The organism is Algoriphagus sp. oki45, from assembly GCF_036245605.1.
GTDB lineage: Bacteria > Bacteroidota > Bacteroidia > Cytophagales > Cyclobacteriaceae > Algoriphagus.
Window position 1 is genome coordinate 748,999 of the sequence record NZ_BTPC01000001.1, and the last position, 115,343, is coordinate 864,341.

95 protein-coding genes, 2 tRNA genes, 1 other RNA gene and 1 riboswitch (2 of these 99 only partly in view) are annotated in these 115,343 nt (G+C 43.0%); of the genes, 47 read left to right on the top strand and 51 right to left on the bottom strand.

The features are described from left to right. From AAA942_RS03320 to AAA942_RS03350, 7 genes are all read right to left on the bottom strand, one after another. On the bottom strand, window positions 1-97 hold the 5' end (the start) of the coding sequence (locus AAA942_RS03320; protein WP_338218812.1) for a tetratricopeptide repeat protein. Its footprint begins 1,112 nt before the window's first position; the window shows 97 of its 1,209 coding nt (coding positions 1-97); the start codon lies at window positions 95-97; its stop codon lies off the left edge, out of view. A gap of 23 nt (window positions 98-120) precedes the next feature. Beyond that, a complete protein-coding gene (gene gyrA / locus AAA942_RS03325; protein WP_338218813.1) occupies window positions 121-2,640 on the bottom strand; it encodes a DNA gyrase subunit A in 2,520 nt (839 codons plus the stop codon). 94 nt (window positions 2,641-2,734) lie between these two features. Continuing rightward, on the bottom strand, window positions 2,735-3,757 hold the full coding sequence (locus AAA942_RS03330) for a hypothetical protein (RefSeq protein WP_338218814.1): 1,023 nt from the start codon (window positions 3,755-3,757) through the stop codon (window positions 2,735-2,737). A 96-nt stretch (window positions 3,758-3,853) separates the two neighbouring features. Next, window positions 3,854-4,327, bottom strand: a complete 474-nt coding sequence (locus AAA942_RS03335) for a hypothetical protein (protein ID WP_338218815.1) — start codon at window positions 4,325-4,327, stop codon at window positions 3,854-3,856. Between the two features lie 103 nt (window positions 4,328-4,430). Then, window positions 4,431-5,087, bottom strand: a complete 657-nt coding sequence (gene rpe, locus AAA942_RS03340; RefSeq protein WP_338218816.1) for a ribulose-phosphate 3-epimerase — start codon at window positions 5,085-5,087, stop codon at window positions 4,431-4,433. 30 nt (window positions 5,088-5,117) lie between these two features. Continuing rightward, a complete protein-coding gene (locus tag AAA942_RS03345; RefSeq protein ID WP_338218817.1) occupies window positions 5,118-6,788 on the bottom strand; it encodes a S8 family serine peptidase in 1,671 nt (556 codons plus the stop codon). After that, window positions 6,775-7,437: a hypothetical protein gene (locus AAA942_RS03350; protein ID WP_338218818.1), complete on the bottom strand. Its 663-nt coding sequence runs from the start codon at window positions 7,435-7,437 to the stop codon at window positions 6,775-6,777. The genes AAA942_RS03345 and AAA942_RS03350 overlap by 14 nt, the downstream gene beginning before the upstream one ends. 129 nt (window positions 7,438-7,566) lie before the next feature. Here AAA942_RS03350 and AAA942_RS03355 point away from each other — a divergent pair, with 129 nt between their 5' ends. Then, window positions 7,567-8,181 carry a phosphoribosylanthranilate isomerase gene (locus tag AAA942_RS03355; protein WP_338218819.1) on the top strand — a complete coding sequence of 205 codons (615 nt, stop codon included), beginning with the start codon at window positions 7,567-7,569 and terminating at the stop codon, window positions 8,179-8,181. 46 nt (window positions 8,182-8,227) lie between these two features. Here the strand turns inward: AAA942_RS03355 and AAA942_RS03360 are convergent, their stop codons facing one another. From AAA942_RS03360 to AAA942_RS03380, 5 genes are all read right to left on the bottom strand, one after another. Beyond that, window positions 8,228-9,175, bottom strand: coding sequence for an aldo/keto reductase (locus tag AAA942_RS03360; RefSeq protein WP_338218820.1), 948 nt, complete (start codon window positions 9,173-9,175; stop codon window positions 8,228-8,230). Between the two features lie 100 nt (window positions 9,176-9,275). Beyond that, entirely contained in the window at window positions 9,276-10,679 is a 1,404-nt protein-coding gene (locus AAA942_RS03365; RefSeq protein ID WP_338218821.1) for an NAD-dependent epimerase/dehydratase family protein, read from the bottom strand. Between the two features lie 61 nt (window positions 10,680-10,740). Beyond that, the gene (locus tag AAA942_RS03370) at window positions 10,741-12,123 is read right to left on the bottom strand and encodes a putative oxidoreductase C-terminal domain-containing protein (RefSeq protein ID WP_338218822.1); all 1,383 of its coding nucleotides are present in this window, start codon (window positions 12,121-12,123) and stop codon (window positions 10,741-10,743) included. A gap of 108 nt (window positions 12,124-12,231) precedes the next feature. Then, a complete protein-coding gene (locus AAA942_RS03375) occupies window positions 12,232-13,602 on the bottom strand; it encodes a Gfo/Idh/MocA family protein (RefSeq protein ID WP_338218823.1) in 1,371 nt (456 codons plus the stop codon). A 26-nt stretch (window positions 13,603-13,628) separates the two neighbouring features. Beyond that, window positions 13,629-14,597, bottom strand: a complete 969-nt coding sequence (locus AAA942_RS03380; RefSeq protein WP_338218824.1) for a DUF6807 domain-containing protein — start codon at window positions 14,595-14,597, stop codon at window positions 13,629-13,631. An 82-nt stretch (window positions 14,598-14,679) separates the two neighbouring features. Between AAA942_RS03380 and AAA942_RS03385 the strand changes: the two genes are divergently transcribed. Next, window positions 14,680-15,615 (top strand): ThuA domain-containing protein, encoded by a 936-nt coding sequence (locus AAA942_RS03385; protein ID WP_338218825.1) that lies wholly within the window; start codon window positions 14,680-14,682, stop codon window positions 15,613-15,615. Here AAA942_RS03385 and AAA942_RS03390 read toward each other — a convergent pair. Beyond that, a complete protein-coding gene (locus AAA942_RS03390) occupies window positions 15,612-16,859 on the bottom strand; it encodes an NAD(P)/FAD-dependent oxidoreductase (protein ID WP_338218826.1) in 1,248 nt (415 codons plus the stop codon). The two genes, AAA942_RS03385 and AAA942_RS03390, sit on opposite strands and share 4 nt — an antisense overlap. A gap of 179 nt (window positions 16,860-17,038) precedes the next feature. Here AAA942_RS03390 and AAA942_RS03395 point away from each other — a divergent pair, with 179 nt between their 5' ends. The 5 genes from AAA942_RS03395 to dprA all read left to right on the top strand — a co-directional run bounded on the left by AAA942_RS03395 (window position 17,039) and on the right by dprA (window position 22,828). After that, a complete protein-coding gene (locus AAA942_RS03395; RefSeq protein WP_338218827.1) occupies window positions 17,039-18,253 on the top strand; it encodes a serine hydrolase domain-containing protein in 1,215 nt (404 codons plus the stop codon). A gap of 433 nt (window positions 18,254-18,686) precedes the next feature. Then, window positions 18,687-20,477, top strand: a complete 1,791-nt coding sequence (locus AAA942_RS03400) for a DEAD/DEAH box helicase (protein WP_338218828.1) — start codon at window positions 18,687-18,689, stop codon at window positions 20,475-20,477. Between the two features lie 78 nt (window positions 20,478-20,555). Continuing rightward, the gene (locus AAA942_RS03405; RefSeq protein WP_338218829.1) at window positions 20,556-21,260 is read left to right on the top strand and encodes a 16S rRNA (uracil(1498)-N(3))-methyltransferase; all 705 of its coding nucleotides are present in this window, start codon (window positions 20,556-20,558) and stop codon (window positions 21,258-21,260) included. Window positions 21,261-21,375: 115 nt separating this feature from the next. Next, window positions 21,376-21,729: a MerR family transcriptional regulator gene (locus AAA942_RS03410; RefSeq protein ID WP_338218830.1), complete on the top strand. Its 354-nt coding sequence runs from the start codon at window positions 21,376-21,378 to the stop codon at window positions 21,727-21,729. Continuing rightward, window positions 21,701-22,828, top strand: coding sequence for a DNA-processing protein DprA (dprA, locus tag AAA942_RS03415; protein ID WP_338218831.1), 1,128 nt, complete (start codon window positions 21,701-21,703; stop codon window positions 22,826-22,828). Before AAA942_RS03410 ends, dprA begins: the two co-directional genes overlap by 29 nt. A gap of 12 nt (window positions 22,829-22,840) precedes the next feature. Here the strand turns inward: dprA and AAA942_RS03420 are convergent, their stop codons facing one another. From AAA942_RS03420 to AAA942_RS03455, 8 genes are all read right to left on the bottom strand, one after another. Continuing rightward, window positions 22,841-23,443 carry a Uma2 family endonuclease gene (locus AAA942_RS03420; protein WP_338218832.1) on the bottom strand — a complete coding sequence of 201 codons (603 nt, stop codon included), beginning with the start codon at window positions 23,441-23,443 and terminating at the stop codon, window positions 22,841-22,843. Between the two features lie 41 nt (window positions 23,444-23,484). After that, the gene (locus tag AAA942_RS03425; RefSeq protein ID WP_338218833.1) at window positions 23,485-24,036 is read right to left on the bottom strand and encodes a PepSY domain-containing protein; all 552 of its coding nucleotides are present in this window, start codon (window positions 24,034-24,036) and stop codon (window positions 23,485-23,487) included. Window positions 24,037-24,039: 3 nt separating this feature from the next. Then, a complete protein-coding gene (locus tag AAA942_RS03430) occupies window positions 24,040-24,891 on the bottom strand; it encodes a hydroxymethylglutaryl-CoA lyase (protein ID WP_338218834.1) in 852 nt (283 codons plus the stop codon). 132 nt (window positions 24,892-25,023) lie between these two features. Next, window positions 25,024-25,974 (bottom strand): methylenetetrahydrofolate reductase [NAD(P)H], encoded by a 951-nt coding sequence (gene metF, locus AAA942_RS03435; RefSeq protein WP_338218835.1) that lies wholly within the window; start codon window positions 25,972-25,974, stop codon window positions 25,024-25,026. Beyond that, window positions 25,971-28,673, bottom strand: a complete 2,703-nt coding sequence (metH, locus tag AAA942_RS03440; RefSeq protein ID WP_338218836.1) for a methionine synthase — start codon at window positions 28,671-28,673, stop codon at window positions 25,971-25,973. Before metH ends, metF begins: the two co-directional genes overlap by 4 nt. Beyond that, window positions 28,666-29,721, bottom strand: a complete 1,056-nt coding sequence (locus tag AAA942_RS03445) for a homocysteine S-methyltransferase family protein (protein ID WP_338218837.1) — start codon at window positions 29,719-29,721, stop codon at window positions 28,666-28,668. Before AAA942_RS03445 ends, metH begins: the two co-directional genes overlap by 8 nt. Window positions 29,722-29,793: 72 nt before the next feature. Then, a riboswitch (SAM riboswitch) is annotated at window positions 29,794-29,893 on the bottom strand. A gap of 84 nt (window positions 29,894-29,977) precedes the next feature. Next, window positions 29,978-31,294, bottom strand: a complete 1,317-nt coding sequence (locus AAA942_RS03450) for a hypothetical protein (RefSeq protein WP_338218838.1) — start codon at window positions 31,292-31,294, stop codon at window positions 29,978-29,980. A gap of 60 nt (window positions 31,295-31,354) precedes the next feature. Continuing rightward, window positions 31,355-35,656, bottom strand: coding sequence for a PAS domain S-box protein (locus AAA942_RS03455; protein WP_338218839.1), 4,302 nt, complete (start codon window positions 35,654-35,656; stop codon window positions 31,355-31,357). A gap of 199 nt (window positions 35,657-35,855) precedes the next feature. Here AAA942_RS03455 and AAA942_RS03460 point away from each other — a divergent pair, with 199 nt between their 5' ends. Next, complete coding sequence (locus AAA942_RS03460) at window positions 35,856-36,176, top strand: YbjQ family protein (RefSeq protein WP_338218840.1); 321 nt, start codon at window positions 35,856-35,858, stop codon at window positions 36,174-36,176. Window positions 36,177-36,193: 17 nt separating this feature from the next. Here AAA942_RS03460 and AAA942_RS03465 read toward each other — a convergent pair whose 3' ends face one another. The 4 genes from AAA942_RS03465 to AAA942_RS03480 all read right to left on the bottom strand — a co-directional run bounded on the left by AAA942_RS03465 (window position 36,194) and on the right by AAA942_RS03480 (window position 39,062). Further along, window positions 36,194-36,427 (bottom strand): (2Fe-2S) ferredoxin domain-containing protein, encoded by a 234-nt coding sequence (locus AAA942_RS03465; protein ID WP_338218841.1) that lies wholly within the window; start codon window positions 36,425-36,427, stop codon window positions 36,194-36,196. Then, entirely contained in the window at window positions 36,427-37,680 is a 1,254-nt protein-coding gene (locus tag AAA942_RS03470) for a DUF819 family protein (RefSeq protein WP_338218842.1), read from the bottom strand. Before AAA942_RS03470 ends, AAA942_RS03465 begins: the two co-directional genes overlap by 1 nt. Before the next feature lie 61 nt (window positions 37,681-37,741). Beyond that, window positions 37,742-38,296, bottom strand: coding sequence for an NUDIX hydrolase (locus tag AAA942_RS03475; RefSeq protein ID WP_338218843.1), 555 nt, complete (start codon window positions 38,294-38,296; stop codon window positions 37,742-37,744). Window positions 38,297-38,363: 67 nt separating this feature from the next. Further along, complete coding sequence (locus tag AAA942_RS03480; protein WP_338218844.1) at window positions 38,364-39,062, bottom strand: hypothetical protein; 699 nt, start codon at window positions 39,060-39,062, stop codon at window positions 38,364-38,366. Window positions 39,063-39,505: 443 nt separating this feature from the next. Between AAA942_RS03480 and aceK the strand changes: the two genes are divergently transcribed. The 4 genes from aceK (at window position 39,506) to AAA942_RS03500 (ending at window position 45,128) form a co-directional block, all read left to right on the top strand. Continuing rightward, window positions 39,506-41,230, top strand: coding sequence for a bifunctional isocitrate dehydrogenase kinase/phosphatase (gene aceK / locus AAA942_RS03485; RefSeq protein WP_338218845.1), 1,725 nt, complete (start codon window positions 39,506-39,508; stop codon window positions 41,228-41,230). Window positions 41,231-41,346: 116 nt separating this feature from the next. Next, a complete protein-coding gene (locus AAA942_RS03490) occupies window positions 41,347-42,468 on the top strand; it encodes an alpha/beta hydrolase (RefSeq protein WP_338218846.1) in 1,122 nt (373 codons plus the stop codon). Between the two features lie 19 nt (window positions 42,469-42,487). Further along, window positions 42,488-43,909, top strand: a complete 1,422-nt coding sequence (locus AAA942_RS03495) for a leucyl aminopeptidase family protein (RefSeq protein ID WP_338218847.1) — start codon at window positions 42,488-42,490, stop codon at window positions 43,907-43,909. A 4-nt stretch (window positions 43,910-43,913) separates the two neighbouring features. Continuing rightward, complete coding sequence (locus tag AAA942_RS03500; RefSeq protein WP_338218848.1) at window positions 43,914-45,128, top strand: ATP-grasp domain-containing protein; 1,215 nt, start codon at window positions 43,914-43,916, stop codon at window positions 45,126-45,128. Window positions 45,129-45,282: 154 nt separating this feature from the next. Here the strand turns inward: AAA942_RS03500 and AAA942_RS03505 are convergent, their stop codons facing one another. The 7 genes from AAA942_RS03505 to AAA942_RS03535 all read right to left on the bottom strand — a co-directional run bounded on the left by AAA942_RS03505 (window position 45,283) and on the right by AAA942_RS03535 (window position 49,926). Then, window positions 45,283-45,843, bottom strand: coding sequence for a 1-acyl-sn-glycerol-3-phosphate acyltransferase (locus AAA942_RS03505; protein ID WP_338218849.1), 561 nt, complete (start codon window positions 45,841-45,843; stop codon window positions 45,283-45,285). Next, the gene (locus tag AAA942_RS03510; protein ID WP_338218850.1) at window positions 45,840-46,649 is read right to left on the bottom strand and encodes a patatin-like phospholipase family protein; all 810 of its coding nucleotides are present in this window, start codon (window positions 46,647-46,649) and stop codon (window positions 45,840-45,842) included. Before AAA942_RS03510 ends, AAA942_RS03505 begins: the two co-directional genes overlap by 4 nt. Next, window positions 46,639-47,478, bottom strand: coding sequence for an MBL fold metallo-hydrolase (locus AAA942_RS03515; protein ID WP_338218851.1), 840 nt, complete (start codon window positions 47,476-47,478; stop codon window positions 46,639-46,641). The genes AAA942_RS03510 and AAA942_RS03515 overlap by 11 nt, the downstream gene beginning before the upstream one ends. Before the next feature lie 134 nt (window positions 47,479-47,612). After that, window positions 47,613-48,560, bottom strand: a complete 948-nt coding sequence (locus tag AAA942_RS03520) for an acetyl-CoA carboxylase carboxyltransferase subunit alpha (RefSeq protein ID WP_338218852.1) — start codon at window positions 48,558-48,560, stop codon at window positions 47,613-47,615. A gap of 345 nt (window positions 48,561-48,905) precedes the next feature. Then, window positions 48,906-48,979, bottom strand: a tRNA-Asp gene (locus AAA942_RS03525). A 28-nt stretch (window positions 48,980-49,007) separates the two neighbouring features. Then, a tRNA-Asp gene (locus tag AAA942_RS03530) sits at window positions 49,008-49,081 on the bottom strand. A 134-nt stretch (window positions 49,082-49,215) separates the two neighbouring features. Continuing rightward, complete coding sequence (locus AAA942_RS03535) at window positions 49,216-49,926, bottom strand: 6-phosphogluconolactonase (protein WP_338218853.1); 711 nt, start codon at window positions 49,924-49,926, stop codon at window positions 49,216-49,218. Window positions 49,927-50,079: 153 nt separating this feature from the next. Between AAA942_RS03535 and AAA942_RS03540 the strand changes: the two genes are divergently transcribed. The 4 genes from AAA942_RS03540 to AAA942_RS03555 all read left to right on the top strand — a co-directional run bounded on the left by AAA942_RS03540 (window position 50,080) and on the right by AAA942_RS03555 (window position 54,054). Further along, window positions 50,080-51,531 carry an amidohydrolase gene (locus AAA942_RS03540; protein WP_338218854.1) on the top strand — a complete coding sequence of 484 codons (1,452 nt, stop codon included), beginning with the start codon at window positions 50,080-50,082 and terminating at the stop codon, window positions 51,529-51,531. Between the two features lie 98 nt (window positions 51,532-51,629). Continuing rightward, complete coding sequence (locus AAA942_RS03545) at window positions 51,630-52,151, top strand: hypothetical protein (protein ID WP_338218855.1); 522 nt, start codon at window positions 51,630-51,632, stop codon at window positions 52,149-52,151. A gap of 229 nt (window positions 52,152-52,380) precedes the next feature. After that, a complete protein-coding gene (locus tag AAA942_RS03550; protein ID WP_338218856.1) occupies window positions 52,381-52,839 on the top strand; it encodes a DUF4440 domain-containing protein in 459 nt (152 codons plus the stop codon). Window positions 52,840-53,115: 276 nt separating this feature from the next. Next, window positions 53,116-54,054 (top strand): IS256 family transposase, variant Zn-binding type, encoded by a 939-nt coding sequence (locus AAA942_RS03555; RefSeq protein ID WP_445083330.1) that lies wholly within the window; start codon window positions 53,116-53,118, stop codon window positions 54,052-54,054. Between the two features lie 322 nt (window positions 54,055-54,376). Here the strand turns inward: AAA942_RS03555 and AAA942_RS03560 are convergent, their stop codons facing one another. The 4 genes from AAA942_RS03560 to AAA942_RS03575 form a co-directional block, all read right to left on the bottom strand. Beyond that, a complete protein-coding gene (locus AAA942_RS03560; protein ID WP_338218857.1) occupies window positions 54,377-56,044 on the bottom strand; it encodes a DUF6909 family protein in 1,668 nt (555 codons plus the stop codon). A 173-nt stretch (window positions 56,045-56,217) separates the two neighbouring features. Next, entirely contained in the window at window positions 56,218-56,802 is a 585-nt protein-coding gene (msrA, locus tag AAA942_RS03565; protein ID WP_338218858.1) for a peptide-methionine (S)-S-oxide reductase MsrA, read from the bottom strand. Between the two features lie 189 nt (window positions 56,803-56,991). Beyond that, window positions 56,992-57,240, bottom strand: coding sequence for a DUF3253 domain-containing protein (locus AAA942_RS03570; protein ID WP_338218859.1), 249 nt, complete (start codon window positions 57,238-57,240; stop codon window positions 56,992-56,994). A gap of 8 nt (window positions 57,241-57,248) precedes the next feature. Then, window positions 57,249-57,791 carry a class I SAM-dependent methyltransferase gene (locus tag AAA942_RS03575; protein WP_338218860.1) on the bottom strand — a complete coding sequence of 181 codons (543 nt, stop codon included), beginning with the start codon at window positions 57,789-57,791 and terminating at the stop codon, window positions 57,249-57,251. Between the two features lie 130 nt (window positions 57,792-57,921). Here AAA942_RS03575 and AAA942_RS03580 point away from each other — a divergent pair, with 130 nt between their 5' ends. Further along, entirely contained in the window at window positions 57,922-59,874 is a 1,953-nt protein-coding gene (locus AAA942_RS03580; protein WP_338218861.1) for an LTA synthase family protein, read from the top strand. 5 nt (window positions 59,875-59,879) lie between these two features. Here AAA942_RS03580 and AAA942_RS03585 read toward each other — a convergent pair whose 3' ends face one another. From AAA942_RS03585 to AAA942_RS03605, 5 genes are all read right to left on the bottom strand, one after another. Then, window positions 59,880-61,043, bottom strand: coding sequence for a hypothetical protein (locus AAA942_RS03585; RefSeq protein WP_338218862.1), 1,164 nt, complete (start codon window positions 61,041-61,043; stop codon window positions 59,880-59,882). Window positions 61,044-61,058: 15 nt separating this feature from the next. Further along, window positions 61,059-62,288: a YaiO family outer membrane beta-barrel protein gene (locus AAA942_RS03590; protein ID WP_338218863.1), complete on the bottom strand. Its 1,230-nt coding sequence runs from the start codon at window positions 62,286-62,288 to the stop codon at window positions 61,059-61,061. 88 nt (window positions 62,289-62,376) lie between these two features. Further along, a complete protein-coding gene (locus tag AAA942_RS03595; protein ID WP_338218864.1) occupies window positions 62,377-63,837 on the bottom strand; it encodes a glycosyltransferase family 2 protein in 1,461 nt (486 codons plus the stop codon). Beyond that, window positions 63,830-65,392, bottom strand: a complete 1,563-nt coding sequence (locus AAA942_RS03600; protein ID WP_338218865.1) for a hypothetical protein — start codon at window positions 65,390-65,392, stop codon at window positions 63,830-63,832. The genes AAA942_RS03595 and AAA942_RS03600 overlap by 8 nt, the downstream gene beginning before the upstream one ends. A 9-nt stretch (window positions 65,393-65,401) precedes the next feature. Beyond that, window positions 65,402-65,764 (bottom strand): response regulator transcription factor, encoded by a 363-nt coding sequence (locus AAA942_RS03605; protein ID WP_338218866.1) that lies wholly within the window; start codon window positions 65,762-65,764, stop codon window positions 65,402-65,404. 227 nt (window positions 65,765-65,991) lie between these two features. Here AAA942_RS03605 and AAA942_RS03610 point away from each other — a divergent pair, with 227 nt between their 5' ends. From AAA942_RS03610 to AAA942_RS03635, 6 genes are all read left to right on the top strand, one after another. Further along, entirely contained in the window at window positions 65,992-67,683 is a 1,692-nt protein-coding gene (locus AAA942_RS03610) for an amidohydrolase family protein (protein WP_338218867.1), read from the top strand. Between the two features lie 10 nt (window positions 67,684-67,693). Next, window positions 67,694-69,091 carry an amidohydrolase family protein gene (locus AAA942_RS03615; RefSeq protein ID WP_338218868.1) on the top strand — a complete coding sequence of 466 codons (1,398 nt, stop codon included), beginning with the start codon at window positions 67,694-67,696 and terminating at the stop codon, window positions 69,089-69,091. A 20-nt stretch (window positions 69,092-69,111) separates the two neighbouring features. Further along, window positions 69,112-70,413 carry an amidohydrolase family protein gene (locus AAA942_RS03620; protein ID WP_338218869.1) on the top strand — a complete coding sequence of 434 codons (1,302 nt, stop codon included), beginning with the start codon at window positions 69,112-69,114 and terminating at the stop codon, window positions 70,411-70,413. A gap of 218 nt (window positions 70,414-70,631) precedes the next feature. Then, window positions 70,632-72,725 (top strand): M28 family peptidase, encoded by a 2,094-nt coding sequence (locus AAA942_RS03625; protein ID WP_338218870.1) that lies wholly within the window; start codon window positions 70,632-70,634, stop codon window positions 72,723-72,725. A 268-nt stretch (window positions 72,726-72,993) separates the two neighbouring features. Further along, window positions 72,994-74,808 (top strand): C1 family peptidase, encoded by a 1,815-nt coding sequence (locus tag AAA942_RS03630; RefSeq protein WP_338218871.1) that lies wholly within the window; start codon window positions 72,994-72,996, stop codon window positions 74,806-74,808. Between the two features lie 3 nt (window positions 74,809-74,811). Continuing rightward, window positions 74,812-75,114 carry a hypothetical protein gene (locus AAA942_RS03635; RefSeq protein ID WP_338218872.1) on the top strand — a complete coding sequence of 101 codons (303 nt, stop codon included), beginning with the start codon at window positions 74,812-74,814 and terminating at the stop codon, window positions 75,112-75,114. A gap of 88 nt (window positions 75,115-75,202) precedes the next feature. Here the strand turns inward: AAA942_RS03635 and AAA942_RS03640 are convergent, their stop codons facing one another. Continuing rightward, entirely contained in the window at window positions 75,203-76,819 is a 1,617-nt protein-coding gene (locus AAA942_RS03640; RefSeq protein WP_338218873.1) for a hypothetical protein, read from the bottom strand. Between the two features lie 15 nt (window positions 76,820-76,834). Continuing rightward, window positions 76,835-77,968: a carboxypeptidase-like regulatory domain-containing protein gene (locus AAA942_RS03645; RefSeq protein ID WP_338218874.1), complete on the bottom strand. Its 1,134-nt coding sequence runs from the start codon at window positions 77,966-77,968 to the stop codon at window positions 76,835-76,837. 213 nt (window positions 77,969-78,181) lie between these two features. On the opposite strand from AAA942_RS03645, the gene AAA942_RS03650 reads away from it, so the two are divergent. Together AAA942_RS03650 and AAA942_RS03655 are read left to right on the top strand one after the other, a co-directional pair. Next, entirely contained in the window at window positions 78,182-78,373 is a 192-nt protein-coding gene (locus tag AAA942_RS03650; protein ID WP_338218875.1) for a hypothetical protein, read from the top strand. After that, complete coding sequence (locus AAA942_RS03655; protein WP_338218876.1) at window positions 78,370-78,870, top strand: nuclear transport factor 2 family protein; 501 nt, start codon at window positions 78,370-78,372, stop codon at window positions 78,868-78,870. Before AAA942_RS03650 ends, AAA942_RS03655 begins: the two co-directional genes overlap by 4 nt. A 58-nt stretch (window positions 78,871-78,928) precedes the next feature. Here the strand turns inward: AAA942_RS03655 and AAA942_RS03660 are convergent, their stop codons facing one another. Next, the gene (locus AAA942_RS03660) at window positions 78,929-80,092 is read right to left on the bottom strand and encodes a THUMP domain-containing class I SAM-dependent RNA methyltransferase (RefSeq protein WP_338218877.1); all 1,164 of its coding nucleotides are present in this window, start codon (window positions 80,090-80,092) and stop codon (window positions 78,929-78,931) included. Window positions 80,093-80,263: 171 nt separating this feature from the next. Here AAA942_RS03660 and AAA942_RS03665 point away from each other — a divergent pair, with 171 nt between their 5' ends. From AAA942_RS03665 to AAA942_RS03680, 4 genes are all read left to right on the top strand, one after another. Next, the gene (locus tag AAA942_RS03665; RefSeq protein ID WP_338218878.1) at window positions 80,264-81,646 is read left to right on the top strand and encodes a 3-keto-disaccharide hydrolase; all 1,383 of its coding nucleotides are present in this window, start codon (window positions 80,264-80,266) and stop codon (window positions 81,644-81,646) included. A 21-nt stretch (window positions 81,647-81,667) separates the two neighbouring features. After that, on the top strand, window positions 81,668-83,017 hold the full coding sequence (locus AAA942_RS03670; protein WP_338218879.1) for a Gfo/Idh/MocA family protein: 1,350 nt from the start codon (window positions 81,668-81,670) through the stop codon (window positions 83,015-83,017). A 468-nt stretch (window positions 83,018-83,485) separates the two neighbouring features. Next, a complete protein-coding gene (locus AAA942_RS03675) occupies window positions 83,486-86,509 on the top strand; it encodes a SusC/RagA family TonB-linked outer membrane protein (protein WP_338218880.1) in 3,024 nt (1,007 codons plus the stop codon). A gap of 17 nt (window positions 86,510-86,526) precedes the next feature. Then, window positions 86,527-88,203, top strand: a complete 1,677-nt coding sequence (locus AAA942_RS03680; protein ID WP_338218881.1) for a RagB/SusD family nutrient uptake outer membrane protein — start codon at window positions 86,527-86,529, stop codon at window positions 88,201-88,203. A 73-nt stretch (window positions 88,204-88,276) separates the two neighbouring features. Here AAA942_RS03680 and AAA942_RS03685 read toward each other — a convergent pair whose 3' ends face one another. Further along, window positions 88,277-89,302 (bottom strand): LacI family DNA-binding transcriptional regulator, encoded by a 1,026-nt coding sequence (locus AAA942_RS03685; RefSeq protein WP_338218882.1) that lies wholly within the window; start codon window positions 89,300-89,302, stop codon window positions 88,277-88,279. 182 nt (window positions 89,303-89,484) lie between these two features. On the opposite strand from AAA942_RS03685, the gene uxaC reads away from it, so the two are divergent. The 5 genes from uxaC (at window position 89,485) to AAA942_RS03710 (ending at window position 95,942) form a co-directional block, all read left to right on the top strand. Next, window positions 89,485-90,924 (top strand): glucuronate isomerase, encoded by a 1,440-nt coding sequence (uxaC, locus tag AAA942_RS03690; protein ID WP_338218883.1) that lies wholly within the window; start codon window positions 89,485-89,487, stop codon window positions 90,922-90,924. Beyond that, window positions 90,924-91,745, top strand: a complete 822-nt coding sequence (locus tag AAA942_RS03695) for an SDR family oxidoreductase (RefSeq protein WP_338218884.1) — start codon at window positions 90,924-90,926, stop codon at window positions 91,743-91,745. Before uxaC ends, AAA942_RS03695 begins: the two co-directional genes overlap by 1 nt. 104 nt (window positions 91,746-91,849) lie before the next feature. Continuing rightward, window positions 91,850-93,031, top strand: coding sequence for a mannonate dehydratase (gene uxuA, locus AAA942_RS03700; protein ID WP_338218885.1), 1,182 nt, complete (start codon window positions 91,850-91,852; stop codon window positions 93,029-93,031). Between the two features lie 166 nt (window positions 93,032-93,197). Continuing rightward, window positions 93,198-94,979, top strand: a complete 1,782-nt coding sequence (locus tag AAA942_RS03705; RefSeq protein WP_338218886.1) for an acyl-CoA dehydrogenase — start codon at window positions 93,198-93,200, stop codon at window positions 94,977-94,979. 237 nt (window positions 94,980-95,216) lie between these two features. After that, the gene (locus AAA942_RS03710) at window positions 95,217-95,942 is read left to right on the top strand and encodes a DUF5715 family protein (protein WP_338218887.1); all 726 of its coding nucleotides are present in this window, start codon (window positions 95,217-95,219) and stop codon (window positions 95,940-95,942) included. A gap of 74 nt (window positions 95,943-96,016) precedes the next feature. On the opposite strand, the gene AAA942_RS03715 is transcribed toward AAA942_RS03710, so the two are convergent. Next, window positions 96,017-97,405, bottom strand: a complete 1,389-nt coding sequence (locus tag AAA942_RS03715; protein ID WP_338218888.1) for an arginine decarboxylase — start codon at window positions 97,403-97,405, stop codon at window positions 96,017-96,019. A gap of 275 nt (window positions 97,406-97,680) precedes the next feature. Between AAA942_RS03715 and rocF the strand changes: the two genes are divergently transcribed. The 8 genes from rocF (at window position 97,681) to AAA942_RS03755 (ending at window position 104,523) form a co-directional block, all read left to right on the top strand. Beyond that, window positions 97,681-98,631: an arginase gene (gene rocF / locus AAA942_RS03720; RefSeq protein WP_338218889.1), complete on the top strand. Its 951-nt coding sequence runs from the start codon at window positions 97,681-97,683 to the stop codon at window positions 98,629-98,631. A gap of 86 nt (window positions 98,632-98,717) precedes the next feature. Beyond that, window positions 98,718-99,095, top strand: coding sequence for a GxxExxY protein (locus AAA942_RS03725; RefSeq protein ID WP_338218890.1), 378 nt, complete (start codon window positions 98,718-98,720; stop codon window positions 99,093-99,095). A gap of 128 nt (window positions 99,096-99,223) precedes the next feature. Further along, window positions 99,224-101,014: an arginine--tRNA ligase gene (gene argS / locus AAA942_RS03730; RefSeq protein ID WP_338218891.1), complete on the top strand. Its 1,791-nt coding sequence runs from the start codon at window positions 99,224-99,226 to the stop codon at window positions 101,012-101,014. A gap of 2 nt (window positions 101,015-101,016) precedes the next feature. Next, the gene (locus AAA942_RS03735; RefSeq protein WP_338218892.1) at window positions 101,017-101,601 is read left to right on the top strand and encodes a glutathione peroxidase; all 585 of its coding nucleotides are present in this window, start codon (window positions 101,017-101,019) and stop codon (window positions 101,599-101,601) included. 16 nt (window positions 101,602-101,617) lie between these two features. Further along, window positions 101,618-102,526 (top strand): 1,4-dihydroxy-2-naphthoate polyprenyltransferase, encoded by a 909-nt coding sequence (locus AAA942_RS03740; protein WP_338218893.1) that lies wholly within the window; start codon window positions 101,618-101,620, stop codon window positions 102,524-102,526. Window positions 102,527-102,595: 69 nt separating this feature from the next. Beyond that, window positions 102,596-103,447, top strand: coding sequence for a universal stress protein (locus AAA942_RS03745; protein WP_338218894.1), 852 nt, complete (start codon window positions 102,596-102,598; stop codon window positions 103,445-103,447). A gap of 3 nt (window positions 103,448-103,450) precedes the next feature. Then, complete coding sequence (locus AAA942_RS03750; RefSeq protein WP_338218895.1) at window positions 103,451-103,804, top strand: translation initiation factor; 354 nt, start codon at window positions 103,451-103,453, stop codon at window positions 103,802-103,804. After that, window positions 103,801-104,523 carry an SGNH/GDSL hydrolase family protein gene (locus AAA942_RS03755; RefSeq protein ID WP_338218896.1) on the top strand — a complete coding sequence of 241 codons (723 nt, stop codon included), beginning with the start codon at window positions 103,801-103,803 and terminating at the stop codon, window positions 104,521-104,523. Before AAA942_RS03750 ends, AAA942_RS03755 begins: the two co-directional genes overlap by 4 nt. Before the next feature lies 1 nt (window position 104,524). On the opposite strand, the gene AAA942_RS03760 is transcribed toward AAA942_RS03755, so the two are convergent. Then, complete coding sequence (locus AAA942_RS03760; RefSeq protein ID WP_338218897.1) at window positions 104,525-105,091, bottom strand: DUF3109 family protein; 567 nt, start codon at window positions 105,089-105,091, stop codon at window positions 104,525-104,527. 47 nt (window positions 105,092-105,138) lie between these two features. Then, entirely contained in the window at window positions 105,139-105,603 is a 465-nt protein-coding gene (locus AAA942_RS03765; protein WP_338218898.1) for a PaaI family thioesterase, read from the bottom strand. Between the two features lie 192 nt (window positions 105,604-105,795). On the opposite strand from AAA942_RS03765, the gene rnpB reads away from it, so the two are divergent. Together rnpB and AAA942_RS03775 are read left to right on the top strand one after the other, a co-directional pair. Beyond that, window positions 105,796-106,232: RNase P RNA component class A (gene rnpB, locus AAA942_RS03770), an RNA gene on the top strand. Window positions 106,233-106,247: 15 nt separating this feature from the next. After that, window positions 106,248-107,405 carry a sigma-54-dependent transcriptional regulator gene (locus AAA942_RS03775; protein WP_338218899.1) on the top strand — a complete coding sequence of 386 codons (1,158 nt, stop codon included), beginning with the start codon at window positions 106,248-106,250 and terminating at the stop codon, window positions 107,403-107,405. 300 nt (window positions 107,406-107,705) lie between these two features. Here AAA942_RS03775 and AAA942_RS03780 read toward each other — a convergent pair whose 3' ends face one another. Next, entirely contained in the window at window positions 107,706-108,701 is a 996-nt protein-coding gene (locus AAA942_RS03780) for an acyl transferase (protein ID WP_338218900.1), read from the bottom strand. 71 nt (window positions 108,702-108,772) lie between these two features. Between AAA942_RS03780 and AAA942_RS03785 the strand changes: the two genes are divergently transcribed. Next, on the top strand, window positions 108,773-109,447 hold the full coding sequence (locus AAA942_RS03785; RefSeq protein ID WP_338218901.1) for a hypothetical protein: 675 nt from the start codon (window positions 108,773-108,775) through the stop codon (window positions 109,445-109,447). A gap of 38 nt (window positions 109,448-109,485) precedes the next feature. Here the strand turns inward: AAA942_RS03785 and AAA942_RS03790 are convergent, their stop codons facing one another. Further along, the gene (locus tag AAA942_RS03790) at window positions 109,486-111,897 is read right to left on the bottom strand and encodes an alpha-ketoacid dehydrogenase subunit alpha/beta (protein ID WP_338218902.1); all 2,412 of its coding nucleotides are present in this window, start codon (window positions 111,895-111,897) and stop codon (window positions 109,486-109,488) included. 424 nt (window positions 111,898-112,321) lie between these two features. On the opposite strand from AAA942_RS03790, the gene ald reads away from it, so the two are divergent. Together ald and AAA942_RS03800 are read left to right on the top strand one after the other, a co-directional pair. Continuing rightward, on the top strand, window positions 112,322-113,437 hold the full coding sequence (ald, locus tag AAA942_RS03795; protein ID WP_338218903.1) for an alanine dehydrogenase: 1,116 nt from the start codon (window positions 112,322-112,324) through the stop codon (window positions 113,435-113,437). 209 nt (window positions 113,438-113,646) lie between these two features. Beyond that, window positions 113,647-114,585, top strand: a complete 939-nt coding sequence (locus AAA942_RS03800; RefSeq protein ID WP_445083333.1) for an IS256 family transposase, variant Zn-binding type — start codon at window positions 113,647-113,649, stop codon at window positions 114,583-114,585. A gap of 187 nt (window positions 114,586-114,772) precedes the next feature. On the opposite strand, the gene AAA942_RS03805 is transcribed toward AAA942_RS03800, so the two are convergent. Next, window positions 114,773-115,343, bottom strand: partial view of a tryptophan 2,3-dioxygenase family protein gene (locus AAA942_RS03805; RefSeq protein ID WP_338218904.1) — the 3' portion only. The gene runs 401 nt beyond the window's last position; the window shows 571 of its 972 coding nt (coding positions 402-972); its start codon lies off the right edge, out of view; its stop codon occupies window positions 114,773-114,775.

Consider the following 115,343-nt stretch of genomic DNA (forward strand, 5'->3'; position numbering starts at 1 on the left):
ATTTGAAACCTTTTTCAGCTTCTCTTACCATTTTCTTTTGTCCAAAAACAAAAGTGGTGGAAGCTGCAAGTGCTAAAGAGAAAATTAGCTTTTTCATTCGTATTGTTTTCTTTTGTTTGATTATTCGGTTATTTCTTCGTTGGATTCGGAAGATTCGTTCGCAAGATCGGAAGATTCTTCATTTTCATCTTCCTCTTTAGAGATTTTTTCCACAGATGAAATTTCATCCCCTTCTCCTACCTTGATAAGCCTAACTCCCTGGGTTGCTCTTCCCATGATTCTCAATTGCTCCATCGAGATACGGATGATAATTCCCGACTTGTTGATGATCATGAGATCGTCTGAATCTACCACTTCTTTGATTGCAACAAGTGCGCCTGTTTTCTCAGTCACATTCATTGCTTTCACTCCTTTTCCACCACGATTGGTGATTCTGTATTCTTCAAGCATGGATCTTTTTCCATAGCCTTTCTCGGAGACAACGAGCAGAGTGGCATTTTCTTCGGAGGCACAAACCATGCCAATGACAAAATCATTCGCATCATTTAACGTGATCGCTTTTACACCAGTGGCGGTTCTTCCCATTGGCCTTACCGCTGATTCATGGAAGTGAATTGCTCTTCCGGACTTGGCAGCAATAACGATATGCTGATCTCCATTAGTCATATCCACATTGACCAATTGATCATCTTCCCGGATGTTTAGAGCGATAATTCCGTTGGATCTTGGTCGGGAATATTGCTCCAAGGTGGTTTTTTTGATGATTCCCTGCTTGGTTACCATCACTAGGAAGTGATTGTTGATGTAATCCTGATCATTCAAATCATCTACCTGAATAATGGCTCGGATTTTATCTCCTGATTCAATATTGATCAGGTTTTGAATAGGCCTTCCTTTGGAAGTTTTGGATCCTTCCGGAATAGCATAGGTTTTGAGCCAGAATAATTTACCCATGTCGGTAAATATCAACAGGTAATTATGGGTAGAGGCAGTGAAAAGATATTCAGTCCAATCATCGTCTTTGGTACTCACTCCCCTTGAACCTACTCCTCCACGGCCCTGAGTACGGTATTCGGTAAGAGCTGTTCGCTTCACATATCCCTGATGGGAAACTGTGATCACTACTTCTTCATTTGGAATCATGTCCTCATAGCTGAAATCCTCTGCATTGTGCTCGATTTCAGTTCGTCGATCATCGGCATAGCGACCCTTCATCTCTAAAAGTTCGGTTTTGATGATTTCCATCCGCTTGTCCTCATTGGCTAGGATTTCTTTCAATTCCTCGATCAAGGCCATGATTTCCTTGTACTCTTGGACAATCTTTTCACGCTCCATTCCTGTGAGACGCTGCAATCTCATATCCAAAATAGCACGGGCTTGAATTTCACTTAATTCAAAACGCTCCATCAATCCATTTCTAGCTGTCTCAGGATCGGCAGAGTTTCTGATCAAAGCAATCACTTCGTCCAAATGATCCAAAGCAATCAAATATCCTTGAAGAATATGAGCTCTCTTTTCTGCTTCTTTGAGTTCGTATTCCGTCCTTCTGACTACTACCTCGTGCCTATGGCTGACGTAGTGGGAAATCAGATCCTTAAGATTTAAAGTTTGAGGTCTGCCTTTGACCAAGGCGACATTATTAACTGAGAATGAGGTCTGAAGCTGGGTTTGTTTGTAAAGGTTGTTTAAGACGACGCTGGGTACAGCATCCCTTTTAAGTTCATAGACAATCCGCATTCCGGATCGGTCGGATTCATCCCGGATCGCAGAAATCCCGTCAATTTTCTTTTCGTTGATGAGTTGGGCGGTTTTCTCCACCATGTTGGCCTTATTGACCATGTAAGGAATCTCGGTGATGACGATCATCTCCCGATTACCTCCATCCTTGGTTTCGATGTTAGCTTTTCCTCTTACAACAATTCGACCCCTACCAGTTTCAAAAGCAGCTTTGACACCATTGTATCCATAGATAATCCCACCTGTAGGAAAGTCTGGAGCAGTAACATGCTGCATCAATTCTGATACTGTAATTTCTCGATTGTCAATATAAGCGACAATCCCGTCGATCACCTCACCCAGATTGTGAGGAGCCATATTGGTAGCCATACCGACTGCGATACCGGAAGCCCCATTAAGCAATAATGCCGGAACCTTAGCCGGCAAAACAGTAGGCTCTTTGAGGGAGTCGTCAAAATTGAATTGAAAATCAACGGTGTCTTTGTTGATATCGACTAGCATTTCCTCAGCAATTCTTCTCAGTCTTGCCTCGGTATATCGCATAGCAGCTGGATTATCTCCATCGATAGACCCAAAATTACCCTGTCCATCTACCATCGGATATCTCAGGGACCACTCTTGGGCCATGCGGACCATGGTATCATAGACAGCCGAGTCACCATGAGGATGGTACTTCCCTAGTACTTCCCCTACAATTCTCGCAGATTTTTTATAAGGCTTGTTGTGTAAAACTCCCAGTTCTTGCATTCCGAAAAGAATCCTTCTGTGAACTGGTTTGAGTCCGTCACGGACATCAGGAAGTGCTCTTGAAACAATAACCGACATCGAATAATCGATGTAGGCTCCACGCATTTCCTCTTCAATATTAATGGGTATGATGTTCTCGTTTTCTCCTTGGGCCATAAAATGCTTTTTCGCGGGTCAAATTAAGCCGCAAGATAGCAAAAAGAGAAGGCTTTTGAAACCTCAGATTCAAAGTAAAACGGATATTATTCCGTCAGTACCATTGACCAACTTTTCGGTTTTGAAGATTGAAAATAGAGCTTCCTCTATATTCGATTCCATCATGCATGTGCTTCATTACCACTCCGCATCCCTGCACTTTGCATCGCTTGGTTCCAGGGATCCGTATAGCCAAACCCAACTGCATCGAGTAAACAGACTGGTTGATTTCCTGAAATTCGGAAAAATCAGAAGAAGCATAGGTAAAGGATCGAAACTCTCCTCCCCCTTTTATAAATAGCTTGGTATATTCAGAAAAATCTCGCTCTACCCTCAATCCTACTCCGAAATAGGGATCTTCGGACACCGCCAATTTAGATTCGTAGGGTTGATTGGGCAGGTCTAGAGCAGGATCATAGGCATTTTTTAATTTAAGTTGGCCAAATTCCCCCTCCAAAATAAACCGCCAAGGATAAATCTGACGGGCTCTTTGCCTCAATTCAGACTGCATGTATAAATTGTTTGAGCTATATTTTCTATATCTCATTTTTAAAAACCCCTGCCTTCTTTTGGCATCAAAAAGAACTAACCCGACAGTACCGTAAGTTTTTGAAATTTGATAAGAAGTTCCTTCAAAAGGAAATTCAAAGTCACCTCCTTGCATCGGAGAAAGATTGCCCCATTCAATTCCGTATCCGCCTCCGATGGTAAGCAGATTAAAAAGATTTATCCTTAGTCCTCCGTTGAATAAAGGAAAAATCCAGTCTCCTGAACTCATTTCAAGAGGGTTTTCAGGAGAAATGTCTAAGGGATTTTCGAAGTTCTGGAATTGGCTTATTGGATAGAGACTGGGATTTTCGGAATAAAAACTCATCCCCATCTGGTGATAAGCCGCCCCGGTAGAAAATTCAAAAGCAAATTGCTCGATTACATTCCGAAAGGCATTTCCGACACCGGACTCACTTTTGGGATTTTTTGCCTTGGTACTGATTCCAAAAATATCCTCGTCCTGTGCTTGGGCAATATTCCCAATCATCAGGATCGAAAGCAAAACAAGAAATGATTTGAAAGTGTGCATGAGAATTTATAACGCTAATTAGCTTAAACCTATAAAAAAAGAAGTCTCTTTTTTAGAGACTTCTTCAAATTTATTGCCACACTTACTGATAACCAATCAGGAATCTCCCTTAGTTTTCATTTCCTCTACCATTTGGTCCAGTCTTTCTTTTAGAGCCGGATCTTCTTTAATCGCTCCATTTACTTTATTGTAGATAGATACTCCTAAAACTTCATCATCCTTGATCAATTCGGTTTTATAATCAACAACGGACTGCTGAAGAGAATCCTGAAAATCTTTGATTGCTTTATAGGCAGCTCTTTCTTCATCCGTCAGTTCAATTTCTGCTTCTTTGGCAGCATCACCCCAAGCGGCTTTAATTTCATTATATCTGGCACCTCCATCAATGACCTCATTATTGATAATCATGTTTTTCAGCTCCTCTGTTTTATCCTCTACGTACTGTGATGTCATTACCTCGACTTTAGCAAATTTTGCCAAATCCTCATCGGTCACTTCTTCTGCCTCCTGAGCAACACTAAACATACTATACCCCATAAAAAGAGCTAAAAACATCCAAATTTTTCTCATAACTATCTTGGTTTAAATGAATACAACTTACAATAAACCAACCTCGGAATGGAATCACAAGTTCATATTTCCGATTTTAAGATTTTTTATGATAAGCGGTTTTTCAAAAAACAGATTCTTTCAATTGCGAAATAATTTGAATGGGATCGGATGAATTAAAAACAAAACTACCGGCAACCAACACATCCGCACCGGCTTGAAAAAGTTGGGGGGCATTGGTCAAATTAACTCCACCGTCCACTTCTATGAGTGTTTTTGAGTTTTTAGAAACAATCAAGTCCTTTAATCTGGAAACCTTAGAGTAGGTGTTCTCAATAAACTTTTGTCCACCAAAGCCAGGATTAACAGACATCACACACACTAAATCTATTTCCTCGATCACCTCAGAAAGAAAACTGACCGGAGTATGCGGATTGATAGCCACTCCTGCTTTTGCACCCAATTGCTTTATCGCTTGCAAAGTGCGATGAAGATGAGTGCAGACCTCTAGGTGGACAGTAAGAATTTCTGCCCCAGCTTTTCTAAATGATTCCAAGTAATCATCCGGACGAACGATCATCAAATGAACATCCAAGGGCTTTTTAGCATGCTTGTGAATGGACTCAGTGACTGGAATTCCAAATGAAATATTTGGCACAAAAACCCCATCCATGATATCCACATGGATAAAATCCGCTTCCGACCGGTTCAGCATCTCTACCTCCTTTTGAAGATTAGCAAAGTCCGATGCAAGAATTGACGGGGCAATAAGGGGATTCATAGTCTGGAAGAATAAATTTCTTTGAAAATGTTATTGTTTGAGGAGTTTGATTTGATTGAATCGAACACCATCAGACATCTGAACCAGATATAGTCCCGGCTTCACTCCGGCAAGCTGCACAATAAATGGAGTCTTTACATCTGCTCGAATCACCTTTGTTTGGATCAAAACTTTCCCAGTAAGGTCAATTAATTCGAATTGGCTTTCTAGACCAGTACCAAAATAAATCATCAATTCCTCACCTGACAAAGGATTCGGAAAGACTTTCCATTCCACTTTTTCCTCTAATTCAGCTGAAAGAATCTCTCCAAAGTAGGCCTGATAAAAACTGGGAATTCCATAACCCAAATTATTGTCTGGGTTTTCGAAATTGCTGGAACTTTCCAAAAGCCGTTGAATCAATTCATCCTTTTTCCACTCGGGTCTTGCCTGCCAAAGTCCCGCAGCCAAAGCGGTCACTTGAGGCGCTGAAAAAGAGGTACCACTTGCAGCACCTGAAGTACCATTTGCTCTCAACAGAATAGGGCTCTCTCCAAAAGCCACCAAATCGGGCTTGAGCCTTCCATCACCTGTGGGACCTCGGGAACTAAAACCTGAAACAGCGAGATTGGAATTAACTGAACCAATAGCCAAAATCCCGGATGCATCTGCCGGTGCTACTAGGGACGAAGTTCCTCTTGAACCATAATTACCAACACTGTTTACAACCAAGATACCTTTATTCGAAGCTATAGAAGCGCCTTTTGTAATCGTTGCAGTTTTACCATCTAAATCTGCGATGGTGTAATTCATTGCAGGATCGTCAAAATCCCAATAGCCAACAGAACTACTGATAATGTCCACTCCCAGACTGTCTGCATATTCGGCACCTCTCACCCAATTCAACTCCTCAACTCGATATTCAGTAGCCACTTCTTCAGTGATCACTAAAATAAAATCCGATTCATATGCCCCTGCAACCAATACACCCGGATCATTGGCACCGATCAAAGAAAGAACATTGGTTCCATGAGGATGATCTGTAAAAACAGAAGGATTCCAAGGACGAATCATGTCTTTCTGTCCGACTATTTGACCATTTGCTATCAATCCTTCGAACCCTTTGGCCTGATTGACTCCGGGAAAGCCTGCATCAAATACAGCAATGGTGATTCCTTTTCCGGTAAAACCTTCCTCATGCATGACGTCAATTCCAATCACTTCATTTTGAAACTGGTAAGATTGATTTTGACCTACTTCGGTGATTCGGGCATTTAATTTGGGTTCTTCACAATTTACAGCACTGCTAGCACTGACCCGCAGATAGTTCTTTAGCCTTCCCGATGGCGGTGGGGTAAATCCGAAAGCCACTAATTCCACCTTTTCAACAAATGGCAATGCGGCAATGGATTTGACTTGTGATTCATTTGCAATAATCACAGAAGCGTTGAGCCATTTACTGCTGTAAAACAAGTAGTCAGCTTGAATTTCCACAGCCTCTTGGTATTTTTTTGATACAGGCAGATCCAAACTATCAGCAGAAATGCCCTCCCGTTGCCTTCTTTGGAGTGCTTTGGCACTCAGGTATTCCCCTGGATTGGATAAAGTAAACTCTGATTGTGGCTTGTATTTGTAATAAACGGCATAGCGATTCTGGGCTTCTGAAAAAGAGATAAAAGCCAAAAAAGTAAAGGCAAACAAAACCAGTTTAATTTTTTCCATAATCCACCAATCTCAAATGAATTTTTTCTCCTCCGTTGATCAATTGTTGACCCAGACAGTCGTTTCTTGAGCAGTAAGTTACTACTTCTGAATATTTTTCAATCAAACCTACCTCTTTTTGGAATACTTCATATCGAAGATCTCGTATAGTCACTTCATCATCCAATTCCTCTTGCTTGACTTTGACCTGTTCCGAATCCATGGTCTCTACTTCAAATTCATCACTCCCCTCTGCCCTATAGGCCAATCCATTCCAGACTTTGCCAACTTCAGGAGGAAAACTGAGTGCCACTAAAGTTTGATTGTTTACAGTTCTGAGAAGAGATAAATCTTTGATTTGAATTGTATAATCAAGCTCCTTAACCCATTCTGATTGGTCTTCGGATGTACTCCTTTGTACTACATAAACCAAATTCCCCTCTACATTAGCGTAGGAGGACCGGATTCTGTCCTGAACGAAAAAAGAAAATTCCTCCGAATCATTTTCCCCAAAATGGATGGTCTGTTCCACCTCATAAATCCAAAAACGACCAATTTCCAAAGGCTGGAATTCATATTGAGGATCAAAAGAAGCTGGCTCAATTTCCTCTTCGCAAGAGAAAATCAAGCAACTCAGAGAAATAAAAAAAAACAGATAAATCTTCCGCATAACTAATCAGAGAAGTAAAAATAGAAGATTTTGTTTCTTGATTTTTAGAATTTGCAGTTTTACTTCTGAGCTGATTTCTTTTCTGGACAAATTTTGTGAAGTACTTTCGCTCTACAATCTGATCAAGAAATGGCATTAAAGACTTTTGTAAAAATCAATCATATTACCAACCTGACTGATGCAAGATACTGTTCGGGAATGACCGTTAATCTTTTGGGCTTTTGCATCAATCCGGAAGACCCCAATTTTGTCAGTCCTGAGGAGTTTGAGGAAATAACAGGTTGGCTCTCTGGAGTAGAGTATGTGGGTGAATCGTCCGGATTACCAGATGAGGAATTGCGGGAAAAACTCGCCAAATATCCGGGTATTACCTGGGTCGAACACGATCGTTTGAACCAACTTCTATCCCTTTCAGATCTTGGGCTTTCATTTATTTATAAATGCAATCTCGATGAAATCAATCATTTGGACCAGGAATTGAAGGAAAAACTGGGGCCTAAGTCAATCTATCTCCACTTGACTAATATCGAATCTGCAATTGAAAAACAGGCAGAAATCCGGAGGCTTTCAGAGAAATTCCAAGTGATTTTGGCAGATGGCTTCAATCCAAATGATGTAGTAGAAATTACAGAAGAATTACCGATTTACGGAATTTCCCTAAACGGAGGCACAGAAATCAAGGCGGGGTTACGGGACTTTGACCAAATGGCTGAAATATTGGAAGCCTTAGAATTTGAGGATTAGGATAAAAAAACCCGGACATATTTGAATTCGTCCGGGTTTTCTTTGTTCAATCCCAAAGATCGCTTTGCTTATATGGACTATGTGGGCCTGTAAAAAAGCTTCCATCAATAAACCGATGTGAAATGCCCAAATCCCGAAGTTCCAGCATGTCTTCTTCTCTTAATTGAATTCGGGAAGCTTCGAAATTCGAGAATATCCTATCCCGATTTACAGATTTAGGAATGACAGCAATATCCCGGTGCAGGGACCAAGCTATCAGGATAACTCCAGGGTTGACTCCGTATTTTTCGGCAATCTCCTCAACCAAAGGATTAGATAAGAGAACGGGATCATTTTTGTGTCGCTCTGCCCTCGAATCCGGCGAGCCTAAGGGTGAATAGGCGGTCATCAGTATGCCATTTTCCTTACAGAAATTCACCAAAGAAAGCTGAGGCAAAAAAGGATGCATCTCCACCTGATTCATTTCAGGCGCTTCTCCTTTCATCGCCAGGATTTCCCGCAATTTGGTCTGATTGAAATTGGATACCCCAATATGCTTGGCCAATCCAGTCCCTTTTTGCTCTTGCATGGCTTCCCAGGTTTGAGTCAGAGGCACATCCTGGTAGGTGTAGAATTCCTCCCGGTGCGTGGCAAAAGTGACCCCATGCTTAAAGGAAACCGGCCAGTGAACTAAGTACAAATCCAGGTAATCTAAGCGGAGATTTTCCAAGGACTTTTCCAAGGCAGGCTTGACATCCTCATGCCTATGGCAATCATTCCAGAGCTTGGAAGTAACAAAAAGCTCGCTCCTTTTCACCAAACCATCAGACAAGGCATCCGAAATCCCCTGCCCTACCTCTTTTTCATTCTGATAAATTGCCGCACAATCTATATGTCTATACCCAGCCTCTATTGCCCAATAGACAGCTTTTCTCACTTCCCCGGGTTTGCTTTTCCAGGTGCCCAAGCCAAGTGCAGGTATTTTATCTCCGTTTTTGAAAGAAAGGGTTTTCATCTTTTTGTTGATTTTATTGATCTATCGAGACGACTTCGACAGCATTGATTTCTGATGTATTTACGATCTATCGAAAGCTAAAGATCGACTATTTGAGTTTTCATTCCGACTTTTTCTCCAAGTATCGCTTGAAACGATTCATTACCCAAAGATGCAACTTAGCCTGTGTATTGATGTAAATAATCCACGGAAGGCGGGGAACAAATTCATGAATGGCAGAAACGATATATCGGCTGTCCAGCACTTCTCTAAACTCCATCCATCCGTAATCAAAACGCTTGACCAGCCAGCCTCCCGTGATATAAAAGAGCTGCCTTTGCTCATCACTTCGGTCAGGAATCAAGGTCAGTTGAAGCATGGGCTTTTTCCCCCAGAGCAAATGAAAGCCGATTTCTCCCTGATTGGATACTTTTCCATTAATCAAAAAACGAAAGAATTTAGGCAACCATAAATAATAGCGATTCGCCACCCAAAGCGCTGAGTTCCTTCCTTTGTTGGGAATACGCTGAATCGACCGAACAGTATTTTTCACGCCTTTCTTTTTGAAAAAATCAGGCAAGCTGGGCGTTTCATTTGCAGTCAATGCAATCTTGACCGACTCCTCATAGCTGAGGTAATTGATTTTCTTTTCCTTGAATGCCAATCGGTCAGAAACAACCAAGGTGTGTCTCAGACTTTCTACCAACGGGGAAACCAATTGGGGCGGGCTTTCCCCAAATAGACCGACCCAAAATTTGCTTAAGCCCAAGGAAAATACAGGTATGGAAAAAACGAGTCTGTTTTTCCCCATGACTTCAGCAGTTTTTTCCAACATTCGCCGGTAAGACATCACCTCGTCACTTCCAATTTCTATTACCTGCCCAAAAACAGAAGGATTTCCTATGCAAGTGTCAATGATATCCAAAGTATCCTTCAATGAGATAGGTTGGGTCAAAGATTCGGTCCATTGAGGACACATCAATACCGGGAGCTTTCTCACCAAATTTCGGATCATGTCAAAACTCGACCCCCCAGGACCGACAATGATCGAAGCCCGCAAAGCAGTCAATTTGGACTTTCTCGAACCCAAGGTTTTTTCTACCTCAAGGCGGCTTTTCAAGTGTCTTGAAAGACTTTCTTCGGGTTCATCGGGAATCAATCCACCCAGATAAATAATCTGACTGACGCCGTTCAATTCGGCAGCTCGGCTGAAATTATCTGCCAAAAGCAAATCTGTATCTTCAAAACTTCCCTGATTCAATCGAGTGGAAGCATTCATGGAATGAACCAGATAAATCGCCACATCCACTCCCCTTAAAGCCTCAATAGTGGAAGAAATGGAATAAAGTTCTACTTGTCTCCATTCCACTTCAGGATAGGGGTTGGACTTAACTTTTCTGCGGCTGAGGCCGATGATCTTGTACTTGGATCTGAAGTTTTCGATAAACCAACTTCCGATATAACCCCCAGCCCCGGCAATGGCGACTGTCAGTGGAGTTTTGGAAGATGGGTCGGATATGGACATAAAAAAACTGGAATTAGGGTTAAAACTAATTCAATTCCAGTCTGTTCAGTTTACTCAAATATTATTTTTGAGCGAATTCCCTAGCCAAAGTGGTCGTATAGTACTTGGTAATCATATTTGGCACTTCCCAATCCGGCATGTTGCCGTCTTTGTAATATTCCAAAAATCGCTCCGTGACTTGTGCAAAATGTGCTTCATGTCCGTTGTGGTATTGATCAGGAATAATCACCCGATATTCTCCTGTGGGAGTCTTTTCCAAATCGATTCCAGGATAGGTAGATTGAAGAGTTATTTTCACTGCTTCTTCCAATGCTTCATCCTGGTCTCCCAAAAGCTCCACATAGAGCTCAGGACGGTAGTTTTGCTCTTTTCCCTGCCGAATAACCAAGTTGGCTTTTGTTCCTCGCATCATGCTGTAATGGGTATCTCCTGCCCCCTCTGGTGCCTGAAAATTCCAGATCACGCTTACTTTGGCATGAATGTCTTTTAAGGTGTAGTTCATTTCACCATTGGCAAAGACCTCCAAAGAACCATTTTTTATATCTTTTTGAAGAAAATCTGAGAAATCTGATTTCCCCGTTACCTTTTGGAATTCTTCTAGGCTCAAAGGGGTGGCCCACCTTCTGGCAGAAAGCATCGTAACATCGGTGGTATCCAAGATCTGATCCGGATAGGCTTCCCATTGAATCAAGTCCACCAAGTGGGTGGTCACATCCACTATTCCCTCTCCTTCGATATCTATATCAAAGAACCAATCTGGTCTAACCAAAGGAACTCCAGAAACATATTTGAAAAAGTGATGCACGGATTCTTTGGTGATCGCCGGATTATCCGGGCTTCCTTTTTCCAATTCACCAAAAACAGAAGAAATTCTGGAGAGCTCTTTTTGAAGTAAAGTGGTAATCTCGAACCGCTCCGTCATGATATCATAGACCAGCAAATTTTTCTCTTTAGCTATCTCAAAGGCCTTCTTCAGCTTTTGAAATCCTCCGCGATTGATAACCAAGGGCTTATCTGCGTATACATGAATCCCATTTTGGACAGCCTCAAGGATATAATCTATTTTTTTGTCATTCTTTCCGGCCACCATCATCACATTGCCGGGTTTTTGGGAAATCATCTTCTTCAGGTAATCATTTCCTGAGTAGATCTCCAAATTCCAAGCGGTTGGATTTTCTGATCGGGTATTGTAAGACTCCAATCGTTTCAGATGATCCTTCAATTCATCTCCTGGAGGTGCAAAAATGTAAACAGTTGAATCCACTTGCGGATACATGGTCTTATGGATCAAGCCGGCATGAAAATGACCGGGATCCAAAGTCATAATGGTTACATTTTGGATGGTGGATTCACTCATATTGCTTTCAGGTTCTGTCGAGCTACAAGCCCCGAACAAAAGGGCCGCAAAAGCCCCTAATGTATAATTTCTCAGATTCATTTCCATTTTTCTGTGAGTTGGGAAAACCTCCTCATTTCATGCTTTTGAAGTTTTCACAAAGGTTTGATGACTTACTTCTTCAGCTTTCTAAATTCAAACTTCAGACTTTTTGCTTCAGACCTTCACATAATCCGTTCCCCAGGGTCTTCGCTGAGGCCTACTGAGATGCGAATTAGCTTCCGGGTCATTGATAAACTCTTCTTTCACTGGATCCCAAGCCAGTTTTCTGCCCATTTTCATGGCAATATGGCTAATCAAGCACACAGAACAGGCCCTATGTCCGATTTCTACAGGAGAAAGCAATTCAGTTTTGCCCTGTATCGCATCAAGCCAATTTCCGTGATGCTCATCACTTCGGGTCAATCGGATTTCATTTTCTCCTATCTGAGAAGTCAGGATTTTGGGATTTGAAGCGTCCAGAGCTTTGGCATTGTTGTTTTGGGCTACAGGATCAGAGGAAGAGGCCTGATAGTTTCCTCGGGAAACCCAAATCCATCCTTCAGTACCTTCGTATCGAATCCCGTTGGGATAGCCACCGGAAGTCAGCATGACGATTCCATTGTCGTATTCGGCTTTGACCATAAAGTCACCATGCACATTCCAAAAACCAGCCCGAGGGAATTCAGCCACGGCTTCAATATATCTGGGTCCGGTCAATTCGGTATCCATTCCCCATGCCGCTGAGTCAAAATGATGCTGACCCCAGCCGGTAATCATTCCTGCACCGTAATTTTCGTGTCTCAACCAACCCGGACGGCTGTAATCGTTTTGAGGATGCACGCCAATCTCTGAGTAGGGAATCTCCGGAGTGGAACCCAACCACATGTCAAAATTTAAATTGGAGGGAACAGGCATGGGTGGGGCATCCGGTCCAGCAGGATCTCCCGGAAGACCAATTCGGACCGTATGAAGTTTTCCTATTCGCCCATTTCGAACCAATTCAGCAGCAATTCTAAATTGCTCACTCGAGCGCTGCTGCGTTCCAAGCTGAAGAACAACACCGGTTTTATTGACCACTTCTACCAATTGCCGCCCTTCCTTGATGGTCAGTGACGTGGGTTTCTGCACATAAATATGCTTTCCAGCCAAAGCTGCCTCCATGGCAGGCTGCGAATGCCAATGGTCAGGAGTGGAAATAATCACTGCATCGATATCCTTGTTGAGTAGCATTTCCCGATAGTCCCCATACTGCTTCACATCCATGTATTTTTCGCCCAGCTTTTTGGTGTAGTAGTCTTCGACCAGTTTTTTCCCATCCGCCATCCGCTTGCTATCCACATCGGATACCGCTACAATTCGGGCCACATCATGTCTCCAAGTCCCTGGTAGATCATGATCACGGGCAATTCTTCCACACCCAATCTGACCAATATTGATTTTGTTGCTCGGTGCGTTTTTTCCAAAAACAGAAGCTGGAACAATGGTAGGGAAGCCAAAAGCAGCTCCTGCAAGGGCCGTTTTTTTCATAAAATCTCTTCTTTGCATATCGTTAATGGTTTGTTGCTTGATATTTATTTCACAAAAGCTCTCCAATAAGCCTCAGCTTCCTCGGAACTGAGGTCACCGTCAAATACGATCATCCGGTACTTGAGGGAGTATCGTTTTTCGGGCTGTAGTTCCCAAGATTCATGACGGATAGGGCAAAACTCAATGAACACATTTCCTTTGCCATTATACTGACCGACTGGCCAAACCCGCAAAGGTTCCGGATGGGCTTTATTGGTATTATGGCCGAGAAAAAGAATCCCACTTTGTCCTTCTGGAGAATCAGTTTTTCCCTTGACAATGATCCATTTGGCTTCCGTTCCATCTGCAGTTTTGCGATCGTGGCCCTCTGAAGTCAAAATGGTACTGTTGTCATCTCCCCAAACTTCTGTGGCACGAAACCCTATTCCACCTCCATATCGGTAATCATCCAAAAGGATGCCTCCGGGAATTTTGGTTGAAATGGTAGTCGTATAATCTACCATATATCGGCCTTTGTCTGCCGGCTTCAATTTGATTCTCAAATCCTCTTCGATAGCCAATCTTTCCGATTCAGGAGCCTTCAGATCGATGTGGTTTTGACGAACATTCAGCTCTGCTGCACCACCGGCTATTTTTTTGGAAAGGATATGAGAAAAGTCCACCCTACCCTTTTCATCCCCCAAATTCCAAAAATCCACCTCTCTCCCACGGATAGTAGCCCGCGTCCAGGGTCCCCAAATACCGTAGTGATGATAATGATCCTTTGGCTGTATCCTACTGAGCACTTGACCGCTTGGAGAAATGATCGGATGAATAAATCCCGATTTGCTGAATGCTTCTTTGATTCCCTGAGGCACAGGTTCTTTGACTGTCTGATAGGTCAAAACTTTCTTTCCACCGAAGTAGAAATCAACTCCCTTTTCGGAGTCTCTGAGCTCGACTTCCTGCGCAAACGATCCCGTAGAAAAAAGGGCAAAAAAGAACGCAGAGGTCAAAATTCTTTTGAAAGACATAGAAATTTCAGGTTATTGGGCTTGTGATTTTGAAATTATTAAAATCTCCTAAAAAGCATCCAACCACTAATCCAATAAACCCATGATCAGAGCCATTATCTACGGAATCGTTTTCCTGTTTTCGTTTCAGTTTGTCAGTGCACAAAGCCTACCTGAGGTAACTTTGGATGAGGCTTGGAAGCAGAAAATCAGTGATTTGGCTCCCGAAAAACCCACCTTTCCTGGTACCAAAAAGAAGAAGGTTTTGGTCTTTTCATTGCATACCGGGTTCAATCACTGGGTAAGACCTCATACCGAAGAAGTAGTTAAAATTCTCGGGGAAAAGAGTGGTGCTTTCGAGGTAATCGGCAGCAGAGATATCGAATACATGGAATTGAAAAATCTCAAAAAGTTTGATGTACTCGTTTTGAACAATACCAATTCAAAGCCTGATAAGCGCAATCTTTTTTGGGATGAGTTGAAAATACAATCTTATGGTGACTCCGCAGCCACCATGAAAAAAGCGCTGGAACTGGAGGAAAATATCCGAAAGTACGTAGCAGGAGGCGGAGGATTACTGGTTCTTCACGGAGGAAATACCATCCTGAATAACTCCATGGATTTCAGTCGGCTTTTAGGAGGCAGTTTTGATTATCATCCTCCTCAGCAGGCTTTTCAGGTGAGATTGGAGAATCCCAATCACCCTATGGTTCAGGCTTTTTCACCTGAAGGATTCAATCACGTAGACGAACCCTACTTTTACAAAAATGCCTACGAAGAAGGTGATTTCACGCCTTTACTTTATTTCAATAATTCCGAAATAAAAAATCAGAGAAAAGGATCAGAAAAAACCGACGGCAAAACCTATGTAGCTTGGATCAGACCGGAAGGTAAAGGAAAAGTCATGTATGCCTCTCCCTCCCACAATGCGCAGAGTTACGATAATCCTCAACTGCTCCAATTCCTCCTCGATGGGATGCAATATGTGGCGGGAGATGTGACGTGTGATGAAACTCCGATTGGGAAAATCAATCCTTAGTGAGTGGGTGCGAAAGAATGAATCACTGCTTCCGCTGCGATCCTTCCAGAAGTCATCCCCGCATTGATGGAAGCATTGAGCAAGTAGTCCCCTGCCAGATAAACTTGGTCGGTGATTTTGCACTCAGTAAAAGGAATCGAATATTTCAAATCATCCACATGGGGCAAGGCATAGGAAATCGGGAAAGCTTTGACAAATTTGAAATACTCGCCCTTGATGCCGGAGACTTCTTCCAATTCATCCTGAACAGCCTTGATCAGCTCTTTCTCACCCAATTTGCTTTCCAAAACAGTGACGGAAAGCAGGGATCGTCCATTCTCAGCGTAAGCTTTGGACACATCATCCATAAATACGATATTATTCACCAACCGTTCACCGGTCAATAATCCGATCATTGGGCGGGCCAAGAATGATTTCTGGAGAGAAAAATACAGATTCATGACCTTTCTTGGTGCGCCAAATTGTCCCTGAAGCTGCTTCATCACCCGATCGGGCTGGACTGCAATAATAATTCTGTCCGCCTCAAGTTTATCCCCATTTTCCATTTCAATGACATTTCCATGAATTTCTTTGACCGGAGAGTTGAAGTAAATCTGGGTTTTGCTTAACTGTCTTCGAATCATTTTTGGGATTTCTCCCATCCCCTTTTCGGGTATCGCCGCATGGCCAAGAGCAAACATCTTAAATACAAACTCAAACATCCTTGAGGAAGTGTTCAGGTGTCTTTCGAGGAAAATTCCTCTGAAAAAAGGCTTGAAGAAATTATCAATAATCAGGTCTGAAAAACCAAAATTCTTCAAATACTTATGCGTGGGAATAGAAGGGGAATTAAAAATCTCCTCATTGCTCTTCTTTTTCAGTTCTTGAGTCAGCGTAAACATTTTCACTTTATCAAGGAAAGTCCCCACCTTGGAGAAGGCCATGCTGACCACTTTTAGGGGATTTCTCATTGGATCGGTGATGATAAAAGAGTCTTTCCCGTCAAAAATCACCGCTCCCGGATCAAATGTCTTAAGGTTCAAGGCCTGAAAATCAAGATATCGTTTCGCTTCGGGATAGGCTGTATTCAGCACTTGAAAGCCATGGTCCATCAAAAAGCCATCCTCTGCATCAGTCTTCATCCTGCCTCCCACTTCTCCTGTGGATTCGAGGATAATAGGACTAAAATCGGCCTTTTCCAGCTCAAGGGCAGCAATCAAACCTGAAATTCCAGCACCAACGATGTAAATTTTCTGATCTTCCATGTGTTAAGTTTCTAGAGGCGAAAATATAAAAGCTTCCTTTCTATTGAAAAATAAATAGAATTTGCTCTTTTAACTTATCAGCAAGCAAAGGGTTTAAATCCAAAAATCAATCAACAAATTGATCAGTGGTTCTGAATTGAAAAATGGATTTCCTAAAATCGCAGACTAGTCCACCACCCATGAAAAAACTTATTCTCACCCTCTCGCTCATCGGATCACTTTCTCCCCTCTTTTCTCAGGTTTATTTCCCTGAAAAAAACAAATGGGAAACCAAATCCCCGGAAGAATTGGGATTGGATGGGGCCAAAATCAAAGAAGCTATTGCTTTTGCAGAAGCACATGAAAGCACAGCAAATCCCAATCTGAAAATCGCCCATTACGAAAGTGCTTTTGGAAGAGAACCCTTTGGCTATCCTGTTGGACCTATGAAAACACGGGGTCTCGCCACAGGATTAATCATTTACAAAGGATATGTAGTAGGGCAATGGGGCGATCCATCCCGGGTGGATTTGACTTTCAGCGTGGCAAAAAGCTTCCTTTCCACCACTGCCGGTCTGGCTTTGGAAGAAGGGTTGATTCAAAACGAAATGGATTTGGTCTATCCTTACATGGCTCCGATATACCCCTATGATCCAGTCAAGTCTATGATGAACAAGGCAGATCATTTGGAAGAAGATGATGTTTTTGACCTTTTTGCTACAGAGCATAACCGGAAAATCCGCTGGGATGACCTGCTGAGACAAACTTCCGATTGGGAAGGAACTCTTTGGGGCAAACCAGACTGGGCAGACCGACCGGCAGAAGGAGTCGCACAGAAAAGAGCCAGAGCCCAAAACGAACCGGGAAGCCAATATGAATACAATGACACTCGGGTCAATGTCCTTGCATTAGCACTATTAAATGTTTGGAGAAAACCTTTGCCTGCCGTTTTAAAGGAAAAAATCATGGATCCGATCGGGGCAAGCGATACCTGGAGATGGACAGGATATGAAAATTCCTTTGTCATCTTGGATGGGCAGATCATTCAATCCGTCAGCGGGGGTTCCCACTGGGGTGGAGGGATGATGCTTTCTGCTTGGGATCAGGCCCGATTTGGGTATCTGACTTTGAGAAACGGAAATTGGAATGGAAAACAACTGATTCCTGAATCCTGGATAGAAAAATCCCGTACCCCTACTCCAGCCCAGCCGGATTATGGATTCATGAATTATTTCTTGAACTATGACCAAAAGCAAGTCCTTGCCGCTCCCAAATCTGCCTTCCTGCATATCGGCGCAGGTACGAATATGATTTATGTAGATCAGGAAAATGATTTGGTCGTTGTGGCAAGATGGATTCCAAACGGAGACAAAGCAGAACTGGTCCGGTTGATTTTGGAGAGTTTGAAAAAATGATTGGAGTCTGATGACGGATGACCGATTTCCGATGAATGAGATCCAGGAAGAAAGGAAGTGGATGATCGGGAACCTTCTGTAAGGGAATGAAGCGATTTGGGGCAAGAAAGAGAATCCTTGCCCTCCTTCAATCCTTTGATTTCAAAAAAACTGAGATAAAAAGAAGAGTTTTTGCAAAATTTTATTCTGAAATAGGCCAAAGAGTATTTATGGGAAAAGGGCTGTTTAGAACAAACTCTCCAAATAATTATCGCTTTTTCTTCCATATTTTTAAAGAATCTTCTAAAAACTTTAGAATCTTACTTGGTTTCCAAAAAATCTTTGTCTACTTTTGCATCGTCAATTTTGACAGAGCATTTTTCTGAGCCGTGAATCCTTACTGTCGCTTGTCTGGGATTTAGGAAACATGGCAAGAAAAGTAAGGACAACATTCATGGAAAACACAATCAAATTCTCAGACCTGGGGATTTCAGAAGAAATCTTGCGGGCAGTGGAAGAAATGGGTTATACCCAACCTTCCCCCATTCAATCACAAGCTATTCCTTTCGTATTAGAAGGTCGCGATGTCATCGGACAAGCGCAGACCGGAACAGGAAAGACTGCGGCATTTGCAATCCCTATTATCGACTTGGTCGATCCGGATTTCAACAAGCCTCAGGCAATTATCCTTTGCCCAACCCGCGAACTTGCGGTACAGGTAGAAGGAGAAATCCAAAAGCTAGCTAAGTATCACAAGAAAATTTCATCTGTAGCCATCTACGGAGGTGAATCTATCGACAAGCAGATTCGCACTTTGAAGAAAGGCGTTCAGATCGTGGTAGGTACTCCGGGCCGAGTTCAGGATCATATCAACCGAGGAACTTTGAGGCTGGAAGATGCCGGAATCATTGTTTTGGATGAGGCTGATGAAATGTTGGATATGGGTTTCAGAGACGACATCGAAGCTATCCTTCAGGAGATGCCAGAGGAAAGACAAACCGTCTTCTTCTCTGCCACTATGGCCAAGCCAATCATGGACTTGACCAGAAAATATCAGACAGAGCCCGAAATCATCAAAGTCGCTAAAAACGAGCTTACCGTTTCCAAAATCGAGCAGGTTTACTACGAAGTGAAGCCTTCCTTAAAAATGGAATTGATGGCTCGATTGATGAACATCAATAATTATGCGCTCAGTGTAGTCTTCTGCAATACCAAAAGAATGACTGATGAGGTCACTGAAGCTTTGGGAAGCAGAGGAATCGTAGCCGAAGCACTTCATGGAGATCTTTCTCAGGCTCAGCGTGACAAGGTAATGAGCAAGTTTAGAAAAGGACTTTGCACAGTATTGGTTGCAACTGACGTAGCTGCAAGAGGAATCGATGTAGACAACGTGGAAGCGGTATTCAACTTTGATATTCCCCTGGACGAAGAATATTACGTACACCGAATCGGTAGAACCGGTCGTGCTGGCAAATCCGGAACGGCAATCACATTTATCACGGGTCGTCGTGAGTTCATGAAGCTTAGAGATTTGGAGCGCTATACCAAGGCTACGATCACTAAGATGACCCCTCCTTCTGTTTCTGAATTGGTGGAATTGAAGAAAGCCCAATTGGTGAAGGATGTGTACAGGGTACTGAGCAAGGAAGAAGACAATAAAATTTTCGAATCCACTTTGGGACAGATGCTGGCAGAAGGTCTTACTCCTGAGCAAGTTTCTCTCGGCCTAATGAAAATGGTCATGGGAGATGCCGTGAAGGAATTGAAAGATCAGGATTTCGGAATCGAGACTTCCTACGGAGACAGAAGAAGAGACGATCGTCGCGAAGGTGGCAGAGAAGGTCGATTCAGTGATCGTAGAGAAGGCGGCAGAGACCGATTTGGTCGAGGAGATCGATTTGAAAGAGGCCCTAGAAGCGGTGGAGACCGATTTGAAAGAGGAAGCCGATTCAGTGATAGAAAAGAAGGCGGAAGATTTGGCGTAGGAGCAGAAAGAACCCGGGATGCAAACATGGCCCGACTGTTTTTGAACTTAGGTAAAAAAGACAGAATCCGTCCAAACGATATCGTAGGTGCGATTGCCGGTGAAACTGGAGTTCCAGGAAAAAGCATTGGCGGCATCGACATATTTGACAATTTCTCTTTTGTGGATGTACCTCAGAAAGATGCGGATCACGTAATCCGAGTGATGAAGAACAACACCATCAAAGGGAAAACAGTAAACATGGAAATCTCAAAAGGTTAATAAGGTTATAGGTTAATTTGGTTTAAAGCACATTCTCTGAGAGAATGTGCTTTTTTTGTATCCAGAAAGTAAACGTCCATGCAGCTCTTTTTCCAGGAAAATATCACCGAACCCATTACTCACCTCAATGAAGAGGAATCCAAGCACCTAATCAGAGTACTGCGAAAACAACAAGGAGACCAGCTGAATCTCACAGATGGCAAAGGGACCCTTTACCAAGGGGTAATTTTGGAATCCCACCCAAAAAAGGCCAGCATTCAAATCACAGGAAAAACCGAGGTGGAAAAAGATGGTTTCCATATTCATTTGGCCATAGCCCCTACCAAAAGTCCTGACCGCATGGAATGGATGGTGGAGAAAATCACCGAAATCGGCTTTCATGAATTGACCTTGCTCGATTGCAAAAACTCGGAAAGGACTCACCTCAAAACCGATCGCCTGGAAAAGAAAATCATCTCCGCCTGTAAACAAAGTCTGAAACTTCGTATTCCTGAGCTCCATCCTACGATCAAATTTTCTTCTTTTCTATCTTCTCCTAAATTGGAAGAATATTATAAATTCATCGCATACGTGGACGAAAACCACAGAAATCACTTGCTAGACTTGGCCAAGCCAGGAGGAAAATATTTGATTTTGATCGGTCCAGAGGGAGATTTTGATCCCACAGAAATCAAAGAGGCGAAAAATATGGGATTTCAACCGGTGTCTTTGGGAAAAAGCCGATTGAGAACAGAAACAGCAGGATTGGCAGCAGTCCAAATGCTCCAAGTACTAAATCGCTAAAAGCGAACGTTTTTTCCCTTGAGCACTTGAAGTCAAACTTGAAGTAAACAGGGATTTTCTTACTTTAGAGTATTCAAGAACTTTTGAGATAGTTTAGGTTAAAATTTTCACTGCCGTGCCATACAAAGAGCGAGAAATCGAAAAGAAATATTATTCAATTGGTGAAGTGGCTGATCAATTTAAAGTTGCACCATCTCTGATTCGCTATTGGGAAGGGGAATTTGACATCATTCGGCCCAAGAAAGACAAAAAAGGCAATCGAAGGTACACCAAAGATGATATCCAGAAGATTCGGTATGTTTATCACTTAGTCAAAGAGAAAGGATATACCCTACAAGGAGCGCAGGAGGTCATAGCCTCAGGAAGGGATCAGGGATTTGACAAGGTGGCTGCTGTTCAGAAGCTTCAGGAAATACGAGACTTTTTAATCAATATGAAGCATGAACTCCAAGCCAGAAAAGGATCATGAGAATCTGAGATATCACCTGGCTTTAGCTCTGGCGCCAAAAATCGGCCCCACCGTCTTCAAGGCCATTTTAGCTTACAGTGGTTCGCCAAAAGCTTTTTTTGAACTCGGAAAAGGAAAAGCATCCAAAATTCCAAGGGTAGGTCAAAAGTTACTCGAGATACAAAAGCAAGGCGACCAATTATTGAGGAATGCTGATGAGGTCATTTCTTCCTGTTCCAAAAAGGGATACGATATACTGATCTCTACTTCTCCTGATTTCCCCCAAAGATTAAAGCCCATAGAAGATAGTCCTGTGATTCTCTTTTCCCAAGGAAAAGGGACCTTGAATTTTGAAAGAAGCATAGGCATCGTCGGCACCAGAAGTGCAACTCCTTATGGTAAATCCATCACTCGAAAGATTGTGGAAGATCTCCTTCCCTATCAGCCAGTTATCATTTCAGGTTTAGCCTATGGAATTGACATTGAGGCCCATCGGGCAGCACTGCAAACTGGCCTGCCCACCATTGCGATTATGGGTAGTCCACTCAATCAGATCTATCCTGCCGCACATAAAAACACCGCTCTTCAACTTCAAGAAACGGGCAATTTGATCAGTGAATATGCTCCGGGAAGCAAAATGATACCGGGAAATTTCCCTGCACGAAACCGGATTATTGCCGGACTTTCCGATGCGCTGATTGTGGTTGAAGCAGCCGAGAAAGGCGGAGCGTTGATTACAGCTGAAATTGCCTACAGCTATGACAAGGAAGTTTTTGCGGTACCGGGTAACCTCCAATCTACCTTTTCAGAAGGCTGTAATCAGTTGATCAAAAAGATGAAAGCAAGCATTTATACCGGGCCCGGAGATATTGCCGAGGCTCTTTTTTGGAGTAAACCCGGTGAGGAAAAGGTCAAAAAGCCGAATTTGGACTTAAGTGAAAGAGATGAGGAAGAAAAGAAGATATTGACTCACCTTCAAGAAAAAGGAGAATCTGAAATAGACATGATTTCCTATTCCACAGAAATTCCTTTAGGAATTCTGTCTTCGAAGTTACTTTCTCTTGAATTTGCGGGAATTGTTAAGTCTCTTCCCGGTAAAAAATTTAAACTTCTCGTATAGCTGATTCTTTTTTTATTTTTCAAAAATCTCAGACAAATTAAGCCTAAATCCCTCAACCCATTTGGATTCAACTTCGTCCCCTGAAGTGTAGAGGTGAGAGGGCTGATATTTACCATTGATAAGGGTATAAATCAAAAGAGTCTGCTCATTCGGATGAATAATCCAATATTCTTTGACCCCTGATTCCTCATAAACTTCATATTTCAGCTTAAGCTCTTTTCGATTGTTTCCCGGTGAAAGAATTTCTACCACCAAATCCGGGGCTCCGATGCAACCTGCTTCATCCAATTTGCTTTCGTCACAGATGACACAAAGATCAGGTTGCAAGACTGTGTCGATATCTTTGTTTTTTATGGACTTTACGGGGAGTCTGACATCAAAGGGAGCATGAAAAACCTGGCATTTTTTACTTTTAAGATGCTCATGAAGTAGATAAGTCAATCTGACAGAAACCTTCTGATGACTCATACCAGGAGCAGCAGCAGCCCATTTGTAAGCTTTGCCCCGGATCAACTCCATCATATCATTGATTTTCCAAGTCAGATAATCTGCATAGGAATAGAGCCCATATTCCAGGTCTGGTTCATTTACGGTATGTAGCTTTTCCTTTTCCACACTAAAATTTAAAGATTTTCAAATGAAAAATCACAGGGTACTTAATTCGCTTTCATCTTTCTAATCTTTTTTGGATAATACCACATATAAAATCCGCTGATTGCTAAAAAAATCAAGCCAATGGATATCAAAGTAGAATAGGTCAGCTTCGCACCCTCATCTCCAGTAGTATAATAGTCGATGATACTTCCATCATGCACCTTTTCAATCCAATCCGAGTGACGGGTTCCAATGGACAATACCTCCCCTGAAAATCCATCTACCTGAATCTCAGTAAAATGAGTTTTGAAGGTGACTTTGGCCGTCCCTTTATCGGGTCGGATATCGATTCGGTCTACCTCAGAGTCTCTTCCCAGCTTTTTCATTTCCTCATCTCCGATTTTCACCATTTCCGAAGGCAATATCCAGGTTCCCTGCTCCACTTTGGTACTTAAGGTGGGAGGAAGAAGCTCGGCTTTCTTTTTCCAAGCCAACAAAATCGATGTGATACCAATGAGCAGAAAAAACAGCAGCAAGGGTATCCCGATCCATTTGTGAACACGACGATACCAACGGAGTGATTTGACTTTGGATTGGATAGAAGAATCACTCATGGATCAAGAATTGAATACAAATTTGGCCAATTTCATGGCCTCTTGAAGTTCTGATTTATTGAGTCCCAAGTCAAAGCCTTCATTCTCAAGGGCAGGAATCATAAGTTCGGTAGCCATATTACCCACCAAATCATCTTTGGCCATAGGACATCCGCCAAAACCCATCAATGCTCCGTCAAATCGTCTACAACCTCCTTTAATTCCAGCCCATACCTTTTCTCCTACCGATTCTGGCCTACTGTGGAGGTGGGCACCAAATTCGATCTGAGGAAAAGCCTGAGTCTGCACCTCAAAAAGCTGGGTGATCAATTCAGGAGTCGCTACTCCGATAGTATCCGAAAGGGAAACAGTTTCGATTTGAAGCTGAGAAAGTTTTTCCACGAACTCAGCAATTAATTCTGGGGAATAGGGATCCCCGTAAGGATTCCCAAATCCCATACTCAGATAAACAACCTGTTTTTTCCCTTTGACTTCGCAAAGGTTTTGAATTGCTTCTACTGTCCTTAATGCATCAGTAATACTTGCATTGGTATTTCGCTGCTGGAAGGTTTCTGAAACGGATAAGGGAAATCCCAAGAAATCAATTTCTGAAAAATGAAGAGCATCCTCAGCACCTCTGACATTGGCCACAATGGCCAAAAGCTTGGATTGGGCTTTGTGCAAATCCAGCATTTCCAAGACTTTGGCCGTGTCGCGCATCTGAGGAATGGCTTTGGGACTTACAAAACTCCCAAAATCAATCGTATCAAAACCTACTTCGAGAAGCTGATTGATGTATGCAGCTTTGATAGCTGTGTCTATAAAATCAGGGATTCCCTGCATTGCATCCCGAGGACATTCGACGAGTTTAATCATGCCTAAATATAGCCAGTACTAAGGAATTGAAGACAAAAATTGGAAGAATGGTCGAAGAACTAAGGATGTCCAAAATTTCGAATGTCATTTAAAAAGAAAATCCTTTGAGGTCTTAAAAAAACCTCAAAAGATTTAAAATACCTCCTTGGCAATCTTGTAAGTGGCATCCGCCTTACTCATCGTGTAGAAATGAAGACTGGGCACACCTGCATTGATCAACTCCCGGGATTGCTGAATCGCCCACTCGATGCCCACTTCTTTCACTTCTCCGTTGGTTTTGCATTTTTCCAATTCGTCCATCAAAGCATCAGGTAGATCCAGGAAAAAAGTTCTCGGCAGCATGGTAATCTGGCCCAAAGTAGTGATCGGTTTGATCCCAGGAATAATGGGAACCGCAATTCCTGCTTCCCTTACTTTGTCCACAAAATCAAAGTATTTCTTATTGTCAAAAAACATCTGCGTGACGATATACTCTGCACCTTTATCCACTTTTTCCTTCAATTGCTTAAGGTCAAATCTGAGACTTGGAGCTTCAAAATGTTTCTCCGGATATCCTGCCACCCCTATGCAAAAGTCTGTGTGGAAATTGTTTTCTGTTTCCTCGTGTAGGTATTTTCCCTGATTCATCCGGACAATCTGCTCCACCAATTCACTGGCGAAACTATGGCCTTCCCGCTCAGGCGCAAACTTTTCTCCCTTAGGCGCATCTCCTCTCAACGCAAGGACATTTTCCACCCCGATAAAATTGAGATCAATCAGCGCATTTTCTGTTTCTTCTTTGGTAAATCCACCGCAAAGGAGGTGAGGCACTGCATCAACCTGAAATCTGTTCATAATTGCTGCGCAAATCCCCACAGTACCGGGACGCTTTTTGGTGCTGACTTTCTCCAAAAGCCCATTCGGATGCTTTTTGTAAATAAATTCTTCCCGATGATAAGTTACATCCACAAAAGGAGGCTTGAACTCCATCAATGGTTCAATCCCTTCCAGAAGTTCTTTAAGGCTTTGTCCTTTGAGAGGAGGAAGAATTTCGAAAGAAAATAAAGTGCTTTTTGCGCTTTTTAGATGCTCAGTGATCTTCATAAGGTTTGATTCGCAAGTATAGTGGATGGCGTATAGGCCAAATTGGGTGAAAGAAGGCGCTCGGCTTGTTCCAGGGAAATTCCTTTTCGCATTGCATAGCTGGCGACTTGATCTTCGGCGATTTTTCCCAAGCCAAAATACTTAGACTCGGGATGGCCAAAATAAAATCCTGATACCGAGCTGGTAGGATACATGGCATAGCTGGAAGTCAAGGTGATACCAATTGATTTTTCCAAATCCAAAAGACGGGCAATCGTTTCCTTCTCAGAATGCTCCGGACAGGCAGGATATCCGGGCGCAGGACGAATTCCCGGATATTCTTCCCGAATCAGAGAATCGTTGTCCAAGACCTCTTCCTTGGAATACCCCCAGTATTCTTTTCTAACCAGTTCGTGAACATATTCAGCAGAAGCTTCTGCTAATCGATCCGCCAAAGCCTTAAAAAGGATATCATTGTAATCGTCCCCTGCAGCTTGGAATTCAGCTAATTTAGTTTCCATACCCAAGCCAGCTGTAACTGCAAAGCATCCCAGATAATCTGTTTTTTCGGGATGGAGATAGTCTGCGAGCGATCGGTTGGGAACTCCCTTTCCTTTTTTGCCTTGCTGACGCAAAAAGTGGAATTGACCCAGCTTCAAATTGGCATCATTGGGTTCGAAGACTACTGCATCATCTCCCTTCCGCTCCACAGGATAAAGCCCGAAAACTGCCTTGGCATGCAGCCACTTTTCTTCAATGATCCTGTCCAGCATAACTTGGGCATCTTGAAAGAGCTTTTGGGCTTCTGTTCCCACTATTGGGTCTTCCAAAATCTTGGGATATTTCCCACTCAGCATCCAAGTACTGAAGAAAGGAGTCCAATCGATATATTTTCTCAGCATACTCAAATCCAACACCTCTAAAATCGTTTTTCCTAACACCTTTGGCCTTACCTGCTCAAAAGAAGTCCAATCTATCGCCACGGGATTGGCTTTAGCCTCTTCGTAGCTAACCATTTGTTTGATGGACTGTTTGGCTTCGTGTTCTTCTCTTAGCTGACGATAGGTCTCTTTGATTTGGAGACGGTAAGCCTCACGGGTCTCTTCAGAAATTGCCTCACCTGCTATCGGCACAGATTTACTTGCATCAGTCACATGAACCACCGTGCCTGAGTAAACCGGGTCGATTTTGACTGCCGTGTGGATTCTGGATGTGGTCGCACCTCCGATAAGAAGCGGAATCTGCAAACCTTGACGTTCCATTTCCGAGGCCACATTGACCATCTCATCAAGAGATGGAGTAATCAACCCACTCAATCCAATGATATCCACCTTGTTTTTGATGGCTTCATCAATGATTTTCTGAGCGTCTACCATCACCCCCAAATCAATAATTTGGTAGCTGTTACATGCCAAAACGACTCCAACGATGTTTTTACCAATATCGTGAACATCTCCTTTTACTGTTGCCAAAAGGATTTTCTTCAAGGAAGAAGCTTCCTGACCCTCTTCAGGCAAAGGCATAAAGGGCTCAAGGTAAGCCACCGCTTTTTTCATTACACGGGCGGACTTGACCACTTGGGGAAGGAACATTTTCCCTTCTCCAAAAAGATCCCCGACCACATTCATCCCGTCCATCAAAGGTCCTTCGATGACTTTGAGCGGATTGACCAATTCCAGTCTGGCAGCTTCCGTGTCTTCGATGATGTAGTCCAAAATCCCCTTGACCAATGCATGCTCAATCCTTTTGGCTACCGGATCAGATCTCCAAGCTTCATTGACGACTTCCTTCTTATCGGCTGACTTGACTGTTTCGGCAAAATCCAGCAAACGCTCTGTTGCATCTGACCTTCGGTCAAATAGAACATCCTCTACCCTTTCCAGGAGATCCTTGGGAATGTCATCATATACTTCCAGCATGGTCGGGTTGACAATTCCCATATCCATACCATGATGTATAGCATGGTAGAGAAATGCAGCATGCATGGCCTCACGAACCCGATCATTTCCTCTGAAGGAAAAAGAAACATTGGACACCCCCCCACTCACTTTGGCGCCGGGAAGATTTTCCTTGATCCATTTTGTGGCCAAAAAGAAATCAAGTGCATTGCGTCGATGCTCTTCCATGCCGGTAGCAACCGGGAAAATATTCGGGTCGAAAATGATATCCTGAGGATTGAAATTGACCTGATCCACCAAAACCCGATAACTACACTCGCATATCTCTATTCGGCGATTATATGTATCTGCCTGACCTTTTTCGTCAAACGCCATAACAACCACCGCCGCCCCAAACTTCTTAATGGTCTTTGCCTGATGCACAAATTCCTCTTCTCCGTTTTTAAGGGAAATCGAATTGACAATCCCTTTTCCCTGCACACACTTCAATCCTGCCAAAATGATACTCCATTTGGAGCTATCGATCATGATGGGAATACGGCTGATTTCCGGTTCCGAAGCGATCAGGTTGAGGAAACGGGTCATGGCGTATTCTCCATCCAGCATGCCCTCATCCATGCATACGTCCAAGACTTGAGCACCGCCTCTGACTTGATCCAAGGCGATATCCAGGGCCTCATCGTATTTTCCATTCAAAATGAGCCGAGCAAACTTTTTGGAGCCGGTGACATTGGTCCGCTCGCCGATATTGACAAAGTTGATGTTAGGGGTGAAAACCAAAGGTTCCAGTCCCGACAATTTCATGTAGTTCTGCTTAGGCATTGCTTTCCTCCTCTTCCAATTCTTCTTCGATTTTTCTAGGCTGAAATTCTGTAGCCATTTTTGCAAGAGCACGAATATGGTCAGGTGTTGTACCACAGCATCCTCCCAAAATATTGAGCATTCCTTCTTTCAAAAAATCCCTGACCTGATCGGCCATTTCATTCGCTCCCTGATCGTATGCGCCAAATTCATTTGGCAAGCCTGCATTCGGATAGGCAGAAACATAGAAAGGTGCTTTTTGGGAAAGCACTTTCAAATAAGGTCTTAATTCTTTTGCTCCCAGCGCGCAATTTAAGCCTACCGATAGCAAGGGAACATGGGAAACAGAAATCAAAAAGGCCTCTGTGGTCTGTCCCGAGAGCGTTCTCCCGGAAGCATCCGTGATGGTCCCTGAAATCATAATCGGAATCCCCCCTTCTCTAGGGTCTAGCGGGATATTCCTTTCTTCATACACTTCCTGCACAGCATAAAGCGCTGCTTTTGCATTGAGCGTATCAAATATAGTCTCGATCAAAATGATATCTGCCCCACCATCCAACAGTCCTCGGACCTGCTCTGAATAAGCTTCAGCAAGTTGGTCAAAAGTAATCGCCCGATACCCGGGATCGTTGACATCAGGTGATATAGAAGCAGTCCGGTTTGTAGGCCCCATGGCTCCGGCTACAAATCGGGGTTTGGAGGAATCCAGTGCTGTAAACTCTTCAGCTACTTCCCTTGCGATTTTTGCTGATTCAAAATTGATCGCATATGCCAAATGAGGCAGTGAATAATCTTCCTGAGCGATGGTAGTACCGGAAAAAGTATTGGTCTCAATGATATCAGCACCAGCTTCCAGGTATTCTCTATGGATGGCTTTGATGATATCAGGTCTGCTTAATGAAAGGAGATCATTGTTCCCTTTCAAAGGTTTGGGGTGATCGGCCAGTTGGGGATTTCTGAAATCATTTTCATCCAGCTTATAGCGCTGAATCATTGTGCCCATCGCACCATCCAATATTAGGATTCGCTTTTCAATCGCTTGGAGTAGGACTTCGGTTCGGTTTTGCATGGTAATAGGTTCTTCAAATCAAAAAGCAAATCGAGCAAAACACGGAGAAAAGTACGGAGAGGTATTCTTTTCCGCTCATCTTCTTCCGGCATATCCGGAATGGGAGTTAGCACCTTGTTATCAGGTTGCTAAGACGTCGTAGGGCCCTTCCCTCGGTCTTTCTCGATAAGCTAGGCAAAAATAACAGCAAAAAGGGAATTCCAATCAACTGCGAGAAGTAAAACTTGGATAAAAATAGGATTCAACTTTATCTCAACTAAGGCCGAACCCCTATTCCAAAGAGCAGGTAGCTACCTGACATGTATTGATTCATAGAGATCTCACCAAGACTATATCCAGGAAAGGCCAGCTCATAACCGGCAGAAGCAGTAAATACCAAATCAAAAAGTTTCCTTTTGGTCATCGGCAGTCCATATTCAAAAAACATTTCCGGCTTGAACATTACCCCAGAACTTCTCAAGTACCCATCAAAATACCTTTTTTCAAACAGCTCCGGAAAATCAGGCTTGTCCACCTCGCTGAGCGTGTATCGCAGATTGCCATATCCTACACCTCCCAACAATCCCAAAGCAAAATTCTCAAATTGAATCAGCTTGAGGCCCCCATTTGCATAAACCCGTACACTATTCAAGCTGTGCTCCTGAAAATTGCTAGCCTGTCCACTCATGGCAAGATTAAAGATATCTACGCCATATAAAATACCCTCTGTATCTCCCAAAATCCGAAGACCCCAGTTGGAAGGTTTGCCTTCCAATGGCTGATAGTCAAAGGATTTAAGGTAAGTATTCAATTCATCAGGTTGGGTAAAATGAACCCCTCTAAATAGAGAAATTCCGATGGATGCATCCTTGTAAAAGAAATTCCTATCAGGAAGAGAAATTCCTGCCCCCACCCGGATAAAAGCTCCCGACTGGGCATTATCGAAGGCAATCCCATTCATATTCCAAGAGTTTTCGATTGGGCTAAACGAATACCCCCCTCTAGCGATGACTTGGAGCGCTTCTTTTCTTCCTGGAATTGGAAAGTCATAGCTCAGTTGGAAGCCGATTTCAGTCAAAAAATTTCCAAACTGCGAAGTTCCTTGGTGTATATCGTTTTTCCGAAGGATAAATCCTTGCTGAGGATCTAGGAGAAATAGTTCTAGATTTCGGTCTTGGCCCTCGGGCAGCATCTGAAAATTCATAAACCCGAAACCCAGTCCCAAATAGTGAATCAATTGAAATCTTCCCTCTTCAGTCATGGAATAACCAACATTAAAAAGTGCCCTCGTAGTCCGATATCGGATTTCCATATCGTCAAGCTGACTTGCTTTTCCGGTATGCTGTCCCAAGTCAAATCCCAAAACAAAGTCATTGATTCGAGTCTGATAGCCTAGTCCGAAGCTGGAATATCTATTCCTTAGAGGTGACAACCCCCTTTCTTTGAGCATTTGATTAAACTGAGTCAGATTAGCTCCCGAAAAGCCCGTATAGGCATAAAAAGTAGGTCTCTTGTTGATTAATTCTTGGGAGAATGAGTTCCCGAAAAAACCAATAAGCAACAAACAAAGAAAAATCCTTGGGTAGGAAGACATGAAACAGAAAGGTAAAGATTTAAATCAGCCTGCTTTCAGGCAAAATTAATGCTAAACCCATCATTCAATACTTTCTTTTGTATTCAGATACTTGAATATTTTTTCATAAAGGCCCTCTGGGGAGAAGGGTTTGGGTATAAAATCATTGAATCCTACAGAGGATAATTCATCCTTTATTTCATGGATTGATGCAGCAGTCAGGGCTAAAATCGGAACCTTTGATTTCTTTTCATCTCCTAATCCCCTTATTGTCCTTGCTACCTCAAATCCATCCAGTTCAGGCATTTGCAAATCCAGCAAAACCAAATCAAAATCTCCTTTTTCATAGGCTTCCAAAGCTTCTTTTCCGTCAGCAGCAATGACCCAGCTTCCGGTATTCCATTTGGTGAGGAATTTTCGGATCAATATCTGATTTACCGAATTGTCCTCAGCGACCAAAATAGAAGCATGATGAAGAGATCGTTGATTTTGAATCAGTGTCTTCTCATGGGCTCTTGCCTTTTCATCATCAAACTCAAAAGGAAGTGTGAATTCAAAAATACTTCCTCCACCGGGTCTGGATTGAACCTCTATTTCACCTCCAAAAAGCTCCACCAAGCGCTTTACGATAGCTAAACCCAAACCAGTGCCGCCATATTTTCGACTGGTACTGGACGAGGCTTGGGTAAAGGCTTCAAAGATGGATTTGACTTTTTCTTTGGGTATTCCGATACCTGTGTCCTCAAAAGTGAATTTGATCTCCGTCAAATTTCCCTGTACAAACTCTCTTGAAATCTGAATTCTAACAAATCCTTTTTCAGTGAACTTGATGGCATTGGAGACTAGATTATTCATTACTTGTCCCAGCCTCAAGGCATCTCCATAGATCACCTGAGGAATAGACTCATCCACTTCGCAGTAAATCTTCAGGCCTTTTTCATTAGCCAAAAAGCTGTGTGAATGGACAATCCGATGCACCATGTTTCGGATTTCAAAAGGTGCCTTTTCCAATTCCACTTTTCCGGAATCAATCTTATTGTAATCCAGAATATCATTGATCAAGGCCATCAGGTTCTCTGCCGAGAATTGAAGAGTCTTTAGATTCTCCAATTGATCCGGTCTTGGATCTTCTTCCATAAGAAAATGAGCCAAACCAATGACCGCGTTCATCGGTGTTCGGATTTCATGACTCATTACAGATAGGAATTGGGATTTTGCCTGGGAAGCGAGTTCTGCTTTTTCTTTGGCAATGAAGAGTTCTTTTTGCGCTTCTTTCAGCTTGGAAATATCCCTAGCCACTCCGGTGTAGTATCGGTGGATTCCCTGCTTATCTTCAATCAGCTTTCCGTTGGAGTTAAATACCCGATATTCCCCGTTTTTGTGGCGGAGTCGGAATTCCAAAAACTGATTTTTTGCAAGAAAATCCTGAGTTTCACCAATCATCTTTTGGAACACATCCAGATCATCCAAATGGATAAATTCAAAAATACTTCTACCAATCACTTCCTCCGAATCATAGCCTAAAAACTGATTGACATTTGGGGAGACATAGTGAAGAAGATAAGCTTCAGAAAGGGAGAAAATAATTTCCGTAGATTCCTCTACTAATCTTCTGTATTTTTCCTCAGACTTCTTCAGGTTGACTTTTGCTTGGTATTCAGCATGGATATCCCGTACAATACTGAGTGCAAACTCTACTTTTCCATTCTCGACAATTGGTCTGATGATCCGCTGATAATATCTGTCCTTCAAGAAGAATTCAGACTCGACGATTTCTTGATTTTCGTATACCCGATTTAAGATTTCATTGACTTGCTCATACTGAGTAAGCTGAACATCCTTAAGAAATTTACCCTCAAAATCCTCTTTCTTCAGTCCCCACTTTTCAAAATTGGTGCCTTCAGCGAGAATATATCTCCTATCCTTATCCAAAAGGAAAATGTTAGTGTCAGGGATATTGGAAGCCAGCATTCGGTACTGCCGGTCCCTTCGTTCCTGAACCACCTCAAAATTTTTCCTATCTGAAATGTCCTGGAATAGCCCCTCATGAAGGTAGACTTCTCCCAGCTCATCGTATACCTCAGAAGTACGGTCTTCCACCCAGACTAGGGTGCCGTCAGGCTTTACTATTCGATATTCTCCGGAGAAAGCGAGCCCTTTCATATCCCCTTTATCGACCTGTGCCTTTTTGAGCAGCTGGTCTAAATCTTCGGGGTAAATCAAATCCAAAAAAGAAACTTCATTCTCTATCAGCTCTTCGGCATTGTACCCAAATCGACTGATATTCTGAGAGATATATTTTATTTTATAATTTTTTGATGGATTTACACGGAACAATACCGCAGGGCTGTTTTCCACGATCAATCGGGCTCTTTGTGCAACCTGCTCTGATTTGTACTTCTCTTCCAAGTTTCGGAAAATTAGAGAATACCCAATTTTCTCTTGACTCTCGGCATGAATAGCCCTTGCTGACACTTCAAATGGGGATCTGGAAGTATGTACCGTGGCTAAATGCCGCTCTGTCTTCCAGACCTCTCCCACATTCAAATTTTGAATAAAATCAAATAGCTTTTCCCCCTTTTTCCAGCCAAAATCAATTAAATCCTCAATCTTCCCTTTAAAGTCTCTTGCAGTATTGGGGCAACAAAGCTGAACCGCCGCCTCATTGATATAAATCACTTCCAAATCTTCATTCACGACCAGAATGGGATCCACGATTTGTGCGAGAATCTGAGATTGAAGTCTGAGGTTATTTTCAGAAATTCTTTTTTGAGTGATATCACTGCAGAATCCATAGACCTCCAGACCTTGAGATAAATATTCCTTTTTCCCTACAATCTCATAATGAAAATACCGAACAGAGTCTCCTGTTTTTGTAATGGTGAATTCTCCGGATCTTTGGGTTAGCTCTGAAGAAACTATTTTTAGGTCTTGGATAAATTGCTCCCGATAAGGTTTATCGATTTTGTACAGGAGAAAGGCAGCGTCAACATATTGAGATTTGTCCCCTATCTCCAAAAGCTGAGAAAAGCCTGCCGAAAAATAAAACTTGTCTTTGAAGGCACTATATCTCCAAGAGCCGGATTTAGACAATACTTCGGTAGAAGCAAGAAGGTTTTCGTTTCTTTCTAGCTTTCTCAGGATTAAATTGCCGAGATAGGCTCCCGCTACAATATCACCAAACTGACGGAGTATCTGTATTTCTTTTTCTACAAGCGGGAAGGCTAATTCTTCAATCTCAAACTGGATGATGCCCAATAAACTCTCCTCGGAAAGCAGTGGAATAAAGATGATCTCAATCTGATCCTTGCCTCCTCTTTTGGAGGATTTAGAGGGCAAAGAGGAAAGTTTCACTTTTCCTTTTTTCAGGTCAGTTTTCAAGGAATTGAGCAATGAGAAATACCTTGGTCCTTCTGCAATAGGGCTTGAGTCCGGACCGGAACTCCATGAGCTGATGATTTCAAGCTCTTTGGTCTCCTTGTTTATAATTACTATTTCAGCGGATTGAGCATTCAAAAATTCTCCAAATCTCATCAAAGTTTCATCCAAGTGCTCTTCTAAATCAGTGAGATTAGCACTGATCATTTTTGAAGAAACTTGATTGATCAGATTTTCAATATCAAATCGCCTGATCAAAGACCTTTCGGTCTCGATAAACTCAGTAATATCTCTGGAGCTGAACATGATCCCCTGGATATCGGGGTGGTCGAGAAGGTTTTTTGCAAAGCTTTCTAAATAAACCCGCTTCCCAGATGGCATTCTTACCCAAAAATCAATAGGAACTTCCTTGTTTTTAGCGTTCAATACCTCAAAAAAATCACCCTTTACCATTTCAATGGATCCCTTGTCAATCCAGTCTAGGTAACTTTTGCCAAGAATGCTTTCTGGAGGAAAACCCAATTTTTGGGTAACTGAATCACTGATGAATTTGTACCTACCTTGCTCATCCAATATGGCTATGAGATCATAGCTGTTATTGAGGATACTCTGCATGAAATCCGCTCTCCTTGAGGAATCATGATTACTTTCATTTCCTGTGCTTCTTTCAACTTTCTCAACCAATCCTTTTGCAATGAGAAAATGAGAGGTATAGGAAGAGGGCAAAGGGAAAAAAGACCATTCGATAGTTTGAATTTGTCCTTTTTGGGTAGTTAAACTGGAGAAGTATTTGGCGGTTGTTTTTTCCCCGGTTAGAAAAAACCGGTTTAATCCTTCAATAATTTCCTTGGACTTAAAGTAGGATTTCCAATCCTCATTGGGTGGCTGGAAATGGTTGAGAAAATGGGAATTAAAATATAAGATATCCTCAGCATCAAGCAGCATAACAGGCTCATCCAGTTCATTTAGAAAATCAGAAATATCAAATTGCTGGAAGGAAATCATGAATCAGTTTGGGCCTATTCTTTAACAAATTACTCAATTAGAAACTCAATTCTAGAAAGATTTAACTAAAAACAAACACGTTCACAGGAATATTTTTTAAAAGCAAAAAGCGATTTTTTGAAGTTTTTTCTAACCCTTGTGTCTAATTTTCAGTAGATAAAAACTCACATACAATTTATTAAATCTAAAAACCAATTTTATGATCATTTCGACCACACCAAGCCTAGAAGGATATAAAATCGAACAATACCTGGGAGTAGTCACAGGAGAGACTATTATCGGAGCAAACATCTTCAAAGACTTCTTTGCCAGCATTACCGATATCGTCGGAGGCAGATCTTCCGCTTACGAACAGGTTCTCCGAGAAGCAAAAGGAACAGCCATGGTAGAGATGGAAATGCAGGCAAGGGCATTTGGGGCCAATGCTGTTGTGGGAATTGACCTCGACTATGAAACCATCCGAGAAGGAATGCTCATGGTCACTGTCAGCGGCACTGCCGTAAAAGTCTCCAAGCTTTAAACAACAAGTCCTGATCTTCAGGACTTTTTTATTATTTCAGCCACCTTATGAACGGTGGCTTTTTTACAAAAGAAATCACCCACCACGACCATAGGTGCTGATTTGCAATGGTCCAGACATCTAGTCTTTATCCATTTGCATTTTCCTTTCAACTCAGGCTCATTCTCAAGCTCTTTTTGAAGCTTCTTTGCACCTTCCTTTTTGCAATCTTTACCTGTGCAGACCAGCACTAACTTTCGCTTGTATTTCATCACCAACTGGATACAGCCTGCATCATCAACCCACTCAAATAGGCTCCGTAAGTACCCACTGCGTAGCCTAAAACAGCAAGCAAAACCCCAACGGGAGCCAAAGACGCATCAAATGCCCCTGCCACAATCGGTGCTGAAGCAGCACCTCCCACATTAGCCTGCGAGCCGACTGCAACATAAAAGAAAGGAGCCTTGATCATCCAGGCCACAAAACCCATAATCAGAATATGGAATATCATCCAAAAAATCCCGACTAAGAAAAAGACAGGGTTGTCCAAAACTGCTCCCAAATCCATCTGAGCTCCTATAGTAGCAACCAAAACATACAAAAGAACCGAACCCATCCTTGATGCTCCGGCCCCCTCCAGATTTCTGGCTCGGGTAAAAGATAGAATCAGGCCCAACGTAGTGGCAATCACTACTATCCAGAAAAAGGTAGAGTTTAAGGAATATTGGTCCAATTCAGGATAATTCTCCCCAAACCAAGGACCAAGGAAATCAGCACATAGATGGGAAATGCCTGTAATACCAAACCCCACTCCCAAAATCTTCATGGTATCACCCAAACTCGGAATACGCATGATTCCTTCCCGGAATTTGGTAATTCGGTCTCTCAATTCATAAATGGCCGAATTATCCGACTTCAGGAGTTTGTCCAACTTCTCCGGTTTGGCAGCCCAATACAGCAAAAAGGCCATCCAAAGATTGGCCACGAGGACGTCCACTGCGATCATTTGACCAAACAGAACAGGGCTCGCTCCAAAAACCTCAAGCATCGCTGTCTGATTTGCTCCCCCTCCAATCCAGCTACCTGCAATCGTGGATAAGCCCCTCCAAAGCTCATCCGGACCACTTCCTGAATAAATATCAGGAAACATGGAGCCAACTGTCAAAAGAGCCAATGGGCCACCTAACATTATCCCCAAGGAACCGGCCAGAAACATGGTCAAAGCTTTTGGTCCCAACTTCAAAATGCCTTTTAGATCTATACTGATTGTAAATAAGACTAATGAGGCAGGAAGTAAATATCTGGATGATACAAAGTAGAGTTGGGAACTTTCCCCCGAAATAATTCCCAACGAGTTGAATACTGCAGGAATAAAATAACAGAGCAGTACAGTAGGTACATAGCGATAGAATTTTTGCCAAAAGGGATGTTTGCTGGCAGAGGTAGCGAAAACAAAGGCTAAGGTCGCTGCCAAAAGTCCAAATACTACCGCATCATTGCTCAATAAAGGGCCAGATTCCTCCATAGTTTATATAATTCTTGGTCTGCAACAATACCCAAAAAACCCTGATTTCCCCAAAACCAAACTAATCATCTTCCAAAATTCGGCTAAGCTCATTCAAAATCATAGCTGTCGCACCCCAGACAATTTCCCCATCAATGTCAAAATACGGGGTATCTAAACGTATTCCTGACCCCAATTCAAGAAGAGTCTGCTTGCGAATACTTCTGTCCAAAAAACCAGATACAGAGGAAGAAATGATACGGTCTACTTCCTTTTCTTCCGGGATAAAATCAGGTTGAGCACTTATTAGACCTACAATGGGACTGACCAAAAAATTACTTGCAGGAATATACAATTCACTCATTTTTCCAATTACTTCAATAGATCTCCGGTCTACGCCAATCTCCTCCTCAGCTTCTCGAAGAGCAGTTTGAATTACGTCCAAGTCCTCAGGATCCATCTTTCCTCCGGGCAAAGCAACTTGACCACTGTGGACACCAAGATACTGTGGCCTTTTGATCAGAGGAAAGTAAGCCAGTCCGTCTACAGGATAGAACAATAATAATACTCCGCTTTTTCTATGATTGGGAGGAAGGTTGGGATCAAATCTCTTCAAATTGATAGGCTGTGGTGCCATTTGCAGGTGAGCTTCCTTTCCTGGCAGCGGAGATCGAAGCCTTTCCTCAAGATGAAATATCAGCTTTTCAAATTCCATTGGAAGTCAAATCCACGGCTTTTAGCTTTTTGTCCAGATAGGATTCCGGAAGGTAGGTTTCGGTTCCTTTGGTGAGACGAAATTGTCTGAATCGATGCTTATTTACATCAATTACCCAGACCATGGGTCTAAAGCCCTGATCTTCCTGAAAATAACCCAATACCACAAATTCATTTTCATTGAGCCAATATCCATCTTCAAACATGCCTGAAGGCCCCATGAAAAGCAACCTTTCTCTCATTCCATCCGCCCGATACCAAATGACCTCAGAATCAGGATTGAGAAAAGGTTGATCTAATATTTCCTGTGCTTCTACCTTATATTGATAGATGTCAATGGTTCCTTTTCCCTTAGGATGGAGAAATTGATAAGGAAAAAGCGGGTCCCCTTCCTTAATCGGATTTGCTTCGGGCATTTCCATAGGGTCAATGGAATCAGTCAGAATGAGCTCAAAGTCTTCGCCACTTATCAGACCGACTACCTCCGACCAATGGTTGATCCAAACTGGCTTGGCCATCAAAACCGTATCAATTTTACCCTGAAATATTTCCAACTCATTCTCTGTCGTCACCTCGGACACAGGACTTTCCTCAGCGGTCTCCCCTCGCTCACAAGCCATCAAAAAAATGCCAATAATTAAGGCGACTAAATAGTTGAAAATTCCTTTCATCGGTTTCAGTTGAAACATGAAGCTAATCTAGGATTGGGAAAAAACAAAAATCTGGAAATAATGAGAACCTAATGACTTCATTGACAAGCCTTTTTATTCAAGTCAAGACTGTTTTACCAGCGGAAAAAGGAAGTCTTCAAAAATTCAAAGTCGGATTGGAGGCAGAGAAAGAGGTTTTTGAAATGAAACACCCTGAAAAAATAAAAAAGGCCGAAATATGACTTCGGCCTTTTCCTGCTCTCAAACCTATTAAACCTATTGTAGATATTCAATTCATGAATACCTGCGAAAAGTAGAAAATGTTTTTATTCTGTCCAAACAATCGATTGCGAAAAATATTCAAAATTTTATTCGGCGAGGTTTTTTTGGGCTTAAATGGCAGATAATCAAGTTTTTTTCTTGAGAAAAAATTTTCCTTTCCCCCAAAAAATCTCAATTTCCGAGACCTCGCCAAATATTCTATGCCTCAACGCGCCCTACCCCTTGCAAAAAAAATCTATGAAGGCTACTGCACCTACATCGAGACCTTCAATACGTATACCCGATTGGCACCTCTTTACTTCGCTCAGAGAAACTGGATCGCAATGCAGCTCAATCAGCGTCAAAGGCTGAGATTGTACAAGGATCTTCTTTTTCACCTGATTACCATTTTTCAGGAAATGCTTGGACCGGACAGTACCAATCGAGAAATCTGGTCTTTGATTCGAGCAGAATATCAACTCATGATTCAAGGCAGACCCGATTCTGAACTGTCGGAGACCTTCTTCAATTCTGTTTTTCGAAAAACCTTCCCCGATAATTTTTTGGACGAGGAGTTGATGTATGTGCAGGCTCCGGAAATCTCCTATGATTTCCAAGAAAACTCTCCACTGCTCAATACCTACCCAGCCAAAATGGGATTAGAGCCCATTATTCGGCAGATTTTGGAGGATTACGATTTGGGAGCTCCGTTTATGGACAAAGAGCAAGACATTAAGTATTTGATTCAAGGGGTCAAAGATGTCATCCTCAGTCGATATCAGGTTGCTGAAGATGCCAAAACACAAATTCTGAAATCGGTCTTTTACCGAAACAAAGCTGCTTACCTCATTGGCAGAACCTATGTAGGAGGAAAATGGATGCCATTTATTATTCCTTTTCTGCACGGCCCAAAAGGAATTTTTGTGGACACCTTGATTTTTGACCCGCATTTAATGAGTCATTTGTTCAGCTTCACCCGCTCCTATTTTATGGTCAATGTGGAGATTCCTTCTCAGGTGATCGGATTTTTGATTTCAGTGATTCCTCACAAACATATCCATGAATTATATAATGCAATCGGGTTCAACAAGCATGGGAAAACCCTCTTTTACCGGGACTTTTTGAATCATCTTAGAAAAACAGAAGATCAGTTTGAAATCGCTCCAGGAATCAAAGGAATGGTAATGACAGTTTTCACCTTACCCTCATTAAACATCGTTTTCAAACTGATCAAGGACCATTTTGAGCCGCCAAAAAACATGACCCGGCAGGAAGTCCGGGAAAAATACAAGCTCGTCTCACTTCATGATCGAGTGGGCAGAATGGCCGATACCCACGAATTTGAGCATTTCAAAATTCCCCTTTCCCGAGTCAGCAAAGAATTGATGCAGGAATTAAGAAATACGACAAATTCTCTTTTAAAGATTTCAGAAGACTACCTGATTATCAAACACCTGTATACAGAAAGGAGATTGATTCCTCTCAATATTTATCTGGAGGCCTGCAGCACAGAGGCTGGGAAAAAAGCAGTAGAAGATTACGGAAGAGCGATTTTGCAGTTGGCACAAGCCAATATTTTTCCCGGAGATATGATGACCAAAAACTTTGGTCTGACCCGACAGAAGCGGGTGATCTTTTACGATTATGATGAGATCGAATTTCTGGAAGACATGAATTTCAGGGAAAAGCCCATAGCCGAAACCTACGAGCAAATCTATGCGGCAGAACCTTGGTATGAAATCCATAAAAACGACGTTTTCCCTGAGGATTTTAAGCGTTGGATGATTGGAAGAGAAGATCTCAGACCTCATTTTTTGAGCTACCATCAGGATCTATTTAATCCGGCTTACTGGAATTCGCTCAAAGAAAGAATTGCGCAGGGCGAACTAATTCATGCCTTTCCTTACCCAGAGGAAATCCGTTTTAGACCTTTTGAGCAGGATTAGCGTTGCTTGAGTAAAAATTACAACAATAAAGAGCCTCTAACCCAAGTTTATTTCATTCTTAGCGCTGCAAAACTTATTTTTGGGATTACGGGTTTTCCATTGATTCACCTCAACCCATGCTTACCGAAACTCCACCAGCCACATCTACCCTAACCTCTAAAAAAATTATCCTCCATACGTCGGAGGATGATGATCGGCCGGTCTATATCTCAGGCAATTTTAACAATTGGGCCACTCAAGACTTTCGGTTCAAAATGCATAAGGTGGAAAAGGGAAAGTATGAGTTTTCTTTTCCCGAACACATGGACCTTCCTGAGGAGTTGATTTACAAGTTTACCAAGGGGGATTGGTCAGAGGTGGAAATCGATCGGTATGGCAATAGGACTCCGAATAGGCACTGGAAAGACCAATCTCAGGTCAAAGTAGAACGAGTAACCAAATGGAGAAAAAACTGGCTTCCCTATCGCCCTTCACAGCTTCCTCAGATTCATCTCATGTCCGAGGAATTTGAAATCCCCCAACTCAACACCAAAAGAAAAGTGTGGGCCCTTTTGCCCCATGACTATGACAGCAGTGACGAGCATTATCCGGTACTTTACCTTCAGGATGCACAAAACCTCTTCAATGAAAATGCAGAATTTGGCAACTGGCAGATAGACAAAAAACTCGCCGTCATGTCCGATTATGGCATTGGAAAGATCATCATCATAGCTGTGGAGCATGGAGAATCTGAGCGGGTTCAAGAATACAATGTAGGCAAAACCCTTCTGGGGCACGGCAGCGGCAAGCAATATATCCGCTTTGTGGTGGATACACTGAAACCCTTTGTAGACAAAACCTACCGAACCCAACCCGAACGGGAATTCACCGGAATCGGAGGAAGCTCCATGGGGGGATTAGTCAGTATTTTCTCCGGACTGATGTATCCGGAAGTTTTTGGGAAATTGATGATTTTCTCTCCCTCCCTTTGGGTCATTCCTAAAATTAAGTTGGGCTTTTTGGATATTTTCGAGCCACAGGACACCCGAATCTACCTCTACGCAGGAGGAGACGAAAGTGAAACCATGGTAGATCATGTCTTGAAGTTCCGCAAGCGTCTTCTCAAAAGGGAAAGTCTCAAAGGCAAGATGAAAGTCCGCCTATCCATCAATGAACAGGGAAAACACAACGAATCCTACTGGAGTGATGAGTTTCCCAAAGCCATCGAATGGCTATTTTACAGTGATAAACCGGAGTAAGCTCCAAACTAATTTTAGCATGCAATTCAAACTCAACCCCAAAACCCTTTCCGAATCCAGACTGAGGGTGATTCCTGTTTTGGAAAATGACCTAGAGCAAACCTTGGAAAGCAAACTTCCGGGAACGGCTATTTCAACCGCTCTTTTTTCGGGAAAAAAAGACACGCATTTCACCTTGAGTCATGAAAGTCAGCTTATTCTTCTTTTGGGTCTAGGCAAAGAACCGGATTACAGACAGGTGGAAAATACCTTTCGAAGGATTCTTACCAAGCATTCTTCCTTAGTAGAAAAGGAGATTTATCTCGACTTTCCGGATAATCTTTCCGATTCTCTTTTTGAAGCTGCTCTGGTTGGTTTTCAGTTAGGCACTTACTCAATCGGCTTTTTCAAGAAAGAAGGACCAAAAAGCTTTAAAAAATTGAAAGTTGGGGTTCGGATTTCTTCTTCAAACCCTAAAAACCTTGCTCTAACTGCTCAGAGAATAGCCGATGCCAAAATGGAAGCCTTTCGGTTGGTGGATCTCCCCCCGAACAAAATCACCCCACCCAATTTGGCTGACTGGGCAAAAAACCTGGCCAAAAGATTGAATTTGGGAGTGAAAGTTATTGATCCCAAAAGAGCTAAATCAGAGGGTTTGGAGGCCTTTTTGGCTGTAGGAAGAGGATCGGCAAAAGAACCGAAATTCATCATTTTGGAGTATCGTCATCCCAAGGCCAAGTTTCACCTCGGACTGGTGGGCAAGGGAGTCACTTTTGATACCGGTGGCCTGAATATCAAAACTCAGGGAATGCACCACATGAAGTCTGATATGGGAGGGGCTGCTGCAGTGTTAGCCACTACACAGCTAATTGCGGAGCTGCAACTTCCGATTCATCTTACAACCATCGTACCTGCAGTGGAAAATGCCATTGATAAGGATGCCTACTTGCCATCCGAGGTAATTGGCAGTCATGCAGGATTGAGTATAGAGGTCGTGGATACGGACGCTGAGGGTCGATTGATTTTGGCTGATGGACTTTCCTACTTGGTGAAAAACTATAAACCGGATCATTTGATCGACTTGGCAACCCTGACCGGAAGTAGCATCGGAACCTTTGGCTATGAAAGTGCCGCCCTGTTCTCCAATGATGGAGGCCTCTCTCACGGCCTTCAAGAGGCTGGAGAAGAAATCGGAGAAAAGTCATGGCCTTTGCCCCTTTGGGAAGTTTATGCGAGGGAAATGGATTCTGAGATTGCTGATATCCGCAACTACCACGGGAAGCCTTTTGCAGGTGCCATCACCGCCGCCAAGTTTCTACAGGCATTTACTCATGAGCATCCTTCCTGGGCTCATTTGGACATTGCAGGGGTATCTTTTACTGATACAGAATTTGCAAAAACCAAAACCGGGTCTGCATTTGGTGTGAATTTATTGCTTAAGTTTATCCAAAAGCAGCTTTAAGAATATGGATACTTCCAAGACTTTTCTTTGCATTTCCAATTACTTCAAGGGAAATGCTTTTTTGACGGCCCTCAAAAAACAAGGAAATCGGGTCTTTTTGGTCACCACCGAGCAACTCAAGGACAAACCTTGGGCCTTTGAATACATCGATGAGGTGTTTTACATGCCCGGGCAGGATTTGGACTGGGACATGGACCTTTTGCTTAAAGGAGTGGGTGGCTTGATGAAAGATCATAAGATTGAAGCCATCATCGCCTTGGATGATTACGATGTGGAGAAGGCCGCTTTTCTTCGGGAAAATCTGAGAATTCCCGGGATGGGTCAGACCACAGGAAGGTATTTCCGGGACAAGTTGGCCATGAGGATGCGCGCCAAAGATGCGGGAATCCGTGTCCCTGCCTTTTCTTCCCTTTTTAATAATGATGACATCAATCATTTTGCAGATACAGTGCCTGCACCTTGGGTGCTAAAACCCCGATCTGAAGCTTCCGCTCATGGAATCATAAAAGTTCATGACAAGGATACGCTTTGGCAAAAAATTGACGAATTGGGAGAAAACCGGGTTTACTATCTGGTTGAGCAGTTCAAACCCGGTGACGTGTATCATGCGGATGGACTACAAGTTGACGGAAAGAATCTTTTCCTCACCGTATCCAAATACTTGGCTACTCCCATGGAAATCTCTCAAGGAGGAGGAATTTTCCGCTCTGCCAATATCAAATATGGGTCTGATGACGATAAGGCTATACGCAAAGTGAATGATCAAATCATGAAGGCCTTTGGCTTGAAAAATGGTGCATCCCATACCGAATTTATCAAATCCCGTGAAGACGGAGAAATCTATTTTCTCGAGACTGCTTCAAGAGTGGGAGGTGCGCACTTGGCAGAAATGGTGGAAGCCGCCACAGATGTTAATCTATGGGCAGAATGGGCAAAGATTGAGGATGCCGTAGCCAAAGGGAATAAATATCTGCTTCCTAAGCTCAAAAAAGGCTATGCGGGAATTATTCTGACTTTGTCCCCATTTGAGCATCCCGATTTGAGTGGATTTGATGATCCTGAGGTATGCTTCCGGGTTCCTCTGGAATACCATGCTGGATTGATAGTCAAATCGCCCAAGCAGGACCGGGTGATGCAGCTATTGGATAATTATGCAGACCGATTTGCCCGGGAGTTTTCGACTTCGGCGGCGGCACCTGAGGTGAAAAAGTTTCATTGAAAATCAAGAGGTTGTCTAAAAAGTGAAATTTGTCAAATTGAGTATTTGAGATACGAGAGTCCCGAAATCGAAAGGTCGTCCGGAAAGCTTGAAATTGCCTTCGACTCCGCTCAGGCTGACAACGATACAATTTATGCGACAGCCTCTTCGCTTTTTAAATAATCCCTTTCTCGGGATGCTTGCCGGTCACCGTCCTACCAAAATCTTTCATTTCCTCGATTTGGGCATCCATTTCTCCGTTGGGGTAGATCACAGGACCGATTCCTGCTTCCTTTTTTTTGTAATCCAAATAACCTACGACAATGGGAACATTTGCTCCAAGTGCTGTGTGATAAAATCCTGTTTTCCATTTCTTTACCGCTTTTCTGGTACCTTCGGGTGTCACCATTACCACCAGCTCATCCGACTCCTTAAGCATTTGAGTCATAGCCTCGGTGTAGGTTTGCTTTCTTCCTCCGGGGATTCTTTTTCGGTCTATGGGAATCGCTCCCAAACCGGAAAGTAACCATCCCAATGGTCCAACCATGACTTCCTTTTTGATGGTAAATCGGACCGGAATATCCATCAAATAAAAAGCAGCCCTGGCATAGAGGATATCCCAATTGGAAGTATGGGGTATCGCAATCAAAACCGCTTTTTTCAAACCTTTTGGCCAATTCGCATTCAGACTCCAGCCTGAAATCCAAAAGATAAATCTGGAAAATAACTTCATCATAGCGCTTTTTCTTTTTTAGGCTTTGGAGCATTGGCCAACTCGAGGATGGAAGGATGCTCTTCCACAGTCCTCAAAGCAATTTCGTATCCAGCCTGAAAAAGTTCAGGAGCCTTTTTGATATCAAAAACCCCATATTTTCCCAAGCCGGGAGCTTCTACAAAATAGTCACATTTGGCCTTTCGGCTGTAGACATTGTAATTCATCGTCATGATCACTGATCGCTCGATGAGATTTTTCATGTTTTTGATATTACTCTCTTCAGGCAGATGATTGCAGTTGACCCCGATTACATAATCACAGGTTCCGTCCAAGGGCTCAACAGGAAGATTGTTCAGTACTCCCCCATCCACGAGATATTTGTTCCCGATCTGGATCGGTTCAAACATGCCAGGGATGCAGGCAGAAGCCATGATTGGCTTGATCAATTCCCCTTCATCGAAATAGACCACTTTTCCTTTTCGGATATCGGTCGCTGCTACTGCCAAAGGGGTTTTTAGCTGAGAAAAATCGTCGTGAGGCAAATAAATCTTGAAAAGATTGCCCACGGACTCCATTTTCAGGATTCCTTTCCAAGAAATCGCAGGACGCATGAATTTGAAGTAATTGGTCTCCACAATGATCTTCAAAACTTCCTCAGGACGATAGCCCTGACAGTACATCGCTCCGGCTATCGCCCCGGCCGAGCTCCCGGTGATTTTTGTGGGGAAAATCCCTACCTCATTGAGTGCTTTAAGCACACCCAAATGAGAAATACCCCGGACACCGCCACCAGAGAGGGCAAGACCTATGCGTAGATTAGAGCTCATCAAGTCGGAAAGTTTGATCCAAACGTACTCCTTTTTCAGTCATTTTCACGGTGCAGCATTCATTTACCGGATCATGCTCCAAAAACAGCACAAACTTTTCCCTTGCTGCTTCCTCCAAAAATGCCTGCTTTTCAGAAAGTGTAAGAAGCGGCCGGGTATCGTATCCCATCACATAGGGCAAAGGAATATGTCCCACAGAAGGAAGCAAATCCGCCATAAATACTACCGTGTGACCTTTATACTTCATTTTTGGAAGCATTTGCTTATCGGTATGTCCGTCTGCTGTGATCACATCAAATCCCTCGAAAAGTGACTTTTTCTCCAAATCGATAAACTTCAACACCCCATGATCCTGCATAGGAAGGATGTTTTCTGTCAAGAAAGAGGCTTTTTCTCTTGGGTTAGGTTTGGTCGCCCAATGCCAATGATCCGAATTAGACCAATAGGTAGCCCGTGGAAAAGTCAATTCGTATTGCCCATGAGAGCCATAGCGAACACCTCCCCCACAATGATCGAAATGCAGATGGGTCAGAAACATATCCGTTATATCGGTTGGGAGAACTCCCAGATGCTTAAGGCTTTTGTCCAGGGAATCTTCCCCATGCAGGTAGTAATGAGAAAAAAACTTGGCATCCTGCTTGTCCCCGATTCCATTGTCGATTAAAACAACCCGGTTGCCTTCCACTGCCAGCAAACATCGCATGGCCCAAGTACAGAGGTTGTTTTCGTCGGCGGAGTTGGTTCGGGACCAGAGGGTCTTAGGCACCACTCCAAACATGGCTCCTCCGTCCAATTTGAAAAAGCCGGTATTGATTGTATATAATTCCATTTGGGTTATTCTTGGTTGGTGAATGGGTAAAAAGCCAAAAAGCAACCTTTTCCAGGGCGGATAGATTGCTTTTTAGTTTTATCTTATTCTTAACAGCTTAGCGATTTTAAGCTTTCAATCTCCGGTTTCAGAACTTACTCCTCGACCACGCCCATGGAGCAAAACTTCTCGATTCTTTGCTCAATCCGCTTTTCCGGCTTGATTTTATCCAGCTCTTTAAGGGACTGAATTATGGCCTCTTTAATGGTTTTGGCCATCCATTTCAGGTCTTTGTGCGCTCCTCCAAGTGGCTCCGGGATAATGTCATCCACCAAGCCATTGGCTTTCATATCCTTAGCGGTAAGCTTCAAGGCCTCGGCTGCCTGCTCTTTGTAATCCCAGGATCTCCAAAGGATAGACGAGCAGGATTCAGGAGAGATGACGGAATACCAGGTATTTTCCAACATGAACACGCGATCTCCCACTGCGATACCCAAAGCACCACCGGATGCACCTTCTCCGATAATAATGCAGATTACGGGCACTTTCAGCATAAACATCTCTTTGAGGTTTCTTGCAATGGCTTCTCCCTGTCCTCTTTCCTCCGCTTCCAATCCCGGAAAAGCTCCGGGAGTATCAATTAGGGTAACGATTGGCTTTCCGAATTTTTCGGCCATTTTCATTAGTCTGAGGGCCTTTCTGTATCCTTCCGGATTGGCCATACCGAAGTTTCGCTCTTGACGTTGCTTGGTGTTGCGGCCTTTTTGCTGTCCGATAAACATGACCGTACGGCCATCGATATCTCCAAGCCCACCGATCATGGCTTTATCATCTTTTACGGTACGGTCACCGTGCAGCTCGATAAAGTCATTCGTGATCTCGTAGATATAGTCCAGGGCATAGGGCCTGTCTGCATGACGGGATAGCTGCACACGCTGCCATCGGGTCAAATTGTCAAAAGTCTCTTTTTTCAAAGCAAGGATTTTTTCTTCCAAAGACTCAATATCGGAACTCAAATCGATATTTCGGCCCTTGGCCAACTCTTTCATCTCCTGTAGTTTTTGCTCTAAATCAGCAATGGGTTTTTCGAATTCTAATACCATTTGATTGGTTTTTGAGAAAAGCAAAGATAAGGGAATCTGTTTATCGACTGCAAAATGCAGCCTTGGAATTGGGTTTGAAATTGAATTCAAATGCTTCAAAAAACAAAAAAGCCTTAGATATCTCTAAGGCTTTGTGCGGAATGGACTGCCTGTCCCGAAGGATTTCGGGAGGACTCGAACCCACGACCTTTCCGACTGGGTCGGGACAGGCATTCTAACGAGCTGAACTTCGCTTTTATTTTTTATGATGAAATATGGGGTACTTTATTTTGATGAATAAATGGGAAAAACCAATTCTTAAATTAGGTAAAACAAAAAAGCCTCAGATTTCTCTAAGGCTTTAAGCGGAATGGACGGGACTCGAACCCGCGACCTCCTGCGTGACAGGCAGGCATTCTAACCAGCTGAACTACCACTCCTAATGGTTTAGCTTTTATTAATTACTTGCGGAATGGACGGGACTCGAACCCGCGACCTCCTGCGTGACAGGCAGGCATTCTAACCAGCTGAACTACCACTCCGTTTTTCCTTCGCTTTTGAAGTGGTGCAAAGGTAGAAAAATGAAAATGAACAGCAAGAACCAAATTCGATTTTTTTATTCCGATTCGATTATCTCATTCTTTTTCAAAGAAATAATTTCTTTGGTTCCGCCACCTTAGACCACACTACTATCCACCAACACCTCTACATTGCCGTGTAGCCAAAGCAAGGAAGCAGGAAATTGTGTGCTGATCTCCGGTTTTTTGAGCCGCTCAAAAGCCTCTTTTTTACCTGAACCGGAGATAAAGAGCAAAATCTTTCTGGACTGAAGAATCTCCCCCACTCCCATGGTCATTCCAAAAGTTGGGGGCTGCTTGAGGGATTTGATCATGCCGTTGTTGAGCGTACTTTCAGCCAATTGGCACACATGAAAGCCCGGCTTCAAAACTTCACCCGGTTCATTGAGAGCAATATGTCCGTTGACTCCAATACCCAAAATGCAAATATCCACCAGCCCTTCCTTCTGAATTTGCTTTTGCATTTGCTCACAATCTCCCTCCGGATCCTGGGTAAACGGGTCAATCGTCCAATACCGATCTGCCTTGATTCCCATGGGCTGAATGAATTTTGTCTGCACATCGAGCTCGGAAGTGAAAGTAGATCCATATTCCAAACCTCCCCATTCATCCAATTTGACCACACGTAGCTTTTGGCAGAAATCAGGATTGACCGACTTTTCATTGACCATTTCGGCATAAAGCCCTGAGGGAGAACCTCCGCTTGCCACACAAAAAAGCAAGTCGGGCTTCTGATCGATTTCTTTTTTGACCAGTTCAAAGCCTTTTCGGCTCATGGATTTAAAATCCGGGAAATAGTGAAAATTCATCGGGGTACTTTTTGTAGCAAGTAAAGGAAATATTTTCTATGCTTTTTCTATAAGGCCAATCCCCACTTCAAAAATAGCTTCAAGCCTTCATCCCGAGTCATAAAATTTAAAATCATTCCTTATCTTTTTGGTGAAAAAACCACCGACACATACATGAAAACCATTAGCCTTGGAATAGCCACCGCGCTTTGTCTTTTAATTTCTCCCTCTTTTGCCCAAAAAGCAAAGCCCAAACCCAATCCTCTCAAACAGGAAGTCCAGCAAACCATCGAATCGAGATTTGCTGAAATGACCGAACTCAGTGACAAAATCTGGGCTTTCGAGGAGACAGCTTTCCATGAAACCCAATCCGCAGCGGCCCTTTCGGCCTATGCAGAGGAATTGGGCTTCAAAGTCACCCGAGGAGTTGGAGAAATTCCCACGGCCTTTATGGCAGAATACGGTTCGGGCTCTCCTATCATCGGCATCATGGGAGAATTTGACGCCCTTCCCGGTTTGTCCCAAAACAAGGTTCCTTTCAAAAGTCCGCTCAACGAAGGGGCTCCGGGTCATGGATGTGGGCATAATTTGTTTGGTGTCGCCTCTCTCAGCGCTGCGGGGGTGATCAAGGATATGATTGCCGAAGGTAAGCTTCAGGGCACGATTCGCTTTTACGGAACACCGGCCGAAGAAAAATACTTCGGCAAACTCTGGATGATCCGATCCGGAATCATGGATGACGTGGACATCATGATGGATTGGCATCCCGGTGATGAGACGGAAACGGATGTTCAAAAAGGCTTGGCCTTGGTGGATTTCATCGTGGAGTTTAATGGGCAGGCAGCCCATGCTTCCGGAGATCCTTGGAACGGCCGCTCTGCCTCAGATGCTTTGGAGCTCTACACCGCGGGAATCAATTACTATCGGGAGCATATTAAGCCAACGGTACGGATCCACTACCACATTCAGGATGGAGGTCAGGTGGTCAATGTGGTTCCTGATTACAGCAGACTATGGGTTAGGGTTCGGGACACTTCTCGGGAAGGACTGATGCCGGTATGGAAGCAAGTGGAAAAAATGTCCGAAGGAGCGGCCATTATGGCCAACGTAACCCATAAAGTCACTCTGGTCTCCGGAGTACATGAGATCCTTGTCAACCGAACCGGTTCTGCGGTGATGCAGGCCAATCTGGAGGCTTTGGGCCCCATCTCCTACACGGAAGAGGAACAGGACTTTGCCAAAAAGATCCAAGAAGCCACCGGCAAACCCCAAATCGGATTGGTCTCAGAAATCAAACCCATGAAAGAAACCCTGGAGCATAGCATGGGAGGCAGTACGGATGTGGGGGATGTCAGCTGGGTGGTACCGACTATCCGCATGAGTGCGACCACCGCTCCCAATGGTACTCCTTGGCATTCCTGGGCAGTAGTCGCTTCCGGTGGCATGTCCATCGGGCATAAGGGAATGGCCTATGCAGCCAAAGCCTTGGCCATGACTATGGTGGATCTGTATCAGAATGAAAGCTTAAGAACCGAAATCAAAGCAGAATTCAAGGAGAAAAAAGGCGACTATGTGTACAAAGGAATTATCCCTGACGGTCCACCCCCATTGAATGCGGGATATTAATGTAATTCAAAAATACCCGCAACTTACTTCGTAAGGCGTACAAATAAGCGTGCCTTGCGCAATAAGTTGCGCAAACACAAACGTTATAAGCCATTCTAATGACAACCTTCAAAACTAAGCGACATATCGAAATTGACGAAGGTTATCAAGGCATAAACTTGACAGAGTTTGCTATTAAGGTTGACGAACAAATAGACAATGACAATATTGTTGACACCTTTATTCGTTCAAAGCAATTCTCATTTGACAGTTTGCGTGACTGCGTAAAAGCTGAACCAGATAAAGGTTATTTGAGACAAGCATTTAACATTGAAAGAATAAAAATAACGGACTTCAAGAAGACAGATAAGAAAGGAACTTCAAAATTTCTTTCTGATTTCTATAACGAACCTGATTGGGGTGATGACCGAAGTGACTTTGCAAAACTGCTTGACAGGTATTTTGAAATTCATAATCAAATTGAGACAAATAACTTTTACATATTGTCCAAAGACTGGTTCAGTAAAGAAGATGATAGAATAATTGAACCGGAAAGTTGGGTTTATATCTATTACTTTTTGATTATTTATGTCGACAAGAAATCAAACTCACTGACCTTGACAGAATGGACATACGATTAACCACACGAATAGAAAAACGGCTAACAACTAGGTTTTCGTGCTGCTTGCAAAGCCAAGCATGAAACCGCTGTTGCACTGCCTGTCCCTTCCCGATTTATCGGGATATCGGAAAAACAGGTGAGGTGCCTATGGGGATTGAATCGGATTTTCAGTTGGATATGAATTTAATTTCCCAGATCAATTCAATTCAGGTAACTTTAGGTGTGTCAAATCCTACTCCTTTCTAAATATGCTCAAACCCCTACTCCTCTCCTTTTGCCTCCTTTTCTCTCTATCGGTTTTAGCCCAAACTCCGACCGAGGACCAAGCCCAGCTGGAGGCTTTGATCCAAAACTCTTTCGATGCCATTTTCTCCGAATTTGACGAGGAGAAACTTACATCCTTCTATACCGAAGACTTTTTACTACTCGAGCAGGGAGAAGTCTGGGATATGGACATGGTCCGTAGCTACCTTAAGCGGGCAAAAAACAATCCCAATCCCTCCGTCCGCACCAATCGATTTGACTATATCAAAACCGTGGTCGAAGGAGACCGTGCCTGGATTGCCTACCACAACTATGCGACCATCTCAAGAGGCGAAGAGGTCATCCGGGAATTATACTGGCTGGAAAGTGCCACAGCAGTCCGTACTCCGGAAGGCTGGAGACTGGATATGCTGCATTCCACCCGGGTTGAGATTGAAGATTAACAAAACTGATTGTACGCAATTACCCAAGTAGACGAATATTCCTCTGATTTTGGGCTGGGAGACCGGAGACGGAAGACAGAAGAAGTCCAAGAATCGGCTTTCCTTGTTCAATTAAACTTTTGGATCTAATGGTCAAAAATAGTTGGTGAAAAGCCTCCTAATGTTCTGATATTTAATTAATTAAAAAGACCTTATTGAAACCGATTTCAATAAGGTTTTTTTGTTTCATGAAAACTTCAAAAAAAGCGTTGTTGGGCCTGTGGGTTTCTTGACTCAATCAAGTGGGGAAAGCAGGCTGGCAAGCAGCGGTATAAGTGTAAAAATTGCGGCATTCTTTTCACGGGTTCGAACCCTTCTGTAGCCAAAAGCAACCAGTTTGTTTGGTTCAAAAAGTGGATAGACGGGAAACGTACTTTTGAACAGTTGGTTGTTGAAACTGGGTTGAGCAAAAGCACGATTCAGCGACTTTTCAGAGGCTATCTGAAAGAACCGCCGATGCTGAGTGTCTACCCTTCCGAGCGGGTGAATTTACTCATTGACGGCACGTATTTTAGCAGGGATTTATGCTTGATTTTGTACCGGGACAACACGATCAAGTTCACCCAGCTCTATCGGTTCAGCGATGGAGAACGATACGAAGAGCTCAAAGAAGACCTGGAAAATCTACTGCTTCTTGGAGTCCAGATCGAGTCAATTACCTGTGATGGACATCGCGCATTGCTCAGAGCGATCCGCAAAGTTTGTCCCCAAGTCACCCTTCAGCGATGTGTGATCCATGTGCAGCGAATGTGTAGAATATGGCTTTCCAGCCGTCCAAAGAGTATTCCCGGTCAGGAACTTCGGAAAATTGTCTCTACCCTACATCTGATCAAGTCCAAACAGGAACTCAGTTATTGGCTGCTCGAACTGGCTAACTGGGATCATCGACACCATGAGTTTGTCCATGAAAAAACGGTCAATCCCATTACGGGAAAGTTTTGGTATAAACACAAACTGTTGAGACGTTCCTTCTCGGTTTTGAAAAGCGCCTTGCCCAACCTTTTTGCCTACCTGGACAACCCCAGAATCCCAAAATCCACCAATGGGCTGGAGTCATTTTTCGGACATTTAAAAACCAATTTGAATATCCACCGAGGTCTTTCAACCGGAAACAGAAAAAGCTTTCTGAGGTGGTATCTGTACTTCAAAAACTCCGGAAGAAAAAGGTTTTCTTAGCCATAGAACAAGAAGAATGAAGCATGAAAAAAGGGCTCCGAAAAACGAAGCCCCTTCATTCCACTTGGCAGATTCTATTGCTGGTAAGTTGCTCCTCAGCAGAGCTTACGTCCTCTTCAAACCTGCGCGGCATGTTATGAAATTTTTCGATCAAAGTCACCAACTATTTTTGACCACATTACCAACTTTTGAATAGAATACTGACGAACTTCTATAAAACCAAATTAAAAGATTGGAAGATTGGAAAATTGATCATTGGCCATTGGTAATTGACCATTGATCATTGGTCATTGTCCATTGATCATTGGTCATTGTCTATTGATCATTGAAAAAGTTTTTCCAGAATCTTGTACGTAATCAGATACGTCGGCTTCACCCCATCCATACCCAAAGCGCCTGAGGCCAAGGTGCTTCCGGTTTCCAGAGGATTATCCGAAGCATAGTAGGCATAGAGTACCTTCACGTTGGACTTGATGCTACCTCTGATTTTGGACGCGGATTGAATGGCTTTTTGGTAATGTGCTCCTTCCATTTCCAGCCCAACCGCCTTCCAGGAAGACTCCATAAAATAGGTCAGAATATCCCGGTTCTGAAGGGAGGTCCCCAAAACAGTTATCATACTTCCAGAATAAACTCCCAGCCCATACCCTTCAAAATCCGCCTTTTTCAGTTCATTTCTGAAAGGATAATTGTCCGCTGTCCCCTCAAAAACATGGGAATCCGGCACCATCAAATCGCCTTTTCCCCCGTGAAGAATTCCGGCTTTCCCCATAATAGAGGTCGAAACCACATTGAGCGGATATTTCTTTTTCCCTTCTGAATAGGGTTTCAGAAGCTCATCAAAGCATTCGTAAGCCTGCTCGCCAAATGCATAGTCCATCACCACAAAAACAGGCCTTTTACTTGGTTCTGAAGGTAATTTTACTCCCGGGAGGAGCGTGTCTTTCTCTAAATGAGCCGTATCGATGATCTGCACTCCGATATTCGTTCCCGATTCATCTGGCAGGTCTATGAATCCATGCTTCTCTGCATAATCCTGTATTTTTTTCCCCGGATTGTTTTTTGCTCCAATTGAAATCGAAGTAGCCACCTCCTCGATCGCTTCAAAGCTACCCGATCCCAACAGCTGATGGGAATAGATGGTGTTCAGGACGCTGTGAAGGTTGGCTGAGATAATATGAATTGGACGCTGTATCAGCCCCTTTTCCAATAGTGTAGCCTTGATGCGATTGGCCCACAACTCCCCGTAAACGTGATGTCCGATACGCTCACGAAGGGTGGCAGAGAAGCTAATCTCTCTATCCATCCCTAATGAGGTTTCCTCCATTGCCAGTTTACCCAGGTGATAGACTATGGAGAAGAGGCTATTGGAATTGGAACTCTTGGCAAACTTCCGAACGGCCACGAGAGTCTCTTCAAAGGTTCTTCCAATGATGTGACTGAGATAGGCTGAAGCACATTCTGCATCCAGTTCCTCCCCTGCTTTTTCCTTATTCACAAAGTTCTCTAGCATTTTCCAGTTGGGAGAGATTCTTCCTTTTGGATCGGTGCTGTTGCGGGCGATTTTTCTTGATTCGATATAGAGAAAAGTCAAATGGGTGAGAATATCATAGATGTCCGAACGTCCGCGGGTCATTTCCACATACATGATTTCCTCATCGAGACGATAGCAATTCCGTTTTCGCTTGGGCGGTACCAAAGGAGTCAAATGGGAAGTCTCGTAGCCCTCCCGGCTGATCAGTCGAATGTAGCGACACTCCTCGATTCCTTTTGGCAATCGCTCCATCACGTAAAGCAAGCCATCCAGCTCCACCTTTTCCTGATCGGAAAGAGAACCATAGATCTCCGGGCTCAAAACCATCAAGGCTTGAACCAAACCCTCTCCGGATACTCCCATGGGCTTGTAACTGCCCCGGTTGAAGAGGTGTCTCATGGTGATGTACAATCGCTCGATGGCGGCTCTGGATTCTTGTGCTCTCGTTCTTTTCATATCAGATTCTTTTTCTGGATCGATCAGGATGTATTGAAAAACAGGATAGTTGAGCTTATTCAACCTTGGAATAAAACGCTTAAAATTCGGCGAATTTAGGCATTTTCAGCCAATTTGGGTGACTAAAATCCAAAATTCACACAAGAATAAGATTTTGCTAAAGGTAGATTCCCTCAAGCTTTTTTCATCCGATCGGCAAAGTACTTCTTCAGCTTTTCCACTTTGGGTCTTACCACAAACTGGCAATAGGGCTGCATGCCATTCAGATTGAAATAATCCTGATGGTAGTTTTCTGCAGGGTAAAAATTACAAAAGGCAGTCACTTCCGTTACGATCGGCGAGTCAAAGACCTGTGCTTCATTTAGCTCCTTTTTCATCCGTTCCGCCGTTTCCTTTTGATTTTCATTAAGATAAAAAACAGCCGATCGATATTGGGGCCCGACATCTGCTCCCTGCCTATTGAGGGTAGTAGGATCATGGGTAACCCAAAACACTTCCAATAACTGCTCCAGACTGATTTTCTTGGGATCAAAGAATACCTGAATCACTTCAGCATGTCCCGTGGTGCCGGTACAAATCTGTCGGTAAGTGGGATTTTCTACAATTCCTCCAGCGTAGCCTGAGACGACTTTTTCCACTCCTTCCAAGCGCTGAAATACGGCTTCGGTGCACCAAAAACAGCCACCCCCTAAAATCAGACTTTCGAATCCAGGGATGACTTCAGGTGAGGTACTGGGAATTTGAGAATGATTTTCCATTTTGATTATTTGTTAAATCCGGTTTCTTGTCAGGAATAAGGAGGAAGCTAAAATGTCTATATAAACTTAAAATCGACTGGCTTCGGTCTTCGGTCTTCTGTCTTCTAGCCACATAGGCCTTGAAAGTAAGTCAACTTGCATTATTGCGGATAGTCATACTTTTTACCTTAAAACCAAACACCGGTTAGCTTACTTAGGTTTATCGACTTTGGAAATCCGTACGGGGCCTTTGGGCATTTCGTTGGGTAAAACAGGAAGGCCTTTTTGAGTCACTTGAATTAAGCCCTCTCGATATAGCTCCATCATTGCTTCCAGGATGTCCGGCATAAAAAGTCTCCAATCCTCCGGATACATGGATCTCACTACTTCAGAAGGGCAAAAAGAGGAGGTGTTTCTTCTTCTGCAAAAATCCAAAATAGCCGATTTCAATATCTCCATGAGCTAAATCAGTGGCAGATCATGACAAAAGCCGGAGGGAAATTTTTAAGGGTGAAACGGACCTGAACCTCAGAGAAATACTTCGAAAAGAGGTTTTTCAACAAATAAGAATAGCAAATCTGGACAAACTTACCCTTGGAAGTAAGGGAATTTTTGGAATGGGTAAGGATAGCATCCGTAGCTTCTTTGCTGATCAGGCTGAAAGGAAGGCTGGAAAAGATTGCGTCTGCCTTTCTTCCTTTGAGGTAGAGGTGGATGTTTTCAGCCGAATCATTGATAATCTGGATATTTTCCCCCGGAAATTGCTTTCTCATCGCATTGCAAAATGATTCATTGATTTCGAACACCAGCAACTTGGCAGATTCAGGCATTCGGCTGACGATGCCTTCGGTAATACTTCCATCTCCTCCGCCTAGCTCTACTATAATCTCTGCCTTGCTGAGATCGGTGAAAGAAAGCATTTTTTTCACAAGGGACTTGGAGCTAAAAGTCACTGCTCCGGTAGTACCTAGATTGGAATATAGCTCCAATAATAAATCTCTTTTACTCATATTAAACTAATGACCTTCGAAGATACCTGAATTTGTTTTACTTTTCCGAAATAGAATCACACACCCTTAAATAATCATGGCCCAAAAGGCTCAAATTCATTCTCACCTTCCTGCCAAGCTAGATAAAATCATGAGGACCTTTTGGGGTATGTCATGGGTTTATCTCCTATTAATGCTCATCCTCCGAGCAGCGGAAATCACTGCGGTATTCCAGTCTCATGTCTTGGAGTTTGACAGCGGTTCTATGCTGGGAGCCAGCCTGTTTCAGGATTTGGGCTGGATATTTTACTTCCTTGGACTATTACTGATCATCCACCTATTACTGAGTCTTTTTTCCGTCACTCTTTCCAAATTGATTATCCAGACTTTGCTTACTCTGGCTTTGCTGATTCATATAGGATTGATTTTCTATTTTTCTAAAACCCTCCTACCTCTGGGCAAAGACCTTTTTGCCTACAATTGGAATGACATGTTATTGACTGTAAAGGCTTCTGGACAGCTCAATGCATTGAATTTGGGATTGGGTTTGGTGTTTTTCGGATTTGTTTTGGGGCTGCTTCATTTGGGTATATATCTAACCCGATTATCCCTGAAAACCTACTTTTTTATTACAGGAGGACTTGTCCTATTCGTAATTCTGTTTCGATTTATCTCCGTATTTGCGTTGGATGAAGGAAATGAAATTCGAAAAAACATTCAAATGAATAAATCAAAGTTTTTGGCAGAAGAGACTTTTGATTACCTCGTCTATGGTGGAGAATACTATTTTGATTTTTATCTGAGAAGCGGAAATGAAGACCTTGCGGTAAAGAAAGATTTCAATCGGGATGAATATCCCTTTGCCCATCAGGCTGCCTATCCGGATGTGTTGAGCCCCTTTTTCGACTCCCTGTCTTCGCCGCCTGATTTGGTTTTTATTTTGGCAGAAAGCTTTGGAAAGGCCTATTCCGGAAAAGATGCCTATTTGGGAAGCTTTACCCCTTTTCTGGATTCTTTGGAAAACCACAGCCTGATCTGGACCAATGCCATTTCATCCACCGGCAGGACCTTTGGGATACTGCCGGGAGTTTTCGCAGGATTGCCTTTTGGAGAAAAAGGTTTTCTGGAGCTCTACGATGAATTCCCCTACCATCAGACCTTAATCAGTATTTTGAGAGACAACGGCTACAAAGCCCGATTCTTTATCGGAGCAGACCGCAAATTTGACCACGAGGGTGATTTTCTTGAATATCAGCAAGTAGATCAATTGGAGGACGAATCGACTTTCCTGCCGGGCTTTGAAAAAGCTCCATCGACCAATGGATTTTCCTGGGGATACTCAGACAAGGAATTATTTAAAAACGGGCTTCAAAAATTACCTTCCGAAAAGTCAGGGCCTGAAATCCGAATTTTTCAGACCCAAACCTCCCACGACCCATATATCGTACCTGAAAGGCCTTTTTATGAGCAAAAATTCTCTTCTCATTTAAGAAACTACCTCCAAATCAGCCCAGACAGAATTCCGGAATATGAGGCATACAAAAACATCTACATGACTGTGTTGTATGCTGATGATGCCATTCGGATGTTTTTTGAAGAGTACAAAAAGAGACCTGAATTTGCCAATACGATTTTCATCATCACGGGAGACCACCGCTTGCCGGAGATCCCCATGTCTTCACGTCTTGACCGATTTCACGTTCCCCTCATGATTTATTCTCCATTGCTCAAATCAAAGGAGGAGTTTAAGGGAATCAGCAGTCACTTTGAAGTCACTCCTACCTTATTGTCCTTTTTGGAGAAAAATACAGCACTCAATCTGCCTGAGGAATTCATTTGGCAGGGGCAGGTTTTGGATACTTCCAGAGTTTTCCGATCACAAATCGCAATGCCTCTGATGAGAAACAAAAATCAACTGGTGGATTACCTCAGCGGGGAATTTTTCCTTTCCGATGGACAGCTTTTCCTGATCAGCGATGAATTGAATATTGACCCGATAGAGGATAGCAACATGCTAAACCAACTCAACGGAGAATTTGAGGACTTCAAAAACAAAAACGCCTACACTGTACAAACCAGGAAGCTTTTGCCTCCGGGTCAATAAGTGGATCATTGGTTTTTATTGGCTGCCTGATCAAATACCTGCTCCAAAAGCGGCTGGAAATAATTCCAGTAAAAGCTATGCCGATTGGTGTGGTCAGCTGTCACATAGAATCCTCTCCAAAGCATAGGAAGTCCAGCAAAAGTGTGATAGCCCAAATTGGGATCCATATCAGAAAAGTCCCCGGAAAAGTAGTATTGCCTGCCTCCGTTGATTTCTCTGAAAACTGCGGAAGGGAAAAATCGGGGCAAACCCATTTTTCTCAGACGCTCGTATCCTGAAGTACTGGGATCAATGTCGAAATAAGAAATAACCTGATAGTCTCTTTCCACCAAAACGATATCTATCCAATCCGGATAAGGTATTACTTGGGGTAGTTTGTACCCATGCTTATTCATTTTTTGAGTTCGGACTAAGGGCACCTTGTTTTGATAATCCGTTCCATACACGAATACTTCTACCTCTCCTGTATCCCGGATAAAAACCATTCCCGGACCTGAAAAACCCCAGTTTTCCTCCTGAAAAGAATACATCTCCACAAGCCAAAGGGGAATTTCCTCATTGATTGCGGGATTGAGTTCGTCAAAATACCTTGCTATCCAACCCGTCCACTTCACGCCCATCAGGTTTTCAAACTCAGATCGAATTGACTTGGGGGTGGGAGACGCCATGGAGTTAAATTCGGCAATGAGATATTTCCCTTGTTCTTTGGCCTGCCGAATCAGCTCAATTTCGGATTTACCCAATCCTCCATAGATCTTCTTTTCCTGTTGTACCTGGCCAAAATCACTTTCATATACCCCATAGGTATCAGAGAGAACAACTATATCAGATTCGGAGACCATCTTCTTTATTTCCTCTTCTGACTTGCCTTCCAAATCTTTCACTACTCCTTTATCCTCCTTATTTTCAGCTGGAAAAAACCCGTAGTAATCCTGATCCACAAGGTATTCTTCTCCGCTACCCATCTTGAATTTACCGTGATTGAGAGCCCAGATCACTCCGGCATGTTCACGGTAATCCCTATTGGGGACAGTTTTGTCAATCAAAATGACCTGTAGCTTTTTATCAGGAAAAAATCTCCAAATCAGAAAACTGAGCAAAGGTAAACCCACAAACAAAATGAGTAAGGGAGTCAATCTACGAAAGTATAGTTTTAATTCTTCTCTCATGGGCGTAGGTAGATCCTAAAATCTGTATTCTGTTCCAAGGGATAGGTTGAAGTTGTTTCGGATGTTGTTTTCTCCCAATTCATCTCTACTCCATCCTGTAAACCCAAAGATCATCCATCTTGGAGAGACCAAATGCTGATAGCCCAAACGGATCCGGTAAGAATTGAGCAATTGGCTTTGGTCGCGGGTTTCTTCATCAGGAGATACCCCTGTACCCAGCTGTAGGCTGAAGAAGTCTTCTGCGGTCTTGAAGTAATATCGGGCTTGCAACTGCCCCGAAGTACCTGTACCTGCTTCGTCAGGAATCACATTAAACCGAAAATTGATCCACCAGTTCCCTACATATTTCCCGACCGACCCTGTAATCATGTGAGTCACTTCGGTAAATCCTAGGTACCGATACCCCCCTTCTACTTCCCAGGCTTTGGGTAGATTATGAAAATAAGATGCGCCCAGTCTCAGCTTGGGAAAGAATGTGGCTCCTGAACCACCTACATTGAGATAGGCATAGCCGTTTTTCCCAATAGAAGGATAAGCATCCAGTTCGTAAAGGGTGCCAAACCCGTCAAAACGCTGGGATTGAGTAACTCGCGCAATCAAAGCGCCAGTCAGATTAGTCCGGGTCCGTCCATAGACCGACCAAGTATGCCAGGGAGAAATATCCCCAAAAAAGGTATCGTAATCGTAGGTAGCCCCTACTGCATTGGTTCTGCGGAGACGCTGAAGATTCTGCACATAGCCCAGCATCCCTTCAGGCTTGTATCCTTTTTCAAAAAGAGGTTCTACCAAGGCGTAAGCCTGATCATAATCTTCCTTGAAATAAGCTATTCTGGATTCTCTGTAGGCCAATTCATCAGGCAATGGACTGAAATTTGATTTGGCTTGGGCAAGGATTTTTTCCGCCTGATCCAACTGATCCGCCCACATCAGATTATCCAGGTAGGCCGAGTAGCCATCAGAGTAGGAAGGAGAAGCCTCAATAGCCCTTTGAAGATAGATACTGGCTGAATCATTTTTCCCTTCCCAGGCATAGCTCCTACCCACCAAAATCAAAATGTCTGCATAGCTTGGGGATATTTCCAAAGCCCGAAAAGCAATCTTCCTTCCTTCTTGGTATTTGCCATCCAGGATCAATCTTCTGGATTGTGCCAATAACTCATCAGAATCTTGGGACTGCTGAGCTTCGGCTGTCCAAACCATACCCAGAGAAAGGAAAAGGAGGAGCCATTTTTTTATGCTTACCATATATTCTTTGAAGATATATCGAATACAGCATCAGAAAGACATCCTATCTGCATCGAAACTAGGAGAATAAACCGATTTGAAACAAGCATCATATAGTGGTAGATGAATTGAGCGTCTTTTTGTCTTCGGCGGTTTTGAAGCCTTTGCGAATCATGGATCCCCAGCCGCCTTTTCCTTTGATAAAGTCCCAATGTCCTCTTAAACCCCACCATACTACTTTAGGATGTACTGTGAAGGGCTCTATAATAATGGTCCAAATCAGTCGATTAAGGTCTTTTTTATCCTTGTAGTGATTGAATGCGATTTGTTCGTATAAAATGCTAAAAGAGGAGACTAGAACAGACAAAAGATACATCAGCATCAATAGGGCGAAAAAATAAATGGCGCTGAAATCTCCCAGATAAACAAGAATCAAAGTATAGATCAAGCCCAAAACTTCTAGTACAGGCCCGGCTTTTTCAAATACTGTCCAAAATGGAAAAGAGACCATTCCTAATACCCCATATTTAGGGTTTAAATTCATCTTTTGATGAAGTTGGAGTGTCTCGATGGTACCCCTCATCCATCGGTTCCTCTGACGGGACAGTACATCCTCACTTTCAGGTACTTCAGTCCAGCAAAGCGGATCGGGAACAAAGGCCACCCGATAAGGAACCTTAGTCTCTTCCATATACCTTCTCATCCTAACTATCAGCTCCATATCCTCTCCTACAGTCTTGGGAAAATACCCCCCTACCTGCCGCACTAAACTGGTTCTGAAAAAACCAAAAGCTCCGGATATGATCATTTTACCATTGATCCTCGTCCAAGCCATCCTTCCCATCAAAAATGCCCTGAAGTATTCCACCACCTGAAATCGGCCCAAAAGAGAATTAGGTACTCTATACTGAGTCACAGTACCATCCATTACGTCACAGTTGTTGGCAATACCAATCACCCCGCCTACGGCAATCACCTTTCGATTGGTCTCTTCCATAAATGGTCGCACCATCCTGGAAAGAGAGTCACTTGCAAGAATACAATCCACATCAATGCATGCTAAAATCTCCATTTTCGCAATATTGATCCCTGTATTCAGTGCATCGGCCTTCCCTCCGTTTTCCTTGTCGATCACTGTCAGTCTTCGATAGGAAAGATTGGATGATCTGTATATTCCTCTGACTGGCATGGTTTCTATTTCAGGGAAATAGGCGAAATCTGTTTTCTCCAGCTCAAAATGACTGACCAGCTTATCTAGGGTATCATCTTTTGATCCATCATTGATCAAAATCACTTCAAACTTGCCATAATGCAGTGAAAGCAAACTTTGAACATTCTGAACGATGTTTTTGCCTTCATTAAAAGCAGGGGCTAAAATCGATACACCCGGTGCCATGTGCGAGGTGACAATATCACCATAGTCAGCAAAGCGATTCTTGCGGAGATAATCCCTCATCTCCAGAGAGCTAAGAACCATCATGATCAAGTAAATCAGGATGACTGAAAAGCTCACGATGAGAAAAGCCCAGCCAAAAAGCTCAAGAATGAAATAAAACAGGAAGTTATACATGAGCTAGAAGAGTGTCTTTTAAGTGTTTGCTTATTCTTCTAAAATCATCATCCTGTGTTTGGGATGTCAACTTCTCAAATTCACCCAAGTCCAATTCCATAAGGCTATGAAGTAACACTTGCTTGATCCGAAAACTTAACTCCTCCTTCAAATGACCTTTTATCAAACGAACAGATTCTTCATTTCCTAATACCCCTGCAGCTTTACCGGCTTGCAGCAGCAAGTCAGGGTGAGTAGACTGAAGACAAGAATTTATAAATTCAACCTCCATGTGAGCACCCAGTTCCTGATAAGTTTTAAGCGTTTCGATTTTTTCCTCCTCATTCATTCCTTCCGTATGCTGGGACAGTACTTCAAGAAGCTCTACTTTACCCAGCATTCTTACCAATCGGATGGCGAAAATCCGTATACTCTCGTTTTTGGAATCAAACAACATGGAAATTTTCAATGGGCGTTGATTATCCACAAATCGGATAATCCGAAGAAAATTCATCTGTTGCCATTTGGAAAGCGGATACGCCTGATCTCTCAAAAAGGAAAGGTCCGATTTTTCAGATAGATTGAGGAGGGCAGCTACAGAAAGAGAACGAAGGTGATAATTGGAAGAATTGGAAAATTGCTTCACTTTAGGCAGAAGCTCTACCAAATCCATTTCATTTACCTCGACCAGTCCTTCGGCGATTTTTGACCATTTTTTGGATTGAAATTTAGCCTCAGTCACCTTCACCATGCCGGTCTTCACATAAAGGGCCTTCAGCTTCTCTTTGAATTCCCCCTTCATCTTTTTATTGAGTCCAATAATTCGGTCAATCAATACTTCCTGGTACAGGGGTTTAGATAAAAGGGAACTCGGAAAATATTGGTTAACCTCAGATGAATCCATTTTCTGTATATCCTCAATTTCCTTTTCGAAAAGCAAGGAAGTCAAAGGATCTACGATTAATTGATCATAATCTTTAGTGAGCTGTTCCTTCTTATTCTTTCTAGACTTATAGATGAGCATGAAAAGAATCATGGAAAACGCGGAAATGAAAAAGAAGAATATGATAAAAGTGACTCCAATCAGTTTGAAATCCAGAAAATAGGTAAATGCATTTTTGAAAAAGGGAGAATAACGAACTTTATATGCCATTCCTACCCAATCAGATTCGGGTAAAATCTCTTTATCCTTTGGAAAATAATCCCTGTTTCGAATGAGGTTGGAGAGGTATTCCTTAGCTCCTTCGAGAGAGGTATTAGCAGAAAAAACTGCATAAACCAATTTGTAGCTTTGTGTGCTGGAATCGGGAAGAAACTTCAACAAGGACAAATCAGCAACAGCCGATGTCACACTCCCGCTGTCTGTTTTTACCAAAAACAGTAAAGACTCACCTAATTGAAGGCTATCTTTTTCCTGCTCAGGAAAATACAGCTGAAAACTTAAACCGGGCACAGTCTCCTGTACAATAAGAAATTCCTCAAGGCTGGAATAACTCGTCAAAAAGTCTGATTCTTGGCTAAACGCTTTTCCGGCTAAGAACCATATGCAGATGGTACCAAGTAGAAGTTTTCTCATTCAATCAATTTAGGAAAGGATTCTCTTAACTCGGATAGCAAGCTCATTGGGATTAAACGGTTTAGATATAAAATCTGAAACCCCAAGATTAAATGCTTCCAATACCACATTTTCCTCCTCACCCAACGAACTCAGAACAATAATAGGAGTATTGGGATTGAATTTCTTTGCATGATGAATTAATTCGATCCCACTTCGGAAAGGCATCATTACATCCGTAATAATCAAATCAGGATCTACTTGGCTTATGGCATGAATACCTTCATTACCATCTTTTACCAGATGAGTTACATATCCATCTTTTTTAAGCCTAAACTGTACCAAACTGGAAATCAGTTGGTCGTCTTCGATAATCAGGATTTTTTTTGACATGGTTAGGGGTGAAAACCAGCCTAAATATAACAGGGTTATGATTCCAAAAACACAATTAAACCGCTCAAATAAGCAGAAAGAAACCCAAATGAATCTTAAATGCTCAAAATCGCATTTCAAAATGCTATTTCAGCCACTAGTCAAAAAAAAAGTTTTTAAAAAAAAATCTGAATGCGCAATAAAAGGCCATTTAGTAGCTTGCTAGTTGAAGAAAACCAATCAATCGAATGAAAAAATCATTTCTTAAAGCGAGTGTGCTTGGGTTGATGGTGACCGGGATTTTCCTCCAATCGGCTCAAGCCCAAAGCGATCCGACAGGAAAAAGAAGAGTAACCGGCACCTATGCAATCACCAATGCGACTCTTTTTGCCTCTCCGGGACAGCCAGGCACCAAATCAACCGTTCTTTTTAAGGATGGAGTGATATTGGGCGTCGGATCTGGAATTTCCATTCCTGCTGGGACCAAGGTTATCTCCGGGGATTCTTTGTTCATTTATCCTGGATTTATAGATGGAGCGGGTAGTATGGGAGTTACCAAACCAAAAGATCCAGAAAAGCCGAAAGATTTCGTCTCTTCTGCTCCTCCAGACGAATTGGCCGGAATCACCCCTTGGAGATCAGTAGTAGACCAATTTGATCCCAATTCAGGAGATGTCAATGATTGGAGAAAGGCCGGATTTACCATTTCCAATCTGATTCCGGACGGCGGAATGATTTCCGGAAAATCAGCAATCATGGTTTTGGGAGATGGTAATTCAACTAACCTAATCCGTTCCAATACCGCTTTGGCCGCGAATTTCCGAGGATCCCGTGGAATGTATCCCGCGACGGCAGCCGGGGTAATGGCCAAATTCCGGGATGTTTATCAAAATTCAACTTTGGCCCTCGAGCATGAATCCCTGTTTGCATCCAATGCTGGAGTATCCAGGCCTAAGACCACTCCTACTCAAACAGGAATGGCCGCTGTCATCCAAAAACAAATCCCGGTGATCTTCGAAGCTCCAAGAGAACTGGAAATCAGAAGAGCTATTTCCCTTCAGAAGGAGTTGGGCTTCAACCTGATTTTGACCGGATTGGAAAATTATGAAAATGTAATTCCATTGCTCAAAAGCTCAGGTATTCTTGTTTTGATCCAACTATCTCTTCCTGATGATAAAGCAATCAAAGCACAAAAAGAAGAGGGAGTGTCAGAAGCAACTCAAGCTCAATATGCACGAGTGAAAGAGGCCTATGAGTCAGCACTTAAGCAGGCAGCCAAGTTGGAAGCAGCAGGAATTCCTTTTGCGTTTTCCACCTCAGGAGCGAAATCGGGTGATGCACTTAAGAATCTTAGGACCATGATAGAAAACGGCCTGAGTGAAAAAGCAGCGATGGCAGCATTGACCACCAATGCAGCGTCCATTTTGGGAATCTCTCGCATGGCTGGTACGATTGAAAAAGGAAAACTTGCCAATTTCATCGTAAGTACAGACTCCATTTTCAATGAGGATGCTCAAATCAAGCATGTCGTAGCTGATGGATACATCTTTGACTACGAAGTAAAGAGGAAGACCAGCAATGGCAATGGAACCACCAAGCCAGGAGAAGGTATTTCGATCGCCGGAGTTTGGGAATACCAGACCGAATCACCCGCAGGAAGTACAGGCGGAGAATTAGAATTTACCAAGCAAGGTTCCGGCTATGAGGGTACAATCACTTATGACGACCCAGCAGGATCGGGAAAAGTAAAAGCCCCGGTAAAGAATGTAGCACTTAACGGAAATCAGGTCAGCTTTGAATTTGATGTGGATGCAGGAGGTACGACCATTACTGTTTCCATTTCAGGCGAAATAAGCGGATCCACTATGGATGGAACCATGTCCATTGCTCAATTCGGGTCCTTCCCAATTTCTGCCAAACTTGCCTCACCAAGCCTCTAAAATGATCAGTATGAAAAAGCTAACCTATATTCTCGCTGCATTGTTGGGCTTAGGGCTAAACTCACAGGCTCAAACACCCAAAGGCAGCATTTTAATTAAAAATGCCACCGTCCTCACCATTACCCAAGGCAATCAGGAAAATACCGATGTCTTGGTTCAGGACGGGATAATCAAGCAAATCGGAAAAAATCTCTCCGCTCCCTCGGGAGTATCCACCATTGACGCCACCGGCAAATACCTGATGCCGGGAATCATTGACGCACATTCTCATGTGGCCTTGGACGTAGTGAACGAAGCCTCTGCGCCTATTACTTCTGAGGTTCGGATGAAAGACGTAGTCAATCCTTTTGAAATCGGAATTTACAGAGCTTTGGCTGGTGGAGTTACCATCTCCCATGCCATGCACGGCTCAGCAAACGTAGTAGGTGGGCAAAATGCCACACTAAAGCACAGATGGGGCGCCAAAGATCCAGCTGAAATCATCATGCAGGATGCACCAAGAACCATCAAATTCGCCCTTGGCGAAAACCCAACCCGAGTTCACGGAAGAGGAAACGGTATCCAGCCAAGAACAAGAATGGGAGTGGAAGCGGTATTGAGAAACGGATTCAATGAGGCCATCCAATACAAGAAGGCCTGGGAAACCTACAACGCGGCCAAGTCACAAAAAGGCAACACCACACCTCCTCCCGCCTACAGCGAGAGGCTTCAGACCTTGGCAGATATTCTGGACGGAAAGATCATTATCCACTGCCACTCCTACCGTGCGGACGAGATCTACATGCTGATCAACGTAGCCCGTGACTTTGGGATCAAAAAGCTGGTATTCCAGCATACCAATGAGGGATTCAAAGTAGCTCCCGAAATCGCCGAATACACGATGGGGGCTTCTGTCTTTGCAGACTGGTGGTCTTACAAATTTGAAGTGTACTATTCCACTGCATTCAATGCGGCAATCCTTCAAAGAAACGGAGCACTTACCTCCATTAATTCCGATTCAGCAGAGCTTATACGCCATCTCTACCATGAAGCGGCTAAAACCCAGCGATATGGTGGTTTGACAGATGATGAAGCCCTGGCCATGATCACCATCAATCCTGCAAAGCAATTGGGAATTGACGATAAAGTGGGTTCAATCGAAGTCGGAAAACAGGCAGATCTGGTTGTTTTCGAAGGACATCCCCTTTCTTCTTATGCTATTCCTCAGATGACCTTTGTCGATGGCGTCAAGTACTTTGATATCAAAGAAGACAAAGACGATCAGCGCCAACTGATTGCGGCAACAGAAATGGTAGAACCGATTTTCCTCCGTGCTGACGAAGAAGCACACCGATGCATGCAGGACGTGGATGCTTATTTTGAAGCCTTCCAAGGTGCATTTTTGTTGGAAGAAGAACATCATCATTAATTCCCTCAAAAGACTAGAAAATGAAAAACATACTTAAAACAGTTTACACACTGCTATTGGGCTTTTTGCCCCTGGCAGTCCTAGCTCAAATAGACGGGGAATTTGTAAAGCCCCGCTCGGGAAAATTCCTATTGCAAAATGCTACTGTAGTGACCATTACCAAGGGTACTTTGACCAATACCTCAGTCTTGGTAGAAAATGGAAAAATCACCCAAGTAGGAGCAAATCTTTCTGCAGGAGATGCAGAAGTCATTGACTGTACCGGAATGTTTGTGTATCCGGGAATGATCGATAGCGGAACCCGATTGGGTATGGTGGAAGTAAGTTCTGTCCCGGAAACTGTGGACTATGCAGAAATAGGAAACGTGACTCCAAACATGCAGGCCCTGACCACAATAAACCCCAATGCAGAGGCAATCGGCGTGACACGCGTTTCTGGCGTCACTACCGTCTTGGCAGTACCTACAGGTGGCCTTTTCCCAGGCACAGCCGCTTTGATCAATCTCAATGGCTACACTCCTGACCAAATGTATGGAGGCTTCAAGGCCGTGGTGATGAGTTTCCCGAACTCAGGAAGAAGAGGTCGTTTTGATCGGAGATCTGAAGACGATATCAAAAAAGACGCAGAAAAGGCAATGAAAGAGGCCAACGATATCTGGGAAAATGCCAAATCTTATCTGGAATTGAAAAACTCAGGAGCAACTCTTCAGTATTATCCAGAAATGGAACATCTGTCCAAGGCAATCAGCAAAGAACTCCCTCTGCTCATTCAGGTAGACGCGGCTTCAGATATTCAAAATGCGATCAAGTGGGTAGAGGACAAAGATATCCGCGTTATATTTTCCGGAGTAGCTGAGGGATGGAGAGTAGCTGATGAAATTGCTAAAGCCGGAATTCCGGTTATCACTGGACCTGTGCAGGATTTGCCTACCAGACAGTCTGATAGATACGATGCCGCATACGCCAATGCGGGTAAAATGGCGAAAGCAGGCGTAAAAGTAGCTTTGAGAACAGATGATGATGATAACGTAAGAAACCTTCCCTTTCACGCTGCTTTTGCCGCTGCTTATGGCCTAGGCAAAGAAGAAGCTTGGAAGGCTGTCACCATCAATCCTGCTGAAATCATGGGTATTGCAGACCAATATGGATCTGTTGAGGTAGGAAAAAGAGCCAACCTGATTGTGTCAACGGGAGATCCATTTGAAACCCGAACACAAATTATGCATGTATTCATCGATGGATACAGAATTCCGCTTTCCAACAGACATATCCGACTTTATCTGGAATTCCTCGAAAGGTCTCCGGGTCTGAAAGCAAATTGATTTTCCGAAAGCCATGGGACAAGTTCCCGTGGCTTTTTTTTTAATTGATAGATTCGAAAATTTGAAGATGGGAGAATCCCCTGAGTACCCCTCAACAATCAATCAATCTATACCACAAAGAAAAAAATTTGGCCTAAATTGAGCTGAGAGGTTCAGCACTCGGAAGCTTTGCTTTTCCATACTCGACCTTTCAATTTTACAATTATCAAATCCTCCACATGAAAAAAACTATACTCTCGGCTTTTGCCCTTAGCCTATTTCTCGGGAATTTGTCTGCCCAGGACGGATTTCTCCCCTCTCAACTTGCCGATCAGAAAAAATTCGAACTGGATTACCTCAATGCAGTTCCTTTTGATCGATTTAAAATTCACCTGCAGGAACTGACAAAAAACCCGCACATCGCCGGCACTCCGGAAAACGAACTGGTCAAAGACTATATGGTCAAAATAATGGTCGATGCCGGCATGGCGGTGCGAGTGTGGCCTTATGATGTCTATCTTCCCAATCACCCCGGCAAATCTGAACTTCAGATCATTTCTCCGGTACAGATGACCCTTTCCCAAAAAGAAGGCAAAATCGATGAAGACCCATTTTCGGATGATCCAAGACTTCACTTGGGATTCAATGCTTTCTCGGGAAGTGGAGATGTGACCGCTGAGGTAGTTTATGTCAACTACGGAACCCGGGAGGATTTTCAAAAACTCGCCGAAATGGGAGTTGATCTCAAAGGAAAAATTGCCCTCGCCCGGTACGGAGGCAATTTCCGCGGATACAAAGCCAAGTATGCCGAGCAATATGGGATGGTGGGTTTGGTCGTCTATACAGACCCCAAAGATTCCGGATTTGCCAGAGGAGAAGTCTATCCAAAAGGCCCCTATTTTAATGAGACTACCATTCAAAGAGGCTCCATGCTCACTTTGGATTTTACGGGAGACCCACTCACTCCCAATAGACCCGCACTTCCTCTGGACGGCTCGAAAAAGGTAAAAAGAGATGATCCTTCTGAGGTTGCATTCCATACGATTCCGGTGACACCTATTGGCTATGGGGCTGCAAAAGAAATTCTCAGCCGAATGCAAGGCTCCGAAGTCCCGGAAGCTTGGCAAGGTGGATTTGATTTCAAATACCGCATCACTGGTGGGGAAGACCTGAAAGTCAGAGTGATGGTGGACCAAAAACCGGAATTTATTCGGGCAAACAACGTAATCGGAACCTTTGTAGGTAAAGACTATCCGGATGAATGGATCATTTTGGGTTCGCACTACGATGCCTGGTCATTTGGGGCTACAGACCCTAATTCAGGGACAGCTATGCTATTGACTTTTGCAGAAGCCTTGGGTGATCTTTATAAAAAAGGACAAAAACCTTCCCGATCTATCTTGATCGGTCATTGGGATGCAGAAGAGCAAGGGGTAATTGGGTCAACCGAATGGGTGGAGCATCTGAAAAAAGAACTGGGGGCAAAAGCCATTTCCTATATGAACTTTGACGGAGGAGTGTCTGGAAGAAATTTTGGTGCTTCTGCAGCTCCTACTTTGAAAAAGTTGATCATTGATGCATCTAAAGAGGTGACTTATCCGGATTCGGCAAAAACTGTCTTTGAAGTATGGGCTGGAAAAAATGAAGAACCCCGAATCGGAAATTTAGGCGGTGGTTCAGACCACATAGCCTTCTACATGCACGTTGGCATTCCATCATTAAGTGGGGGATCTGGCGGAACTACCGCCTATCACTCCAACTATGACAACTTCCACTATTACTCCAAATTCTCCGACCCCAGCTTCAAAATGGGTGGTGCAGTGGCTCAGTTATTTGGCTTGGTGGCTATCCGTCAGGCTAACGCCGCGGTGATTCCCTACGATGTACCCAGATATGCTCAGGATCTGAAAGGACACTTTGAGCAGGCGGTGAAAAATGTACAAACCATCGATCCCAATTTCCAGGGATTTGATCAAGTAGCCTCTGCTCTGTCTCAGTTGGAAAAAAGCTCTCAATCCTATCAAACCAAGCTCCATAAGGCCCTGAATGAGGAAACTCTACCGGCCAAGAATCTATTAAAAATCAACAAAGGTCTGATCGGTTTGGAAAAAAGCTGGATCGACCCAAAAGGAATGTATTACGGGGAATGGTATAAGTCTCTTTATGTCTGCAATGATCCCTTCTCAGGATATGCTTCTTGGATACTCCCGGGTATTCAGTATGAAGTCGCAATTAAAAACACTTCAAGATTGGAGGAATGGGATACCCGCTACGCCAAAGCAATTTTAGATCTGAGTAAAAAGATCGATAAACTGACCCAACTCATGGAGTAAAACAGAAATCCGCGAAATAACCCTTCGCGGATTTTTTTACGACCTTGAATAGCAGAAGACTTCGCAACTGACTAGTCAAATCTTGGTCCAAGTAAGGCGAATTGAACCAATTGGTGAGAAAATTGAGTAGAATCGTTTTTACCAATCAAAAACTTGCGCTTATCCTATATATAAATTACTTTTATTCAAGTCCTTAATTGATTTTTCTTGAGTTTTCAGCCCCACAAAGGCTTTAATTATATTTTCTTTTAACCTAAATTTTTAAAAAATGGCAAAAACAACCCTTAAAAAGGAAGAGCTAGACGCACTCAAAGCAAAAGCGAAAATAGCCTCTTCAGCCACCGATTTGAATGAGAGATTTCAAAAAATCGGTAATCGTTTTGTATTCAAGGCAATGAGAAAAACGCCCCGATCCTATGCGGGCGTCTTGGACTTGGATCCAGCCTCATTTAAGCTGTCAACCCGTTTTGAATTCAGGGAAATCTCCCTGATCAGCCCGGATGATTTTGATTATGTACCAAAACTAAGTGCAGCAGACAAAAAGTCCGCAGAACCCATTGATGAAGAAATGAGCAGCTTTCAAAGCTACTACGCAGTGGATTCCGGATTATTGAACCCTGTGAGTATCCAAGCGGATGCTTTGATTGCCAATATGCCTGAAGTAGTAGACCATCGCGTAAATCAATCACCGGTCAAAGACCAAGGCGGAAGGGGTACCTGCGTTTCTCATGCTTGTATGGCTGTATTGGAGGCATTTCCTCATATCTCGGACAACCTATCTGAACAATACACCCACTACAAATTCAATGAGTTTCTAAACCGCCCTCACAATCAGGACAATGGGCTTAAGACCACCGATGGTGCACCTTTCTTGGCCAGAAGCAACGGAAGAGTCTGCCTGGAAAGCCAATGGCCTTACATTTCCAATCAAACTACCATCAATAATATGGTGGCCAACAATACCTACGGACCACCACAGGCAGCGGTAAACAATCAATCCTTCGGCATTGGAAGTTATAAGATCATTGAGGACAAAGGCTTGGTGGGTGAGAGCATCAAAAATACCCGCTACTTGGAAGCCCTCCTATTCCAGGGCTATGATATTGTCTTTGGTTGCCATGCTTCATGGGATGATAAGGACAATAATGATATTCTGGACCCATTCCTGAAAAGCGATGGTAGTCCAGCTAACCCAGGAGGACATGCCATGTTGATTGTCGGCTACAACAGGAACGAGCAGTATTTCATTGTCAAAAACAGCTGGGGAGCCACTTGGGGACATAATGGTTACGGATATTTTCACTACAACTTTATCCGGGCTTGCGCCAAATACGGATTTGTAGTCCACAGCACCGTACCGGCAGCTCCACCGAATCCACTACCAAGAAAACTGGCTTTGGCCCCTTACAACACTACCAAAATCAGCAGGGCAGCTTTACGGGCAGCAGTAGTATTCTTCAAGACTTCCTCTGGCAGGTTTGCCGTAGCGGAAGCCTATGCCGGAGACAATCTTTACTTGAGAAATCTCCGCGTTTACAATGCCAATGGAAGTCTGCATCTCACGCGAAGTGCCTTGATTATCAGAAGCTCTTACCTTTGTGACTTGGATACCGGACGAGAGACAAGTACCAATGCAGACTTTTGGTGGCAAGGAGTACGGGCAGGGGTCCATTATTTGGTGCCTCGCAATAATGCGCAAGCCTGTATCGGCTACAATTTGGCCGGACTAAATCACGCCAATATTAGCACCATGAATTTGTCCACCACTTCGGTGTATTCGAATCTATTGAACTTTGCTGTTTTTGTAGGCAAAACGAATGCGGGAAGAACCTTCAAAATGCTCGTGCATGCCAAGTCCGGCAACAAGCTTCATATTTCCTATCTTGAGGTTTACAATTCGGATGGAAGTAGATTCAAATACAAGGAATCCATAGATATTCCTTCTTCCTGGACCTACAACCTGGATTCCCTGGCACTTTCCGGAGGAAATCAGGCTGATATCTGGTGGAATGTCATTTCGGATAATGTAGCTTTCCTTCGTCGCTACTCCACAGCAAAACTCCGTTTGGTCTGGACATTATAAATTATGAAAGTAGACTTTGATTTAGATACTGTTGATTCTTTGATCTTGGAGATTGGAAAAACCTACAGGATGCAATCCGTGACCCATCCTTTGACTCGTGAGTTTTTCATGATGAGACCGGAAATCCTTTTGCCAGACTTCATTTCTCTGGAAAAAGAAGAAGGTCTGGATATGGAAGGGACACATGGATGTATCTATACCCTAAAAACAAAAAAACCGGGTGAAGGAACACTCATTTCTTCTATAATTGATTTAAAATCAGGAGTTCCAGCCATAGAGAAAAAAGTACCTGTTGAAGTCAGATAGGCCAGGAAATGGATTATTTCCAAAAGAATAAGGTGTTGCAGAATTTGCAACACCTTTTTTTATTCCAATTACTCTCCTGAAGAATAATTTATCGATCCAGCTTGAGTGGAATGAGTCGGTAGATGGGCTGCCCCTCAGAACTAGTCCCTTCCACTCTCAACTGGATCTGATCGGTCCCGTATGGAACATAAATAAGGGTTTGGAATTGGCCATTTTCAACCTTTATCATGGGGTTCCAATAGAGCGTAGCTTTGGGTTTGAGGTATTGATCTTTGGGAGGAGTATTGAAAAAGGCAGGAAAAGAAGTAAATCCTGCTACAGGAAAAATCTGAAATCCCTCCGAATTAAACTTTTTATCAGAATCAGGACCAATTCGTGAGCCATTTTTGGTTTCGATCATCAAAACACCCGAATAACCAGCCATACCAAAAACCACATTGGAAATATTGTCATTGTAGGCCTTGACCGATTTCAATTGGGAAGGCTCAAAACTGAGTAATCTTTCCCGGAATTCTAAAGGGTCTAAAAAGGGCATGGAGTTTCCGTCGATGATCAATAAAGGAGAACCTGTTACTTCTCCGAAAGTATAATTTCGAAACTTCAGGGTATTAATATTGAATCGGAGTAATCCAAGAATTTCTGCCCAGGTTTTGGTTTCCAAGTCCTTGGGACCTATTTCCTGATTAGGCTCACCGTAGCCATAATTTCTATCCTCCAAGGTTTCTTTTTCGCCCTCTTTGACAAATTCCTCCAAGAGTATGAAATCTCCCGATAAGTCCATCAATGGATCAGCCGATTCTGGAATAGTAATTACTTGATAAGAAGCTTTGGGAAAAGATCCACGAAAGCCCGGTTGGGTCCAAGAAATCAGCTCCACGCTTCCATAGGGTTTTAGCTTTTTATCCAAAGCAGCAATCGCAAGTTGTGCTGAATCCCTAAACTGAAATCCACTCGCCCAAAACAAGCCCGAAGAGTCCGAGCTCACTTGTCCATAATCCTCCAAATCCCCTTGGACCAAAGTGATCGGGACGGCCAAAGGATCTCTTTTCTTGTTCGGGAAAAATTTCCCCATTACCGAAACACCATATTCTATCGGATGGGTTAAATCGCTGTCAAATGATTCTTTCAATGGATTGTCCAACCAATCCAAGGCCTTTTCCAATCGAAATTTTGGCTCAACTTCCATTTTAATAGAGCCTTCAGCAGCAGAAATGACCACCTCACCATCTATAGGATTATCCAATTCGTCCAAAAAATCCAAGGCTAAAGAAAGAACCCGGTAATTCACTGAATCACTAAGTGAATACTGATGCACTACTTGAATTTCACCAAATACTTCTTCCTTTTCATGGACCTTAGCCTCCAGCTTTTCTGTGGGATCAAGTATTGGGAAGGGCAGCTCAAAGTAGTCCATTTCCCCAAAGTTCATGCTCCATCGAGTGTGGGCCCGGAGGAGATAGTTCCCCCTGGAGAGAGTATCAGAAAGCACAAGCCCGCCAAATATTTTTCCCTCTTGGATGGCAAATATGCCTTTCTGAACAGAATTCAATCCCTCGTCAATTATCTCCCAATGAAGCGCTCTGCTCAGTGTGTCCTGCTTGATCTGATTTTGATAAAGCATCTTCCCTCCTACCCACATCGTCTCACCGGGATAATAAAAAGCCTTGTTAGTGATTAACCAAGGCTTTTCTCTGAGGTTATTCAAAAGAATATGGCGATTTTAAAATACCTCCAATTCATCCAAAAACCCTGCAAAATTTTCATTTGGGATAAAATCCAAGGGTAGCGATCGAGCCATGCGCTGCCTTCCCATAAATCCTGACAAAACCAGTTGTGTAGGATGCAAAAGTGTGCCTTTCTGGTCCACATCAAAATGCCCGGAGGGAGCCACTATCCATGAAATGGCATGGTAAATATTGGTATAATAGTCATTTGGCCAAGGTTTAGTTAAATGATGAACTTCCACCCTCTCCGGAAGAAAAATCCGGTAAGTCCCATTTCCCAAAGGCTTCACATAGACAAACTCTAACTTGACCGGAACGATAGATTTGTTCAATTCATAATAAAAATCATTGGTACGATCTTCCTTAGGGATTTTTGGATTAGCCGTGTATAGTTCAAATCCCTGAGCTCCTGAGTTTCTCAAAAGAAGTGACATGACTAAGTGCCTGACTGAGTTTCGATAATTAAGCTCTTTTTCCCTCATCCAGATGGAATCAGTCAAGGCATTCTCAGAAGGAAGTTCTTGGTAAAAAGCCTGCCCAAAAAATCGGGAGGCATTTCGGAGCATTCTAAAATCCTGCAAATAGAAATCGATTCGATACCCCAAAGCCCTATTCTCTAATAGCAAGGGTTGATTGGCCGATGCCTTGGTGTAATTGAAGCCTTTCTCCGGTTTTACAGTCTCAAAATCGATTACCCAAGGATTCAATATTTCAATATCTCGGCCGAAAGGATCATCCGGAACAGCTAAAAATACCTCTTTGAACATTTTGAGATTACGTTCCCAGCTCTTGTCGCGCTTGGCCTTGAGTTCGACCTCGGAAAGTTGATCCTCCAAAAAAACAAGCTCAAAGTTCTGAACAAAGGTTTGACTCCCCTTTCTTTTGATTTGAACCGATTGAGTTCCAAAACCCACAAAAGATGCTACCAGCTCAAATTCCTCAGGCAAATCCCCTGAAATCGAAAATCTCCCCTCCTCATCCGTGGCAGAACCAAGCGTGGAGTTATTTATAAAAACGTTGGCAAAAGGCAGAGGCTTCCCTGAGCCTTTTTCAGTGACAATTCCTGAAACAGTCTGTGAGAGGAGATCGGGAGAAAGAAAAAGAAGAAGAACAATCCAAAGAAATCTCATCGGAAATCAGGTCTTTCGGGTAAAAGACTCAAACTAAGCTTTTTATTTCAATAATCTATTTTCCCGAAAGAAATCCTGCTTGTGTCCAAATTTCAAAATCCAAGTGTTCATTTTAGAACAGTAAATCCAATCAAAAGACCCCGTACGCTGAAAAAAGCCTAAACAATAACTTGGAACAGCCTTTGGTGAAGGATATAAAAAAAAACTGCAACCATGCTGACATTTATTCTCTGGTGTATCCTTTTTGTCCTCTGTTGGCCCATTGCCATTGTAGCTTTAGTACTTTATCCAATCATCTGGTTATTGCTGCTTCCCTTCCGATTGATAGGGTTTGCGGTAGACCTTAGCTTTGACTTGGTGAGAAATATCTTTATGCTTCCATTTAGATTGGTCGGATACAAATGAGCTCATTTTACAAATCGATATTGACCGCTCTTTTCTATCTGGTACAGGTGGGAGTAGTAATGGCACAGGATTCAATGGCCTATCGGATTACTGAAAACTATGTGCCTGATGATCTTGAACTCTACAAAACTATTGTAAAGTTGGATCAGGAGTTTTTTGGGTACTACAATGAATGCCAAACCCTGTTGGAAAAATATGCCGATTTTTATGCGGAGGATCTGGAATTTTTTCACGATCAGGGTGGCTTGAGTAAAAGCAAAGAAGAAATCGTCCAATCCACACAGAAAAATATCTGTGGTAGAGTGACGCGTCATTTAGTCCCCGATAGCATAGAAGTCTATCCTATCCCCGGCTTTGGAGCAGTAGAAATGGGTCTACACTATTTCATCAATACAGACAATCCTCCAGATGAACCCAGAAAAGTGGGGCGGTTTATGATCTTCTGGAAAGAGGGTTCCGAAGGTTGGAAGATTTCCAAAGTGGTCAGCTTGCATTAATCCAATCAACTCTATTTAGGACGATACATTCTGCAAACTGCCTACTGCAAACTGGACACTAAGCCTCCCTACTTCCCGAATACAAATCGTATTTCAGTAAGCGACAGTCAATCGTCCCATTCCAGAATTCTATCCTTCGGCTAGCCTTCAAACCCACCTTTTTGGCTAATTCGAGGTTTCCGGTAAAAATATAGCCTCGGTAGCCGGCACATTTCTGCTTCATAAAATCACCCATCCTTTTGTAAGTGATTTCCAATTCTTCATTTTCCCCCAATCTCTCACCATATTCGGGATTGAACATGATTACCCCTCTGGGTTTTTCAGGAATTTCAGTCTCTGCAAAGTCACATACCTGAAAGTCAATCATATGCTCCACTCCTGCATAGGCGGCATTTTCTCTTGCAAAAGAGATCGCTTGGAGCGAAATATCCGAAGCAATGATTTTGACCTCTGTGGCCTCCACAATCTTATTTTCCAGTTTTCGCTTTTTAGCAAGAAATGCTTCCTCATCATAGCCGAGGATAGACTGAAATGAATATTGATCACGGAATAGCCCCGGATATCTTTTTGTAGCCATCAAAGCGGCTTCAATTGCCAGAGTACCCGAACCGCACATGGGATTGATAAAAGGTACACGGGTATTCCACTCTGTCGCATAAATGGTAGCTGTGGCTAGGGCCTCCATCATAGGTGCTTTTCCGGGGATTTTGCGATAGCCATGTTTTGCCAATGTCTCCCCGGACGTATTCAGATAGACGGTAGCTTGCGTATCCTTCCAGAAAACCTGAATGACCAAACCCGAAAAATCCGATCCTGAATCCGGTCGCCTTCCATATAAATCTCTAAAACGGTCTACGATAGCATCTTTTACTTTTACATTGACAATCAAAGGAGTGGTTACGGATTGATTTTCCACCACAGAATTGACAGAAAAGTACCCATCCACATCCAAGTATTCTTCCCATTGGATGGCTTTGAACCTGCGGTAAATATCCTCTGCAGAACGCAAATAGAAAGATTTGATCTCAAAAAGAACATGGGAGGCAGTTCGGAGATGGAGGTTGAGATCCATGCAATCTTCGAGAGAGGCTTTGATGCTGATGCCCGTCCTTACAATCTCTTCAGGAACAAATCCCAGTTCCCGAATTTCCTTTTCCAAATAACTTACCGAGCGGTCCTTGCAGGTAATAAATACCTTTCCCTTTTGGTTAAAATCAAGCATGTGCAAAGGTAATCAAACCAATTTGGGTTTTTGGAAAAAGACTCCCAATCCCTGACCATTCATCCCAAATGGCAAAAAAGATGCAATCGTTTGCGTAATTTGGAGTGCAATTTCATTGCCCCAGCAAGCTGAAATGGGGAATTTTACCTCAGACCCTAACTCAAAATACTTATGAATTACAGGAATCGATTCTTAGTCTATTCGCTCTCCCTTTTGGCACTTTGGTCATGCGGACCTCAAGAAAAGCAGGATGACGGCTGGAAAGACTTATTTAATGGTGAAGACCTCAACGGATGGAAAACAGTAGCCGGTACCGCAACCTTTGAAGTAGTCAATGGAGAAATTATCGGTACAGCCGTTGCCGGTTCTCCCAATACATTTTTGATTACCGAAGAAACTTTTGGAGACTTTATCCTCGAACTGGAACTGAAAGTGGAACATACCAGCAGCAACTCAGGAGTGATGGCAAGAGGACAATATGACCCAGCCGCACGAGATGGAAAAGGTTTGGTATTCGGCTATCAGATCGAAGCTGATCCTACTGAAAGAGGCTGGTCAGCGGGTATCTACGACGAGGCACGAAGAGGATGGCTGTATCCTGTGGATCTCAATCCAGAAGCCAAGTCTCTTTTCAAACTTGGAGAATACAACCACTACCGAATCGAAGCGATCGGTGATGAAATCAAAACCTGGCTCAATGGCAAGGAAGTAGCCTATGTGGTGGATGATATGGACAAAACCGGCTTTGTCGGACTTCAGGTGCACAGCATAAGAAATGCAGAAGATGCCGGCAGAAAGACCTATTTCAAGAATGTCAAAATCAAAACTGAAAATCTGGATCCAAAGCCTTGGGGTAAAGACCTTCCAGTAGTCAATAACCGACTCAATCAACTGACTGATTACGAAATTGCCAATGGATGGAGATTGCTTTTCAACGGACAAAACAGCGAAGGATGGAAAGGCGCCTATAAGGATTCTTTCCCTACTGAGGGATGGAGCATTACCGACGGGATTTTGACCATCGCAAAAACTGATGGAAGTGAGTCTCAAAATGCAGGAGATATCGTAACCGCTGAGCAGTTTTCTGCCTTTGATTTAGCATTTGACTTTAGATTGACTGAAGGAGCGAATAGTGGACTAAAGTACTTTGTCACCCTTTCTGAGGGCAACAAAGGCTCCGCAATAGGTCTGGAGTATCAGATTCTAGATGATGAAAAGCATCCGGACGCCAAAATGGGAATTGACGGAAACAGGACCCTTTCCTCCCTGTATGATTTAATTACATCAAGCAAGCAGCCAAGATTCGTACGGCCAATCGGAGAATGGAACAAAGGGCGGGTCGTGGTATATCCCGACAATCGCGTGGAGCATTACATTAATGGAGTAAAGGTCGTGGAATACGTCCGGGGTTCTCAAGAGTTCAGAGACTTGGTAGCGATATCCAAGTACAAAATCTGGGAAAACTTTGGCGAAGCTCCTCAAGGCCATATCCTCCTGCAGGATCATGGAGATGAGGTCAGCTTCAAAAACATCAAGATAAAAACCTTAAATTGAATTCCTTAAACCCAAAAAACCATGGCAAAACCCAATAGAAGAGAATTTATCAAGAAAAGCACTGCCGCTGGTATCGGGATTTCAGCTCTTGGAACTTTTGCTTTTTCTCCCAAATCCTACAGCAAAATCCTAGGCGCAAATGATCGCCTCAATGTAGCGCTCGCAGGTTTGGGTAGAAGACTGGGGGCTTTTTATGAACCCATAGGATTAAAATCCAGCAACGTAAACCTCCTCTACCTCTGCGATGCCATGCAATCCCAGATGCCGAAGGCTGCCAAGAACTTTGAAAAATGGATTGACTATCAACCCAAACAGGAGCAGAATATCCTCAAAGTATTGGAAGACAAGGAAGTGGATGTTTTAATCAATGCTACTCCAGACCATTGGCACGCTCCGGGTACTTGGTTGGCTTTGGAACGTGGAAAACACGTGTATGTGGAAAAACCCTGCTCGCACAATCCCAGAGAAGGCGAATTGCTGATTGCCCTACAGAAAAAGTACAACAAGGTAGTACAGATGGGAAATCAGCAGCGTTCGGCTCCTGAAAGCCGGGAAATCATTGCCGCTATTCACAATGGAGCCATCGGCAATGTCTACATGGCCAAAGCTTTCTACAGTAACAATCGAGGCCCCGTACCCAATCCTGTACAACAAGCCGCTCCAGAAGGTTTGGATTGGGAACTTTTCCAAGGACCTGCGCCGAGAAAACCATATATGCATGACACCTGGAATTACAACTGGCACTGGTACGGTTGGGATTATGGGACTGCAGAGACCGGTAACAATGCAACTCATGAATTGGATGTGGCCCGTTGGGCACTGCAGGTAGATTACCCCTCTGAAGTGATGGTAGTTTCTGGAAAAATGCACTATCCGGAAGATGGATGGACCATGTATGACACTATGGATGCTACCTTCAAATTTGAAGGGGGAAAGGTGATTCAATGGGAAGGAAAAAGTAGAAACAATTACAAAACATACGGCTCAGATCGGGGCACGATAATCTATGGAACGGAAGGATCTGTCTATGTAGACCGTGGAGGATACAAGCAGTTTGACCGAACTGGAAAGGAGATAAAATCAAATTTGGCAAACAATAATGAGGGAGGTACCGTATTAGGAGGCGGAGGAGACATGAGTACAACCCATGTGGTCAATTTCTTCAATGCTGTAAGAGGTCTGGAAAAGCAGAATTCCAATATTGAAGAAGGTGCCGTTTCTACCCTACTTTGCCATCTGGCCAATATCAGTAGCAGAACCGGAGAGACCTTAACATGTGATCCAAAAAATGGACATATTCTCAATTCCCAAGAAGCCATGAAGCTTTGGACTCGAGAATACGAAAAAGGCTGGGAACCTCCGAAAATTTAATCAACAGTTCATTCAATTTGGTTTTCTTATATACCAGACACCTCCATCCGAATAGGTTGGGGGTGTTTTTTTGTATAATCAAAATTCCTTTGGTGCCTATAGTTTTTTCACTTATCAAAAGAAAAAGGATCCATAGTCCAGCATAGATCCAATTTTTCGGAAACAATTGCATAAAATATCCTTATTCACACTTTTTTCGGTATTGCTAGATTTTCAAAAAACTCGCAGACTACTTAACCATTTTACAATCCAGAATTTTATTTTTTAAAATTAAAAAAAGACCACATTAAGTTTTATTATAAAACAAATAGTTCGCAATCGATTCCGTAATTCCAAGTAAATAAGGATTGTGATCATTTTTCCTTCTATCTACCTTAAACCAAATATCAAAGCTCATTTTTCTCCGCTCGTAATCAAAAGCAGAAAACTGAATTATCTAATTTATCTATAACAATAACCCCTTTAACTATGCGTACAAAATTTTACACATGCCTTTCGGTAGTGTTGATGTTGTTGCTCAGTGCAGGATTTGCATTGGCGCAGGATGTGCAGGTGAGTGGGACCGTTTTGGATGAGACAGGCACTCCTATCCCTGGTGTGTCTATCCTTCTAAAAGGTACCACGCGAGGCACTACCACAGATTTGGATGGAAAGTATTCCATCGCCGGTCCCTCCACGGGAGTTTTGGTGTTTTCTTTCATTGGGTATACCACTTTGGAAGAAACTATCGGAAACAGAAGTAAAATCGATGTTAGTTTGAATCCGGACTTATCTGACTTGGAAGAAGTAGTCGTAGTAGGCTATGGTACTCAGAAAAAGAGTCAACTAACCGGGGCAATTTCTTCTGTAGGAAGTAAAGAGATCCAAGAATTACCAATCGTGGACGCCCGTCAAGCTTTACAAGGTCGTGCAGCTGGCGTCGACGTGACTCAAGCTGGCTCCAAGCCTGGCACAGCCCCTCAAGTTCGTATACGAGGACGTAGATCATTTAACGCTTCAAATGAACCTCTATATGTAATCGACGGTATACCAACAGCTGGAGGACTTGAGGACATCAACCCTCAAGACATCACCTCTATGGAGGTACTTAAAGATGCCTCTGCTACTGCTATTTATGGTTCAAGGGGTGCAAATGGGGTAGTATTGATCACAACCAAAAGAGGAAGTACCGGGAAGACAGTCGTATCTGTAGACTCTTATTATGGAATCAATTCTGAGCTGGGACAGATCGAGGTATTCGACGGACCAGGCTTTGCAGAATACAAAAGAGAATCAAGAAGAGCTACAGGAGCATATCCAGAGGGCCCTTCCACTCCTGAAGCTGATGCCAGAATTTTTGAGCCTGTAGAATTAGACGGAATCGCTACAGGAAGAAGTACTGATTATGTTGGCGGTTTGATGCGAACAGGAAGTATCCAAAGTCATCAGATTGGTGTGAGTGGAGGAAATGAAAAAACCACCTTCTTTATCTCCGGTAACTACTTTAGAGATGTGGGTGTAATCCAAAATCAGGATTTTACCCGAGGAACATTCCGAATCAATCTTGACCACCAACTCAACAAGAAAGTGAGAATCGGTACCTCTACTTTGGTTACTTACAGCAAAAGAAATGGAGAAAACTTCAATCCAATCGGTGGAGCACTGCAGGAAAACCCGCTTGGAAAACCTTTTGATGACGAAGGAAACTTAATTTTCTTGCCTACTTCCGATGGATTGAGAACCAACCCGTTTGCGGAAATAGTCCCAGGCGCACAATTAGACGAAACCTACAGAACCAGAATCTTTAACAGCATTTACCTCAACTGGGAAATTGCCAAAGGCCTTACTTATAGATTCAATTTTGGTCCCGATTTGACGATCAGAAGGTCAGGACGATTTACCGGATCTCAAACCAATGCCAGAAGAGGTGGTGACGCAACCGGTAGTGTCGATGATAGATTCAACCTGAACTACACCATCGAAAATATCCTAACCTATGATAAGAAACTTGGAACAGACCATAATATCAATGTGACTTTGCTTCAGTCCTTTCAGCAGGATAAGTTTGAGCAATCAACCATCAGCGTTTTGGGTATTCCTGCTCCATCTCAACTTTACCACAGATTGGGAGATGCATCTCAAATCACCGGAGCAAACACCAATCTGATTGAATGGGCACTTCTTTCCTACATGGCAAGAGCGAATTATGGATATAAAGGAAAGTATCTCTTAACTGCTACAATCCGAGCTGATGGTAGCTCCAGATTCGGGGAAAATAACCGCTTCGGATACTTCCCATCAGTGGCTTTTGGCTGGAATATGCATGAGGAAGGCTTTATCAAAAACTCCTCCTGGATCGATCAGATGAAATTCCGTGTCAGCTATGGTTCTATCGGTAACCAAGCCATTAACCCTTACCAAACTCAACCTTTACTGGGAAGAACTTCTTATGCTTGGGCTGGTGGCGGAACGGCTGCATTTGGATACAGACCCAATACTATCGGAAATCCTGATTTGAGATGGGAAACCTCGACTACATTTAACACAGGTTTGGATTTCTCTATTTTCAAAAATAGAATATTTGGTACAGTTGAATATTATGTGACAACTACCTCTGACCTGCTTGCACCTCAGCCGTTACCAAACTCCACAGGATTTGGAGGATTTACCACCAATATCGGTAAGACTCAAAACAGAGGAGTTGAATTGACTTTGTCCACTCTCAATATAGAAAAAGGTGACTTTGTATGGTCTACAGACCTTATTTTCACCCGAAACAGAGAGGAAATCCTGGAACTGCCAAATGGAGACGATATAGCTGCTGGTAGATTTATCGGTCAGCCTCTGACCGTGTTTTATGACTTGAAGAAAGTGGGAATTTGGCAATTGGATGAAGCGGATGTGGCTCAATCCTTTGGAGACAAACCCGGAGAAATCAAAATTCAGGATACCAACGGAGATGGAAGAATAAATTCCTTGGATAGAGTATTTATAGGATCGGCCGTTCCTGACTTCTCCATGGGTATGACCAATCGTTTTTCTTTCAAAGGCATTGACTTCTCCTTCTTCATCTTTGGAAGGTTCGGTTCTACCATCAGATCGGCATTCCACGATAACTTTAACTCACTCTTTGGCCGATACAACAATTTGGCAGTGGATTATTGGACTCCAAACAACCCTACCAATTTGTATCCAAGACCAAACCAAAACCAAGAAAGACCTAAGTACAATACATCAATGTCCTATTTCGATGGAACATTCGTGAAAGTGAGAAACATCAATTTAGGCTACACATTAGGTCCTGATGCATTAAAGAAAATCGGTTTTGCAAGCTTGAGAATCTACACTAGTATCCAAAATCCATTCATCTTTTCCGAGTACAGAAGTGTGCACAAGGGTATAGATCCTGAAACCTTCATCGATGGTGAGCAAGGAGTAGAAGGCGGTGTAGTCAATGCAAACATTGCACCTCCTGTGGTTCAGTACACCTTCGGAATCAACGCTAAATTCTAACTCAACGCAAGAAGACAATGAAAAACAATACATTAAAAAATAGACTTCTGGCCTGGGGAAAAACAACACTTTTCTTTACCGGCCTTGCCATAGCCACTTCCTGCCAAGATGCATTGCAGGAAGATGTAATCTCGCAAATAGGCTCTGAATATCTAAATACCCCAAAGGGGATTGATGACGCCGTTAACTCCGCATACAGTACCATGAGAGTTTGGTATGGCACTGAAAGAGGCAACAATTTCACTGAATTTGGTACGGATATCTACACCAACGGTGCTGATGGTTCGTGGAAATTTATGAATACGTATACTAACCAGTTCGATTCACAAACTGGCCATGTCAGAGAACTTTGGGATGAATTGTATCGCGGAATCAACACTGCCAATGCAGTCATTGACCGAGCTCCAAATGTCGCCGGAATAGATGCGACTGTTCGAGCTCAACGAATCGCAGAAGCCAAATTTATTAGGGCTCATCATTATTTCCTTTTGGTTCAGCTGTTTGGTCCTGTTGAATTAAGATTGACTGAGACCATCATTCCCACCAATGAGGTATCCAGAACTCCTGAATCCGAAATCTACGCAGCAATTATTCAGGACCTGAACGAAGCCATTCCAAATCTAGAAGACAAAAAAGCTTCCAGCCAATACGGTAGAGCCACCAAATATGCCGCTGAGCACCTGTTGGGTCGTGTTCACATCACTAAAGCCACTTCTTCTTCCGGCGCTGGAGATGACTATTCCAAAGCAGAGGCCTTACTAAAGGATGTCATTCAAAATTCCGGCTTGAGATTACTCAGTGATTTCGGAGATGTACATGCCTTCGGCAATGAAATCAATGACGAAATCATCTGGTCTGTGCAGTATACAAGAAGCCCTCTGACGAACGGTGGTGGAAATAACTCCCATGTATTCTTCTTGATGGAATACGATACACAGCCAGGTATGCAAAGGGATACTCAAAACGGGAGACCGTTTAAGCGATACAGACCCACTGTCTACGCTTTGGAAACTGTCTTCCAAAACAGGGAAAATGACAGCAGATATAAAAAGTCTTTTAAAGACACCTATTTGTCCAACAGACCGGGAAACTACACTGCAACTTTCGACAATTCCAAGACTAGTTTGACCTTTGCAGCAGGGGATACTACCATGTTCCTTCCAGGTTTTGAAATGTCAGTGGAAGAAAGAGCCAAAAGACCTTATCAGGTGCTAGTACCTAGCAGATATGATGAGAAACTTTTCCCAGCCTTGACCAAGCATTTGGATCCAGGACGGGTAGACCGTACCCAATTTGAAGGGGGTAGAAATTATCTGGCTATGCGATTGGCAGACACCTACCTTCTTTTGGCAGAGGCCCAATTCCGTCAGGGAAAATTGGCTGAAGCTACAGAGACCATCAATGTGGTAAGAAGAAGAGCTGCTTGGCCAGGAAAAGAAGCCATAATGGAAATCACTCCTGATGAATTTACTTTTGAGTTCCTCATGGAAGAGAGAGCCAGAGAGCTTACCGGTGAGCAGACCCGTTGGTTGGATTTGAAAAGATGGGGTAATTTGGTTCAGCGTGTAAAACAATACAATCCTCAGGCTGCACCGAATATCCAGGACTTCCATACGCTACGACCTATACCTCAAAATCAGATAGACCGTGCTGCAGGAAATGAATCCGGATTCCCACAAAATCCTGGATACTAATCCTCAAAATAAATTGCATAAAAAGGGGGCGCTGAAATTCAGCGCCCCTTTTTTGAATTAAGAAAACCAAAAATTACAAAACTATAGTCGAAGACCTGATGGTGATGTGTGAAGGAATGGTAATCACCTGATTAGGCAGATCGGGCTGTCTCGGCTTAGTCAACTTTTTGATAAGCAATTTTGCACACTCTTCACCGATAGAAAATGCAGGTTGGGTGATTGTAGTTAAAGAAGGATTTAGCAGGCTAGCAATGCTCAGATTCGAGAAAAAAGAGATAATTTTTAGATCATTGGGTATTTTTAAATCGGTTCTTTTAACTGCATGATAAGTAGCCAAAGCCAATTTTTCTACTGATGACAATATTCCATCAGGACGGTTAGGCCCAGTAAGCAATCTGCGGATAGACTCAATATTTTCCTCCTCTTCCTGGCAACAGGTAATGTTCAGCTGAGGCTCAGGAGACAGCCCTGCCTGTCTCAAGGCATCTAAATAGCCCCTATGCCGCTCTTTGGTGATGGACAGCTCCTTGGACAGCATCAAGAAGGCAATCTTCCGGCAACCCTGCTGAATCAAGTGCTTGGTGCCTTCAAAGCCGCTTTCGTAATCATTGGTGATGAATTTGGTAGTAGGAATAGCCGGACAAATTCGGTCAAAAAACACCAGTGGAAATCCCCGCTCATGAAGCCGGGTCAAATGGGAAATATCACTGGTCTGACTGGAAACAGACATCACGATGGCATCTGCTCTCCCATTCATCAGAAGATTGACGATTTTCTTTTCCCGATCCACATCTTCGTGGGTACAATAGACTAGCAAGTGATATCCATGCTCCTGAGTCACCTCTTCAATACCATCTACCACTTTGGAGAAAAAGTTGCTCATCCGCTCAGGAATGACCACCGCAATCGTCTTGCTTTTATTTTCTCTAAGACTTCTGGCAAATGGATTGGGCTGATAATTCAGCTTTTCAGCCATGCTGATGACCTTCTTTTTGGTCGCTTCGCTGATTTCATAGCTGTCGTTGAGTGCTCGGGAAACTGTCGATGGGGAAAGCTTCAACTCAGCAGCAAGTTCTTTGAGGTTAACACCGGTACTCATAGATCAGATTGGGTTTATTGTTGGGAAAAATTTCTTCAAAAATTTTGCTCAATCAAAATAGTGAATTATTTCCATTTAAATAAAATGTGCAATCGTTTCCGTATTTAGCTGTTTTCAGAAGGTGGATAAAGGATAAATTTATTTCTGAAACAAAGGCCTTCAATAAAGCCATCCAGCCCAAAATGATACCTGTACAATCTCACCATACTTTCCTGTCGGAAGATTTTTTGCTAAAAAATGAATATGCAAAAATCCTTTATCACGACTATGCAAAAGACCTCCCTATCATAGATTATCACAATCACCTCCCCCCCACCGAAATCAGGCAAAACAAAAAGTTTGAGAACATTTCAAAAATATGGCTGGCTGGAGACCATTACAAATGGAGGGCAATGCGAACTCTCGGGGTAAATGAAAAATACATCACCGGAAATGCATCCGACCCGGAAAAGTTTGAAAAATGGGCATATACCCTTCCATACACCATGCGTAATCCACTATACCATTGGAGTCAGATGGAGTTGAAAAGGTATTTCGATGTAGATGATCTCTTAGGACCAAATAATGCCCAGGAAATCTATTTCAAAACTACAGAAATGCTTCAGGAGGATCGATTTACGACTCAGCAACTCTTGGAAAGAATGAATGTTGAATTGGTATGCAGTACTGACGATCCCACGGATACTCTTGAGCATCATGAAGCTTATTTTCATAGCAAAGGTCTGGTTCAACTTTACCCGGCATTCCGGCCAGATAAATCATTCGCTATAGAAAATCCTGAAAATTACAAGGCCTACCTGGAAAAGCTCTCCGATCGCGTAGGTTTTGAAATCAATTCCTTTGACACCCTGATTGAGGCTTTGTCCAATCGGGTAGAATTTTTCCACTCAAGAGGTTGCCGCCTTTCTGACCATGGGCTTGAAAAATTGGTTTACTCATCCGATAGCCGTCTTTCTGCAGATGGAATTCTTCAGAAGGTCCTACGTGGAAATATACCCTCACCAGAGGAAATCGAATATTTCAAATTCAAAGTGCTGAAGAAGTTGGCAAAAATGTACCACGCCAAAGGATGGGTTCAGCAGTTTCACCTAGGAGCCCTGAGAAATACTAACTCCAGAATGCTCAAAGTTTTGGGACCTGATACAGGATTTGACTCAATTGGAGATTTCGATCAGGCAATCGCTTTGGCCAAATTTCTCAACGAATTGGACAGTACAGATCAATTGACCAAAACTGTATTATACAACCTCAATCCAAGGGACAATGAGGTTTTCGCCACCATGATCGGCAACTTCAACGATGGATCTGTCAAAGGAAAAATTCAATTTGGTTCCGGATGGTGGTACTTGGACCAGAAAGACGGCATGGAAAAACAGATGAATACCCTTTCCAATATGGGCTTGATCAGCTGTTTTATTGGGATGTTGACTGATTCGAGAAGCTTTCTATCATTTCCAAGACACGAATATTTCCGCAGGATTCTCTGCAATCTTTTTGGTCAGGATGTGGAAAACGGTGAGCTCCCTTGGGATGAAAAATGGCTGGGTAAGCTGATTACAGATATTTGCTACCATAATGCAAAGACCTATTTCGACTTCTCCCCTAGAAACTACAGCATTTGATGAATACCTCCTCCATATTTTCTCTTCAGGGAAAAAAAATCGCCTTCTCCGGCGCTACAGGAGTTTTGGGCACAGCTATGGCCCTGCACCTAGCCAAAGAAGGGGCAGAAGTACTCATTCTGGGACGTACCCCTAACAAAGTCAGTAACCTAGTCAGCGAAATCAACTCTCATGGTGGCAAAGCTTGGGGATATTTTGTCGATGTAACTGATGAAGATTCTCTGCAGAAAGTAGCCCAAGTCATCGAATCTCAGCACGGTAGAATCGATGTTTTGATCAACTCGGCAGGTGGAAATATGCCTGGCGCGGTCATCAGACCTGATCAAAATTTCCTCGACCTAGAAACAGATTCCCTTAGAAAGGTAATGGACTTAAACTATTTAGGAACAGTCCTCCCAATCCGGGCTTTGCTCCCACTCATGCTAAAAAACGGAAAAGGAAACATCCTAAATATCAGCTCTATGGCAGCTACCCGCCCTATGACACGGGTCATGGGCTACGCCTCAGCAAAAGCAGCTATCGACAATCTCACCAAATGGCTGTCCGTAGAATTGGCTCAAAAACACGGTCCTGAATTCAGGGTCAATGCTATCGCTCCGGGTTTTTTCCTCACCGAGCAAAACAGAACTTTACTCACTGAAGCAGATGGTTCGCTTACCCAAAGAGGAAACCAAATCATTACCCATACCCCTATGAACCGATTTGGAAAGCCAGAAGATCTTCTGGGAGCGCTACAGTGGCTTTGCAGTGATGCCTCGGCATTTGTTACAGGCACTATAGTGGCTGTTGATGGAGGATTCAGTGCCTACTCGGGGGTTTAGAGTTAAGGGTTAAAAGTTAAAAGGTTAAGGGAAAGAAAGGGTTTAACACATAACTATTAACTTTTAACTTTTTAAAAATCAATAAAATATAAAATACGCTTTATATGAGCTTTAGAATGGAACAGACCATGCGCTGGTATGGTCCCAAAGATCCGGTAAGTCTCCGTGATATCCGACAGGCAGGCGCTACAGGTATTGTCACGGCCCTACACCATATTCCCAATGGGGAAGTCTGGTCAAGAGAAGAAATTCAAATCCGAAAAAAGACCATAGAAGATGCCGGCCTGACCTGGTCTGTAGTTGAATCGGTTCCGGTGCATGAGCAAATCAAAACCAGAACAGGCGATTTCCTTCAACTCATCGAAAACTACAAGCAAACCTTACGCAATCTGGCTGCAGAAGGTGTTTACACAGTTTGCTACAATTTCATGCCCATTTTGGACTGGACCCGCACCAATTTGGAGTATGAACTTCCCAACGGGGCAAAAGCTCTCCTATACGAGAAAAAGGCAGTGGTGGCTTTTGATTTATTTATTCTTGAGCGAAAGGAAGCATTTTCGGAGTATAGCCAACAGGAAATCGAAGAAACTAGAGCCTACTATGACCGACTGAGCCAAGATGCCAAACAACTTATTTTGGACAATATTCTAAAGGGCTTACCAGGGTCTGAGATTGGTTACACTTTGGATGAGTTTAAGGCCATGCTCCAAACTTATTCCGGAATAGATGCAACTATACTTGCGGAACATTTGAGGATGTTTTTGGACGCAGTCACACCTGTAGCGGAAGAAGCAGGGGTGTATCTATGCATTCATCCTGACGATCCTCCTTTTTCTCTTTACGGACTCCCAAGAGTAGTAAGTACAGCTGCAGATGCCAGAAGGATTCTTACCCAGACTCCAAGTCCTCACAATGGGTTGACTTTCTGTACGGGCTCTTATGGTGTTCGTGCTGATAATGACCTTCCGGCCATGGTGAGAGAATTTGGAGATCGGATTCATTTCATCCATTTGCGAAGCACCAAGCGGGATGCCGAAGGTAACTTCTATGAAGACAACCATTTGGAAGGAAATGTGCCCATGGTTGAAGTCATTGACGAGATTTTGACTTGGCAGGAAAAAAGAGGTAAAAGCATCCCGATGAGACCGGACCATGGACATCAAATGCTTGACGACTTGAATAAAAAAGTATCTAATCCGGGCTACACCGGAATAGGCAGGCTAAAAGGGCTGGCAGAAATCCGAGGGGTGGAAGAAGCCTTGGTATGGATGAAAAAAAGGAAATAACTGATTCCGTTTAATCACTCTTCCCCGGGAAAATCATTTTTCCGGGGATTTTTATTTCAGGCCAATCTGATTTTTCCGAAGTCCCGGTTCTTGGAAAAGTTTCCTGAAAAAAAAGAATTAAACCTTCTTCCAAGTTAACTTAGCCAGTAAACCAATAGACCCAACCATGGCTGAATTTTACTCCAAAAAAGACCTTCTATTCCAGCTTTTTGAAAACCAAAACTGCTTAGAAGTAATTGAACTACCCTATTTCTCCGATCATTCAGAGGAAACATTCAAACTGGTTCTGGATGCAGCTGAGCAGATCTCGGTCAATTCCCTATACCCGATTTTTAAGGAAATGGACAGAAATGAGCCACAGCTTGTTGATGGCAAGATTCGAATTCATACCAAAATGAAATCAATCATCAGTCAGTTTGGAGAAGACGGATGGATTCAGTCCATTTTTTCTTACGAAGAAGGAGGACAGCAGCTTCCTTGGACCATCCACCTCTGTGCAGGATTTATCATGCAGGCAGCGAATTATTCAGCGAGTGTATTTCCTTTTCTGACTACCGGTGCAGCCAATCTGATCCGAACGTTTGGATCAAAAGAGTTGATAGATAGATTCACCCCCAACATGTATTCAGGCAAGTGGCAAGGAACTATGGCATTGACCGAACCTGATGCAGGCAGTTCACTGTCTGATTTGACTACCTCAGCCCTTCCCACAGAAAAACCGGGCGTATTTCATATCAAAGGACAGAAGATTTATATATCTGCGGGGGATCATGACGCCTGCGAAAACATCATTCATCTTATGCTGGCACGAATTCAGGGTGCTCCTGCTGGAACCAAAGGAATATCCCTGTTTGTGGTGCCCCAAGTTAGAGAAGACGGAAAGCCAAATGACGTCCTCACTCAGGGGATTTATCACAAGATGGGGTACAAAGGCGCTCCCATAGCCCACCTGATGATCGGCAGCAATGAGGGATGCGAAGGTTACTTGGTGGGCGAACCCAATCAAGGGCTGAAATACATGTTTCAAATGATGAATGAAGCTCGACTGGGCGTAGGAATGAATGCTGTAGCGATCGCAACAGCAGCTTTCCAATCCTCTCTTGCCTACGCCAAAGAAAGACCTCAAGGAAGAAAGTTGACCGAAAAAGATCTCAACAAACCTCAAGTCCCAATCATAGAACATGCAGATGTAAGAAGGATGCTTCTCTTCCAAAAAAGCATTACTGAAGGTGCCCTAGCCCTTCTGGTTTATTGCGGAATCCTTTCCGATAAAATATCACGGGAAGAGAATCCCGAAAAGAAAAAAGAAATGCATCTCCTTTTGGATTTGCTGACGCCTATTGCCAAGTCCTATCCATCCGAAATGGGAGTACAAAGCACTTCGGCTGCTGTTCAGATACTGGGAGGGGCAGGTTATACCACCGATTTTCCTGTGGAGCAGTACTACAGAGAAGCTAGGATTCACCCGATTCACGAAGGGACTACAGGAATTCATGGTTTGGATCTCTTGGGAAGAAAGGTGCTTTTAGAAGATGGTTTAGGCTGGAAAATTTTGCAAAAGGAAATTCAGAAAACCATCCAAGAGGCCAAGGGAATAGAAAATCTTGATGAATTAGCTGAGGACTTTGAAGAAAAACTGAAAAGATTCAACCATGGAGCGGCCCAACTCTTATTTAAAATTAATCAAGGGCCGGAGAAATATTTGGCAGACGCCACTCTTTTCTTGGATGCCTGTGGGTTATTGATTGTGGGCTGGATGTGGCTGAAGCAAGCAATCACTGCTCAAAACGCCTTGGAAAAAGGGAATCCCGATCAGGTTTTTTATTTCGGAAAGCTCGAAACCGCCCGATATTTCATGGAGTATGAAATGATAAAAATTGAAGGTTTGCTTCCCCGATTTCACTCCAACACTTACCCAAGTTTGGAAATGAAAAAGGAGTGGTTTTGATTCTTCTAATTCTGAAATAAATAATCTAAGAAGTCATTACCTGTTATAAATGCATTCAGGTTCGAAAAAATCCCATTAGGAAAATTTTACTCTGACTGAAAATCAAGCGGAAAATTATCACCCTAATCCAAAAATAAACTTTATTAACTATTGATAATAAGTATCCCTTCTTTGGGAGCTTTTCTATAATTAATTAACTTCGAACCGATCTCAATCCCCATCATTCCATCCGCTCAAATGGATAAAAGTATCCGCAGATTTACTTTAGTATTTTTTATTCTTGCTTTCACTGCCACCATTCTTGGCTCTTTTTTCAAACCTGCCATCGGACAACTGATCGAAAACCCTCTTTCTCTGGTAAATTCTGAAGAAAACGGGGACCATGATACTAAAGATTTGCTTATTCCAATTTCAGTGGATTTACCAGAACTAACTGAAGTTCCGAAGTTGAAAGGTAGCGTGGCAAAAGATGCCTATGAAGAGCACTTGCATGCTGCAGAAACCAATGGAGTAGGAATTATTGAATCAGAAGAAAAGCTCACTGATCTGATAAAATCAGAAAAGTTGGTTGAAATAAGTCGGGGTAAGGGATACAGCTTGGAACCTTTAACACACAGCCATCCTTTTGTGACTCCCCACTCAAAAAGAATTTTGGAAGAAATGGGATTGATGTATGAGATTTTGGCAGGAGAAGGCAACTTTTTCTCCATATCCTCAGCTACCCGAACTATGAATCAGCAGGTGAACTTAAAAAAGCGAAACCGAAATGCCACTGCTGGAAATAGCTCTCATTCCTTTGGAGTATCCTTTGACATCTCTTATATCCGGTTCAATGGAGTCAAATCTTGGGATCAAAAAGCTCAGAGAAATCTTGAAAAGGTTCTGAACCACTTTCAGGAATCGGGCAAGATCTTCGTCATTAAAGAGCGAAAGCAGAGTTGCTATCATGTGACGGTGAGGTAATTCTTTCACTGAAAAAAAACCAAAAAGACCGCCTCTCAGCGGTCTTTTTCGTTCTTTATTCAATTCTTGAGGTTTTAATACCCCAAAGTCTTCAACATGCTTTCTTCGGTCTGATCTTTTGCAAATAGCCAATGCTTGATCTCTCCATTTTCGTCCCTGTCGATCAATACATGTTTGGGCGCAGGAATCAGGCAATGCTGAATTCCCCCATAACCTCCCAAAGATTCCTGATAGGCCCCTGTGTGGAAAAATCCGATATACTGAGTTCTTCCCTTTTCAATTTTAGGCAGATAGATATTGTATTGGTGGGCTTCTGAGTTGTAATAGTCCATACTATCACAGGTCAATCCTCCCAAAGAAATACCTTGGTAGGTTTCATCCCAATTATTCACAGCCAGCATGATGTACTTTTGATTCAATCCCCAGCTGTCAGGCAGTTGAGTAATAAATGATCCATCGATCATGTACCAAAGTTCCTTATCATTTTGCAGTTTTTCATCCAATATCGAGTAGAGTACTGCCCCACTCTCTCCTACCGTATAGCTTCCAAATTCAGTGAAAATATTCGGCTCGGTTGTGTTGTTTTTGGCACACATCCATTTGATGTTTTTTACGATCTGATCAGCCATGTATTGGTAATCGTAATCAAAGAAAACATTGGTCTTAATCGGCCATCCCCCACCGATATCCATAGTGTCCAAACTTGGGGCGATTTTCTTCAAATCCACATATTTCTGGATGAATCGAGTCAGCTCGGACCAGTAATAAGCTGTGTCCCTAATGCCGGAATTGATGAAAAAATGCAACATCTTGAGACTTACTAAAGGATGATCTTTGATCTTTTCTTCGTAAAGCTGGATGATATCATTATATCTTACTCCCAAACGGGAGGTATAGAAACCAAACTTGGGCTCTTCATCGGCCGCTATTCGGATGCCAACCTGAAAGGGAACCTTCACGTGCTCCAGGTAGTAATCAATTTCGCTAAGATTGTCCAAGATCGGAACACAGTTTACAAAGCCATCATTGAGCAACTCAGTGATGTACTGCTTGTAAAGATCCCGCTTAAATCCGTTGCAGATGATGTAGGTGTTTTTGGTGATCTTGCCCTTTTCATACAGGCTTCTGACCAAAGGAATATCAAAAGTGGAAGATGTCTCGATGTGGATATCATTTTTCAGCGCTTCATTAAGCACAAAGCTAAAATGAGACGACTTGGTACAATAGCAATAGGTATACTTTCCCTGATAATCATGAGCCTTGATGGCGTTGTTGAAGTAGGTCTTGGCACTTTGGATGCTTTCAGAAATCTTTGGCAGATAGGTCAGCTTTAGCGGTGTCCCATAAGTCTGAATGATCTCCATGAGATTTACCCCGTTAAAAAATAATTCGTTGTTTTCGACATGGAACTCCTTGGTTGGAAAATCAAAAGTCTGCTGAATCAGGTCTATGTATCTGTTCATTAAAGTGAGGTTTATAATACAAGTTTGGGTTGCAAAATTTGCTTTTTTATCGGGGTATATCAAATGAATCCCTGATAAATGAACCCCGGTTTAGAAAAAAGGTTGTTTGAGCGGACTAATAGAAAATGAGTCCTCTTCTATTGGCAATTTTCAAAAATCTCAAGAGGGAGATTTGTAAAACTGAGTTGGTTTTTTGATTCACAAAGGAAAAATGGACCTTTTTAAGTAGTTTCGCACTGGCATTAGCCCAGCTTAAACCCAACTATAACTCACCTATGAGAGACATCAAACTAGTCGAGGTCCGTTCAGAAATTGCAGCAGGTACCCGAGGGGCAAGTCTTGGTATAGACGCATTGAAAATCGCCAGCTTGGACAAAAAATCAGACTTTTTCACTCAGTTCGAGCCCATCAATATCCCTGACGCCAATAATTACCTTTGGAAAGGAAATAAATTCCCGCATGCAAAATACATTGATGGCGTCTATCAGGTGCTCAAAAATGTCTATTCCACAATAGAATCTCTCCGCTTGGAAAAGAAATTCCCTATTGTTTTGGCGGGAGACCACAGCACGGCTGCCGGGACCATCATGGGAATCAAAGCCGCTCACCCTGAAAAAAGCCTCGGGGTGATCTGGATCGATGCCCATGCCGATTTGCATACCCCATTGACTACCCCTTCGGGTAATATGCACGGGATGCCTTTGGCTATGGTCAGTCAACTGGATAATGCAGATTGCCAAATCAATCAACCAACCGAAGAGACCCTTCTTTTCTGGGAAAAAATCAAGAAAATCGGTGGGGATTTCCCAAAAATCAACCCAAAAGACATTGTGTTTATCTCAGTTCGTGATACCGAAAAGCCTGAGCAATTCCTGATGGAAAAGTTCGGTATACGGAATTTCACTACAGAGGAGGTAAGAAAGCAAGGAGTAAAACGAATTGCTGAGCAAGCTCTTGAAATCCTCAAGTCTTGTGATCAGATTTATATTTCCTTTGATGTGGATAGCCTGGACAGTTCTATATCAGTTGGAACCGGTACTCCTGTCCCCAATGGATTGACCGTGCAGGAAGCCATCGAGCTCAATGCCGAACTGATCAAAGACAAGCGCGTCTGCTGCTGGGAAATCGTGGAAGTAAATCCCACTTTAGACTCCGAAAATACCATGGCAGAAGCCGCCTTTGAAGTCCTTGAAGTAACCACCAAATCACTTGTGGATAATTTCTGATTTTTTAACCGCAAAGTCCGCGAAGATTAAATTAAGGAACACAAAGGAAAGAAAGCATTTCTTATTTCAACTATTCCGAAGATCAATTGGCCAATAAAGTGATTGGATATGCCATTGAAGTTCATAAAGCTTTGGGACAAGGGCTTTTGGAAAATGCCTACAAAAAACTATTGGCAAAAAAACTAATGAAAGAAGGCTTTCAAATAGAAGTTGAAAAAATTCTTCCTTTAGAAATGGACGATATTCGGATCGAGGCTGCTTACAAAATCGATATCTTGGTTGAAAATAAACTGGTGTTAGAAATTAAATCAGTTGAACACCTAAATGATCTTCACTTGGCCCAAATATTAAACTACTTAAACTTGGGGAATTATAAACTTGGGTTATTGATGAATTTCAACGTAACTCTTTTAAAATTAGGGCTTCAAAGAGTCATAAATGATCGGTTTCGGTACTTATCCTAATAAAAACTCTGGGAAGAGCGTTCAATCTTCACACTTCGAACTCCATGTCCATTACTTTTTCTATTAATCTCTGTAATCTTACCTTTGCGAACTCTAATTTTACCTTAGTGGCCTTTGTGGTTTAAATCATGAACTTTCAAAAATCTATCATCCAAGGCATTCAACTCGCCTTTCAGAATATTTTCAATCATGATCTTCCTTTGGAGCAGATCAGCCTTTCTCCTACCAAAAAGGAATTTGAAGGCAGCTTTACCTTCGTGGTTTTTCCTTTTTTAAAAATCTCCCAAACTACCCCCGAAAATACCGCCAAAGCAATCGGAGAATACCTCAAGTCCAATTTGGACGAAGTCAATGATTACAATGTGGTCAAGGGATTTTTGAATTTGGTTTTGAATGAATCTACATGGATAGATCTTTTTCAAAAGTTACATTCCAACCCCAAATTGGGTCAATTCCCTTCCAAAGGGCAAAAAGTCATGGTGGAGTATTCCTCTCCCAATACCAACAAGCCTCTGCACTTGGGACACTTGAGAAACAACTTCCTTGGTTTTGCGGTAGCCGAAATCCTCAAAGCCAACGGGTATGAAGTCATCAAAGCCAATCTGGTAAATGACAGGGGAATCCACATCTGTAAGTCCATGGTGGCCTATCAGCACTTTGGAAATGGAGAAACTCCCGAGTCTTCAGGCTTGAAAGGAGATCACTTGGCCGGAAAATACTATGTGCTTTTTGATCAGGAATACAAAAAACAAATCAAGGAACTGGTCGAAAAGGGAAATTCAGAGGAAGAGGCAAAGAAAACTGCTCCTATACTTCTTGAAGCTCAGGACATGCTCCGCAAATGGGAAATGGGAGATCAGGAAGTGGTCGATCTTTGGAAGAAGATGAATTCCTGGGTTTATGCCGGATTTGATGCTACCTACAAAAAGATGGGGGTCGATTTTGACAAGTATTACTATGAGTCCGACACTTATCTTTTAGGCAAAGACATCGTTGAAGAAGGGCTTGCCAAGGGCGTTTTCTTTAAAAAAGAAAATGGTTCGGTTTGGGTTGATTTAACTGATGAGGGGCTTGATGAAAAGCTTGTGCTAAGAGGAGATGGCACTTCAGTCTACATCACTCAGGACATGGGGACTGCTGATTTGAAATACAAAGATTTTCAGATAGACAAATCAGTATATGTAGTTGGTAATGAGCAGGATTACCACTTTGATGTCCTGTTTAAGATCATGCGGAAGCTGGGCCGATCTTATGGGCCGGGATTGTACCACCTGTCTTATGGAATGGTGGACTTGCCTACCGGCAAAATGAAATCCCGCGAAGGCACAGTCGTAGATGCAGACGATTTGATCGATGAAATGATCGAAACAGCCGAACATCATACCAAGGAGCTAGGAAAGATCGAAGGCTTCAATGAGGAACAAGCCAAAGAGCTCTACGAAATTTTGGGATTAGGAGCGTTGAAATTTTTTCTCTTGAAAGTCGATCCTAAAAAGCGAATGCTGTTTAATCCTCAGGAGTCCATCGAATTTCAGGGATATACCGGTCCTTTTGTACAATACTCCCACGCGCGGATTGCTGCCATTCTTAGAAAGGCTGACCAAATAGGAGTGAATTATGGAAAAGCGGACTTCTCCGACATTAAAGACTTGGCAGAATCTGAAGTAGCTTTGATTCAGCTGTTGAGTGAATTTGACCGAAAGATCCAATTGGCTGCTGACGATTATTCTCCAGCTGTAATTGCCCAGTATCTCTTTGATCTGGCAAAAGAATACAACCGCTTCTATGCAGATCTTCCCATTTTCCATGAAAAGGAATCTGCTTTAGTGGAATTTAGAGTGGCCCTTTCTGCACTTACTGCAAAAACAATCAAAAGAGGAATGAGTTTGCTTGGTATTCAAGTACCCGAAAGAATGTAAATATGAAGACAACGCTTTTAATCCTTACCGCTTTATTCTTTGCCTGCGGACAGACCGCACAAAGACCTGATGATTCCAACGCATTTCACCCCAACTACGACCAAACTATGGAAAGTTCGTTCTATGATTTCAAAATGAAAGACATCAACGGCAAAGAGGTAGACTTTTCCCAATTCAAAGGGAAGAAACTCCTTTTGGTAAATGTGGCTTCCAAATGCGGTTACACCAAGCAGTATGCTCAGCTTCAGGAGCTTTACGCCACCCATGGAGATAAAATCCTGGTTTTAGGCTTCCCTGCAAACAACTTTGGAGGTCAAGAGCCCGGCTCAAATGAAGAGATCAAGGAGTTTTGCGACACTGAATTTGGAGTGACTTTTCCAATGTTTGAGAAAATCTCAGTTAAGGGATTTGACAAACACCCACTTTACAGATGGCTATCTGACGCATCTCAAAACGGATGGAACAATCAGGAACCTTCTTGGAATTTCTGCAAGTATTTTGTCAATGAAAATGGGGAATTGGTGAAGTTTTTCCCTTCCTCTGTCACTCCACTTGACGAGCAGATTCTTGAGCTAATCGGAGTTTGATTTAGCTAATTCTGTTTTGAAAAAAGAAATACAAACCAAAAAAGAGGCCTGGCTGCATGCAGTCAGGCTTCGCACTTTACCCTTGGCACTTGCAAGTATTTTTGCAGGCTCCTTTCTTGCTTTTTGGAAAGACGCCTTTAGATGGGAAATCCTATTGTTAGCCTCCTTGACCACAATTTTTCTTCAGATTCTTTCCAATCTTTCCAATGATTACGGAGATACTATCCACGGGGCTGATTCTCAAGAGAGGCAAGGTCCAGTCCGTGCTGTCCAATCTGGCCTGATCTCACTTCAGGAAATGAAATCAGCGATGTATGTTTTTGGAGCTCTTTCTTTGGTCTCGGGTATCTTGCTGATTCTCTTTGCATTTCAGAGTTGGTTAATATTTCTGATCTTCTTTGGACTGGGATTGATGGCCATTTGGGCAGCGATAAGTTATACCTCAGGGAATAACCCTTATGGATATGCAGGACTTGGAGACTTATCGGTTTTCCTGTTTTTCGGCCTTTTGGGGGTAATAGGCACCTTTTTCCTTCACACAAAAAGTTTTGATATCCTTTCCTTTCTTGTTGCAGGAGCCTTGGGATGTTTTAGTACTGCGGTATTGAATATCAATAATATCCGGGATATCGAATCAGACCGCAAAGCTGGAAAAATGTCTATTCCGGTTCGAATAGGTAAGGAGGCTGCCATAAAATACAACTGGGGACTTATTTTATCCGGGTATTTGATGATCATTGCTTTTGCTTTACTCAGCCAGCAACCTTACTCTTTTCTGGTTTTACTTTCCTTACCACTGGCGCTAAAAGTAGGAGTGGGTGTTCAAAATGCACAGTCTTCAGCTGAAACAGACCCCTACTTAAAAAAAATGGCAATGAGCACCTTACTCTCCGTCATTCTATTTGGGATAGGTTTACTTTTTTGAAAAACCTGATAAAAATCCTTTTTCCGTTTCTCAATTTGGCTAATTTGGAGGAATTAAATAAACCTAACTATGATCAAAGTCCTCGTCCCCTTCGATTTTTCAGAAACAGCCAATTTTGCATTTGAATTTGCTATCAGCCTTGCTGAAAACTACAATCAACTGGAAATAAATCTTTTGCACGTAGTCGAAACCCCTGTAGCGACCGGAATGGGTACTATGGGCGGCGGACTCGATGCAATTCCAGATTTTGAGAATCAAGTCTTTTTCATGGAACTGATTAAGACAAGAAAAATACAATTCAAGGAAATTGAAGAAAAGCACAAAAATTCTTCAATAAATCTGAAAACCAACTTAGTGATCGGAAATGTATACAGAAACATTGTGGATGTAATCCAAGAAAAGAACCCAGATCTGGTAATTATGGGTTCGAAGGGATCAAGTGGATTGGAAGAAGTACTGATCGGAAGCAATACGGAGAAAGTGGTAAGAACGGCAGCCTGTCCAGTAATCACCATCAAATCAGAAACCCATGTGAATAACATGAAAAAGGTGGTATTTGCCTCAGACTTTAGAGACTCTGATGATGAGGTGGCCTCAAGAATCCGAAGAATGCAGACTTTGTTTGATGCCCAATTTTACTTTGTATTAGTCAATACCCCCGGAAACTTCGAAACGACTCGTGAGTCATTTGCCAGAATCAAGACCTATGTTCAGAAACACAAACTGGAGAATATCAAAGCAGAGATTTACAATTCCCTTTCAGAAGAAACAGGTATTCTGGAATTTGCTGATGATATAGATGCGGATTTGATTGCCATGACTACCCACGGACGTACAGGCTTCCTGCATTTGATCACAGGAAGTATTGCCGAGGATGTGGTCAATCATTCCAAACGGCCAGTTTGGACATTCAAGAGATAAAAGATGGGAAGAAAAGACAACGATTGGAAAAAAAGAGATGGAGTGGTGTATTCCACCAGTTCAGATTTTAGCTACCAATATGAGGGGGAAGACTCTGTAGAAACCCTTCCCCCGTCCCAACAAAGACTAAAAGTGCTTTTGGACAAAAAAGCCAGGGCTGGAAAACAAGTTACGCTTATTGACGGCTTTGTCGGTACAGAAGAAGACCTCAAAGATTTGGGAAAATTGCTCAAAAGCAAATGCGGTGTGGGCGGTACTGCAAAGGATGGAGAAATCCTGATTCAAGGAGATCATCGAGATAAGGTCCTTCAAGTCTTGACCCAAGCAGGCTATGGAGCAAAAAAAGCCGGAGGATGAATTTGCCCTATTGGCTTTTCCAGGCAAAATTATTTCCTAGTCTGCCTTTTTTGATCGCTGAGGCGAAACAAATCCGGGAATCAAAACCCAAGCTCCCTCCTCATTCCGAAAAGTTGATTTTAAATGGAGGGGAAAAAAGACTAATGGTCTTTGGAGAATCTACGGCGGCAGGAGTCGGTGCTTCTCAGGTTGAAACCACACTTGCAGGTCATTTCAAAAAAAAACTTGGAGACGAGTATTCAGTCTATTGTTTGGGCAAAAACGGACTTCGGGTCCAGGAGGCTAATGATTTTTTTCATCAAAATTTCTGGAATCCATCACCGACTCAGAATGGGATCACCTTGTTTTTGGGAGCGAATGATTGCTTTAAATTGACCTCGCCAAAGGATTACCACAGACAATTGTCTGAATTAATTCACCTTTTCAAGAAAAAGCTAAGCCCCGCATGGATTTACCTGGCAGACATTCCTCCCGTCCATCTGTTTCCTGCCTTTTCGAGCCGAATGCAAAGGCAATTGGAAATCCAAAGAGCTTATCTTCAAAAAGAAATGAAGTCAATTGCTCAAAGAGATAAAGAAATTTATTTTGAGCCGATTTCTCTGGATTTGAGTCCGGACTTTTTTTCTCAAGACCAAATTCACCCTTCGGATTTGGGCTATCAAAAAATCGCCGAGTTTACTATCAAAGGATTGAAAAAATCCGGGTGGCTGGAAAATTAACTCATTGATTTTCTATTTCTTCCAAGAGCTGTTCGTACCAAGCTTCTCCATACTTTCTGATCAGTGCATCTTTGAGAAAACGATAAAGAGGCACTTGAAGGCTTTGTCCCAAATTACACGCCGGATCGCATATTTCCCATCGATCATAATTCACTGCATCAAACTGATCGTATTTGGTAATTCGAATGGGATAAAGATGGCAGGAAATGGGTTTTTTGAAACTCACTTTCCCATCTAAATAGGCCTGTTCTATTCCGCATTTCAAAATTCCTTTTTGGTCATAGATGGCATAGGCACATTCTCGATTATCTCCAATGGTAGGGGTTCCTTTATCACCGTCTTTGTCAATGACCCAAGTTCCTTGGGCTTCGATGGCTTTTCTCCCTTCTTCAGAAAGGTAGGGTTTGACTTCGGGGTAGATTTCCTCAAGGATTTTCGTTTCTTCATCCTCCAGAGGAGCTCCAGCATCCCCTTCTACACAGCAAGCCCCTTTACAAGCCAACAGGTCACAAACAAAAAAATTTTCTTTGATATCCTGCGAAAGCACCGCATTTCCGACCAAAATCATATTTGTACTATTTTTTTGCGAAGTTAAGGAATATCCCCTGTATTGCTTTATCGATTCTTCTTCCTCACATAGAGCCCTTTTCTCAGCTTAGCTATCAAGGTTCCATCTTCTGACTTCACTTCACAGGGATATTCCACAACTGCTTTTCCTTCTTTGTCCACCAAGTTTTTCACATGCAGTATTTCTTCCGGGCTAAGCCTAAACTCCGCAAAAACGGGGCCTTTACCCGGTTTCACAAAATCGATATTAGCGTATTTATCCCAAACAATGTAATCCTCTCCCAAATGAATCAAAAGGATAAACATGAAAAAAGGATCACACATGGAATACAAAGAGCCTCCGAAAGCCGTGCCGACCAGGTTTTTGTTGTACCACTTTAGAACCAACCGGCTTTTAAACCACGAAAAATCCTGGGCATGGTCCACAATCTTGATTCCTGAAAACAAATACGGAGGATACCAATTGATCATTCGGATCAATCTCCTGAATTTTTTGCGTTGGCGATTTTCCATAAATCAAAATATAAAAAAAGAACCGCCCCTTTCGGAGCGGCTCAACCCAGCACTATGAAGAAAAGCTATTTTAGCCTTTGAAATAATAAACAGGGATAGATTTGAAATGTTTTCTCCAACTGAAAAAAAACCTGATTTTTTTTAAAAGAACCAAAAGGCTAACTCTCAGGAGAAAATTAACGTACTTTGCAGCGTGCAAGTCGGCTTGTCGCTGTCTCGGGTCAAACCGGGAAAGAGGAAAGTCCGGGCAACATAGAGCGCCATACTTCCTAACGGGAAGGATGCTGATTTCCAAGGGTCAGCAGACAGAAAGTGCCACAGAAAACAAACCTCCATTTGGCACAGGGCATAACCTGAGCATGTCAAATGGGAAGGGTGAAAAGGTGGAGTAAGAGCCCACCGCCCCGACAGTGATGAAGGGGGCACGGCAAACCTTATGGGTTGAAAGATCAAATAGGCCTCGGGCAAAGAGCTGCTCGTTCGATTTGTTCCGATAGCTTTCGGGAGGATTCCGGGGTGGGTAGATCGATGGATCCTGACTGTGAAGTCAGGGCTAGATAAATGACAGGCACCTTTTATCGATTTATCGAAAAAGGACACAGAACCCGGCTTACAGACTTGCACTTTTTTCTTTACTTTACGCTATGCCAAAAATTCTGATTATTGACGATGAGCGTTTCATTCGCTCTTCTTTAAGGGAAATTCTTGAATACGAAAAATTTGAAGTCACCGAAGCCCAAGATGGTGAAGATGGTCTTCAGAAGATAAAAGACGAGGAATTTGATTTGGTCCTTTGCGATGTGAAAATGCCAAAAATGGATGGAATTGAAGTTCTGGAGCAGGCCAAAGCACTGGAAAAATCTCCTCAATTCATCATGATTTCTGCACATGGAAGCATTGAGACGGCCGTAGAAGCCACCAAAAAAGGTGCCTTTGACTTTATCCCAAAGCCACCTGACCTGAACCGCCTATTGCTCACCGTCAGAAATGCATTGGACAAGAAAAACTTGGTCACTGAGACAAAAGTGCTCAAGAAGAAGCTTTCCAAAAAATTTGACATGGTGGGGGAATCTGCTGGAATCATGCGAGTGAAAGAGACCATTGAAAAAGTAGCACCTACGGAAGCTCGGGTACTCATCACCGGGCCAAACGGTACTGGAAAGGAACTCGTTGCGCATTGGATTCATCAGAAAAGCAACAGAAACGCCGGTCCCTTTGTCGCAGTCAACTGTGCTGCCATCCCCTCCGAACTCATCGAATCAGAACTTTTTGGACATGAAAAGGGAGCCTTTACATCTGCTCACAAGCAACGAGCAGGTAAATTTGAGCAGGCTCAAGAAGGCACCCTGTTTCTGGATGAAATCGGAGATATGTCACTTTCTGCCCAATCCAAAGTACTGAGAGCCCTTCAGGAAAACCTGATCAACCGGGTAGGAAGTGACAAAGACATCAAAGTAGATGTGCGTGTACTTGCTGCAACGAATAAGGACCTGAAAAAAGAAATCGAGGAAGGAAGATTTAGAGAGGATTTATATCACCGATTAAGTGTGATCCTTGTACAGGTTCCTGCTCTAAAAGACAGAAAGGAAGATATTCCTCTATTAGTAGATAAATTCCTAAATGACATAGCTCAGGAAAATGGAGATGCAAAAAAGGGAATATCCAAAGAGGCTATCTCTAAACTTCAAGAATTTCCCTGGACAGGAAATATAAGAGAATTAAGAAATGTAGTAGAGAGACTGGTGATTCTGGGAGAATCAATAATCAGCCTAGAGGATGTAAAAAAATATGCTGACTATTAAGGTCAGCATATTTTTTTTAGCTGTTAGATTTTTCAGTGGCCGGAGCCTTGGCGTAAGCAGGGCATGGCTTACTGGAGGCACAAGCACCCAAGGCAAGGATCCCGATCAAAAGTGCAATGGAAGCGATTCGTTTCATGTGTTTAAAGTTAGATTTTTAATAGTTTCTCCGACCCTTTCGGAAGATATTCTGCCTCTGGACTAGTGACTCGATCGAAACCGGCAGATGACGTCTAGACCTTGAGCTACGAATAGAATATTTTTTACTCGGATAAATATGTCCAATTAATTTTAAGTTAGCAATTACTGCACCAACAAGTTGCAACCTCTTATTTCTGAGTGGTCAAATCTTCCCAATACCTCCAACATCCCACTACTGTCGATTCTTCCCAAATCCTGAGTTTCTATAAATGAACAGGAATGAAAATTGGCCAAATCGATGACATTGATACCGCCCTGAGATCGCTGTGACCAAGCCAAAGGATCATTGACATCCCTTAGCATAACGCGCATTGTGACCGGAAGCATATATTTCCCCTCTCCTTTTGAATAGGCTTGAGACATCAATTCTGTCATTCCGTATTCGGAATGGATAGACTTCACCTGAAAAAATGAAGTCAATCGATCATGCACTTCTTCCCGAATCATTTCTTTCCTCCTTCCCTTCATCCCTCCGGTCTCCATTACGATCAGATTATCATTTTTTGTAAACTTTTCTCCTAATTCTGCCAAGTCCAAAAGCGCAAAGGTGACTCCCAACAAAAGAACCTTCTTTGAGCCATTTGCCAGGAATTTAAGCTTTTCGAGGAGTTCTGATTGATTATAAAGATAAAATCCCGAATGGGAAGATTGACTTTTCTCGATGAAATGTTTAGCCATGGACACCAAGCTACTTCCCGGACGCTCCAAATAAGCCGGCAGCAAGGCCAAGACATGAAAATCCGTCAATGGACCATAAAACGATTCAAAAGTCTTCTGCGCCTGTTTGAGGTACCAGGACTCGGACCAAATATGGTGCTTACTGGTGATCATCCCTGTGGTTCCGCTGCTGGAATAAGTTCCCGAAAAAAGAGAGGCAGGCCCGGAAATCACTTCCTGATCTTTAAAAAACCGAATCGGGAGGAAAGGAATTTTATCGAGCCGATTGATTGTGGATGTATCGATCTTTCTGGCAATTACGTATTGCCGATAGACTGGATTATTTTCAACCTGAAAAAAGAAAAGATCTAATGCCAGCTTTTCAAAGTCATGGGGTGTCAGATTTGTAACCCGCTCTGAAAAACTTTTAAAATCCTGCATCGTTTTATAGTTTGTTCTTTCCCGAAGAAAAATCTTACCTTAATTTTCCAAAGCAAATTTACCCTCAGCTCATGCGTATAAAAAACTATTCAGGATTATTCTTTGTCCTAATCTTAGGCTGGACATCCTGTATCAGTCCTCCTGAGAATTTTCCAAGTGTACCTGAAATCACCTTTGCTGAGATTGAATATGTACAGACTCCGGCTCAAGATTCCCTGATTATCGGAGTGGACTTCAGAGATGCAGAAGGAGATCTAGGTCTTTCTCCTACCGAGATTAATCCTCCTTATAATCCCCTGAACTACAGAAGAGATGCTGCGGGCAATCTGATCGTCTATTCCAGAAGACCTCCTGAAGCTCCTACTTACAATCCCATAGACTGGGTGATCAATCCCATTATCAACAACACCACAGTGAGGGATACCGTATGGGTGGAGCAAAACGAAAACCAATACAATATCTTCGTCCGGTTTTATATCAAAAGAAATGGGCAGTTTACTGAATTCAGATGGCAAGATCCCCCGTTCTTTACCACGTTTAATGGCCGATTCCCAAGAGTTTTGAATTCTGATGAAGGACAGCCAGTAGAGGGACGAATCCGATACAGAATGCTTTCTTCAGGTTGGGAGTCAATTTTTAGAAATGACACCCTGAGGATAGATGTGGAAATCCAAGATAGAGCCCTAAATCGAAGTAATCAGGTATCCAGTCCGGAGGTCACCTTGAGGCAAATCACCAGAAACTAAAAAAAGGCAGGATTTAAATCCTGCCTTTTTTGTGAAGCTTAGATTGCCGGGAAGCGATTCGGGTCTACTTCGTGCATCAATTGATAAACTTTTTCAACCACATCATCCGCACTGGGCTTGGAAAAATAATCCCCGTCAGAAGAATAGGCAGGACGATGGGCTTTGGCAGGGAGTGTCTGAGGTTCTGAATCCAGAAATCTGAATACATCCTGATGGTCCATCACCTGCTGAAGCATAAAAGCACTGGCTCCACCCGGAACATCTTCATCTGCAAAGATCACTCTGTTCGTTTTGCGGATTGATTCACCGATTGTACCGGTCAAATCGAACGGCAATAAGGTCTGCACATCGATTACTTCAGCAGAAATACCTATTTCCTCCAATTCATGAGCGGCCTCAAGTACGATTCGACACATGCTTCCGTAAGTCACCAAAGTGACATCCGAACCTTCTTTCAAAACTTCTGGCTGGCCCAAAGGCACAGTATATTCACCCACATTATGAGGTAACCTTTCTTTGAGGCGGTAGCCGTTCAAGCATTCGACCACAATTGCCGGTTCGTCGGATTCCAAGAGGGTTTTGTACATACCGGCTGCTTGGGTCATATCTCTGGGCACGCAAACATGCATTCCTCGGAGAGTAGATAGAATCATTCCCATGGGAGAGCCTGCATGCCAAACACCTTCCAAACGATGACCTCGAGTACGGACAATCAATGGTGCTTTTTGACCACCTTTGGTTCGATATTGGAGTGAAGCCAAGTCATCAGAAAGCATCTGTATACCATAAAGCAAATAATCCAGATATTGAATTTCTGCAATTGGTCGCAAACCTCTCAGTGCTGTACCGATTCCCTGACCCACGATAGTACATTCTCTAATACTGGTGTCAGTTACTCTCCATTCTCCATGCTTGGCTTGAAGCCCGGCGAAGGCCTGGTTTACGTCTCCAATTTTCCCCACGTCTTCTCCGAATGCGAAGAATCGAGGGTCATTGCTCAAGGTGTAATCAAAGAAAGCTTGCAAGATTTCTCTCCCGTCAACCAAGGGGGAAGATTCATCCACTTTGGCGGGTTTTTGAGCAACCTTCAAAGCTGAAAAATCGGACTCGCTATAGAGATGACTGCTGTATCTGTCGTGATTTAATTCTTTTTGGTTTTCATACCAGTTCCTCAGGCTCTCCTTAGCAGAAGAAGAATCGTTTCTAAGTAGGAAAAGTGATTTCCTTACAGTACTGATCACATCCTTACGGATGGGATTGATACTTTTCGCCAATTCCTCAGCCATTTGGAGAAGGTTGGCTTTTTGGCCGCTACCTTCCGCTGTATTGCGGATAAGGGTTACCGCCTCCTGCAATTCTTTTTTGATTTCACCTGAGAAATCAGCCCAGGCTGCTTCTTTTTGCTTTTTAACCTCTGCTTTCGCCTCAGTATCGATTTTATCTAGGTCCTCTTCGCTGGCAAGGCCGGTGGTAATGATGTATTCCCGGAACTTTTTAATGCAATCCCAGTCTTTTTCCCACTTTAATCGCTCAGCAGACTTATAGCGCTCATGTGAACCGGAAGTCGAATGCCCCTGAGGCTGGGTCATCTCTTCCACGTGAATCAAAACAGGAACATGCTCATTTCTGGCTAGTTCTCCGGCATAGTCAAATGCCTGTACCAAGGCTTCGTAGTCCCAACCTTTTACTTTGATGATTTCAAAACCCTTCTCCGTTTCGGTTCGCTGGAAACCCATCAACACTTCAGAAATACTTCCTTTAGTAGTGTGGAATTCTTTGGGTACTGAAATACCGTACCCATCATCCCATATAGAAATGACCATGGGTACCTGAAGAACTCCTGCTGCATTGATGCTTTCAAAAAACATCCCCTCTGAAGTTGAGGCATTTCCAATAGTCCCCCAAGCAACTTCATTTCCATTATTGGAAAACTGAGTCAATTCTTGAAGTCCCTTGTTTTCTCTAAAAAGTTTGGAAGCGTACGCAAGGCCCAAAAGTTTTGGCATCTGGGCTGCTGTCGGAGAAATATCCGCAGCTGAATTGTACATCTCGGTGAGATTCTTCCATGTTCCATCTTCATTAAGCGAGCGGGTGGCAAAATGCCCATTCATCAATCTCCCTGCACTGGCTGGTTCAGCTTCTACATTGGTATGGGCATAGAGCTGCGCAAAATATTGCTGTACGGTCAGTTCGCCTAAAGCCATCATAAACGTCTGATCCCTGTAATAGCCTGAGCGAAAATCACCTTTACGGAAAGCTTTAGCCATTGCGATCTGAGCAAGTTCTTTCCCGTCTCCAAAAATTCCGAATTTCGCCTTACCCATAAAGACTTCTTTCCTTCCCATAAGAGAAGCGTGGCGGCTTTCTACAGCCACACGAAAGTCCTTGAGTATCTCCTCTTTGCTCACAAAGGCCAATGTACTTTCTTTTTCTTGCGCTTTCAATGTCATTGATTTTTAATCTAAAGTTATTTTGGGTCAATTCTTGGGTATACTTCAAAAATAACCAAAAAGCATTGACTTACAAATTTACCGAAAAGTGATTGACCAATAATTATTTTGAATTGATTTATTTTTTTTTCTATTTGTAAAATTAAAGTTCGTCTTTTTAAATTATTTATACATTTTATTTTGAGTTGAAAAATATTAGCAAAACAGAAATTATTTTTTGACCAAAAAAAATTTTCAAAATTTTCCTTTCTAAAAACTATTATTTTGGAATTTTCTGCATTTATCTCCATAAAAATGAAATAAACTTTGGAAAAACAGATTTTTTCAAAATCGATACCAAATACAATTTTTTGAAATGATTTTTAACAGCTAACTGCTTCTTATCTTTGCGCAGAAATTCTTGTAAACCCAAACAGAACGTATCATGATCATAGGTGTTCCTAAGGAAATCAAAAACAACGAAAACAGAGTCGCACTTACTCCTGCAGGTGCTAAAGAACTTGTAAAAAGAGGGCATTCAGTCTATGTGCAGCATACCGCCGGAGAAGGCAGTGGATTTGCAGACACAGAATATGAAGCCGCAGGAGCCACTATCCTTCCTACTATCGAAGCTACCTATGAGATAGCCGAAATGATCATGAAGGTAAAAGAGCCTATCGAACCTGAATACAAGCTGATCAAAGAAAACCAATTGCTGTTTACCTACTTCCACTTTGCCTCTTACGAGCCGCTTACCAAAGCGATGGTGGAGAGCAAATCAGTTTGTTTGGCTTACGAGACAGTAGAAAAGAGTGATCGAAGCCTTCCTCTCCTTGTTCCTATGTCTGAAGTAGCAGGAAGAATGGCCATCCAAAAAGGAGCTAATTACCTTGAAAAACCGCTTGGAGGAAGAGGAATCCTGCTTGGAGGAGTACCGGGTGTATTACCTGCTAAAGTTTTGATCCTTGGAGGGGGTGTAGTAGGTACTCAGGCAGCGTGGATGGCTGCAGGTTTGGGTGCTGATGTGACCATCATGGATGTGTCTTTGGCCAGAATGAGATATTTGGCAGATGTAATGCCTGCCAACGTGAAGACCATGATGTCCAATGAGTACAATATCCGGGAAATGATCAAGCATGCCGACTTGATAGTTGGAGCAGTATTGATTCCTGGGGCAAAAGCGCCTCACCTGATCACCCGAGATATGCTGAAGGATATGAAAAAAGGAACGGTTTTGGTAGACGTAGCAGTAGACCAAGGAGGTTGTATCGAAACCTGCAAGCCTACCACTCACGAAAATCCAACTTACGTGATCGATGACGTAGTTCACTATTGCGTAGCAAATATGCCGGGCGCTGTGCCTTACACTTCAACTTTGGCTTTGACTAATGCTACTCTTCCTTATGCCATCCAACTGGCAGACAAAGGCTGGAAAAAAGCCGCTCAGGATAATCAGGAGTTAGCACTTGGTCTGAACGTGATCAATGGAGAGATTGTCTACAAGGCAGTGGCAGATGCTTTTGACATGCCTTATGCATTGGTTGAAAAATACCTGGCTTAATCAGGAATAAATCAAACTCAAAGTCCCGCCCTGAAAAGAGCGGGACTTTTTTTATGATCTAATGGTCAAAAATAGTTGGTGAAAAGCCTCCTAATGTTCTGATATTTAATTAATTACAAAGACCTTATTGAAACCGATTTAAATAAGGTTTTTTTGTTTCATGAAAACTTCAAAAAAAGCGTTGTTGAGCCTGTGGGTTTCTTGACTCAATCAAGTGGGGAAAGCAGGCTGGCAAGCAGCGGTATAAGTGTAAAAATTGCGGCATTCTTTTCACGGGTTCGAAGCCTTCTGTAGCCAAAAGCAACCAGTTTGTTTGGTTCAAAAAGTGGATAGTCGGGAAACGTACTTTTGAACAGTTGGTTGTTGAAACTGGGTTGAGCAAAAGCACGATTCAGCGACTTTTCAGAGGCTATCTGAAAGAACCGCCGATGCTGAGTGTCTACCCTTCCGAGCGGGTGAATTTACTCATTGACGGCACGTATTTTAGCAGGGATTTATGCTTGATTTTGTACCGGGACAACACGATCAAGTTCACCCAGCTCTATCGGTTCAGCGATGGAGAACGATACGAAGAGCTCAAAGAAGACCTGGAAAATCTACTGCTTCTTGGAGTCCAGATCGAGTCAATTACCTGTGATGGACATCGCGCATTGCTCAGAGCGATCCGCAAAGTTTGTCCCCAAGTCACCCTTCAGCGATGTGTGATCCATGTGCAGCGAATGTGTAGAATATGGCTTTCCAGCCGTCCAAAGAGTATTCCCGGTCAGGAACTTCGGAAAATTGTCTCTACCCTACATCTGATCAAGTCCAAACAGGAACTCAGTTATTGGCTGCTCGAACTGGCTAACTGGGATCATCGACACCATGAGTTTGTCCATGAAAAAACGGTCAATCCCATTACGGGAAAGTTTTGGTATAAACACAAACTGTTGAGACGTTCCTTCTCGGTTTTGAAAAGCGCCTTGCCCAACCTTTTTGCCTACCTGGACAACCCCAGAATCCCAAAATCCACCAATGGGCTGGAGTCATTTTTCGGACATTTAAAAACCAATTTGAATATCCACCGAGGTCTTTCAACCGGAAACAGAAAAAGCTTTCTGAGGTGGTATCTGTACTTCAAAAACTCCGGAAGAAAAAGGTTTTCTTAGCCATAGAACAAGAAGAATGAAGCATGAAAAAAGGGCTCCGAAAAACGAAGCCCCTTCATTCCACTTGGCAGATTCTATTGCTGGTAAGTTGCTCCTCAGCAGAGCTTACGTCCTCTTCAAACCTGCGCGGCATGTTATGAAATTTTTCGATCAAAGTCACCAACTATTTTTGACCACATTACCTTTTTTATCCTTTCTGCAATTCGTCACCAAAGACCTCTTTGACCACCCAGCCTTTGCCCCACTCTTCCCGCTCTTTTTCAGTCCAGAGTTCGGGGAAAAAGATCACTTTTTGAAAACGGGGAGGCAGGTACTTCTGCCAGTTGGTCCCACCAGTGGCAGCTATATCCTCAGGATCCCGATGCAAATATCTGACAGCTGATTTGTAATGGGCAAGCGGCCAAAAAACATTGGCCTTGAGGTCAAACTGCCGCATCATTTCCTTAAGCTCTCCTGAAGGATTGGTAAAACCGGAATATTTCTGCCAAAGGTTCTTTCTCCGATAATTTTCAATCAGTTCTTTAAGTATTTTTCCATACTTGAGCTCAAAGTTTTTCAAAGTCAGGGTCTTCTCTCCTGTAGCCAACTCAATCGCTCCCTGCTGCCAATAGAGGTTTTCAAAGAGATCATCAGCCGGACTGTGGTAATCGTGTTCCTCTCTTTTGGCCAAAGTCACCAATTGAAAAGCATCGGTGGCCATGATTTCGATCTCCCGGTATTGGGCACTTTGAAAGCCCGAGGAAGGCAAAAGAGACATT

What these genes read in the sequence shown, in the direction of transcription:
- gyrA (WP_338218813.1), bottom strand. Translation starts at nt 2,640, where the DNA reads ATGGCCCAAGGAGAAAACGAGAACATCATACCCATTAATATTGAAGAG.
- AAA942_RS03330 (WP_338218814.1), bottom strand. Translation starts at nt 3,757, where the DNA reads ATGCACACTTTCAAATCATTTCTTGTTTTGCTTTCGATCCTGATGATT.
- AAA942_RS03335 (WP_338218815.1), bottom strand. Translation starts at nt 4,327, where the DNA reads ATGAGAAAAATTTGGATGTTTTTAGCTCTTTTTATGGGGTATAGTATG.
- rpe (WP_338218816.1), bottom strand. Translation starts at nt 5,087, where the DNA reads ATGAATCCCCTTATTGCCCCGTCAATTCTTGCATCGGACTTTGCTAAT.
- AAA942_RS03345 (WP_338218817.1), bottom strand. Translation starts at nt 6,788, where the DNA reads ATGGAAAAAATTAAACTGGTTTTGTTTGCCTTTACTTTTTTGGCTTTT.
- AAA942_RS03350 (WP_338218818.1), bottom strand. Translation starts at nt 7,437, where the DNA reads ATGCGGAAGATTTATCTGTTTTTTTTTATTTCTCTGAGTTGCTTGATT.
- AAA942_RS03355 (WP_338218819.1), top strand. Translation starts at nt 7,567, where the DNA reads ATGGCATTAAAGACTTTTGTAAAAATCAATCATATTACCAACCTGACT.
- AAA942_RS03360 (WP_338218820.1), bottom strand. Translation starts at nt 9,175, where the DNA reads ATGAAAACCCTTTCTTTCAAAAACGGAGATAAAATACCTGCACTTGGC.
- AAA942_RS03365 (WP_338218821.1), bottom strand. Translation starts at nt 10,679, where the DNA reads ATGTCCATATCCGACCCATCTTCCAAAACTCCACTGACAGTCGCCATT.
- AAA942_RS03370 (WP_338218822.1), bottom strand. Translation starts at nt 12,123, where the DNA reads ATGGAAATGAATCTGAGAAATTATACATTAGGGGCTTTTGCGGCCCTT.
- AAA942_RS03375 (WP_338218823.1), bottom strand. Translation starts at nt 13,602, where the DNA reads ATGCAAAGAAGAGATTTTATGAAAAAAACGGCCCTTGCAGGAGCTGCT.
- AAA942_RS03380 (WP_338218824.1), bottom strand. Translation starts at nt 14,597, where the DNA reads ATGTCTTTCAAAAGAATTTTGACCTCTGCGTTCTTTTTTGCCCTTTTT.
- AAA942_RS03385 (WP_338218825.1), top strand. Translation starts at nt 14,680, where the DNA reads ATGATCAGAGCCATTATCTACGGAATCGTTTTCCTGTTTTCGTTTCAG.
- AAA942_RS03390 (WP_338218826.1), bottom strand. Translation starts at nt 16,859, where the DNA reads ATGGAAGATCAGAAAATTTACATCGTTGGTGCTGGAATTTCAGGTTTG.
- AAA942_RS03395 (WP_338218827.1), top strand. Translation starts at nt 17,039, where the DNA reads ATGAAAAAACTTATTCTCACCCTCTCGCTCATCGGATCACTTTCTCCC.
- AAA942_RS03400 (WP_338218828.1), top strand. Translation starts at nt 18,687, where the DNA reads ATGGAAAACACAATCAAATTCTCAGACCTGGGGATTTCAGAAGAAATC.
- AAA942_RS03405 (WP_338218829.1), top strand. Translation starts at nt 20,556, where the DNA reads ATGCAGCTCTTTTTCCAGGAAAATATCACCGAACCCATTACTCACCTC.
- dprA (WP_338218831.1), top strand. Translation starts at nt 21,701, where the DNA reads ATGAACTCCAAGCCAGAAAAGGATCATGAGAATCTGAGATATCACCTG.
- AAA942_RS03425 (WP_338218833.1), bottom strand. Translation starts at nt 24,036, where the DNA reads ATGAGTGATTCTTCTATCCAATCCAAAGTCAAATCACTCCGTTGGTAT.
- AAA942_RS03430 (WP_338218834.1), bottom strand. Translation starts at nt 24,891, where the DNA reads ATGATTAAACTCGTCGAATGTCCTCGGGATGCAATGCAGGGAATCCCT.
- metF (WP_338218835.1), bottom strand. Translation starts at nt 25,974, where the DNA reads ATGAAGATCACTGAGCATCTAAAAAGCGCAAAAAGCACTTTATTTTCT.
- metH (WP_338218836.1), bottom strand. Translation starts at nt 28,673, where the DNA reads ATGCCTAAGCAGAACTACATGAAATTGTCGGGACTGGAACCTTTGGTT.
- AAA942_RS03445 (WP_338218837.1), bottom strand. Translation starts at nt 29,721, where the DNA reads ATGCAAAACCGAACCGAAGTCCTACTCCAAGCGATTGAAAAGCGAATC.
- AAA942_RS03450 (WP_338218838.1), bottom strand. Translation starts at nt 31,294, where the DNA reads ATGTCTTCCTACCCAAGGATTTTTCTTTGTTTGTTGCTTATTGGTTTT.
- AAA942_RS03455 (WP_338218839.1), bottom strand. Translation starts at nt 35,656, where the DNA reads ATGATTTCCTTCCAGCAATTTGATATTTCTGATTTTCTAAATGAACTG.
- AAA942_RS03460 (WP_338218840.1), top strand. Translation starts at nt 35,856, where the DNA reads ATGATCATTTCGACCACACCAAGCCTAGAAGGATATAAAATCGAACAA.
- AAA942_RS03465 (WP_338218841.1), bottom strand. Translation starts at nt 36,427, where the DNA reads ATGAAATACAAGCGAAAGTTAGTGCTGGTCTGCACAGGTAAAGATTGC.
- AAA942_RS03470 (WP_338218842.1), bottom strand. Translation starts at nt 37,680, where the DNA reads ATGGAGGAATCTGGCCCTTTATTGAGCAATGATGCGGTAGTATTTGGA.
- AAA942_RS03475 (WP_338218843.1), bottom strand. Translation starts at nt 38,296, where the DNA reads ATGGCACCACAGCCTATCAATTTGAAGAGATTTGATCCCAACCTTCCT.
- AAA942_RS03480 (WP_338218844.1), bottom strand. Translation starts at nt 39,062, where the DNA reads ATGTTTCAACTGAAACCGATGAAAGGAATTTTCAACTATTTAGTCGCC.
- aceK (WP_338218845.1), top strand. Translation starts at nt 39,506, where the DNA reads ATGCCTCAACGCGCCCTACCCCTTGCAAAAAAAATCTATGAAGGCTAC.
- AAA942_RS03490 (WP_338218846.1), top strand. Translation starts at nt 41,347, where the DNA reads ATGCTTACCGAAACTCCACCAGCCACATCTACCCTAACCTCTAAAAAA.
- AAA942_RS03495 (WP_338218847.1), top strand. Translation starts at nt 42,488, where the DNA reads ATGCAATTCAAACTCAACCCCAAAACCCTTTCCGAATCCAGACTGAGG.
- AAA942_RS03500 (WP_338218848.1), top strand. Translation starts at nt 43,914, where the DNA reads ATGGATACTTCCAAGACTTTTCTTTGCATTTCCAATTACTTCAAGGGA.
- AAA942_RS03505 (WP_338218849.1), bottom strand. Translation starts at nt 45,843, where the DNA reads ATGATGAAGTTATTTTCCAGATTTATCTTTTGGATTTCAGGCTGGAGT.
- AAA942_RS03510 (WP_338218850.1), bottom strand. Translation starts at nt 46,649, where the DNA reads ATGAGCTCTAATCTACGCATAGGTCTTGCCCTCTCTGGTGGCGGTGTC.
- AAA942_RS03515 (WP_338218851.1), bottom strand. Translation starts at nt 47,478, where the DNA reads ATGGAATTATATACAATCAATACCGGCTTTTTCAAATTGGACGGAGGA.
- AAA942_RS03520 (WP_338218852.1), bottom strand. Translation starts at nt 48,560, where the DNA reads ATGGTATTAGAATTCGAAAAACCCATTGCTGATTTAGAGCAAAAACTA.
- AAA942_RS03535 (WP_338218853.1), bottom strand. Translation starts at nt 49,926, where the DNA reads ATGAATTTTCACTATTTCCCGGATTTTAAATCCATGAGCCGAAAAGGC.
- AAA942_RS03540 (WP_338218854.1), top strand. Translation starts at nt 50,080, where the DNA reads ATGAAAACCATTAGCCTTGGAATAGCCACCGCGCTTTGTCTTTTAATT.
- AAA942_RS03545 (WP_338218855.1), top strand. Translation starts at nt 51,630, where the DNA reads ATGACAACCTTCAAAACTAAGCGACATATCGAAATTGACGAAGGTTAT.
- AAA942_RS03550 (WP_338218856.1), top strand. Translation starts at nt 52,381, where the DNA reads ATGCTCAAACCCCTACTCCTCTCCTTTTGCCTCCTTTTCTCTCTATCG.
- AAA942_RS03560 (WP_338218857.1), bottom strand. Translation starts at nt 56,044, where the DNA reads ATGAAAAGAACGAGAGCACAAGAATCCAGAGCCGCCATCGAGCGATTG.
- msrA (WP_338218858.1), bottom strand. Translation starts at nt 56,802, where the DNA reads ATGGAAAATCATTCTCAAATTCCCAGTACCTCACCTGAAGTCATCCCT.
- AAA942_RS03570 (WP_338218859.1), bottom strand. Translation starts at nt 57,240, where the DNA reads ATGGAGATATTGAAATCGGCTATTTTGGATTTTTGCAGAAGAAGAAAC.
- AAA942_RS03575 (WP_338218860.1), bottom strand. Translation starts at nt 57,791, where the DNA reads ATGAGTAAAAGAGATTTATTATTGGAGCTATATTCCAATCTAGGTACT.
- AAA942_RS03580 (WP_338218861.1), top strand. Translation starts at nt 57,922, where the DNA reads ATGAGGACCTTTTGGGGTATGTCATGGGTTTATCTCCTATTAATGCTC.
- AAA942_RS03585 (WP_338218862.1), bottom strand. Translation starts at nt 61,043, where the DNA reads ATGAGAGAAGAATTAAAACTATACTTTCGTAGATTGACTCCCTTACTC.
- AAA942_RS03590 (WP_338218863.1), bottom strand. Translation starts at nt 62,288, where the DNA reads ATGGTAAGCATAAAAAAATGGCTCCTCCTTTTCCTTTCTCTGGGTATG.
- AAA942_RS03595 (WP_338218864.1), bottom strand. Translation starts at nt 63,837, where the DNA reads ATGTATAACTTCCTGTTTTATTTCATTCTTGAGCTTTTTGGCTGGGCT.
- AAA942_RS03600 (WP_338218865.1), bottom strand. Translation starts at nt 65,392, where the DNA reads ATGAGAAAACTTCTACTTGGTACCATCTGCATATGGTTCTTAGCCGGA.
- AAA942_RS03605 (WP_338218866.1), bottom strand. Translation starts at nt 65,764, where the DNA reads ATGTCAAAAAAAATCCTGATTATCGAAGACGACCAACTGATTTCCAGT.
- AAA942_RS03610 (WP_338218867.1), top strand. Translation starts at nt 65,992, where the DNA reads ATGAAAAAATCATTTCTTAAAGCGAGTGTGCTTGGGTTGATGGTGACC.
- AAA942_RS03615 (WP_338218868.1), top strand. Translation starts at nt 67,694, where the DNA reads ATGAAAAAGCTAACCTATATTCTCGCTGCATTGTTGGGCTTAGGGCTA.
- AAA942_RS03620 (WP_338218869.1), top strand. Translation starts at nt 69,112, where the DNA reads ATGAAAAACATACTTAAAACAGTTTACACACTGCTATTGGGCTTTTTG.
- AAA942_RS03625 (WP_338218870.1), top strand. Translation starts at nt 70,632, where the DNA reads ATGAAAAAAACTATACTCTCGGCTTTTGCCCTTAGCCTATTTCTCGGG.
- AAA942_RS03630 (WP_338218871.1), top strand. Translation starts at nt 72,994, where the DNA reads ATGGCAAAAACAACCCTTAAAAAGGAAGAGCTAGACGCACTCAAAGCA.
- AAA942_RS03635 (WP_338218872.1), top strand. Translation starts at nt 74,812, where the DNA reads ATGAAAGTAGACTTTGATTTAGATACTGTTGATTCTTTGATCTTGGAG.
- AAA942_RS03645 (WP_338218874.1), bottom strand. Translation starts at nt 77,968, where the DNA reads ATGAGATTTCTTTGGATTGTTCTTCTTCTTTTTCTTTCTCCCGATCTC.
- AAA942_RS03650 (WP_338218875.1), top strand. Translation starts at nt 78,182, where the DNA reads ATGCTGACATTTATTCTCTGGTGTATCCTTTTTGTCCTCTGTTGGCCC.
- AAA942_RS03655 (WP_338218876.1), top strand. Translation starts at nt 78,370, where the DNA reads ATGAGCTCATTTTACAAATCGATATTGACCGCTCTTTTCTATCTGGTA.
- AAA942_RS03660 (WP_338218877.1), bottom strand. Translation starts at nt 80,092, where the DNA reads ATGCTTGATTTTAACCAAAAGGGAAAGGTATTTATTACCTGCAAGGAC.
- AAA942_RS03665 (WP_338218878.1), top strand. Translation starts at nt 80,264, where the DNA reads ATGAATTACAGGAATCGATTCTTAGTCTATTCGCTCTCCCTTTTGGCA.
- AAA942_RS03670 (WP_338218879.1), top strand. Translation starts at nt 81,668, where the DNA reads ATGGCAAAACCCAATAGAAGAGAATTTATCAAGAAAAGCACTGCCGCT.
- AAA942_RS03675 (WP_338218880.1), top strand. Translation starts at nt 83,486, where the DNA reads ATGCGTACAAAATTTTACACATGCCTTTCGGTAGTGTTGATGTTGTTG.
- AAA942_RS03680 (WP_338218881.1), top strand. Translation starts at nt 86,527, where the DNA reads ATGAAAAACAATACATTAAAAAATAGACTTCTGGCCTGGGGAAAAACA.
- AAA942_RS03685 (WP_338218882.1), bottom strand. Translation starts at nt 89,302, where the DNA reads ATGAGTACCGGTGTTAACCTCAAAGAACTTGCTGCTGAGTTGAAGCTT.
- uxaC (WP_338218883.1), top strand. Translation starts at nt 89,485, where the DNA reads ATGATACCTGTACAATCTCACCATACTTTCCTGTCGGAAGATTTTTTG.
- AAA942_RS03695 (WP_338218884.1), top strand. Translation starts at nt 90,924, where the DNA reads ATGAATACCTCCTCCATATTTTCTCTTCAGGGAAAAAAAATCGCCTTC.
- uxuA (WP_338218885.1), top strand. Translation starts at nt 91,850, where the DNA reads ATGAGCTTTAGAATGGAACAGACCATGCGCTGGTATGGTCCCAAAGAT.
- AAA942_RS03705 (WP_338218886.1), top strand. Translation starts at nt 93,198, where the DNA reads ATGGCTGAATTTTACTCCAAAAAAGACCTTCTATTCCAGCTTTTTGAA.
- AAA942_RS03710 (WP_338218887.1), top strand. Translation starts at nt 95,217, where the DNA reads ATGGATAAAAGTATCCGCAGATTTACTTTAGTATTTTTTATTCTTGCT.
- AAA942_RS03715 (WP_338218888.1), bottom strand. Translation starts at nt 97,405, where the DNA reads ATGAACAGATACATAGACCTGATTCAGCAGACTTTTGATTTTCCAACC.
- rocF (WP_338218889.1), top strand. Translation starts at nt 97,681, where the DNA reads ATGAGAGACATCAAACTAGTCGAGGTCCGTTCAGAAATTGCAGCAGGT.
- argS (WP_338218891.1), top strand. Translation starts at nt 99,224, where the DNA reads ATGAACTTTCAAAAATCTATCATCCAAGGCATTCAACTCGCCTTTCAG.
- AAA942_RS03735 (WP_338218892.1), top strand. Translation starts at nt 101,017, where the DNA reads ATGAAGACAACGCTTTTAATCCTTACCGCTTTATTCTTTGCCTGCGGA.
- AAA942_RS03745 (WP_338218894.1), top strand. Translation starts at nt 102,596, where the DNA reads ATGATCAAAGTCCTCGTCCCCTTCGATTTTTCAGAAACAGCCAATTTT.
- AAA942_RS03750 (WP_338218895.1), top strand. Translation starts at nt 103,451, where the DNA reads ATGGGAAGAAAAGACAACGATTGGAAAAAAAGAGATGGAGTGGTGTAT.
- AAA942_RS03755 (WP_338218896.1), top strand. Translation starts at nt 103,801, where the DNA reads ATGAATTTGCCCTATTGGCTTTTCCAGGCAAAATTATTTCCTAGTCTG.
- AAA942_RS03760 (WP_338218897.1), bottom strand. Translation starts at nt 105,091, where the DNA reads ATGATTTTGGTCGGAAATGCGGTGCTTTCGCAGGATATCAAAGAAAAT.
- AAA942_RS03765 (WP_338218898.1), bottom strand. Translation starts at nt 105,603, where the DNA reads ATGGAAAATCGCCAACGCAAAAAATTCAGGAGATTGATCCGAATGATC.
- AAA942_RS03775 (WP_338218899.1), top strand. Translation starts at nt 106,248, where the DNA reads ATGCCAAAAATTCTGATTATTGACGATGAGCGTTTCATTCGCTCTTCT.
- AAA942_RS03780 (WP_338218900.1), bottom strand. Translation starts at nt 108,701, where the DNA reads ATGCAGGATTTTAAAAGTTTTTCAGAGCGGGTTACAAATCTGACACCC.
- AAA942_RS03785 (WP_338218901.1), top strand. Translation starts at nt 108,773, where the DNA reads ATGCGTATAAAAAACTATTCAGGATTATTCTTTGTCCTAATCTTAGGC.
- AAA942_RS03790 (WP_338218902.1), bottom strand. Translation starts at nt 111,897, where the DNA reads ATGACATTGAAAGCGCAAGAAAAAGAAAGTACATTGGCCTTTGTGAGC.
- ald (WP_338218903.1), top strand. Translation starts at nt 112,322, where the DNA reads ATGATCATAGGTGTTCCTAAGGAAATCAAAAACAACGAAAACAGAGTC.